The following is a 110,556-nucleotide window of genomic DNA, read 5'->3' as shown; positions in this document are numbered from 1 at the left end:
GGGAGGAAGCCGCGGAGGCCGATGTCGACGATGAGACCACCCTTGACGACCTCGATCACGGAACCGGTGACCACACCGTCGTTCTCCTTGATCTTCTCGACGTCGCCCCACGCGCGCTCGTACTGGGCGCGCTTCTTGGACAGGATGAGACGGCCTTCCTTGTCCTCCTTCTGGAGAACGAGGGCCTCGACGTGATCGCCGACGTTGACGACCTCGTTGGGGTCGACGTCGTGCTTGATCGAAAGCTCGCGCGAGGGGATGACACCCTCGGTCTTGTAACCGACGTCGAGGAGGACCTCGTCGCGGTCGATCTTCACCACGGTGCCTTCGATGAGGTCGCCGTCGTTGAAGAACTTCAGGGTCTTCTCGACCGCGGCCAGGAAGTCTTCAGCAGAGCCGATGTCGTTGATCGCGACCTGCTTGATGGCCGGGGCGGTCGTTGCGGTAGTCATGTAGTGGGTTGTCCTAGTTGGATTGGTGTCGGGCTTCGACTCTTACGACGCGATCCGGATGAATCCCGCCGGCCGGAGCACCCCCGCCCGAGGGCGAACGGATGCCGCGAGCCGAAGCGAAGCGGAGTTTTTTCGTGCGATGCCACTGGGCCTGAGGCCGGGCGTGGGGAACGAGCCACACGAGTGACACTCGAGGTTACCAGAATCAGAGCCCCGTTCGCGGGGCGGGGTCGGCATCCCGCCGGTCAGCGCTTCTCGCTCAGGCCGAGCGCGGGCAGCACGATCGCGTCGACGACCGACACCAGGAAGGCGCGCGTGACTGGCCGGCGCTCCACCAGCAGGCGGTGGGCCACCATGGCGGAACCGACCGAGGCGATGAGGTCGATGTCGACGTCCGCGGGAACCTCGCCGCGGGCGATCGCCCGCTCGATGAGCACGCGGTTGGCGGCACGACGCGGCGCCACGAGCGCCTCCTCTGCGACGTCCGCGAGCTCGGGCGACTTCGAGAGCATCGACACGATGCCCGCCATCACCTGCATCTTGCGCTCCGCGTCGGCGATCGACGGCTCTTTGATCATCGCGAGGAGGTCACCGCGCAACGTGCCCGTATCCGGAAGCGACGAGAGGTCGTAGGCCCCCCGCTTCATACAGGCGACCGCGTCGATCACCAGTTCGGACTTGGACGGCCACCGGCGGTAGAGCGTGGCCTTTCCGGCGCGGGCGCGAGCGGCGACCTCGTCGATCGTCATCCGCTCGAAGCCCGTCTCGGCGAGCACATCGAGAGCCGCCTCGAGGATCTCCGGATCGCGGCTGAGGTCGCGCTTGCGACCGAGTCGCGGTGTGCCGGTCGCCGTCTGCTCGGGGGCCGTCGTCATCGCACGTCCTTACGTCGGGGTGCCCTCCACCCTACGTCATTACGGAACATCGTGTTTCAGGAACATTTCATTTCCGAAACTCATTCGTTCCGTATATGTTGTCGCCATGACCTCCTCCCCTGCCGCGCAGCCCACCACGGCGGCACCCGCGACCCCGTCCCGCCGACGGTGGCTGACACTGGCCATCGTCGGAATCGCCCAGCTGATGGTCGTGCTCGACGCGACCGTCGTGAACATCGCCCTCCCCTCCGCCCAAGCCGATCTCGGCTTCTCCGACGGTGACCGCCAGTGGGTCGTCACCGCCTACTCCCTCGCGTTCGGATCACTCCTCCTCCTCGGCGGGCGGCTCTCCGACCTCTTCGGCCGCAAGCGCACGTTCATCGCCGGGCTCATCGGCTTCGCCGCCGCCTCGGCACTGGGGGGCGCGGCACCCGACTTCGGCGTCCTCGTGGCCGCGCGCGCTCTGCAGGGCGTGTTCGGCGCGCTGCTGGCTCCAACCGCGCTCGCGGTCCTCACCACGACGTTCACGATCCCGCGGGAGCGCGCCCGCGCGTTCGGGGTCTTCGGTGCGATCGCCGGCGCAGGCGGGGCCGTCGGGCTCCTGCTGGGCGGCTTCCTCACCGAGAGCCTCGACTGGCGCTGGAACCTCTACATCAACGTGGTCTTCGCGATCATCGCGATCATCGGCACGCTCCTGTTCGTCGGGCGGGTGGAGAGCGACGGTCCACGTCCGCGACTGGACCTCCCCGGAACCGTCCTCGTGTCCGCCGGTCTGTTCGGCGTCGTCTACGGGTTCGCCAACGCCGAGACCGAGGGATGGGACTCACCGCTCAGCTGGATCCCGCTCGCCTCCGCCGCCGTCCTCCTGACCGCCTTCGTCCTCTGGCAGCGCCGGACGGCACACCCCCTGCTCCCCCTGGTCATCCTGACCGACCGCAACCGGGCCGCTGCCTACCTGTCGATCCTCATCGCGGGCGCGAGCATGTTCGGGATCTTCCTCTTCGTCACCTACTTCCTGCAGGCGACGCTGGGATTCAGCCCGATCCAGACCGGACTCGCATTCCTCCCGATGGTCGCCATGCTGGTCCTGGCCGCGCAGCTGTCCACGAACCTCCTGTTCCCCCGCCTCGGCGCGAAGGTCATGGTTCCCCTCGGAATGCTGCTCGGCACCGGCGGCATGCTGCTCCTGACCCGTCTCACCGTCGACAGCGTGTACGTCAGCGACGTGCTGCCGGGCCTGATCCTGCTGGGCCTCGCGATGGGGTCGATCATGCCCGCGTCGATGCAGACCGCCACACTCGGCGTGGACCGCCACTTCGCGGGAGTGGCATCCGCAATGGTGAACACGAGCCAGCAGGTCGGCGGCTCGATCGGCACGGCACTCCTGAACACGATCGCCGCGACCGCCACCACGGCCTATCTCACCGACCACGTCGCCGACGGGCCGGGCGCGCTCGGCCCCGCGGCCGTCGCCGGCTACACCACGGCCTTCACGTGGGGGGCGGCGTTCTTCGCGGGCGGCGCACTCCTCGCGGCACTCCTGTTCCGACGCCGGGCACGCGGTTCGCTCACGTCCACGGCGACCGCGGAGCATCCCTCCGAACCCGTCGTCGCCGCCTGAACCGAGCCGGGTCGGGACACTCCGTCGAGAGTCCCGACCCGGCGGTGGAAGAGCCACGGATCAGCCCTTTTCCTCCCCCTGGAAACCGCGCTCCGCCCAGGTTCCGTCCAGACAGGCGTGCCAGGCTCCCCGTTTCGTGCCCGCTTTTCGCGGACCGGACGTGCGATACCCGCGCCGTCCTCCTGACACGAAACCGGTTTTATGCGCTCTGATTCGACGCCCTCATCCCACCGCCGCGACCGCCGCCTGGCCTCCCGCCGGGCACGTCGCCGCCCTGCACTGACTGCCGGCGTCCTCGCCGTCGGAGTGCTCGCCACCGCCGCTCTCACCGGCACCGCTCCCCTGGCATCCGCCACCCCGTCCGACGATCTGGCGTCGGCCTCCTTCCGCCTCGCGAGCTTCTCCGCGCCGAGCGAGGCAGCGGCTCCCGAGGCCGTGGCCGCACGAGCCGCGGTGACCGCCGCCGGCACCACGTCCGAGTCCGCGACCGCGGTGCAGAACGACATCGCGGCATCCGGCCTGGACATCGGCCAGACCGCCGACGTCGACACGTCGGAGCTCACCGCCGCGACCGAGCGCCTGACGGACGCCCAGACGCTTCCCGCGACCTTCCTCCCCGAGCTCACCGACCGCGTGACCGCCGCCACCTCGGCCGTCAGCGAGCGCGTCGCCGTTCTGCGGGGCAGCCTCGACGCCGCCGTCGCCAAGAAGCAGGCCGAGGAAGCCGCCGAGAAGGCGCGCCAGGAGGCCGAAGCAGCCGCTCAGGCGAAGGCCGAGCAGGAAGCCGCGGCCGCATCCTCGTCATCGTCGACCTCGTCGTCGTCGGGCGGTGCGGCTCCGGTCGCCGCCTCCGACGGGGGTTCCGGGGACAACAGCCCCGGGGGTGCCCAGGCCACCGCGCGCGGGATGCTCGCCGGGTTCGGGTGGGGCGACGACCAGTTCTCCTGCCTCGTCTCGCTGTGGAACAAGGAGTCCGGCTGGAACGTCCGCGCCTACAACGCCGGCAGCGGCGCCTACGGCATCCCGCAGGCCCTCCCCGGCAGCAAGATGGGCTCGGCCGGCGCCGACTGGGAGACCAACGCCGCCACCCAGATCTCCTGGGGTCTCGGCTACATCTCGGGTCGCTACGGCAGCCCGTGCGGCGCCTGGGGCCACTCGCAGTCGACCGGGTGGTACTGACCCGCGACACCCCGCGAAGGGCCGCACCGGTGATGCCGGTGCGGCCCTTCCGTCTTCTCCGGCGCGACCCCTCCTCCACAGCGAGCGTGCTGTGGACAGGTCTGGTGAGCGACGCGACGGCATGGCTAGGGTGTCCGGATGACTCCCCCCGGAACCGGAATGCCCCTGCGGGACTACCGCATCCATCGATACGTCAACGCATTCTGCCCGCTCTGCCATGAGGAGGACCCCGAGCGGCCGCTCGACCAGGTGCAGCGACTGTCGGGGTGGCTGGCCGACCGCGACGGCACGGTGTGGCTGGAGCGCGGATGCGCGACACACGGACTCGTGCGGACGCTCTACGACGAGTCCGCGGAGATCCTCACCTATCTCGAGCAATGGACGGCACCGACGAAGGTGCACACGCCCGACGTCGCCGGCAACTTCGCTCCGGTGCCCTCGGCGTACCAGGACGGCCTGCCCGCGATGCAGACGCAGCACACCTGCATCCTGCTGGAGGACCTCACCGACCACTGCAACCTGCGCTGCCCGACCTGCTTCGCGGAGTCGGGGCCCGCGGCATCCACTGTGGCTCCTCTGGCGGAGGTGCTCGCATCGGTGGATGCACGCCTCGCCAAGGAGAACGACCGGATCGACGTCCTGATGCTCTCCGGCGGCGAACCGACGCTGTACCCGTGGTTGGAGCAGCTGCTGGAGCACCTCGTCGCCCGACCGGTCGTGCGCATCCTCATCAACTCGAACGGGCTGCGGATCGCCCAGGACGACGCGTTCGTCGAGGTTCTGAAGAAGCACCGGCAGCGCGTGGAGATCTACCTGCAGTACGACGGCGAGTCGGCGGAGTCGTCGAGCTTCCACCGCGGCGCCGACATCCGCCGCTTCAAGGAGCGCGCGCTCGAGCGACTGTCTGACGCCGGGGTCTTCACGACCCTCACGATGACCGCGACGCTCGGCGTCAACGACGACGAGATCGGTGCCGTCATCCGTCGGGCGCAGAACACGCCGTACGTCGGCGGCATCACGATCCAGCCGGTCTTCGGCTCCGGGCGAGGCTCGGGCATCGACCCGAACGACCGACTGACGCACACGGGCGTCCTCGCGCGCCTCGGACCGCAGACCGACGGCGAGATCACGTGGCGCGACCTGACGGCATTGCCGTGCAGTCACCCGCACTGCTGCTCGGTGGGGTACTTCCTGAAGGACGACTCGGGCGAATGGAAGTCCCTCGTGGGACTCATCGGCCAGGAGCGGCTCAAGGAGTTCCTCGACCTCTCCCCCGACCTGGTGGCGAACCGCATCGCCGACTCGAACGTGAACAAGGCGATCCGCGAGGTCGTGAAGACGTCGTTGCTCGACCTGCTCAGCGAGCAGTCCTCGTTGTCGCACCCGTCCATGGCATCCATCTGGGGCGACATCTGCCGCAACTGCGACCTGGGCATCGGGACGCTCGCGACCCTCGCGGCCTCGAAACTCCCGGGCCAGCACGCGCGGCTGCGCTCCATGCTCGGCGAGCGGGTGCTGCGCGTCACCGTCAAGCCCTTCATGGACATGAACACGATGATCGAGGAGCGCCTGACCCAGTGCTGCGTGCACGTCGCGACGGTCAACGCCACGACCGACGCGCATCAGTGCGCCCCCTTCTGCGCGGTGCAGGCGTGGGCGCCGCTGTCGCGCACCCGCCTCTCGACGGCGACCGGTCGTCGCCCGATCCCGGTGACGGTGCGATGAGCGCGTCGGAGTTCCTGCACCTCAACCAGCGCGATCCGTCGGTGCCGGCCCCGCCGACCGGCTTCGACCCGCTTCGGCTGTGCGTCTTCACCACGATCGCCGTAATCAGCGCGCTCCTCGGCCCGGTCGCCGTCGCCGTCTTCGCGGGCGTGGCGATCGCGGGGTACCGCGCAGCCCGGCGGGGAGGTCTCCTGCGCTCCCGGTGCAAGCTCGGCGACACCCGCGTGGTGCTGGCCTACCTCTGGACCGTCGAGGTGCTCGCGGTGGTCGGGATCCCCTTCTGGGTGCTCCTGTGGATCCGGGTCTGGAGCTAGCCCGTGTTCCCCCTTCTGGAAGATCTCGCGCCCTGGCTGCCGCCGTGGGACACCCACTCGACGCTGGTCATGATCGCGCTCGTCGCCGCGGGCATCGTGTTCCTCATCGAGAAGCGTCGGCGCCAGGTCGACGACCCGCGGATCGTCTACCTGGTGCTCGGCGCCCTCGTCGGCGCGGCTATCTTCTCCCGCCTGGGCACGTGGGCACAGCACCTCGATCCGTCCCAGAATCTGAGCCTCGTCGACCAGCTCGCGCGCGGGAACGCGTCGATGCTGTCGGCGCTGGTCGGCGCATGGGCCGGTGTCCATGTCGCCAAGCGCATCGTGCGCTATCCCCACCGCAGCGGCGATCTCTTCGCCCCGGCCGTCGCTCTTGCACTCGCCATCGGCCGCATCGGATGCCTGCTCACCGAGAAGCCCGGGACCCCGACGGGAGGCGACTGGGGCATCGTGCTCGACCCCGCCGCCGCGGCCCGGGTGGGTGCGCCCGCGGGAGTGCCGTTGCATCCGAGCTTCGTGTACGAGATCGTCTTCCACGTCGTCGCATTCTGCGTTCTGTGGTTCTGGCTGCGGCATCGCCCCATCGCCGCCGGCGAGACGCTCACCCTCTTCATCGCGGCCTACGCGATCTTCCGGTTCGGCGTCGAGTTCGTCCGCGGGAACGACGTGGCCTGGGCGGGACTGACCCGGCCGCAACTGTTCCTCGCCGTGTCGATCCCCCTCCTGCTCGCGCGGCTCGTGTGGATGGCACGGCGCGGCGACTTCACGTCCGGTTCCCCCCGACCAGAGAGGCTCACGGATGCCACAGCAGCCTGACGCGCCCGACGAACACGAGGATGTTTCCCTGGAGGAGACGAAGGCACCGGACGGCGTCTCACCGCGGGACGACACACCGGAGCCGGAGCGCGGCGCGCAGCCGGATGCGCCCGATGCCGCGCCCGCGCCGCCCTCCGCTCCCGCGCAACAGGAGTGGCCTCCCCCGGCAGCCGGCCCTGCGCACCCCGGCGGCCCCGCGGCGACAGACGACGGCGTCGTTCCCGCGCCGCCGCGGGATACCGCTCCGCCGGAGGAGCCCGGAGCGCCGGCCGGATCCGGCGCCCCCGCGGCCCCGCCTGCGGCAGGCCGCGGGCCGGGGGTGGGCGTCGGCGTCGGTCTCGGGTGCGTCGCGCACGTGATCGCGTTCCCCCTGATGTTGATCACCCTGATGAGCGCCGCGGGCATCTGGGGTGCGCTCTGGCCGTTCTACGTCATCGGGCTGGCCGCGATCGTCGGGATGTTCTCCGAGGCCAGCCGGAAGGTCTCGACGGGGGTCCTCATCGTCAGTGCGGCCGCGTGGATCGTCTTCCTCGGCCCGTGCGTCGCGCTCGTGGGCGGCTGAGGTCGGCGGCCGACGGGCCGGGCAGCGAGGCAGCGGGTCGCTCGGCGTCCGGCGCGTCGCGCAACGAGGCGGCGGGTGGCTCGGCGATCGGCGCGTCGGGCCGCGAGGCGGCGGGTGGCTCGGCGATCGGCGCGTCGGGCCGCGAGGCGGCGGACGGTCGGCCCCCGCTCCGCCCCGCGACGCGCGCGGAGGCCGACGATCAGCGACCGCTGCGTCGTGCGACGATCCCCGCGAAGAGCGCGTGCGCGGCCGGGCCGATCGACAGCACCATCAGGATCGTGCCGAACACGGCCTGCTCGGCCTGCAGCAGGATGCCGCCCACGAGGAGCCCCGTGAAGAGCACCGCCGAGACGACCCGACGGATCATGCGCTCGAGGTCGCGCAGACGGCGCTCCACCCGCGGGACCTGAGCGGACACGCCGCCCTCCTCGACCCGGGAGATGAGCGCGTCGAGGCGCCGCGGCAGACGTGCGGTGAGGGCCGCGACCGAGGCGGCCTCGCGCGCCAGCGCCTGAACGGTGTTCCCGCTCTCCTCGCGGATGAGGCGCTGCGCGTACGGCTCGACGGCATCCCAGATGTTGAAAGCCGGATCGAGCCCGCTGCACATCCCGCTCGTCAGAGACATCGCCCGGACGATGAGGAGGAAGTTCTCGGGCAGCTGGAACGGCAGCGCCCGCACCACGTCACCGAACTCGACGGCGAAGGCACGGAACTCCCGCGGGTCCACCTCCTGCAGCTCGGCGAAACCCATCCCGCCGAAACGGGAGAACAGCTGGGTCATGGCCCGCTCGAGCTGAACCGTGTCGGCCGAGGGGAGCAGCACGCCGACGTCGCGGATGCCGTCGACGAGACCCTTGCCGTCGCGCGACGCGGCGGCGATCAGCACGCGCCGCAGACCCTTGCGGAGGTTCGGCGGCACCTCGCCCATCATCCCGAAGTCGATGAACGTGAACCGCCAGGCCGGGGAGCCGGCATCCGTGAAGCCGGGGAGCGGTGTCACGAAGACGTTCCCCGGGTGCGGGTCGGCGTGGAAGAACCCGTCGTCGAACAGCTGGTCGAACATGACGGCGGCGAAACGTCGGGCGACCTCGGCGGGATCGATCCCCGCCGCGCGAAGGGCGTCGACGTCGTTGATCTTGATCGCGGTGACGTCCTGGAGGGTCAGCAGCCGTCGAGTCGTGCGCTCCCAGACCACCTCCGGGACGGCCACTCCCCCTTCGCCGCCGAAGTCCTCGGCGAAGCGTTCGGAGTTCGCCGCCTCGTGGAGGTAGTCGATCTCTTCCAAGCTCGTCGCGGCGAACTCCTCGACGAGAGCGGGCATGTCGACGCGGTCACGGACGAGGGCGACCCGACTCAACCAACCGCCGACCTTGCGGAGCGCCCGCAGATCGACGTCGACGATCCGGTCGATCCCGGGGCGTTGGATCTTGACGACGACATCGCGCAGCCCCGTGTCCTCGGCCAGCGCGTCGGTGAGGACGGCGCGATGCGCCTGCCCCAGTGAGGCGGCCGCGAGCGGGCGCTCGTCGATCGATGCGAACGCCCGCTCCAGCGGCATCCCGAGTTCTTCCTCGGCACGCGCCCGCATCTGGGCGAACGGCACCGACGGCACCTCGTCCTGCAGACCCTCGAGCTCTTTGGTGATGATGGGCGGCAGGACGTCGAGGCGCGAGGACATGAACTGTCCGACCTTGATCATCAGGCCGCCGAGCTCGATCGCGAGTCCGTGGAATCGGCGCGCGATGATCTGCAGCCGGCGGGTGCGGCCCCGGGCGGAGATCCGCTCGAGGCCGAGCCGCGGCAGGAACAGCTCGTACCACCAGGCCTGGACGAGATAGCGCGCGGCGAACCGCGTGATGCGCCGATAGCGGGCGCGCATGAGGGCGTCGTCGGTCATCGGATCTCCGGGATGCCGATGCCCCCACGAAGGCCGTCGGGATCGGGCACCCTCAGCTCTGGGCGAGGATGGAGTAGAGCTTACGGCGAGCCTCGTCGAGGATCTCGACGGCCTGCGCGACCTGCTCCTTGTCACCCGTGCGGGCCACCTGGGCCGCCGCCTGCGCCAGTTCGACACCGGCCTTCGGCAGCGCCGTCATGCGGCCGCCGTCGCGCGTGGTCGCCGACTCCCACGGAGCGGTGCGCTCGGTGGTCTCGTCGCCCGCTGCGGCGCGCCCTTCCTCGGTGAGCGAGTAGGTCTTGCGCCCACCGGACTCCTCGGCGCGCACGAGGCCCTCGTCGGTCAGCAGCTGCAGCGTGGGGTACACCGAGCCGGGGCTGGGCTTCCACGAGCCGCCGCTGCGCTCCTCGATCTCACGGATGATCTGGTATCCGTGCATGGGCTGCTCGAGGAGCAGGGACAGCACGGCCGAGCGCACGTCGCCCTTGTTCATCCGCGAGCCGCCCGAGGTCTTCTGCTCGAACTGCGCGCGGAGCTGCTCCATCGCGTCGAGGATGTTCGACATCGGCCAGCCTTGCCCGGCGGCACCGCGGGCGCCGAAGGCGTCTCCCAGGAACGAACCACTCATGATGACCTCCCGAAAAGCGGACTCCCGATGAGTCCAGCGATATACAACGATATATCGCTGAGGAGGAACCGAGCCTGGGAATTCCTAATCAGTACCAGTCGGTCGCCTGCGAGTGCGCCCACGCGCTGCAGGGGGTGCCGTAGCCGCGGGAGATGTAGTCGAGACCCCACTTGATCTGCGTCGCGGCGTTGGTCTGCCAGTCGTCGCCGAATGTGGCCATCTTGCTCCCCGGAAGGGACTGCGGGATGCCGGTCGCGCCGCTCGGGTTGTAAGCCTGGTAGTTCCAGCCGGACTCCTTGGTCCACAGCGACACCAGGCAGGAGAACTGGTCGGAGCCCCACCCGTACTGCTCGGACGCGTAGGACTGGGCGAACTCCTTCGCCCCCTCGGGCGTGTTGACCCGCGCCAATGCCTCGGCGGCTTCCTTCTGCCGCTGCGCCTCTGCCGCCGCAGCCGCCTCGGCCTGGCGCTGAGCCTCGGCCGCGGCATCCGCAGCCTCCTTCGCGGCGACGGCGTCGTTCAGGCTGCCGCGGAGGACGGCGACCCGCTCGGCGACCCGCTCGGCCTCGCTGCTGGCGTTCTGGCTCAGAGCCGGCACGAGCACGACCGGGAGCAGATCCGAGGACGACAGGCGATCGGTCGCGGCCTCCAGCGCCGAGGTGTCCACCGACGCGTCGCCGACGGCGAGCGGCAGACCGGCCGTCTGGATGTCGGATTCGACCGTCGCCGCATCCGCGAGCGTGGCCTGGGCCCGGGTGAGCGCGGCGTCGGCGTCGCCGACGACGCCCTCGAGCGTGGGGGACGTCGCGACGGAGGATGGCGCCGCGCGGAAGGCCGGAGCGGCGAACGAGGACGCCGCCGCATCGGGGAGCGACAGCGGCGCCGCCGCAGCGACCCCGGTCAGAGCGACGATCCCCAGAGCCACTCCAGCGCACGTGGCGGCGGTGGCGAGGGTGCGGCGGGCGCGGTGGACATGGGTGAGCTTCAGATCGGAACGCAGCAAAACGTGAGGAGTCTTTCGTCATCGGGCGCGTCTCGTCGGGCACGAGCGCGAAATCGTGCCGTCGGGTCGGCACAGGACCCCGAGTGTGAGGTGCTCTTCTGGACGTTATCTATTCGTTACCTGAAAGGCTCGTGCACGCCGCCGTCTCAGCTGGCCGCACCCGCCCACGTCACGGCAGGGGCACGGACCGGGTTCCAGAGCGCCCGGGTCGAGAGCTACGAATATCGCTCTGATCAGGCATTGATGCGAGAGTCGGCGTGACGCGAGAGCCTTCCGAGCGCCAGAGCGGGAGGGCAGACCGACCATCAACGACGAGACGGGCCGATCCGGCGAGAAAAATTTTCGCGAATCGACCCGCCTCGTGACGCTCCGAAGTCGTCGGACCTCCGGCAGGGCGGCGAAACCCGCCCGCCCGGGATCAGGCGCGGTGCGCGCGGTAGTAGTGCAGCAGCGCCGCCGTCGAGGCATCCTGAGACGCGAGAGCGTCATCGTCACCCTCGATCGCGGGGGCGATCTGCAGAGCCAGCTGCTTGCCGAGCTCGACGCCCCACTGGTCGAACGAGTTGATGCCCCAGACGGTGCCCTGCGTGAACGTGATGTGCTCGTACAGCGCGATGAGCTGGCCGAGCACCGCGGGGGTGAGCGCCGGCGCGAAGATCGACGTCGTCGGACGGTTGCCGGGGAACGTGCGCGCCGCAACGAGCGCACCGGTCGTGCCCTCGGCCTCGACCTCTTCGGCGGTCTTGCCGAACGCCAGGGCCTTCGTCTGCGCGAGGAAGTTCGCGAGGAACAGACCGTGCACGTCGCGGCCGCCGTCGGCGAGCGGATAGGCCGGGTTCACGAAGGCGATGAAGTCCGCGGGGATGAGGCGCGTGCCCTGGTGGATGAGCTGGTAGAAGGCGTGCTGACCGTTGGTGCCGGGCTCACCCCAGAAGATCTCGCCCGTGTCGGTCGTGACCGGCGAGCCGTCCCAGCGCACCGACTTGCCGTTGGACTCCATCGTGAGCTGCTGGAGGTACGCCGCGAAGCGGCTCAGCTGCTGGGCGTACGGCAGGACCGCGTGCGACTGCGCGCCGAGGAAGTTGGTGTACCAGACGTTTAGGAGCCCCATCAGGACGGGCACGTTCTGCTCGACCGGCGTGGTCGCCACGTGGACGTCCACGGTGTGGAAACCGCTCAGCAGCTCGCGGAAGGCCGCCGGGCCGAAGACGATCGCGAGCGACAGACCGATCGCGGAGTCGACGGAGTAGCGCCCGCCGACCCAGTCCCAGAAACCGAACGCGTTGGCCGGGTCGATGCCGAAGGCCTCGACCTTGTCGAGCGCGGTGGAAACGGCGACGAAGTGATGCGCGACGGCGTCGACGCGCGCCTGGTCGGTGTCGTCGATGGCGCCCGCACCCGCGAGACCGGCCCACAGCCAGTCCCGCGCGAGACGCGCGTTCGTGAGGGTCTCCAGAGTGGTGAAGGTCTTGGACGCCACGATGAACAGCGTCGTCTCGGGATCGAGGTCGGCGGTCTTCTCGGCGATGTCGGTCGGGTCGATGTTGCTGACGAACCGGGCCTGGATGCCGGCATCCGCCAGGGGCTTGAGCGCTTCGTACACCATCACCGGGCCGAGGTCGGAGCCGCCGATGCCGATGTTGACGACATGCGTGACCTTCTTGCCCGTCACGCCCTGCCATTCCCCGCTGCGCACACGCTCCGCGAACGTCGCCATGGCCGACAGCACCGCCTGGACGTCGTGGTCCACGTCCTGGCCGTCGACGTGCAGGGCGGGCGTGGCGTCGGCGGGGCGACGCAGAGCCGTGTGCAGCACGGCGCGGTCCTCGCTCGTGTTCAGGTGCGCGCCCCGGAGCATCTCGGCGAACCGCTCACGCACCCCCGTCTCGTCGGCGAGCGCGACCAGAGCGTCGAGGACCTCGGCGGTGACGAGGTTCTTCGAGAGGTCGACGTGCAGATCTCCCACGGTGCGGGTGAGGCTCTCGACGCGGCCGGGGTCTGCGGCGAACCATCCGCGCAGGTCGGGGTCGAAGCTCTCGCGGAGGGCCGTGAGGCGGGTCCAGGCGGACGTGGTGGTGGGGTCAACGGGAGCAGTCACGACCCCCACGCTAGCGACCCCGGGCGACACCCGCGCGCGGCGTGAAGAACCGGGAGGAAAACGCTAGGAGATGGACGCTCGGGGCGGAGTCGCCGAGGTCCCGGAACCGGGCACCGGAAGAGCGATCTCCCGCGTGGCATCCCAGGGTTCGGTCCAGCCGAGACGATCGAACAGGCCGTCGAGGAGCATCGCGGTGAAGCCCCACACCACGTGGGTTCCCGTCGCGTGCGGGACGAGGAACGCGGGACCGCGCCACTCGCGGCCGTCGCGATGGATGCGCGTAGTTCCGCGCCGCGCCGGGTCGAGCAGATCGGCCACCGGCGCGCGGAACACCGCCGCGGACTCGGCGGCGTCGACCGCGCGCACCGGGGTGGGCCGATCCCACCAGGCGACCACCGGCGTCACGAGATGCCGAGAGTACGCCAGGGGGACGCGCGGAAGCGTGCCGATGACGTTCACCCCGGCGGGATCGAGGCCGGTCTCCTCCCGCGCCTCTCGGAGCGCCGCGTCCACCGGGCCGGCATCCCCCGGATCGACCCGGCCGCCGGGGAACGCGATCTGCCCGGGGTGCGCACGGAGGGTGTCGGCGCGGGAGAGGAGCAGGACGTCCAGATCGGGCGGCACGGACGCGGCGATGTGCGCCGCGGGCACAGCATCCAGCGTGCCGAAGAGCATGAGCACGGCGGCGGCGCGGGCACCCTCCTCCACCGGAAGTGCGCGCAGGTCGGCGAACATCTCCCCCGTCGCGTCCTCGACGACCGTGCGGAGGTCGTCGCGCGGGGAGGGCATGGATCGAGGGTAGCCCCGGGCGACCGACGGGGCTGCGCGTTCCCGTCCCTGCCCCCTGCGGGGCGGGACGTGTGAGGATGAACCCGGGAGGTGCCCGATGACCGAAAGACTTCACGCCGTGACCCTCGTCGTCGACATGCCCATCACCAAGATCGACGCCCTCGACGTGATCGCCTTCGCCGCCGACGGCGGGGTGGACGACGCCCGCACCTCGCACCCGCGCGTGTGGTTGGCCCCCCACGCGTGGGCCGAGGTGGAGATCCCGAAGTTCGCCGATCCGCCGCCGTTCGCGATCGACGTCTATTCCGACGTCTCCGGCGAGGTCGCGTGGGCGCAGGCCCATCGGCTGCACGCCGCCCTGGAGAGGCTGGGCTGGACCGTCGAACGGCCCCGCCGGGGCGCGCGGTGAGCGTGAGTGGGGCCCGATGAGCACCCCCGACGACACCCGGCGGCCCCGCCTGCTCTACGTCGAGGACGACGGCGAGATCTCGGCCATGACCACCGAGGTGCTCGCCGAGGCGTATGACGTCACGCACGAGAGCGACGGGGTGGCAGCGCGCGACCGGGCGCTGCGCGAACGGTTCGACCTCATCGTCCTGGACCGACGGCTCCCCCGACTCGACGGAGAGCACATCGTCCAGGCCCTGCGCACGGCGCGCATCACCACCCCGGTTCTCCTGCTCACCGCCCTGGGGTCGGTGGCCGACCGCGTCGACGGCCTGGATGCCGGCGCGAACGACTACCTCGTCAAGCCGTTCGACTACGACGAGCTGCTCGCGCGTCTGCGCGCCCTGCTGCGCGGCTTCCGCGCCGAGGGCCGCCGGCGGGCCGTGGCGGACTGGACGTACGTTCCGGATGCCGCGGCGGTGTACGCCCCGTCCGGTGCGCGGGTGACGCTCACCGCCACCGAGAACGCTCTGCTGGACCTGCTCACCTCGAGCCCCGACCACGTGTTCTCGCGCGAGCAGATCGCCCGCGACGTCTTCTCCTCCGTGGATGCGGTCACGACCGTCGACACCTACGTGCACTATCTCCGGCGCAAGTGCGCCCCGGACGTGGTCGAGACCGTCCGAGGACGCGGCTACCGCGCGGGCGGTGCCCGGTGAGCGCCGCGGAGGACCGTCGGGTCGTCCGGCGGGCGGGGGCACGGGTCGGCCTGTTGGTCGGGGGCGCCTCCGCGGTCGCGCTGACGATCGGCGTGGCGATCCTGGTCGGCGTGCTGCTGACCGGCGCGCGGAGGGAGACCGACCACCACGGGGGTCGCGGCGGCCTCCCGGGCGATCGCGTCGTGGTCGATTTCGACGACGTCCTGCCGTGGGTGCTCGGCCTCGGGCTGCTCGGCGTCGCCGTGATCGGCGTCGTGGGGTGGGCGGCATCCCGATGGTCGGTCCGACCGCTCGACGAAGCGCTCCGACGCCAGCGGGCCTTCGTCTCGGATGCCAGCCATGAACTGCGGACGCCCCTCACGGCGCTCAGCAGCCGCGTGCAGATCGCGCAGCGGCGTCTCGCGCGCGGCGAACCGCTCGACGACACCCTCGACCGGCTGCGGCGCGACGCCGACCTCATGGACGACGTCCTCACCGACATGCTGCTGTCGGCGGAGGGGGCGGCGTCCGCGGACGGGACCGCGGCCGTGGCCGACGGCCTCCGGTCCGCGGAGGCGGTGGTGGCACCGCTCGCCGCGGAGGCGGGGGTCGCGGTCGAGGTCGACGCGGGACCGGAGGGTCTCCGGGTCGACATGCCGACGGTCACCCTCACGCGGGTGGGCATCGCGCTCATCGACAACGCGGTGAGTCACGCCCCCGGCGGCAGCACCGTGCGCGTCACCGCGGGCGTCGCCGGCGACACCGTCGAGATCCGGGTGATCGACGCGGGTGGCGGCATCCGCCCCGAGGATCAGGAGCGCATCTTCGAGCGGTTCGCGCGCGGCGCGGAGTCGGGGCGTCGCCGGGGATTCGGTCTCGGGTTGGCGCTGGTCCGCGAGGCCGCCGAGCGGCACGGAGGCACGATCGCCGTCGAACGCACCTCAGCCGAAGGCACGGCCTTCCTGCTCCGACTCCCCCGCGCCCGCTGACGGGTCGACGAGGCTCTGGAAACGGTCGATCTCGATGCCATCCGCCCACCGGCGGACGCGTCCGTCGGCCCAGACGATCCCGGAGGCGACCAGCGCGGTGCGGACGGCCTCGAGGTCGTCGACGCCCGCGACGGCCGCCACCGTGGCCCAGACGTCCGCCACGGTGAGGGTGTCGGCGACGACGGTCGCCGACACGAGTCCGGGCACCGGCCGCAGGGAGCGCGGGTCGATCAGATGCGCCCCGCGCTCGGCCGTCCCGGACGTCGCGACGGCCCCCTCGGCGAGGGCGATGGTGGAGAGGACACCCGCGGAGTCCTCGGGGTCGGCGACGCCGACGTTCCACACGTGCCCGCTCCCGGGAGCCCGGAGAAGGCGCATGTCGCCACCGGCGTTGACCGCCGCGGCCTCCACCCCCGGAAGCGCGAGGACGTCGACGAGCGCGGCGGACGCGGCATCCACCGACCACCCCTTGACGACGCCGGTGGGGTCGAACCATCCGCGCCACCACGCGTCGAAGACGCCGCCGGTGTCGTCTCGGAGGCGACGGCACAGCCCCTCGACCTCGCGCACGCGGGGGTCGACATCGTCGAGCCCGCGGAGGCCGTCGCGCAGCAGACTCACGTCGGAGTCGGCGCGATAGGTCGAGAACACGCTCTCGTCGTCGCGCATGCGGGCGACGACCGCGGCGATGGCGGTGTCGACCTGCGCACGAACCGCGGCGTCGGTCGTCGCACGCCCACGGACCTGCACGGTCACGACCGTCCCCATGACCGGCTCGACGACCGTGACGGCGGGGAGGGCACTCATACGTGCGCCTCGTCGAGCGCGGCCTGCAGGGAGGTCCGGTACCCGGTGCTGGTGTACGTGGCGCCCGAGACCATGTCGATCTCGGCCGACTGCGCGGCGAGGGTCTCCTTCACGAGGATCGGCACGGCGCGGGAGTTGATCTGCTGGTCGCGGCCGTTCTCGGACGGGTAGACGGGGACCTGTACGTCCGTGACGACTCCGCCGGACACCGTGATCTGAACCTGCACGGGGCCGAAGCGGGTGTTCGCGGCCGAGCCGGTGTAGGTGCCGTCGGCCAGACCCGATGACGCCGGGGCCGCCTGCGTCGGGGCGGCGGCCGACGGCGCCGAGGCCGACGCCGAGGCCGACGCGGAGGCGGAGGGCGACGCCGACGGCGTGGCGCGCTGGGCCGAGGCGGGTGCCGGGGTCGTGGCCGGCAGGGCGACCGCCGTCTCGCCGCCGCCGAGGGACGTGCGGTAGCTGAACAGCAGCACGAGGCCGGTGAGTGTCGCCATCACGGCGTAGAAGATCTTCTTCATTCCTGTCTTCCTCTCAGGTCTCAGACGGTGAACGACTCGGCGTGGACGCGGTCCGACGGAACCCCCGCGCGGCGCAGGTCGGCGCGCACGGCATCCATCCACGCCCCCGGACCGCAGAGGTAGACGTCGTACTGGTCGAGGTCGGGGGCGACGTAGCGCAGGAGGTCGACGCCGCTCCACGCGGCGTGGCCGGCCGACAGCCACGGCGAGGCCCCGGGAGCCCGCGGTCCCACCAGGGCGGCGTAGCGCAGACCGCGGTCGCGCTCGAGGCGCCCGATGGCGTCGCGGCGCAAGGCGTCGCCCTCCGCGTGGTCGCGCACGAGCAGCGTCGCCTCACCCGGAGACCACGCGGAACCCTCAGCGAGCGCGACCAGCGGTGCGACGCCGGCGCCCGCGCCGATGAGGAGGAGTTTGCGCCCGGTGCGCTCGTCCGCCGTCATCTCGCCGTAAGGCCCTTCGATGAGGACGCGCGTCCCCGGACGCACGGATGCCAGTCGCGAGGTGCCGTCGCCGACGAGCCGCGCCGCGATCGTCAGCGATCTCCCGTCGGGGGCCGCGGCGAGCGAGAACGGGTGGCCACGGGTCCAGCCGGGACCGTCGAGGAACCGCCACACGAAGAACTGACCCGCGCGCACCGGCATCCGGTGCAGACCCCGCCCGGTCATCGTGACGGCGACACCGCGGTCGCCGTCCCGGTGGACCGTCGAGACGCGGAGCCCGTGCCGCAGCGAGCGGAGCAGAGGCAGACCGACGCGGAAGACGAGCACCGCGGCTGCCGTCGCGCCCCACAGCACCCACCAGTACACCGTGGCGAGGGGGTGGGCGGTGAAGTCGGCACCGGTCCACAGCATGTGCGGCACGGCGAGCCCGACCCCGAGGTAGCCGTACAGGTGCAGGAGGTGCCACGACTCGTAGCGCAGACGCTTCCGCGCCTTCCGGATCGAGGTCGCGACGACCAGGAGCAGGAGACCGGTTCCCGCGGTGGCCAGCAGCATGCCCGGGTAGTCCCACACGAACTCCCACAGCTGCACGATCGGGTTCACCGCCGCGGATTCGGCGTAGCCGAGGGTCTGCAGCACGATGTGCGCCGAGAACAGCGCGAACGACCAGAAGCCGACGAGCCGGTGCATCCGGGTGATCCCGTCACGGCCGAAGCCGCGTTCGAACACCGGCACCCGGGCCATGAGCAGCACCTGGTAGAGCAGCAGGTTCGCCGACACCAGTCCGCAGAGCCGACCGAGGGTGTTGAGCGTTTCGGCATCCATACCGAAAAGGGCTTGGATGCCGCCACCGGCGACCCACAGCGCCACCACCGCGAGGCTCGAGAGCCAGATCAGCGCGGTCGCGGCGAGGGTCCAGCCGAGGCGACCGCGCCGGCGGGCCGTGCGCGCGCGTCGGATCGGCGAAGAGAGGTGGTCCACGCCGAGAGGAACGGTGGTGGTGGCGGTCATGCGCCCAGCGTGGCGGGGGGCCTCCCAGAGTTCACCAAGAAAGCGGCATCCTGGGCCTTCGCATAGGGAATGGACAGCTTGTCAGGATGCGAGCCCCACCAGTTCGGCGCTTCGGTCCCACAGCAGCCGGGCCAGAGCGGGGTCGTCGGCCCGGCGGTGCGTCCGGGCGGGCTTGTTGTTGGCGTAGAAACCCCCCGGCTCCCAGTCGACCCCGGGCTTGCCCAGGGCGAGCCAGGTCAGGCGCGCGCCGCCGACGTCGGTCGAGGTCATGAACCGTTCGGCCAGCGGCCCGCCGTAGAGGAACTTCCACGACCCGCTGCCGGTCGACCCGAAGCTCGAGGCGATCACACCCGGGTGGTAGGCGACCGCGGAAAGTCCCGCGTCGCCGAACCGGCGGTTGAGTTCCTTCGTGAACAGCGCGTTCGCGAGCTTGGCGTTGCCGTAGGCGCGCGACGCGGAGTAGCGGTGCGCGCCCTGCAGGTCGTCGACGTCGAAGCGGGAGAACAGACGCGCCGCGGCGCTGGAGGTCTGGATCACCGACGCCCGAGACTCGATCAGCACCTCGCGCAGGAGGTTCGTCAGCAGGAACGGCGCGAGGTGGTTCACCTGGAACGTGACCTCGTACCCGTCGCCCGTGAGCGTGCGCTCGCCGAAGATCCCGCCGGCGTTGTTGGCGAGGACGTCGATGCGGGGATACTCGGCACGCAGCGTCTCGGCGAGTTCGCGCACCTGCGCGAGGTCGGAGAAGTCCGCGGTGAAGGAGCGCACCCCGAGCGCGTCGGCGACACGACGGGTCTTGTCGGGGTTGCGTCCGACGACCACGACCTCCTCGCCGATCTCGTGCAGCTGCCGAGCGGCGGCCGCTCCGATTCCGTCGCTGGCTCCGGTGATGACGATCGTGCGGGGCATGAATCCTCCTGGGTGTCGGACGCCACGGTAGCGAGTGCGCCTCTGCCGAGTCGGGGGGTTGCCCACGGCATCCGGGAGGCCCGAGAACTCACAGCGCGCTCCCAGCCCCGCGGGACCAAAACCGCAGGGCCGCGCGTTCTCCTCAGTGATGCCCGAACCGGCATCGCAGGCGAAAGGACCACACCGTGACCACGGAGTACCGCAAGACGTCGGAGGCGCTGGGCCGCCTCACCGACCGCCAGTTCGCCGTCACGCAGGACGACGCGACGGAGCCGCCGTTCCGCAACGAGTACTGGGACAACCACGAGCAGGGCATCTACGTCGACGTGGTGTCGGGGCAGCCGCTGTTCTCCTCGACGGACAAGTTCGACAGCGGGTCGGGCTGGCCGAGCTTCACCAAGCCCATCGACGCGACCGCGGTCGTGGAGAAGACCGACCGGACGCTGTGGATGAAGCGCACCGAGGTGCGCTCGAGCGGCGCCGACAGCCATCTCGGCCACGTCTTCGACGACGGCCCGCGCCAGGCCGGCGGGCTGAGATACTGCATGAACTCGGCGGCGCTGCGGTTCGTGCCCGTGGCGGAGCTCGAGAAGCAGGGCTACGGCGACTTCCTGTCCCTGTTCCGCGAGACCCGAGCCTCATGAACCTCTTCCCCTTCCGCAACCGCAAAAGGAGCAACACCATGACCAGCGGACCCACCGATTCCGGCGAGATCACCCGCCGCCCCGGCACCGAGACCGCCGTCCTCGCGGGCGGCTGCTTCTGGGGCGTCGAAGACCTCATCCGTCGCCAGCCCGGCGTGCTCGACACGCGCGTCGGCTACACCGGCGGATCGAACGACCACGCGACCTACCGCAACCACCCCGGTCACGCCGAGGCCGTCGAGATCGTGTTCGACCCCACCAAGACGACGTACCGCGACATCCTGGCGTTCTTCTTCCAGATCCACGACCCGTCGACCCTGAATCGCCAGGGCAACGACATCGGCACGAGCTACCGCTCCGCGATCTTCCCGCTCTCCCCCGAGCAGGAGCGGGTCGCGCGCGACACCATCGCCGACGTCGACGCGTCGGGCATCTGGCCCGCGAAGGTCGTCACCACGATCGAGCCCGAGGCTCCCTTCTGGGAGGCCGAGCCCGAGCACCAGGACTACCTGCTCCGCATCCCCAACGGCTACACGTGCCACTTCGTGCGCCCCGGTTGGGTGCTGCCCAAGCGCGAGGACGCGACCGCGTAAGTCTCGAACAGAGGGCCCGGATGCGATGGCATCCGGGCCCTCTCCCGTTCCCCGCGCGCCGACGGTTGGTACGGTGGCGGCACCATGGACATCCGCGTCGACGCCGCCTCCGCCACACCGCCGTTCGCGCAGGTGCGCGCGCAGATCATCGCGCTGATCGACGGCGGCGAGCTGCCGACCGGGACGCGACTGCCTCCCGTGCGCACCCTCGCGACCGACCTCGGCCTCGCCGCGAACACCGTGGCGCGCGTCTACAAGGAGCTGGAAGAGGCGCGCTTCGTCGAGACCCGCGGCCGCGCCGGAACGTTCGTGTCGGCGGGGACGGATGCCACGCGCGCCCGCGCCGCGGACGCCGCCGCCGCGTTCGCCCGCGCGATGCGGGATCTCGGTATCGCGCCGTCGGATGCGCTCGACCTCGCGCGCGCGGCGTTGGGGAACGAGACGGGGCGCTAACCGACGGGCAGCAGTCCGCGCTCGGCGAAGACCTTCTTGGCGACGAACGTCGCGTTCAGCGCACGAGGAAAGCCGCAGTACACGGACGCGTGCAGCAGAGCCTCCACGATCTGCTCCGGCGTGAGCCCGACGTTCAGAGAAGCGTTGATGTGGACCTCGAGCTGCGGTTCGCAGCCGCCGAGCGCCGTGAGCATACCGAGGGTCACGAGTTGCCGATCGCGCGGCGCGAGTCCCGGCCGGGCATAGATCTCGCCGAACCCCCAAGCGACGACCTGGTGGCCCAATTCGGGCGAAATGTCGGCGAGGGCATCGATGACGTTCGCCCCGGCGGCCCCGTCGATGTCGTCGAGAACCGCCCGGCCGGAGGCGTAACGCTGCTCTCGTTCCATCGTCTCGGTCATGGGTGCTTCCGTTTTGTGGGGGCCGCGAGTTCGGCTTCGTAGGTGGCGATCTTCTCGACCAGGGCTTGCTCGTGAGCGCGGAGTCGTGCGATCTGGTCTCGCAGCCCCGCGTGGTGCGCCTCCAGCAGACGCAGGCGGAGTTCCGTCGTGTCGGGCCCTTCGGCACGGAGCGCCGCGTACTCGCGCATCCGGGCGATCGGCATCCCGGTCTCGCGCAGACGCAGGAGGAACCGCACCCACTCCACGTCGGCGACGGAGTAACGCCGTTGATTGGCGGAACTCCGCGCCACGGGGAGGATCAGTCCGGCGCGTTCGTAGTACCGCAGCGTGTGCGCCGTCACCCCGGTCGCCACGCTCATCTGCGCGACCGTCAGATCCGTCTCGTCCTCTGCCACATCTGCAGGCTAGGAGTTCGAGCGCGCTCGAAGTCAAACCCCGGCTCGGGGTACTCCCTGGTTGCCCACTTCGGCGGTCAACATGCGGACCGCGTGACCGCGTACGCGATCAGGGCGGCACTCGACACCGCCCCCGTCCACGCGGCCGCGACAGCCAGCCGATCTTTCCCGGAACGTCGTGTCAGAAGCCCGATGCTGTTCGCCCCGGCGAGCGTCAGCGACGGAACCAGAGCCAGGGCAGCCGATGCGATCAGTTCGCCCGCGCGGGATGATCCACCGACGAGAGGGAACGCGACGGCGGCGGACATCACGATGGCATAGAGCGCGAGAACGGCCGCCGACGTCGCGACCCCGAGATAGATGGGCCACCGCGAACCAGCGCCACGAAGCAAAGGAAGCCACGGGACCGCACCCACGACGACCACCGCGGCCACGCTCGAGAGGATGAGGAGGACGGCGAGCATCGGGGCGAGACGCCCGCAGCCGTCGACCTGTCGCCAGAACCACAGCCCCGCCCACCACACGATGAACGGTGCGATCACGGACCACACACCTCGTACGACGTCCAGCGCGCCGTCTCGAATGACGCGAAGCTGATCACGGTCGGCGGCTGTCTTGGCCGTCTTCCCCCTCTCCCGCGACCCGCACGGACGGCAGGCGCCAGCGCCGTGACTCACCCCTGACCGGGAGCACCCCAGCGCGAACCCGGGCCCGGGTCGGCGCACGTCGCATCCGCGGCGAGCGCGGCGACCTGGGCACGGATGACGACGGAGCCGTCGTAGATGCGCATGACGTCGAACACGATGCCCTCTTGGCTGTCGGGCGTCGGGAGCTGCCCCACCGCCATTTCGCCCGTGTTCCCGGCCGGGTAGTGCGGCATGAAAGGAACCGTCAGACCGGGAGTCGGGTTCGCGGCCATCCAGTTCACGGTGTCGACGGCGTCGGCATCCGGGATCCGCCAATACCCCGTCAGAGTCGCGACAGGCGTGCACGGCCAGCCCACGTAGGAGTTGAACGCCGGGACGTCTCCCGCCTCCACACGGACGGCCCCCTCGGGCACCGACGCGGAGTCCAGCCACGTGTGAGCGCGTGCAACCGCGCCGGCGTCGGCCGTGGGGGTAGCAACCGTCGCCGGCACCTCTTCCGACGCGGGCGGCGGGCCCTTGCGTGTCGGCGACGGATCGGCGCTCCCCACCGGCGTGGCGCATCCCGCGAGGACACCGACAAGGATCACGCCGGCGATGATGGACAGCCCCCGCCCCCGGGGTCGCATACGCATGCCGCCACCCTAGCGGCGGATAGCGTGAGGACATGGCGCGGATCCTGCTCACGGGCATGTCGGGCGCGGGCAAGTCGACCCTGCTCGCAGAGCTCGCGCGCCGCGGTCACCGCACGATCGAGACCGACCTCGACGGATGGACCGACGGGAACGGTGGACCGTGGGACGAAGATCGCATGACGGTCCTGCTCGACAGCCATCCGGACGTGGTCGTGTGCGGAACGGCGGAGAATCAGGGCCGGTTCCGCGAGCGATTCGATGAGGTCGTGCTCCTGAGTGCTCCCGTCGACGTCCTGATCGAACGCGTTCGCACCCGGACGGACAATCCCTACGGTCGAACGTCCGCGCAGCAGGACGAGATCCGGCGATACGTGCGGGACGTGGAGCCGGCGCTCCGGCGCATGGCGACCGTCGAACTCGACGGCCGCCGGCCGGTCGCCGAGCTCGCCGACGCCGTCGAGGCGCTCATCTGAGCGGCCGCAACCCCCGCTCCCCGGCAACGTGCCCTCCCTACGCTCGAAACGTGAGCGGATACGACGTCGTGGTGATCGGTGCGGGACTCGCGGGGTTGCGATGCGCAACACGGCTGGCCGAGGCGGGACGCGACGTCGTCGTCCTCGAGGCGGAGGACGCCGTCGGCGGGCGCGAGCGTACCGACGTCGTCGACGGGTTCCGCCTCGACCGCGGCTTCCACGTGCTGAACCCCGCGTATCCGGCGGTGCGGCGGTGGGTGGACGTCGGTGCGCTGGCATTGCGCCGGTTCCCGGTGGCCCTCTCGGTGCGGCTCGATGACGGCGTGGCCCGTATCGCCCATCCCCTCCGCCACCCGGCGACGATCCCGGCGTCGCTCGGGAGCGGACTCGTACGCCCCGCCGACCTGCTATCCCTCGCGCGATGGGCGCTTCCCGTCCTCGCGAATCCGCGCGCGGTGAAGCGCGGTCCCGATCGCCGTCTCGCCGAGGCGTGGGACCGGGCCGGGTTGCGCGGACCCCTGCGCGAGAGCGTCCTCGAACCGTTCCTTGCGGGCGTGCTCGCCGACGACGATCAGGAGTCCTCGGACACCTTCGTGCGGCTGCTGGTCCGCAGCTTCGCGCTCGGCACCCCCGGTGTTCCCGCCGCGGGCATCGGCGCTCTCCCCGCGCAGCTGGCCGACACCGCGCGACGGGCGGGAGCCGGCATCCGTCTCGCCCACCGCGTCTCCGCAACCCGGCCGCACGGTCGGGGATGGCGCGTGGAGATCGAGAACGCGGATGCCATCGACGCCCGCGCCGTCGTCCTGGCCACCGGCCTGACCCCCGGTCTGGACGTCCCGCTCCCCCGCCCGCGGGGCCTGCAGACGTGGTGGTTCGCCACCGACGACCGCCACAACGACGACGGCGCACTGCGCGTGGACGGGCTGCGCCGAGGACCGATCGTCCACACCGCGATCGTCACGAACACCGCACCGACCTACGCGCCGCGCGGGCAGCACCTGGTCGAGGCGACCGTCGTGATGCCGACCACCGCGACGGAGGCGGACGTCCGCCGGCACCTCGAGGAGCTGTGGGGCACCGATACCCGGCCCTGGCGGCTGCTGCGGCGCGACGACATCGCGGCGGCGCTCCCCGCGCAGGACCCGCCGCTGCACCTACGGCGCCCGGTCCGCCTGGGAGACGGGCGCTACGTCGCCGGCGACCACCGCGACACCGCGTCGATCCAGGGCGCGCTCGTCTCCGGGCAGCGCGCCGCCGAGGCGGTGCTGAACGACCTCGGGTGACACGCCCCCTTTCGGCATGTCCGAGGTCGGTGTCACAGTGGCCGCATGCGATTCCTTCTCAACGTCATCGACGACCGCAGCTCTTCCGCGACCGACGACGAGGGTGCGGCGATCGACGCGTTCAACGACCGCCTCGTCGCGGAGGGGCGGTGGGTCCTCGCCGCCGGCGTCGCCCACCCCGCCGACTCGACGGTGGTGGACGCGCGGTCCGGGGAGCCGACGGTCACCCCGGGGCCGGTGAACGACACCGCGGAGTGGGTCGCCGGTTTCTGGATCATCGACGCGGCCGATGTCGACACCGCACGCGACCTCGCGATCGAGGGTTCGCGCGCCTGCGGTCGCCGCGTCGAGCTGCGTCCCTTCCTCGGCTGACATGCCGACGTACGCGGAACACATCGACCGTCTCAACGCGCTCGGGCCTCGGCGCTCCGGGAACGACGCCCATCGCACGCTCACCGACGAGGTCGCCGCTGAGCTCGCCGAGCTCGGCTACCGGGTCGAACGCGATACCCGCTCGTTCGAGCGCTGGGATGCCGCGGACGATGCCGTGTCACTCACGGTGGAAGGTGACGCCGTCGAGGTGGCCTCGGCGTGGCCGTACTCCGGTGAGACCGGATCATCCGGCGTCACGGCTCCCCTCATCCTGCTCCCGGGTCGGCGGAAGCGCTGGGCGGCGGCCGCGGGTCGCATCGCCGTCATCGAGGTCGACAACGTCGAGGCTCCGGCATCCCTCATCCTCGATTCGTGGGACGGCCGGTTCCCTTTCGACGCCGTGGCGAATCCCGCCATCTCGTCGGAGCTCGCGGGCACCGACCTCACGGCGGCGCGCGCGGCGGGGGTGGTCGGCGTCGTCGCGGTCTGGCGGGGTCTGGACGACCACGAGGCACGCGGCCAGTACCTGCCCTTCACTCGCCCTCACCAGGGTCTCCCCGCCGTCTGGGTGCCCGAGTCCGAGGGCGACGGTCTCGTCGCCGCCGCGCGCCGGGGTGAGACCGCGACGCTCGTCCTGGATGCCACCCGCCACCCGGGAGCGACGATGGACACCGTCTGGGCGGTGTCGCCGGGCACGGGCCCGCACGCCGACGAGAGCGTCCTCGTCGTCACGCACAGCGACGGCGGCAACGCCGTGGAGGAGAACGGGTTCATCGGTCTCCTCGAGCTCGCCCGCGACGCGGCCGGCACCCCGCACGACCGGACGATCGTGTTCGTCCTCGTGGCCGGGCACCTCCGCATCCCGGCGGTGACGACGCACGGCCAGGCCACGACGGCCTGGCTGCACGCGCATCCCGAGCTGTGGTCGCCCGCGGCGGGCGGGCTGACGGCCGTGGCGGGACTCGTCATCGAACACCTCGGAGCGAAGCACCGCCGCGACGACGACCCCTCGATGGATGCCGGAGGTGACACCGCCGAACCGGAGCTGCTGTACGCCACGACCCGCGAGTTCGACGCGCTCGTCCGCACCGAGTGGCGGAACCCGGCGGTGCGGCCGGTGCGGCCGGGTGCGGTCGTGCACCTCGGCGAGGGCGAACCGCTGTGGGAGAACGGCATCCCCGCCATCGCCCTCGTGACCGGCCCCGTCTCGCTTCTGGCGGAGACAGCGCACGCCGCAGTCGATCTCGATCTCCTCACCCGCCAGATCGACAGCTTCCGCGCCCTCCAGCGCCATCTCGCGGACGCCCCCGACCGCGCGGCCTTCGGCACCGTGCGGCGCCCCGGGCGGCTGCGGAAACTTCTCGCGGTCGCCCGGATCGCCTGGTTTCTTCTGCGCCAGTCGCGGGCGCGGCGGTGAAGTGCGCATGACCGACGAGCACCCGCGCGCGATGTCCCCCGGGATCCTCCAGCAGCAGAGGGAGGAGGACGCGCGTAGCACCGGCGCCATACTCCTCGCCGTCGCCGCAACCGCGGTCGGCCTGTTCGGCGTCGTGATGCTCGGCGCTGCCGTGCTCACGGCAGCCGGCCCCGGCCTGACGGTCATCCACTACTCGGACTCGGATGACTCGGAGCGCGCCATCGGTATCGCGATGGGCATCGCAGGACTCGTGGTCTGGCTCGCCGGGTTCCTGTCGGCGGCGGTCGTCGGCTTCCGCGGCGCACGTCCGTCCCGCGGCCGCCGCATCACCGTGAGCATCGTTCTCGGCATCAGCGGCATCGTCATGCTGGCGGCGCTGATCGTCGTGCTCTCCGCGACGCCCGCGTTGATCGAGCAGGCGCCCGCCTGGAACCGCGCGTGACCGGGGTGCGTCAGCCCCGCGCCGCGAGCGCCTCCAGCGCCGCACCGGTGACGCGCCGCGTCGTCCACTCCTCCATCGCCTCGGCACCCAGGGCACGGTAGAACCCGATCGCGGGCTCGTTCCAGTCGAGCACCGTCCACTCCAGCCGCGGGTACCCCTGCGCGAGGCATTCCGCGGCGAGCGCGGACAGCAGCGCCACTCCGTACCCGTTCGATCGGTACCGCTCGTGCACGTAGAGGTCCTCGAGCCAGATGCCGTGCTTGCCGGTCCAGGTCGAGTAGGTGAGGAACCAGATCGCGATCGCGCGGATCTCGCCGTCTCCCCCGTCGACGACGAACGCGCAGGCGCGCGGGTCGTCACCGAAGAGCGTGGCCGTGAGCATGTCGACCGTGTTGTCGACGGCATCCGGTTCGCGTTCGTAGTCGGCGAGCGCCTGGATGCAGGCGAGGATCCCGGCCTCGTCGCCGGGGCGGGCGGGGCGCAGCACGGCTCCGTCGGTCAGTTCGGTCATGGCTGAGGCTCCCAGCTCTCCAGGGCGACGCGGCGGAAGTTCCCGCCGAGCACCGCCGCGATATCGGCATCGTCCCACCCGCGGTCGCGGAGCGCCGCGCCCAGGCCGACGAAGGTCTCGGGTGGCATCCATTCGACCGGGCCCCACGCGGTGTAGCTCGCGTCGTAGAGCGCGGGGCTCTCGGCCAGGGTGGTCTGGAACGTCTCCCAGTCGAACGAGAAGTCGGTGCTCACCCCCACGTGCCGGATGCCGACGACCTCGACGGCGTACTCGATGTGGCGCAGCATGGCTTCGAGCGTGGGGGTGTTCGGGCCGAGGAAGATGCCGACGCCGGTGATGCCGACGACTCCCCCGGTGTCGGCGGCCGCACGGGCCTGGTCGTCGGTGATGTTGCGGGGGTGGTCCCACACGGCTCGCATGCACGAGTGGCTGAAGACGACGGGCCGCGTGGACACGGCGCACATGTCGAGCGAGGTCCGGGCGCCGACGTGCGAACCGTCCGGAACCATGCCGCGCCGGTTCAGCTCGGCGACGAGGTCGCGGCCCCAGCGCGAGAGCCCCGGGTCGTCGGCATCCAGGCATCCACCCCCGGCCGCGTTCGCGTAGTTGTAGACCGGGCCGAGCGTGCGAACCCCCTGAGCGACGAGCGTCGCGACGGCATCGAGGTCGCCCCCGAGGGGCGCTGCGTCCTCGAGGTCGAAGACGACGGCGGTGTCACCGGCGGCGGCGATCCGATCGACGTCGGCGACGGTCGCGGCGAGCTCCAGGCCGTCGATCGCGGTCACCTGGGCACGGAACGCGCGAAGGATGGATGCCGCGACCTCGGGGCCGTGGGGCGCGTAGCCGGCGTTGAGCGACACGAGTCCGCCGCCCGCCGGACGGTAGCGGTGCAGCTCCGTCAGGTCAGCGTTCTCGACGAGTTCGGCGCACGCGTGCTGATCCCACAGCATGGATCAGGCGCCCGCGCGGGCGGACAGCGCCGGGTCGAGGGCCTCGCGCTCGTCGAACACGAAGCAGTCGCCGTCCCAGTGCGCGTTTCCCTCGGCGGCGAACCAGCCGAGGATGCCGCCGTCGAGCTGGTACGCGTCGAGACCCTGGTCGCGCAGGTAAAGGGCCGCCTTCTCGCACCGGATACCGCCGGTGCAGAAGCTCACCACGGTCTTGCCGTCGAGCTCGTCGCGGTGGGCGCTCGCGGCATCCGGGAACTGGGTGAACCGCTCGATGCGCCAGTCGCGGGCGCCCGAGAACGTGCCGTAGTCGACCTCGAAGGCGTTCCGCGTGTCCACGAGCACGACCTCGCGACCGTCGTCGTCGGCTCCGCGGTCGAGCCAGCGGCGGAGCGTCGCGGGAGTCACCGCGGGCGCGCGACCGTCCTGCGGGCGCACCTCGGGGCGATCCATGCGGATGATCTCGCGCTTGACCTTCACGAGGAGGCGGCCGAAGGGCACGGCATCCGACCAGCTCTCCTTCGTCTCAAGAGCCGGAAAGTCGACGCGCAGCCCGTCGACGAAGCCCCGCACGGCATCCGGCTCACCCGCGAGGAACAGGTTCATGCCCTCCTCCGCGAGCAGGATCGTCCCGCGCAGCCCCGCGTCCCCGGCGCGCTCGCGCAGCACGGGCCGGAGCGCCGCCGGGTCGTCGATCCGAGTGAACAGATACGCCGAGACGTTGAGGACGGATGCCGCGGATGCCATGGCATCCAGGGTACGCAGAGCGCAAGGCACCGCGCGCCGGAGGCCGCGGCCGCTAGCGTGGCACGCGATGACTCTCGCCGCCCCGACCGTCTCGGTCGTCATCCCCGTCCGAGACGACGCCGTGCCCCTCGCCGGGTGCCTCGATGCCCTCGCCGCGCAGACCCGTCCGGCAGACGAGATCGTCGTCGTCGACAATGCCTCGACGGATGACAGCGCCGACGTCGCCCGCGCCGCGGGCGCGCGCGTGGTGTTCTGCGGCGAGCGCGGCATCCCCGCCGCCGCGGCCGCCGGCTACGACGCCGCGACGGGCGACCTGATCCTGCGCCTCGACGCCGACAGCCTCCCCGGCCCGGGCTGGATCGCGTACATGACCGCCGCGCTCTCCGACCCCGACGTGGATGCCGTCACCGCCGGTGCCGTGTTCCACGACGGGCCTCCGCGGGGGCGCCGGCCGATGGCGTGGGCGTTCCTCGGCACGTACGCGGCCTTCGCGTACCCGGCTCTGGGGCACGCGCCGCTGTGGGGGTCGAACATGGCATTCCGGCGTAGGGCGTGGCTCGCGGTGCGCGACGCGGTCCACCTCGACCCCGAGCTGCACGACGATCTCGACCTCGCGTTCCACCTCGGCGAACACCACCGCATTCGCATCGTGCCGGGTCGGTCCGAGATGCGCGTCTCGTCGCGGACGGTCCGCCCGCGACGGTTCGCGAAGAGCTTCTCGCGCGGCATGGGTACGGTCTTCGCGCACTGGCCGCGCGAGATCCCGCCGCTGCGGTGGGCACGGCGACAGAGGCTGGGGCGCTGATGGGCGCGGTGCTGTTCCCGAACGTGGAAGCCCCCGACCTCCACGTCATGAGCTTCAACATCCGCCGTCGCTTCGAACGCCTCACGTGGCCTCCGGAGGACCGCTGGGGTCTCCGCAAAGAGCGGCTCCGCGTGTACCTCGGCGCGAACAAGCCGCACGTGCTCGGATCCCAGGAGGCCCGCCCCGACCAGGCGCGGTGGGTGCAGCAGTCGCTCGGGAGCGCCTACGGCCGCATCGGCCACGGCCGCGGGCGGGACCGCGACGGCGAGGGGACGCCGATCTTCTACGACCGCGACCGGCTCGAACTGCTCGATTGGACGCAGGTGGCTCTGTCCGACACCCCGGCGATCGACGGCTCGGTCGGCTGGGGCAATACGATTCCGCGCGTCGCGGTCATCGCGCGGTTCGTCGATTCGGCCACGGGCGCCCCGTTCGTCTTCGTCAACAGCCACTTCGACGCGTTCTCCCGCCGCGCGCGGCGTCGTTCCGCCCGCTGGCTCGCCGAGCTCGTCGCCGCCGAGGACCTTCCTCTGCTGTTCACGGCCGATGTGAACGCCCCCATCCGCTCGGCCGAGCTCGCGGACATGTTCGCGGACGGCGGTCTCATCGACACGTGGGCGTACGCCCCCGCCCGCCGGACCGTCGAATGGGGGACGTTCAACAACTACCGGAGGCCGCGGGTTGGCGCTCGCCGCATCGACGCGATCCTCGCGACGCCCGACGTCGGCGTCCGCGCGACAGGCATCGACCCGCGCCCGACGGGCACGAGTTGGCCGTCCGACCACCTGCCGGTACAGGCCGTCGTGCGCATCCCGGTGCCGCGGTGATCGCAGCGCTGTACGCCAATCTGAAGCGGCCGCCCCGGACAGCGACGGAGTGGATCGCGGATGCCGTGCGCGCCATCGCGATCGTCGGGGTCTTGGTCGCCGCCTTCGCGCTTCCCGCCACCGACACCGCCGTGCTTTCGATGACGTTGCCGGCGGTGATGCTCTCGCGAATGCTGGGCCTGCGTTCCGGTCTCGATCTCGCCGTCTGCCTGACCGTCATCGTTGCGGCGGGCAGCAACGTGATCGACCTGTACCGCGCTTGGACGGGCTGGGATCTCCTGGTTCACGCGGTGTGCACGGGGGTGCTCGCCGCCGTCGCGCTCGTGGTGCTCGACGACACGCGGGTGATCGTGCCCACCGGCGCCCGCAGGACACCGATCGTCGTCGCGACGACCGCGGGTCTGGCTCTCAGCGCGGTCTGGGAGATGGTGGAGTGGTTCGGCTACCGCTTCATCACCGACAGTATCTTCGTCACGTACGACGACACCATCGGCGACATGGTCGCCGGCGGGCTCGGAGCGCTGGTCGCCGGGGTGCTGGCATCCCGATTCCGCCTGACCCGGCGGGACCGCGCCACGGTGTGAACGCGATCCCGCCGGCGTCGGATCAGACGCGTCCCGCGACGTCCCGACCGACGAGGTCGCCGTCGGGGTTGGGCTCGCTGAGCTGCTCACCGGGGGCCGTCGAGTCCTCGAGCGGCGGGAGGCCGGCCTCGACGCGCGCGCCGATCTCGGCATCCACGTTCTTCCAGTACTGCACGGCCCGGCCGCGCACCTCGGCACGGGTGACGCCACCGACGTGCCCGGTGATCGTCTCCACGAGTCGGTCGCGGGCCTCCGCCGACATCACCTCGCGCACGAGTGTCCCCGCCTGGCCGAAGTCGTCGTCCTCGGGGTGCAGGGTCGCCGCCGACCGGACGAGCTCGCCGTCGCTCTGCCAGCCGCCGTCGCCCGCGCGTCGCGGATCGGCCGTCGGGCCCCCGGCCGAGTTCGGGGCGTACACGGGCACCTCGGGCGGGTTGTACTCGTAGCGCATCGCGCCCTCCTTCGAGTACGAGTGCACCTCGGTGTGGGGACGGTTGACCGGCAGCTGCTGGTAGTTCGTGCCGACGCGGTAGCGGTGCGCATCGGCGTAGCTGAAGATGCGCGCCTGCAGCATCTTGTCGGGGCTGCCGTCGATACCGGGCACGAAGTTCGACGGCTCGAAGGCCGCCTGCTCGATCTCCGCGAAGTAGTTGCCCGGGTTGCGGTTCAGCTCCATCGTGCCGACCTCGATCTCGGGGTAGTCGCTGTGCGGCCACACCTTCGTCAGGTCGAACGGGTTGAAGCGGTAGGTCTTGGCATCCTCGTACGGCATGATCTGCACCTTGAGGGTCCACGTCGGGAACTCGGCGCGCTCGATCGCGGCGTAGAGGTCGCGGATGTGGAAGTCGGCGTCCTGACCTGCGATCTGGTCGGCTTCGTCCTGCGTCAGGGTCTTGTGGCCCTGGTCGGTGTGGAAGTGGTACTTCACCCAGAACCGTTCGCCCGCGGCATTGATCCACTGGTAGGTGTGCGACCCGTACCCGTTCATGTGCCGCCACGAGGCCGGGATGCCACGGTCACCCATGAGCCAGGTGACCTGGTGCGCGCTCTCGGGCGACAGAGTCCAGAAGTCCCACTGCATCGTGTTGTCGCGCAGGTGGCTGCCCGGCAGGCGCTTCTGCGACCGGATGAAGTCGGGGAACTTGATCCCGTCCTTCACGAAGAAGACCGGGGTGTTGTTGCCGACGAGGTCGTAGTTGCCCTCGGTCGTGTAGAACTTCAGCGAGAACCCGCGCGGGTCGCGCCAGGTGTCCGGGCTCCCCTGCTCGCCGGCGACGGAGGAGAAGCGCGCGAGCATCTCGGTCTCGACACCGGGCTGGAACAGCGCCGCGCGGGTGTACGCCGAGACGTCGCCCGTGGTGCGGAAGGTGCCGAAGGCCCCGCCGCCCTTCGCGTGCACCACGCGCTCTGGCACGCGCTCGCGATTGAACTGCGCGAGCTTCTCGATCAGATAGTGGTCGGTCAGGGCGATGGAGCCGTCGGCCCCGACGCTCTGGGAATGCTCGTCGCTGGCGACGGGAGATCCGTTGTTGGCGGTGGTGGGCTCGGACATGGCGCTCCTCACGTGGAAATCCGGGGACGTCTTCGACGCTACGCACGGCGCCCCGGCCGGACGAGGCATTGCACAACTCGTCACGAGCGCGTACGGTCCCGCGGCTGTCAATCCCCGGCTCCACGACCCCGCCGCTGGCGACCATGGCGGGACCGAACGGAAGGAAACGCACATGTCGAAGGATCTGTCCAAGGGCGACCGGGTCAGCTGGGACACCCCGCAGGGGCGCACCCAGGGTGAGGTCGTAGAGAAGAAGACGAAGGACTTCCAGCACGACGGTCAGAAGTTCACGGCATCCGAGGACGAGCCGGCCTACATCGTGAAGTCGGAGAAGACCGACGCCACCGCCGCGCACAAGGGCTCGGCGCTGAACAAGCTCAAGGGCTGACCCGGCCCGGGCTCCGGAGAATTCGGCGGGTAGGCGGGCTCAGTCGCGTGGCGACTGCCCCGATCGCCCGCTGATCCGGAGCCCGGCACCGACGCCCGCGGTCAGCCCGCGGCGTCGCGCCGCTGGCGCATCTGCGCGAGCGCGAGAGAGAGCCGGTGGTTGCCGGCGAGGACGTCCTCGTGCCGTTCGAGGAACCCCCAGTACGCGTCGGTGAAGACCGAGTCCTTGGCGGCCTGGGCCGACGGCCACCACGCCCCCATCCTCTGCAGGTACGCCCCGCCCGAGACGTAGGGCTTCGTGGCGACGAAGCCGCCGTCGGCGAATTGGCTCATGCCCATGACGTTGGGCACCATCACCCAGTCGTACGCGTCGACGAAGAGGGCCAGGAACCAGCGGTTGACCTCGCGCGGCGCGTACCCCTGCAGCAGGAACCAGTTGCCCAGCACCATCAGCCGCTCGATGTGGTGCGCGTAGCCCCACCGGTGCACGCGTTCCAGGACGGTCCGCACCGGCACCGGCAGGTCGGACGGCATCCGTTCCCCCGAGTACCAGTACTTCTGCACGCGCTTCTCGAGGTGCAGCGCGTTCACGCGCTCGAGCTCCGGGTGCGCGCGGTACATCCCGCGCATGTACTCCCGCCAGCCGATTACCTGCCGGACGAACCCCTCGACGGATGCCAGCGGCGCATCGGTCCGCGTGACGGCGGCGATCACGTCGTCGACGGTGAGCAACCCGATGTTCAGCAGCGGGGAGACGACCGCATGGAAGAGGAAGGGCTCGTCGGCCTTCATGGCGTCCTCGTACCGACCGAAGTCGTGCAGGCGTTCGGCGACGAAGACCTCGAGCCAGGCGTGCGACTCCTCGGGGGTGACGGGGAGCCAGAACTCCGTGGCTGCGCCGGGATGGTCGGGGAAGCGTTCGTCGACCTCGGCGATGACCGCGGCGGTGATGTCGTCGTGCGCGGGCGTCGGCAACGGCGGGATCTCGACGCCCTTCTTCGGCAGGGGCTTGCGGTTGTCCGCGTCGAAGTTCCAGCGGCGCCCGGCGGGTTTCCCGCCGTCCATCAGGATGCCGGTGCGCCGACGCTGCCAGTGGTAGAAATCCTCCATCAACGGCGTGGGGTGCTCCGCGAACCACCCGTCCACCTCCTCCTCGGGGGTGAGGAACAGGCCGTCCGGGAGGATGTCGGGCTCGACGCCGTGGGCCGCGCAGATCGCCGAGATCCGCTCGTCGACCGGCCGGTTGGGGTCGCTCATCCACTTGAGCTCGGTGACGCGGTGCTCCGTCAAGAGACGGTCGAGGCCCGCGCGGAACGTGAGGTCGTCGGACAGCGCGATGCGTCGGACCGTCCGTCCCTCGGCCTCGAGCCGCGCCGCCGTGTGCCGCATCGCCGAGAGCAGCAGCACGATCTTGTGCCGGTGGTAGGGCAGCTTCGCGAATCGCGGAGCGGACTCGATGAAGAAGAACTCGTCCACGTCGTCGTCGGCGAAGGCCGGATGCTCCGCGAACTGCTGCGTCGCGAGGATCAGCGCGGCCCTCACGCGCGTCTCCGTTGCTTGGCGGCGCTGGCGCGGCACCCGCGCGAGCAGTAAAGGACCTCGTCCCACTGGTCGCGCCCGCTCCAGCGCTTGCGATCGGAGAAGGGTCTGCCGCAATAGGCGCAGGGCTTGGTGCGCAGCGGGGCTCGTGCCATGGCGTCATGGTGCCAGCGCGACACACGTCGGATCGGGGGCTTGCGCCCTGCACAGGGAAGGCTCTCGCGCAAGGGTCGTGCGCGCAGCGCAGCCCGTTGATCGAGTGGATGCCATGGACACGACACCGCAGAGCACCCCCGACACCGCCGACCAGCCGGACGAGCTGGAGACAGCGGACCTGCCCGAGATCCCCGCCGGAACCGACGACGACGACGCCCCCGTCGACAACCCGTCCGGGGGCTGACGCCGCGCCTGTCCGCCCGGTCAGGCGGGCAGGTCGAACTTCTCGTTCTCGCCGCGCGGTCGCTCGCCGGTGACCTTGGATGCCACCAGGGCCACCGCGGTGGCGATGCGACCGCCGGCGCTCCCCCAGTACTCGCCGCTCAGCGCGGAGACTTTCAGCAGAGTGACGCCCGGTGACTCGGGACCGTCGGGGAACCAGGCTTCGACGGTGGTGGACCACAGATCCTTCAGCTTCGCGAGGTCGTCGATCACCTCCGCTTCGCCCGCGAGCGACAGCCACAGGCCGTCGGAACTGAACGACAGGCCGACCTTCGGGTCGCGTCGGACGTGCTCCACCGCCGAGGCGTGCGTGCCGACGATGAACCACAGGTCACCGTCGGACTCCGACTCCTGCACCGTGAGCGGGTGGGCGTGGAGATCACCCTCCTCCGCCCGCGTGGTGACCATCGCGAAGCGGAACTTCGGGAGCAGTTCGTTGAGCTTGTCCAGCTCGGAAACGGTGTCGGACACGGTGTCCTCCTTCTCGTGGGGAGGGGTTCAGCCCACTCGCTCGGACCACCGCCCGCCACCGGTTGACGCCGTGTCGAGAGTCTGATCTCGCCGGGTCTGTGCGCGCCGATCCTTCCGTGGTACCGTTGAGTATTCGTTCTGGGACCTGCTTCATCGACGTCCGCCTCATCGCTGAGATGCCGGGCGCACGGCACCGAGCCGTCATCGATGCGATTCCCTCCTCATCTCCGCGCGGCCCACTCGGGTGCGACCATCCGGTCTCCCGTAGGCCGCGGAAAGTCCGCGTGTCTGCTTTTCTCCCCCTGCCCCTGTCGTGGCGCCAGGCCGATCTCGACGTGTTCGTCGCGACGGTCGATTCGGCGTACGCCGGTTTCGTCGGCGCCGTCCCCCTGGGCTTCGAAGCCCAGGGACCCCTCGGTGAAGACCTCGGCATCCACGACTCCGTCGACGCGGCCCGCGCCGCCGTCGACGCCCAACACGTTCGCACGACCCTCCCGGTCGCGCGGCGTCCCCGTCCGCTCCGCATGCGTCGGAGCGGCGCACCCGGCCGTAATCGCGGCCCGAAAAGAAAAAGGAAGAACACGATGGCCACTGGCACCGTGAAATGGTTCAACTCCGAGAAGGGCTACGGGTTCATCGCACCCGACGACGGCTCGGCCGACCTGTTCGCGCACTTCAGCGCGATCCAGGGCAATGGCTTCAAGGAGCTGCAGGAAGCACAGAAGGTCGAATTCGACGCCGAGCAGGGCCCCAAGGGCATGCAGGCGGCGAACATTCGCCCCCTCTGAGCTGACGCTCCTCAGCGAAGGCCGGGAGGGCCGCTTCGGCGGCTTCCCGGCCTTCGCCGCGTCTGCGCCCGGGTTTCTCCCGGTGCAGGAGGGGTGTCGGGTAGATGACCGGTTCCGGTGAGTATGCCGAGGATGCACTCGTATTCCGGTGAGCCCATACACCCCGCCGTAGTGTGGGCCGCAGCCCGGGTAGCCGCCCCGGCTCCCGACCACGGTCACCACTCCCGAGGAGCTTCTTCATCGCCTCCACCATCGTCGAGTCCCGTCTCGGCCCCGTTCGTCAGACCTATTCCGGCACCACTGAATTCCCCCCGATCGCGAAGGCCTACACAGAGCTGTCCCAGGTCGTCCGCGAAAGCGGGCTCCTCGCCCGCACCCCCGTCTTCTACGCCCTCGTCGGCACCGCCGTCGTCCTCGGATTCGGTGGAGCGATCACCGGGTTCGTGCTCCTCGGCGACAGCTGGTTCCAGTTGCTCATCGCCGCAGCGCTCGGCATCCTGTTCACCCAGGTCGCCTTCCTCGCCCACGAAGCCAACCACCGGCAGATCCTCGCGTCCGGCCGGGCGAACGACCGCCTGGCGCTGTGGATCGGCAACGGCGTCGTCGGGATGAGCCAGTCGTGGTGGGCCACGAAGCACACGCGGCACCACGCGAACCCCAACCGCGTCGGCAAGGACCCCGACATCGAGATCGACACCATCTCCTTCCTCGACGAGGATGCCGCCAAGGCCCGCGGCGTCCAGCGGTGGATCACGCAGCGGCAGGGCTGGCTGTTCTTCCCCCTCCTCACGCTCGAGGGCCTGAACCTCCACGTGCTGGCCATCCGCCACCTGCTCTCGCGCGGCGAGGTCAAGGGCCGCTGGACCGAGCTCGGGCTCATCGCTCTGCGCTTCGCGGTGTTCGTGGCCCCCGTCTTCATCTTCCTGCCCCTTGGGATGGCGTTCGCCTTCCTGGGTGTGCAGCTCGCGGTGTTCGGCGTGTACATGGGCGCATCCTTCGCCCCGAACCACAAGGGCATGGCCGTCATCGCCCCGGGCGCGAAGCTCGACTTCTTCAGCAAGCAGGTGCGCACCTCCCGCAACATCTCCGGCGGCTGGTGGGCCACGTGGCTCATGGGCGGCCTGAACTACCAGATCGAGCACCACCTGTTCCCGAACATGCCGCGGCCGTACCTGAGCCGTGCGCGCGAGATCGTGCGCGAGCACTGCGAGACGCTGCAGGTCCCCTACGTCGAGACGACGCTGTTCCAGTCGTACGGCATTGTCATCGCGTACCTCAACCGCGTCGGGCTCGCCGCCCGCGATCCGTTCGAGTGCCCGATGACGTCGGCCGCACGGCGCATCTGACCCGCAGTCAGTCCCGCTCCACCTCGACGACGTCGAGCGAGCGGACCCCGCCGTCAGCCAGAGCGAGCATCATCATGGTGCACGCCGGCTGGCGGCGGCGGTCTGTCGGCGACCCGGGATTGACCAACCGCATCCCGGCGGGCGTGACGGTGTCCCACGGGATGTGGCTGTGACCGAACACCACGAGATCCACGGAGGGGAACGCGGCATCCATCCGCCTCTCCCGCCCCGCGGCCGGACCGGTCTCGTGGACCACCGCCATTCGGACCCCATCGACCTCCGTCCGGGCCACTTCGGGCAGTCGCGCCCGGAGGTCGGCGCCGTCGTTGTTCCCCCACACACCCACGACGGGGGCGAGGGACTCGAGCTCGTCGAGCACTGTGGCGGTCACCCAATCGCCGGCGTGCACGACGAGGTCGACCTCGGATGCCGCTCGGCGCACGGCCTCCGGAAGGCTGCGCGCCCGCTTCGGGACGTGCGTGTCCGCGAGGAGGAGCAGTCGCGTCGTCATCGGGCTCACGCTACCCGCGGTGCTGCGAGGATGGGAACGTGACTTCTCGCCGCCCCGCCCTGTTCGCCCTGATCCTCGACATCGTGCTCGTCGTCGTGTTCGCCGCGATCGGCCGGGCCACCCACGACGGCGACGTGCTGGGTCCCGCGGGCGCAGGCCTGGCGACCACCGCGTGGCCGTTCGTCGTCGGCCTGCTCCTCGGGTGGGTCGTGAGCCTCGGCTGGCGACGCCCGCTCGCACCGCTGCGGACCGGCCTGCCGGTGTGGGGTGTGACGCTGGCGGCCGGGATACTGCTGCGCGCGGTGAGCGGCCAGGGCGTGGCCGTGGCGTTCGTCATCGTCGCCGCGATCACCCTGGCGCTGTTCCTGGTCGGCTGGCGCACGGTCGCCGCGATCGCGGCCCGCGCGCGGGTCAGTCGGTCAGCGTGACGTCGACCTGGATCTCGGCGGCGAGGTTCTGAAGGTCCTCCACCAGTTCGTCGACCCCGCCCCCGCCGGCCAGCGTCGCGGTCAGCGAGGCCTCGAACAGCCGACCGCCCGCCATCGCGGCATCCGTGGTCTGAGTGGACATCCGGTCGATGCTGGCCCCGCGGGCGCTCAGCGCCCCCGTGATCTCCCGCACGATGCCCGGGCGGTCGTTGCCCATCACCGTCAACGCGACGGTGCGCGCCGCCGTGGCGGGGACCGGAGCCGGACCGTGCACCGTGACCCGGAGGGTGCCCGCCGCCGCCTCGAGCGCCGCGCGCAGATCGTCGGAGCGCTCGGCGGCCACCGAGACCTCGACGATCCCGGCGAAGGCACCCGCGAGTTCCGCCAGCTCGCTGGTCTCCCAGTTGCCGCCGTGCGCGTCGACGATGTCGGCGAGGGATGCCACGAGCCCGGCGCGGTCGTCGCCCACCACGGTGATCACGAGAGTCGTCATGCCCGACAGCGTAGCCACCGACCCGCTGGTAGCGTGAGGGCTCGACCGAGGAGAGGGGGCACGGGATGATCGCGTCGTTCCTGACCGCCCTGAACCTTCTGCTCGTCGCCGCAGAGGTCGCGCTCACCCCCGACGGAGGCGCCTCCCCCGCGCCGCTGCTGGCCCTGGCGCTGGCGGCCGCCGTCGTGCTGACCGTCGCCGTCGCCGTCCTCGTGTTCCGTCTCCTGGCGGATGCCCCGCCGGCACGGCCGACACGCCCCATCGATCCCTCCGCTCCGCTCGCGCAGAGTGATCCCGACGCCGCCGGCCACCCGCGCCCGCGAGCTCCCGGACGCGCGGCCCCGGCCGCGTAGACCGCCCGGCGCCCTCAACGGCGCCGCCTCGGCATCCCTCCGTGGCCGATCGCTCCCTGATCGCTCCCACGAACGGATACTTCTTTGGACCTCTTCGCTCTGCCGCCGCTCGCGGCCCTGCTCGACCTGACCACTCGGGGCCTGCTGGCCCTCACCGCCCTCCTCTCCCCCGCCGCCGGAGCAGCAGCCGCCGCGCTGGCGGTCGTCCTCGTCACCCTCGTCGTCCGCGCCGCACTCATCCCCGTGGGGGTGTCGCAGGCCCGCGCCGAACGCGACCGCGCGCGACTGGCTCCGCGCCTGCGCTCGCTCCGCGAGAGATGGGGGAAGAACCCCGAACGCCTGCAGCGGGAGACGATGCAGCTCTATCGCGACGCGGGCGTATCGCCGTTCGCGGGCTGCCTGCCGGTGCTCGCCCAGGCGCCGGTCGTCGGACTGCTGTACGCCGTGTTCCTGCACCCCACGGTCGCGGGGCACGCGAACGGCCTGCTCACCGAACATCTCGCGGGCGTTCCGCTCGGGTCGAGTCTGCTGACCGCGCTCACCGGCGGATCGGCGGATGCCCTGACTTTCGCCCTGTTCGGGCTCATCGTCGCGGTCATCGCCGGAGCGGGTGAACTGACACGACGGTTCCTGCGACCGCCGTACGACCCGGCCACGCCGAGGTCGGTGGTCGTGATGACCGCGGTGCTGCCCTTCAGCACCGCGCTCGTGGCGATCTTCGTGCCGCTCGCCGCGGCCCTCTACCTCGCCGTCACCACCGTCTGGACCTTCGGCCAGCGGTGGATCCTGCGGCGGTTCTACCCGATCGACGACGGGCCGACGGCATCCCACCGTCGAGCGTGAACGAGGTTCACCGCGGCCATGGCGAGCACGAGGAGCGCCGCACCCGCGGGGATCAGCATCGCCGACTCGACCGAGGCGCGCTCGGCGACGGCGCCGGTGACCGCGGACGACAGCGCCTGCGCGAGCGTGAGCGCCGAGGCGAGCAGCGTCATCGTGGTCGCGGTGCGCCCCGCCGGCGCGCGGTGCCCGGCGAGGCTGAACAACGTCACGAGCGAGGGTCCGACGCCGATGCCCATGAGGCACAGCACGACCGTGACCGTCAGCACCGAACCGCCCACCGAGTACGCGCCCGCCGAGGCGAAGAGGAGGATCGCGAACGCCACGAGCCGCCACCGCAACGAGAAGCGGGCGGGCAGCACCGCCACCGCCAGGGCGAGCACCGCGGAGCCGACGCCCATCACGCCGTACAGCAGAGCCCCGGCCTCGGGCGCCCCTCGGGCCTCCATGAACGCCGTCAGCGACGTCAGCGTCGAACCGAAGAACGCGCCGACGCCGAAGACCGCGGCGACGAGCATGAGCATCCGCGGCCGGAGCAACTCGCGGGCGGGAGCCATCGTGCCGCGCTCGGACGCGACGGGGACCACGCGACCGGTGGGGTGCAGCGCGAACGCGGTCACGAAGACGAAGCTCAGCGCGGCGGCCGCGACGATCGGCGCCCACGGCGCCACGACCGCGGCGAGCACGCCCACGACGAACGGTCCGATCACGAACGCCGTCTCGTCGGCCGCCGACTCGTACGCCATCGCGCGTGAGAAGGTGCGCTCGCGCCGGTCGGCCTCGATCCGCGCGCCGATGAGCGCCATGACGCGGCTGCGTGACATCGCCGCGGTCTGCGGGCCGGTGAGACCGATCGCGACGGCGCTCGCGAGCACGAGGGAGTCGGCGGCGGGAGACCCCACGACCACGGGGAAGAGCGCGAGCAGGATGCCGTTGGCGAGCCCCGTCGGCACCAGCACCCGCGACTGACCGAACCGGTCGGCGAGATCGCCGAGCACGGGCCCGGCGATGACGACGCCGATGCCGACCGCCGCGGAGGTGAGCCCGCCGAGCGCGACCGACCCGCGCACCGAGACGACCAGCGCCAGGACACCGACCGTCATCATCGCGAACGGCAGACGCGCGATGAAGGCGACGGGGAAGTACCAGAAACCCGTGTGGTGGATCAGGGGGCGCTGCGCAGTGAACGGGACGGGGTGGTGCATGGGGATCTCCGGGGCGTGGGGCGGTGCCGCCTTGCCGGTCCGGTAGGTAGATGCACGAGGTGCGGCGGGCGAACCCGCGCCCCCATTCTACAGAGCCCGCGCGCGCGACGGCCTAGGAGACCAGGGCCGCGATCGCGGCGATCACCGATGCGAGCGCCAGCACCAGGGCGATGGCGATCAGCACCGTGTGCACCACGAGGAACGCCGTGGGCTTGCCGGCGGCATCCCGGGCGCGGGGATCCTTCGCGATCCGCGGGTAGAACCGGGGCCACACGACCGCGTTGAAGACGGCGTTGGCGAAGAGCAGGACGATCAGCAGCGGTTCCACCCTCCGAGCCTACGGCGGGGCCCGGGACTCAGGTCGCGCAGACGATGCAGCGCCGTGCCGTCGGCCGGGCTTCCAGGCGCGCGTCGGCGATCGGACGCCCGCACACCTCGCACACCCCGAAGGTCCCGGATGCCACGCGCTCCCGCGCCGCGCGGATCTCGTCGCGCTCGGCGACCGACGCGCGGGCCAGCGCGTCGACCTGCGCCCACTCCCCCGACAGCGTGGAGCCCTCGGGGTCGTGCTCGTCGTCCGCCGTGGCATCCGCCCGGTCGTGTCGGAGGCTCTCCGCGTCGGCCGTCAGATGTCGCAGGCGCCGGTCGACGGCGCGCTCGAGCTCATCGAGCAGGGCCGTGGCGCGGGTGGCATCCATTCCTCGACGCTACTGCGCGGCGGCGACATCGGAACGGGGCTGGATCGCGGAGCGCGCAGCCGCCAGGATCGGCGCATGGCTGACCTCCTCAAGCACTGGACACCGCTGTCGGTCGCGTTCCTCGTGCTGTCGATCCTCGGGCTCGTCGGGACCTGGACCTTCAACGTCTTCGCGATCGTGCAGATGTCCGACTTCCTCGGCGATCTGGTCTCCAGCGGCCCGGCCGTGTCGTCGATCACCGTCGACCTGCTGGTCGTCGCGGTCGCCGGGAGCATCTTCATCCTCGTCGAGGGGCGACGCCAGGGCATGCGGCACGCGTGGCTGTACGTCGTCCTGTCCGGCCTCACCGCCTTCGCGTTCACCTTCCCGCTGTTCCTCGCGATGCGCGAGCGGAAGCGGATCGGCGCTCGCTCCGCTCGCGCAAACGCGTGAGTCGCCAAAAATCGTCGCTTCGAGCAGGGCTCAGGCGACACATCCTGGCGACTCACGCGCTCGGTGCGCGTCAGCGCGCGCGCAAGCCGGCGACGAGCGGCGTGGTCGGACGGCCGATCACGCGGGCCAGAGTGCCGTCGGTCTGCGACAGCGCGCCGCGGGCGATCGCGTCGTCGATGCCGGCGACGAACGCCGCCGTCCCGGCATCCAGGCCCGCCTGCTCGAGTCCCGTCGTGAGCTGCTCCAGCGTCACCGGCTGGTAGACGACCTCGCGGCCGAGCACCTCTGCGGCCGCGGCGGCCAGCTCGTCGTACGTCCAGGCGACGTCGCCGGCGAGCTCCAGAGTCCGGCCGCGGAAGTCGTCCGTGGTGAGGACCACGGCGGCCGCCTCGGCGTAGTCGCGACGGCTGGCGCTCGCGACGCGCGCGTCACCGACCGCGGCGACGATCACGCCGGACTCCGCCGCGCGCGCGACGGAATCGAGGTAGTTCTCCGTGTACCAGTTGTTGCGGAGGATCGTGGCATCCAGGCCCGCCTCGGCGATCGCGCGCTCGGTGGCGAGGTGGTCGGCGCCGAGGGCGTAGTCGATCTCGTCGACGCGCGGCGCGCTCGTGTAGACGAAGCGGTCGATACCGGCGGCGCGCACGGCCTCCACGACGTTGCGGTGTCCCGCGACGCGGTCGACATCGGTCCCCGAGATGAGCAGTACGCCCGTCACACCCTCCAGACCCGCGGTCAGCGTGTCGGGTCGGGCGTAGTCGAACTCGACGACGCGGATGCCGCGCGCGGCGAGGTCGTCGGCCTTGGCGGGGGTGCGGACGCCGGCGACGAGGTCGGATGCCGCGACGCCGCGCGCGAGCAACGCGTCGATCACGAGGCGGCCGAGGTGCCCGGAGGCGGCGGAGACGAGGAGGGTCATGGGAGTGTCCTTTCGGTCGGTACGCCCAAGCCAACGTGGCCGGACCGGACGCATTCCGGAATGCGGGTACCCACTTTCCGGTTAGGTACTCACGTGATGGTGAGTCTTGCGGATCTGCGCGCCGAACGTCCTGACGTTTTCTCGGACGGGTGCCCCACCCGAACCGTGCTCGACCACGTGATGGGCAAGTGGGGAGTCCTCGTCCTCGTCGGCCTCTCGGACGGGACACAGCGGTGGGGCGAACTGCGCCGGAACGTCACCGGCATCAGCGAGAAGATGCTCGCGAGCACTCTGAAGACTCTCGAGGCCGACGGTCTTGTCCGCCGCACCGCGTATCCCGAGGTCCCCCCGCGCGTCGAGTACGCCCTGACCGATCTCGGACACGACCTCATGGAGCGCATGCTGCCGCTGATGGCGTGGGTCGCCGATAACGCGGATGCCATGCTGGACCGGCCGAAGTGACGGCACCCTCGGCCTACGCTCGATTCATGCGATTCCCGCTCCGACTCCCGCGTGAAAGCCTGAGTTTCCGCGCTGCGCGGCGGGGACCGTTCCTGCAGGTCGCGAAATCCGCGGTCGCGATGATCGCCGCCTGGATCGCCGCGGGCGCGCTCGTCCCCGGACCGCCCCCGATCTTCGCAGCGATCGCCGCCGTCCTGGTCGTGCAGCCGAGCATCAATCAGTCCTTCGCCCGCGCCGTCGAGCGCAGCGTCGGCGTGATCGTCGGCGTCGTCATCGCCTCCCTGCTCGGCATCGTGCTCGGGTCCCCCACCTGGGTGATCCTGCTGGCCGGCGCGGTGTCCCTCGGCGTGGCGTGGGCGCTGCGGATGTCACCGGGCGCGACCAACCAGGTGGCGATCAGCGCGGTGCTCGTCCTCGCGCTCGGCACGGCGACCCCGAACTACGCCCTCGACCGCGTGCTGGAGACGGTCATCGGTGCGGTCATCGGCATCCTGGTGAACACCGCCCTCGTCCCCCCGGTCCTCGTCCCCCCGGCGCGCGAGAAGCTCGACGTCCTCGGGCGCGAGCTCGCCGCCGCGCTGGAACGTCTCGCCGATGCCCTCGAGACCCCGCAGAGCCGCGAGTCGCTGGAAGGTCTCCTCCTGGAAGCGCGCCTCCTGCGCCCGGTCCGGGATGCCGCGGCCGAGGCGATCCGCGACGGCGCCGATTCGCTCTCGCTCAACCCGCGCAGTTCCCGCCACCGCGCCGACCTCGCGGAGATGCAGGCGCGCCTCGACCGGTTCACCCCCGTGGTCACGCAGACAGTGGGCATGACGCGGGCGGTGTACGACGGATACACCCCGTCGATCACCGACGATCCTTCGGTGCGCGCGATCGCGGAGCAGTTGCACCGGGCGGCCCACGACGTCCGCCTCGAGTTCTCGCTCGATCCGAGCACCGAGCCGGCGCCGATGGCGGAGGAGCCGGCCCTCACCCGGCCCCTGCAGATCCGCACCCCCTCGACCGAGCACTGGGTGCTGATCGGCTCGCTGCTGATGGATCTCCACCGCATCCACGAGAGCCTGCGGGACGAGCCGGCGTGAACAGCGCGGAGACGGCCCTCGTTGCCCGCAGCGCTGGTTGACTGGTGCCATGGGTACCGCGATGTTCCCGTTGGGAGCCGTCCTCTTCCCGCACACCCCCCTGGCGCTGCGGATCTTCGAGGAGCGCTACCTCGTCATGCTGGGGATGCTGCTGGACGAGGTCGACCCCGAGTTCGGCGTCGTCCTGATCGAGCGCGGTGTCGAGACCGGCGGCGGCGACCAGCGCTTCGCGTTCGGGACGATGGCGCGCCTCAGCCACGTCGTGCCGCAGGCCGGACAGATGTCGATCGTCGCCCGCGGAGCGGAGCGGTTCGAGATCGTCGAGTGGCTCGACGACGCCCCGTATCCCCGGGCCGAGGTGCGTCCGCTTCCCGACCTCGAGTGGAACGACGACCTCGCGCCGCTCCTGGAGGAAGCCGAACGCATCGTACGCCGCGTCCTCGGGCGCGCGCGCGAATTCGGGGTGGCCCGGTGGGACCCCGACGTCGAGCTGTCGGAGGCGCCCCTCGAACGCGCGTGGCAGATCGCCGCGATCGCACCGCTGGGCGAACTCGATCAGATGCAGCTGCTGCGGTCCCCACGATGGGCGGGCTGCTGCGAGCGACGGTGGATCTCACTCTCGCCGCCGAGCCGTTGCTCGGCGACCCCATCCCCGACGGCGTCATCGTGGTCGTGGACGACCCCGATGACGACGCCGAGGACGACGACTGACGCGGCTCAGTTCAGGGCGCGCACCGTGGACGGGATGACGCCCGAGCCGTACAGGTCGATCGCCAGGTCCTGCAGGGCGGTGAGTGCGACCCGCTGCGTCTGCGGTCCGTAGGAGATCCGCGCCACCCCGAGGGCCTCGTACTCGGCGGCGGTCAGCGCGCCGGGCACGCCGATCACACTCACCTTCCGTTCGCCGATGCCCTCGACCAGGCGACGCGTCGCGTCCGCGTCCAGGAGGCCCGGGACGAACACGGTCGTGGCTCCGGCGTCGAGGTACGCGCGGCCGCGGGCGATGGCATCCTCGAGCTTCTCGTCGAGGGGACGGTCGCCGCCCTTCAGAACGGCGTCGGTGCGCGCGTTGAGGACGAAGGGCACGCCCTCGGCCGCACCCGCGGCGACGATCGCCTCGACCGCGGCGACGGAGTCCGCGAGCGGCCGCAGACGGTCCTCGACGTTGGCACCGACGACGCCGACGCCGATCGCGCGGCGCACGGTCTCGCCCGGGTCGCCGTACCCGGCGTCGAGATCGGCGGAGACCGGAACGTCGACGGCCGCGACGATGCGCCCGACCATGTCGAGCATGAGGTCGAGCGGGATGTTCTCGCCGTCCTCGTAGCCGAAGGTCGCGGCGATCGAGTGGCCGGCGGTCGCGAGCGCCCGGGTCTGCGGCAGGTCGGCGATCGCGCGCGCCGAGACGACGTCCCATACGTTGACGACGCGCAGGATCTCGGGGGCGTGGTGAAGAGACGCGAGGGTCTCGGCGCGGGCGGTGAGATCGGTCATGCGGATGCTCCTTCGGAGTCGGATACGAGTGCTTCAGCGATGAGGGTGTCGCCCGCACCGAAGCGGATGAACCGCCCGATGGTTGCCGACTGCACGAGGGTCGCCGCGACGACGGCGGCGACGTCGGCGCGACCTACCTCGCCCTTGCCCTGCGGGGCGGTCGTGATACGACCGGTGGGCGGGTCGAGTGTCAGGGTGCCGGGGCCGAGGATCGTCCAGTCCAGGTCGCTGGCCCGGAGGTGGTCGTCGGCCTGGAGCTTGGCGTCGGCGTAGGCGAAGAACGGATCGTCCTCCGGGATGCCGTGGTCCGGCGTCGAGCCGATCCACGACACCATCACGAACCGGCGCACGCCCGCCTTCGCGGCCGCGTCGACGGCGCGCTGCGCGGCGTCGCGGTCGACCGCGTACGTCCGCTCGGCGGAACCGCCGCCGGCGCCCGCGGACCACACGATGGCGTCCGCGCCGTCGAAGGCGGCGGCCATCTCGTCGACGTCCGCCTTCTCGACATCGAGCACGAGCGGCTGCCCGCCCGCGGCTTCGACGTCGGCGCGGTGGTCGGGGTTGCGCACCACCGACACCGCCTCGTCGCCGCGCTCGGCGAGGAGACCCGCCAGGTGCAGGGCGACCTTGCCGTGTCCACCGATGATCACGATGCGTTCCATGTCACTGTCCTCCGACCTTCTCGACCGACATCTTCAGGATCACGCGGTTCGCGCGATCGGGCGGGGGCTGCTGCCCCGCATTGCCGTAGCGCTGACCCAGGCGCACGTAGAACGCCCCCTCGGGATCGGGGACCTCGTCCACCAACCGTCCGCGCACCTCGATGTAGCGGTACGGCTGGTCGGGGTCGAAGACCATGAAGCTCATCGACGGATTGGCCTGCAGGTTGCGGTATTTCTGCCGGGTCGTCGTGTGGGTGAAGAGCACGTGCTCGCCGTCGAACTCGAACCACATGGGGTTGACCTGCACCGATCCGTCGGGACGGACGGTGCCCAGGGCGCCGTAGTTCGGATTCTCGAGCAGGTCACGAAGCGCATCGGGGATCATGCGTGTCCTCTCATCGGGTTCCAGCGGCGAGCCTACGCACCGCCGCCGACACGGATGCCGGGCTTGACGGCTCAGGCGACGTCGCCGTCGACGTACACCCAGCGGCCCCCGCGCCGGACGAATCTGCTCCGCTCCGACAGCACGCCCCGCTCGCCCCGGCGCCGCCACGATGCCGCGAACGCCACCGTCGCGGCATCCCCGTCCTCGACGGCCTCGTCGATCACGAGCCCCTCCCAGACCGTGTCGTCGAGGTCGATGTCCTCCGGACGGGTACGGGGATGCCACGTCCGCACGAGGTGATCGGCGTCGCCGACCGCGAACGCGGTGTAGCGCGACCGCATAAGCCGTTCCGCCGAGGGCGCCGCGACGCCGTCGAGGAGCGGACCGCAGCACTCGCCGAACGCCGCGCGCCCGCACGGGCACGGAGCGGAGGCGGAGGGGCGGAGGGGCCGGGCACCGAAAGACACCCCGACACTCTAGATTCTCGGGCGTCCTCACTAGCCTGGGCACATGGCATCCCGTCCGGAAAAACTGCTCCTGCTCGACACCGCGTCGCTGTACTTCCGTGCGTTCTACGGCGTGCCCGACAAGGTCAAGGCCGACGACGGCACGTCCGTCAACGCCGCGCGGGGACTCCTCGACATCATCGCGAAGCTCGTCACCACGTACGAACCGACGCGGCTGGTGGCCTGCTGGGACGACGACTGGCGACCGGGGTGGCGGGTCGATCTCCTCCCGACCTACAAAGCCCACCGGGTCGTGGAGACCGTCGAGGGCGGCCCCGACGTCGAGGAGGTCCCGGCGGCGTTGACCGCACAGATCCCCCTCATCCGCGAGACCCTCGAGACACTCGGCCTCGCGATCGTCGGAGCCCCCGAGCACGAGGCCGACGACGTCATCGGCACGCTCGCCACACGCGCCGACGTGCCCGTCGACATCGTCACCGGCGATCGCGACCTCTTCCAGCTCGTCGACGACGACCGTGGCATCCGGGTGGTCTACACGGCCCGGGGAATGAGCAACCTCGAGATCATCGACGACGCGGCCGTACAGGCCCGATACGGCATCCGCGCGGCTCAGTACGCCGACTTCGCGGCGCTGCGCGGCGACCCCTCCGACGGCCTGCCCGGCGTGCCGGGGATCGGCGAGAAGTCCGCGGCCGCGCTCCTGGCCGCGGCGGGCGACCTCGACGCCATCCGCTCCGCCGCCGCGGAAGGGACGGCCGGCTCCCCCGCGCAGCGGGCCAAGATCCTCGCCGCCGCGGACTACCTCGACGTCGCGCCGACCGTCGTCGGAGTCGTCCGCGACCTCGATCTCGCGCCCGCCGACGACCGCATCGCGGTGGACGACGGCCGGGCGGAAGCCGCCACCGCGCTCGCCGCGCGCTGGAACCTCGGCACGTCGATGACCCGGGCACTGGCCGCCCTGCGCGGCTGAGCGCGGCTCAGCGGTCGCGGGCGAGCCACTCCCGCAGCCGGGGCAGGGGCCACGTCGTGATGATCCGCTCGGCCGGGACCCCCGCCGCCTCCGCGCGGACCGCGCCGTAGTCGAGCAGCGACAGCTGACCCGGAGCGTGCGCATCCGAGTCGATCGAGAACAGGCATCCCTCCGACAGCGCCAGCGCGAGCAGGTCGTCGGGCGGGTCCTGACGTTCGGGACGCGAATTGATCTCGACCGCCACACCGGATGCCGCGCACGCCGCGAACACCTCCCGCGCGTCGAACTCCGACGGCGGCCGGGTCCCGCGCGCTCCCTCGACGAGGCGCCCCGTGACGTGGCCGAGAACATCGACGCGCGGGTCACTGACCGCCGCCACCAGCCGGCGCGTCATCGGGCCGGCCTCCATCCGCAGCTTCGAGTGCACGGATGCCACGACCACATCGAGTTCGCGCAGGAGAGCGTCCTCCTGGTCGAGGGCACCGTCGTCCAGGATGTCGACCTCGATACCGGTCAGGAGCGTGAACCCGTCGCCGGAGACCCCGCGGACGACCTCGATCTGCGAGCGGAGCCGCTCGGGCGACAGACCGTTCGCCACCGTCAGCCGCGGCGAGTGGTCGGTGAGGGCCAGGTACTCGTGACCGAGCCGCCGCGCCGCCTCGACCATCGGCTCGATCGGTGTCAGGCCGTCGGACCAGTCGCTGTGGCTGTGCAGGTCGCCCCGGAGCGCCGACCGCAGTTCTCCCCCACCGCCGAGGCCCGCCTCCGCGCGGAGCGTCGCCAACCGCTCCGGCACACCGCCGTCCAGCGCTTCCCGGATCACCGCGAACGTGGAGTCGCCGATTCCCGGACGCCGCCGCAGCCCGGGATCGCGCAACTCCTCGTCGCTCAGTCCCTCGATGGCCGCGGCCGCCGTGCGGAACGCCTTCGACTTGTAGCGCGACGACCTCTCCCGCTCGAGCAGATACGCGATCTCGGTGAGCGCGTCGAGCGGGTGCATGCTCAGCCCGCCAGCTCGCGGGTCGCGGCGACCCAGTCGTCGAGCTTCGCGAGCGCGCGGCCGTCGTCGACCGCGGCGGACGCGTCCGACATCGCCTCGGCGAGACGCTCGAGGATCGGACGCTGCACCTCGGCGGCATCCTGGAACAACCGGTACGACACGAGCCCCGCGGCCGCGTTCAGCAGCACGATGTCGCGGACCGGGCCGGTCTCGCCGGCGAGCGTGCGCCGCACGACCTCGGCGTTGTGGTCGGGCGAACCGCCGAGGAGGTCGTCGATGTCGGCGAGGGGGATGCCGAGATCCCGCGGATCCAGATCGTGCTCGTGCACGTCTCCGCGGCTGATCTCCCACACACGGCTGCGCCCGGTGGTCGTCAGCTCGTCGAGGCCGTCGTCGCCGCGGAACACCAGCGCCGTCGCGCCGCGCGTGCGGAAGACGCCGGTGATGAGGGGGACGCGGTCCAGATGCGCGACACCGACCGCGTTGGCTTCGGCGCGTGCGGGGTTGCAGAGCGGACCGAGGAAGTTGAACACCGTCGGCACACCGAGCTCCGAGCGCGTCGCCGCGGCGTGGCGGAAGCCCGGGTGAAAAGCGGCGGCGAAGGCGAAGGTGATCCCGGTGCGTTCCAGCGTCGCGGCGACCGCCTCGGGATCGAGCGTCAGAGCGATCCCCAGAGCGGAGAGCACGTCGGAGGAGCCGGATGCCGAGCTCGCGGCCCGGTTGCCGTGCTTGACCACGGGGACCCCGGATGCCGCCGCCACCACGGCCGCCATCGTGGAGATGTTGACCGTGCCGAAACGGTCGCCGCCGGTGCCGACGATGTCGAGGACCTCCGCGCGCACGGGGAGCGGAACCGCCGCCTCGAGGATGGCGTCGCGGAAGCCGACGATCTCCTCGACCGTCTCGCCCTTCGCGCGCAACGCGACGAGGAATGCGGCCAGCTGCGAGGGCGTGGCCTCCCCCGCCATGACGCGCCGCATCGCCCACGTCGACTCCGAGACACTGAGGTCGCGGCCCTGCAGCAGGGTGGTGAGCAGATCGGGCCAGGTGAAGCGTTCCGCCATGCCACGATCCTTCCACACGCGGCGTGTCGGGCGAGGTCGTTCGAAGCCGGGCGGGAACCCGTTCCGCACCGGGGATTCCTTGCGGATTCTTAGGCTTCCCTAAGTCTCGATGATGGAATATCTCAGGCTGGAGATGGGAATATCGCTGCGTCGGATCGCGCATAATGGGATGGTGACGACACCAGCGACGTATTCCCAGGCCGTGCGCGCCGTGAAGCGACCCGATCCGGTCGCCGTCGGCACCATCGTGTGGCTGGGCAGCGAGGTCATGTTCTTCGCGGGCCTGTTCGCGATCTACTTCACACTGCGCAGCACGTCCGCGCCCCTGTGGGCCGAAGAGACGCAGTTGCTCAACGTCCCCTTCGCTGCCGTGAACACGTTCATCCTCGTGATGTCCTCGGTCACGTGCCAGATGGGCGTGTTCGCCGCCGAGCGGTACCAGCCGTACACGGTCAAGTCGAACAGCTTCTGGAAGCGCTGGGGAATGGTGGAGTGGTTCTACCTCACCTTCATCCTCGGCGCGGTCTTCGTGTCCGGCCAGGTGTGGGAGTACGCGACGCTGGTGACCGAAGGCATGCCGATCAGCGCCAACCCCTACGCCTCGGCCTTCTACCTGACCACCGGCTTCCACGCCCTGCACGTGACGGGTGGCCTCATCGCCTTCCTCCTCGTGATCGGCCGCGCGTACGCCGTGAAGAACTTCGGTCGCAAAGAGATGACCACCTCGATCGTCGTGTCGTACTACTGGCACTTCGTCGACGTCGTCTGGATCGCGCTGTTCTTCGTCATCTACTTCCTGAAGTAAGAGAGCTGTACCTCACATGGCACGAGAGAAGAAGCCGCGTCGCTCGAACGGACGCCGCAGCCCCCTGGCCGCCGCCGCGCTGATCGGAATCGGTCTGCTGCTGACGGGTGGCATCTACGCCGGCGCGTCGGCCGCGATGGCCGCCACCGACACCCCCACGAGCGCGTCCAACTCGGCCAGCACGGTCGAGGAGGGCAAGAAGCTCTTCCAGGCCAACTGCGCCACCTGCCACGGGCTCGACCTCGAGGGCAGCCAGCAGGGCCCGTCGCTGTTCGGCGTCGGCGAGCTCGCGGTGCACTTCCAGGTGTCGACCGGCCGCATGCCGCTGCAGGCGCAGGGTCCGCAGGCTCCGGTCAAGCCGGTGCAGTTCACCGAGGAGCAGGTCAACGCGATCGCCGCCTACGTGCAGTCCGCGGCCCCCGGCCCCACCTACCCGTCCGACGAGATCCTCGACGGCCAGGGCGACGTGTCGCACGGTGCCGAGCTCTTCCGCATCAACTGCGCCATGTGCCACAACGTGGCCGGCGCCGGCGGCGCGCTCACCGAGGGCAAGTGGGCCCCCGACCTGCACACGGTCACTCCGCTCAACATGTATGCGGCGATGGTCACGGGCCCGCAGAACATGCCGGTCTTCAACGACCTCAATCTGACCCCCGAAGACAAGCGCGACGTCATCTCGTACCTGATGTTCCTTCAGAAGTCCGAGTCCCCCGGCGGCTTCGCGCTCGGATCGCTCGGTCCGGTCTCGGAGGGTCTGTTCATCTGGATCTTCGGCATCGGAGCGCTCATCGCGCTCACCGTGTGGATCACGGCGAAGTCCAACTGATCGTCGTCATCGACATTACGTAACGTACGAGGAGCACCATGGCACACGAGGAAGACGCACTCGAGCACGAGAGGGCTTCATGGAAGCCCGGCTCCGGGCTCGCCGTCGCGGTTCCCGACCCCGTGCAGAACCCCGGTCTCCCGGGGCACCGCCAGCGCATGACCGATCAGGACCCGCAGGCGATGAAGCGTGCGGTACGCACGGTCTACACGCTGTTCTACTTCTCCGTCGCGGCGAGCATCTGGGCGAGCATCGCCTACATGATCTTCCCGATCGAGTCGGGCGCCCTGGTCGACATCCGGAACAACAACCTGTTCATCGGTCTGGGCATCGCCTTCGCGCTGCTCGCGATCGGCATCGGCGCCATCCACTGGTCGAAGGCCGTCATGTCCGACAAGGAGCACATCGAAGACCGCCACGCGACCCGTGGCCGCGACGCCACCCGTGAGGGTGCGGTCAACGTCTTCGTCGAGGCCGAGAAGGACTCCGGTTTCGGCCGTCGCGAGATCATCCGCAACTCGATGTTCGCGGCGCTCCTCGCCTCGGTCATCCCCGGTATCACGCTGTTCCGCGGCCTCGCTCCGCAGGATGCCGATCCGGTGAAGCTGCTCAGCCACACGATGTGGAAGGGCGGCATGCGCCTCGCGCACGACCCGTCGGGCCGTCCGATCCGCGCCGCCGACGTCACGCTCGGCTCGGCCTTCCACGTCATTCCGGAAGAGCTCGCCGGAGTCGGCCACGACGAGGGCTACCTCGAAGAGAAGGCCAAGGCCATCGTTCTCCTGATGCGTCTGCAGCCCGAGTCGCTCAACCCCGAGACCAACCGCCTGGACTGGACGTACGACGGCATCGTCGCCTACTCCAAGGTCTGCACGCACGTCGGCTGCCCCGTCGCGCTCTACGAGCAGCAGACCCACCACCTCCTGTGCCCCTGCCACCAGTCGCAGTTCGACGTCGCCAACGGAGCGGCCGTCATCTTCGGCCCGGCTGCCCGTCCCCTGCCGCAGCTCCCCATCACCGTCGACGCCGAGGGTTACCTCGTCGCACAGAGTGACTTTGAAGAGCCCGTCGGCCCCAGCTTCTGGGAGCGCTCATGAGCACCGCCACCCACCCCGCGGAGAACATCACCACCGAACCGGCGGTCTACTCGGGTCCGCCCAAGGCAGACCTGCAGGGCAAGCCCCTCGGTGGCCGCTTCGTCGGCGCCGCGGCGAACTACCTCGACGAGCGCACCAGCATCTCGGGCATCGTCAAGGAGCTCGGTCGCAAGATCTTCCCCGACCACTGGTCGTTCATGCTCGGTGAGATCGCTCTGTGGAGCTTCGTCGTCGTCCTGCTGTCGGGAACGTTCCTGACGTTCTTCTTCCAGGCCTCCATGGTCGAGACGCACTACAACGGTGCGTACGAGCCCATGCGCGGCATCGCGATGTCCGCCGCCATGGAGTCGGCGCTGCACATCTCGTTCGACCTCCGCGGTGGCCTGCTCGTCCGTCAGATCCACCACTGGGCGGCTCTGGTGTTCGTGGCCGGCATCGGCGTGCACATGCTCCGCGTGTTCTTCACCGGCGCGTTCCGCAAGCCGCGCGAGCTCAACTGGGTGGTCGGCTTCATCCTGTTCATCCTCGCCATGGCCGAGGGATTCACCGGATACTCGCTCCCCGACGACCTGCTCTCGGGCAACGGTCTGCGCATCATCGACGGCATGATCAAGGGTCTGCCCGTGATCGGCACGTGGACCTCGTTCCTCCTCTTCGGTGGCGAGTTCCCCGGTACCGCGATCGTCGGCCGTCTGTACACGCTGCACATCCTGCTGCTCCCGGCGATCCTCGTCGCGCTGCTCGCCGTGCACCTGATGCTCATGATCATCAACAAGCACACGCAGTTCGCCGGCCCCGCCCGAACGAACAGCAACGTCGTGGGCTACCCGATCCTGCCCGTGTACGCGTCCAAGATGGGCGGGTTCTTCTTCATCACGTTCGGTGTGATCGTCCTGATCGCGGCGCTCGTGACGATCAACCCCATCTGGAACTACGGCCCCTACGACCCGTCGCCGGTGTCGGCCGGTACTCAGCCCGACTGGTACATCGGCTTCGCCGACGGAATGCTGCGCCTCATCCCGCCGCACCTCGAGTTCGTGCTCTGGGACCGCACCTGGTCGTGGAACATCATCATCCCGGTGGGCGTCCTCGGTCTGTTCATCGTCCTCGTCCTGATCTACCCCTTCATCGAGGCGTGGATCACCGGCGACAAGCGCGAGCACCACATCGCCCAGCGTCCCCGGAACGCCGCCACCCGGACCGCCATCGGCGCCGCCGGTGTGACGTTCTACGCGGTCATGTGGGCCGCGGCATCGTCCGACATCATGGCGACGCACTTCCACCTCACGATGGAAGGTGTCATCCACGCCCTGCAGGCGCTGCTGATCCTCGGACCGATCGTCGCCTACTTCGTCACGAAGCGCGTCTGCATCGCGCTGCAGAAGAAGGATCGCGAGATCGCGCTGCACGGGTACGAGTCGGGTCGCATCGTCCGCCTTCCCGGCGGCGAGTACATCGAGGTGCACCAGCCCGTCGACGAGTACGAGCGCTGGAAGCTGGTCGACAACGAGACCTACGAGCCCCTGGTGGTGCGCCCCAACGCCAAGGGTCAGATCTCGGCTCTGCAGAACTTCCGCGCCTCCGTGTCGCGCTGGTTCTTCGAGGATCGGCTCACCCCGCTCACGCAAGCTGAGCTCGATGCCGCGGTGGCCCACCAGCACCACGAGCTCGATCACATCGATCACGAAGAGGCCGACGAGATCGCCGGCGCCGATGCTCGTGCCGACGCCGAGGGTCGCCCTCACAACGCGGTCGGTGAGCGTGTCGAGGTCGAGTTCCCCGCCCCGAAGGGTCTCGGCCCGGACGGCGACAAGAGCGCGTAGTCAGTCCACGAAACCCCGGTGCCTCGGCACCGGGGTTTCGTCGTTTCATCGGGGCGCTCACGGGCACGGTGGAGTGGCAGGAAGCGATCGACGTCTGGCATCCCTCCCCCTCTCCCCCGAGCGCACCCGGGATCTAGCGTGGGGGCATGACCGACGCGCAAACCTACTTCTCGAACCGGCTGGCGTTCGAGACCGATCCCTCCGATGTGTACGCCGCGCAGAAGGCGGGAGACGCGTTCGTCCTCGTCGACGTGCGCGGAGACGAGGCGTGGGCGCAGGGACGCATCACCGGCGCGATCCACATGCCGCACCGGGACATCGCCGAGCGTGCGCCCATCGAACTCGACCGTGGCGTGCCCGTGGTCGTGTACTGCTGGAGCCCGGGCTGCAACGCCGGGCAGAAGGGGGCGCTCGAGTTCGCCCGCCTCGGCTACGCGGTCCGCGAGATGATCGGCGGGTACGAGTACTGGGTGCGCGAGGGCCAGCCGTTCGAGAACGACGGAGGAGCGCTCGAGCGGGTCTTCGATCCCACCGTCATGGTCGTCCGCGGCGGACACAGGCCCGCCTGAAGCCCGGGCCGGTTGTCCGCCGCCCGGGTGGACCCGCGGCCGTCGCCCCGCGTCAGGGCATTCGTGACCGTCGCCGGGTCGGGAAATCCGCGGCCGTAGCCGGGTCAGGCGGTCTCGATGTCTTCGGTGAACCAGCGCGCCGCCGACCCGAAGAAGACCGGTTCGCTCGGCGGGACGTCGTCGTCGACAACGTCGCACACCACGACCGTGACGTTGTCACGCGTACCTGCCTCGAGCGCCAGCGCGACCGCCGACGCCGCCGCAGAACGGGGATCTTCGGCACCGGCGATGAGGTGAGCCACGTCGGCCTCCGGCACGTAGTCGGTGAGTCCGTCGCTGCAGAGCACCCATCGGTCGCCCGGTCGCGGCGCGTGAGACGCCACCGACACCACGTCGCCTTCCGAGCCCCCGAGCGACGCCGTGATGATGTTGCGACGTGGATGCGCCGCAGCCGCCTCCGGCGAGATGATGCCGTGGTCGACGAGCGCCTGCACGTAGGAGTCGTCGCGCGTCTGACGCGTGAACTCGCCGTCCCGGAGCAGATACGCGCGGGAGTCACCGGTGTGGGCGAGCAGCAGTTCGGACTCGACGCCGAGGAAGACGCCGGTGAAGGTCGTGGCCATCCCCTGGAGGGCCGGGTCGCGCTCCACGTGGGCGCGGATGTCCCAGTTGGCCTCGCGGATGCGGACGAGCAGACCGTCGGCGTCGAGACCGGTGCCGCGGGTGGCCACGAGACGGTGGACCAGCGCCGCCGAAGCGAGATCGCCGGAAGGACCGCCCCCGACGCCGTCGGCCACCGCCGCACCCCAAGATGCCGCGAAAGCGGCGTCCTGATTGGTGGGACGGTGGGCGCCGGCGTCGGAGACGGCCGCGGTGTTCAACCGGAGGGGCACGAGATCAGCGCGCGAAGTACCCGCGGTAGTACTCGTACACCCAGCCGACGATGGCGATCGCGAAGATGGCGAAGGCGACGGGCACGAGCCAGCTGCCGACCGCCAGGCCGATCACGGCGATGGCCGCCGAGCCCGCGAGGACGATGGGCCACCAGGACCAGGGGCTGAACTCGCCCATCTCGGGGTCACCGTCGTCGATGTCCGCCGTCAGCGAGTCCTCGGGGAGCTCGCCGCGCTGCGCCTTGACGACACGGCTGATGTAGAACGCGATCATGGCGCTCATCAAGCCCATGAAGATCAGCGCAACCGTGCCCACCCACTCCACGGAGCCGTGGCTGATGACGTTCCACACCGCGTAGACGATGCCGATGAAGAACGCGAAGCCCGTGAGCAGCCACCAGAGTCCGACATTGGTACGCATGGGTTACTTGACCTCTCCAGCTGCGGCATCGACGACAGGCGCGTCGGGGGCATCCTTCGCGGGGCCCACACCGACCGGGATGCCGGCCTCGGGGTGGTTCAGGTCGAACGCGGGACGCTCGCTGCGGATGCGCGGGATGGACGTGAAGTTGTGGCGCGGGGGCGGGCAGGACGTCGCCCACTCCAGCGAGGCGCCGTAGCCCCACGGGTCGTCGACCGTCACGCGCGGCGCCTTGCGGGCCGTGATCCAGACGTTCAGGAGGAACGGGATCATCGAGGCGCCGAGGATCATCGATCCCACGGTGGACAGCTGGTTGCCCCAGGTGAACCCGTCCGCGGCGGCGTAATCGGCGTAGCGACGGACCATGCCGTCCACACCCAGCCAGTGCTGGATGAGGAACGTCATGTGGAAGCCGATGAACAGCATCCAGAAGTGCACCATGCCGAGACGCTCGTTGAGCATCTTCCCGGTCCACTTCGGCCACCAGAAGTAGAAGCCGGCGAACATCGCGAACACGACCGTGCCGAAGACGACGTAGTGGAAGTGCGCCACGACGAAGTACGAATCCGACAGGTGGAAGTCCAGGGGCGGGGAGGCCAGGATGACGCCGGTGAGGCCACCGAAGACGAACGAGACGAGGAAGCCGAGGGCGAAGACCATCGGGGTCTCGAAGGTCACGGATCCGCGCCAGAGGGTTCCGATCCAGTTGAAGATCTTCACGCCGGTGGGCACCGCGATGAGCATCGTCATGAGGGCGAAGAACGGGAGGAGGACTCCGCCCGTGACGTACATGTGGTGCGCCCACACCGCGACGGACAGGGCCGCGATCGCGATCGTCGCGTAGACGAGCGTCTTGTATCCGAAGATCGGCTTGCGGCTGAACACCGGGAAGATCTCGGAGACGATGCCGAAGAACGGCAGGGCGATGATGTACACCTCGGGGTGACCGAAGAACCAGAAGAGGTGCTGCCACAGCAACACGCCGCCGTTCTCGGGGTTGTAGATCTGAGCGCCGAGCACGCGGTCGGCGGCGGCGGCGAAGATGGCGGCCGCGAGGACCGGGAACGCCAGGAGGATCAGGATGCTCGTGATCAGCGTGTTCCACGAGAAGATCGGCATGCGCCACATGGTCATGCCCGGCGCGCGCATGGTGAGGACCGTGGTGATGAAGTTCACGGCGCCGAGGATCGTACCGAAGCCGCTGATGCCCAGACCCAGCATCCAGAGGTTGCCTCCGACACCCGGAGAGAAGCTCGCATTCGCCAATGGCTGATACGCGAACCAGCCGAAGCCGGCGGCGCCCTGCGGGGTGAGGAAGCCCGACACCGCGATCGTGGAGCCGAAGAGGAAGAGCCAGAACGCGAAGGCGTTCAGACGCGGGAAGGCCACGTCGGGAGCACCGATCTGCAGCGGCAGCAGCGCGTTGGCGAAACCGGCGAACAGCGGCGTCGCGAACATCAGCAGCATGATCGTGCCGTGCATCGTGAACAGCTGGTTGTACTGCTCCTTGGTGGGGATGATCTGCATCCCGGGCTCGAACAGTTCGGCACGGATGATGAGGGCCATCACGCCGCCGAGCATGAAGAAGAGCACCGACGAGATGAGGTACATGTACCCGATCGTCTTGTGGTCGGTGGAGGTGATCCACTTGACGACCAGGTTGCCCTTCTCCTCGACGCGGGTGCTGCTCAGCAGCGCGGCCTGGCGGGGCGGGAGGGTCGTGGGGCGCGAAGGACCCGTTCCCTGGAGCGGAAGCGTCGTGGCCATGATCACTTGTTCCCTTCGGCGCCGGCCGTGTTGAGGTTCTGCAGGCGGGACAGATCGCTGATGTCGCCGACATCGCCGGCCTCGCGCAGCGAGTCGAGGTACGCCTCGTACTCGGCCTCGCTGACGACCTTGACGTTGAAGAGCATCGCGGAGTGGTACTCGCCGCAGAGCTCGGCGCACTTGCCTTCGTACGTGCCCTCGCGCGTCGGCGTGAACGACCATTCGTTCTCGCGGCCGAGGTACATGTCCTTCTTGTAGAGGAAGTCGATGATCCAGAACGAGTGGATGACATCGCGCGAGCGCAGGTCGATCTTCACCGTCTTGTTGACCGGGAGGTACAGCGTCGGGACGTCCTGCAGGTCGTATCCGTCGCCGGTCGCCTTGGCCTGGACGCCCATCGAGTACACGGCGTCGGAGTTGTCCTCGCGGGTGCCGTTGTACTGGAAGTCCCACGCCCACTGCTTGCCGTAGGCCGTGATGGACACGTCGGGGTTGTCGTACTGGGTCTCGAGGGTGTTCTGGTCACGAGCGGTGAACGCGAAGAACCCGATCACGAGGATCAGCGGCACGACCGTGTAGAAGATCTCGACCGGCATGTTGTAGCGCAGCTGAACCGGCAGGCCGGACTGGCCCTTGCGACGGCGGTAGGCGATGACGGCCCACAGCATCAGGCCCCATGTGATGACGCCGACCGCGAGCAGCACGATCCACGAGTTCACCCACAGACCGGCGACCATGTCGGTGTGGTTCGTCGCAGGCGTCCCGTCATCGACGAACCCCGGGAGGAATCCGTGCAGCTGCGACGTGGTGCAGCCCGAAAGGAGTGCGACGGAAGCGATCCCGACGGGGACGGCTGCCCAACGAAGGCGACGTTTGGAGGGCACAGTGCACCTTTCCGGGTCGTGGATGTTGCTCTCGACAGTCTAGAGCAACCTCTTACGGTTCTCTGGCCAATCGTCCAGCACCGAAGCATCGAAAACCCCCGGTTTTCGCGGTGTGATCCGCGGTTCCCGGGGGTCGTCGAATTCGGCGCCGGAGCGTCGTGGCGCGGCTCAGTGGAAGCTGTCGCCGCACGCGCAGGAGCCCTGCGCGTTGGGGTTGTCGATCGTGAAGCCCTGCTCCGAGATCGTGTCCTTGAAGTCGATGCTCGCACCGTCGAGGTACGGGACGCTCATGTCGTCGACGATGACCTCGACACCGTCGAAGTCGGCGACCTTGTCGCCGTCGAGGTAGCGCTCGTCGAAGTAGAGCTGGTAGATCAGGCCCGAGCATCCGCCCGGCTGCACGGCGACGCGCAGTCGCAGATCGTCGCGTCCTTCCTGGGACAGCAGGCTCTTCACCTTGTCGGCGGCGGCGTCGGTCAGGGCGACTCCGTGCTCGCGGGTGACGGCGTCGGACGACAGTGTCGTGTCGGTCATGGCGTGGCCCTTCGGGTCGTTCGGTCGCGGGGACGAGTCGATTCTACGCCCGCCTCGTCCCCGCGGAGCCGATCAGACGGTGCGGCGGTTCAGACGTTCCAGCAGCAGGGCCTCGGAGACCAGCGCGTTGCGGAACGTCTCGAGGTGCAGCGACTCGTTCGGGCTGTGGGCACGGGCGTGCGGGTCCTCGACACCGGTCACCAGGATCTGCGCACCGGGGAACTCCCGCACGAGGTCGGCGATGAACGGGATCGATCCGCCGATGCCGACGTCGACCGCATCGACGCCGTACCCGTCGGCGAAGGCGGCGCGAGCGTCCTCGACGGCCCATCCCGCGGTGTCGACGAGGAACGCGTCGCCGCAGTCCACGTCCGTGAACTCCAGCTGCGCACCGAAGGGCGCGTGGGCACGCAGGTGCGCCTCGATCGCGGCGAAGGCCTCCGCCGCCGGCTGTCCGGGTGCGACGCGCGCGCTGATGACGACACGCGTCTCGGGCGCCAGGGTGTTCGACGCCGCTTCCACGGGCGTGGCATCCCATCCCGTGATGGTGACGGACGGCTTGTTCCAGATCCGGCTGAGGATGCTGTCGCGGCCGATCGGCGACACGCCGTCGAGCAGCCCGGACTCCGCGCGAAGGGTCGCCTCGTCGTACCCCGGCGTCTCGGCGTCGCGCACGGCGAGGCCCTCGACCGCGACGGCGCCCTCGTCGTCCCACAGCGTCGCGAGGAGCTTGACCGTGGCGAGCATGGCATCCGGAACCGCGCCGCCCATCATCCCGGAGTGGGACGCGTGCGCGAGAGTGCGGACGGTGAGGGTGAACCGCGCGTTCCCGCGCAGCGACACCGTCAGTCCGGGGGTGCGGTCGTCCCAGTTCCCCGAGTCGGCCACGACGATGACATCGGAGCGGAGGACGTCGGCGTGGTCCTGGAGGAACTGCGCGAAGGAGCGGGAACCGTACTCCTCCTCCCCCTCGATGAACACGGAGATGCCGAGGTCGAGGTCGTCGCCGAGAGCATCGGCGAGGGCGCGGATCGCGCCGACGTGCACCATGATGCCAGCCTTGTCGTCGGCGGCTCCGCGTCCGTAGAGGCGGCCGTCGCGGACCGTGGGCTCGAACGGGGGCGAGTCCCAGAGCGCCTCGTCGCCCGGCGGCTGGACGTCGTGGTGGGCGTAGAGGAGGACGGTGGGGCGGCCGTTCCGGGCCGGACGGGATGCCAGGACCGCGGGCTGTCCGAGTTCGTCGGCGTCGGCGATCGCGGCGCGCGCCACATCGACCCGCTCGAACACCCCCGTGCCGCGGAGCAGCTCGGCGACCGCCTCGGCGCTGCGGGCCACCCCCGACTGGTCGAACGCGGGCCAGGCGATGGAGGGGATGCGCACCAGCGCACCGAGGTCGGCGAGGGCTGCGGGGATGCCGTCGGACGCGGTGGCGCGTACGGCATCCTGCCGGGACAGGTCAGGGGTCATGCGGGTAATCTTAAATCTCCGATCCAGTGAGCTCTCGAGGTTATCCGTGGCCAAGTCCCCCGCCCCCGTCCCCAACGACACCCCCGTCGCGTCGGATGCCACCGCCGCGGGCAAGGGGCGCGCGACACCGTCTCGGGCCGAGCAGGAGGCCGCGCGCAAGCGTCCCCTCGTGGCCGACACCAAGGAGGCGAAGGCCCGCGCCCGCGCCGACCTGGCCGCGCAGCGCGAGAAGGCCCGCGTGGGAATGGCCGCCGGCGACGAGCGCTACCTCCCGGTCCGCGACAAGGGTCCGCAGCGCCGATTCGCGCGCGACTTCGTCGACGCCGGATGGCACCTCGGCGAGGGCGTGATGCCCTTCATGATCCTCGTCATCGTGCTGACGCTCGTGCCGAACGGCTTCTTCCAGTACTGGTCGTTCGTGGCGCTGTGGATCTTCATCCTCTTCGTGATCGGCGACATGATCATCACCTCGATCCGCGTGAAGCGTGCGGCCAAGGCGAAGTTCGGCGAGGACCGACTCGAGAAGGGTCTCGGCTGGTACTCGGCTATGCGCACCGTGCAGATGCGGTTCATGCGCCTGCCCAAGGCACAGGTCAAGCGGGGCCAGTACCCGGCCTGACCGCGACTCTTCGACGGCGGCGTGTCCTTCGGGGCACGCCGCCGTCGTCGTATTCCGCACCGGCAGCGGAGCCGTCGACCCGCGCATCGCGCGTCCGCGGCGGCGGACCGTACGAGTCAGCCGCGAGCGGCGAGCCCGCGGTTGATCTGCCGCGCCCACAGGGGGCCGCGGTAGAGGAAGGCGGTGTAGCCCTGGACCAGGGTCGCCCCGTGGGCGAGACGCTCACGGACGTCGGAGGCGGTCTCCACTCCCCCGGCCGAGATCACGACGAAGTCCGCCGGGACCGCCGCGCGGACGAGATCCAGGACCTCGAGGGCGCGCTGCTTCAACGGCGCGCCCGACAGCCCGCCGGCACCGGCCGCCTCGACCGTCGAGGCCGGCGTCCGCAGCCCGTCCCGGGCGATGGTCGTGTTGGTGGCGATGATCCCCGACAGACCCACGTCCACGGCGAGTCGGGCGATGTCGCCCACCTCGTCGTCGGCGAGGTCGGGAGCGATCTTCACCAGGAGGGGGGTGGCGCCGGCGGCCTCGAGCACCGCGGTCAGCAGCGGCCGCAGCGTCTCCACCGCCTGCAGCCCGCGAAGACCCGGGGTGTTCGGCGACGAGACGTTGACGACGAGGTAGTCGGCGAGCGGTGCGAGCAGGCGCGCACTCCGGACGTAGTCGGTCGTGGCATCCTCGACCGCCACCGCCCGGCTCTTGCCGATGTTGACCCCGATCACCGGACGCCGACGCGATCGGCGGAGAGCCCGCAGACGGCGTGCGGCGACGTCGGCACCTTCGTTGTTGAATCCCATGCGGTTGATCACGGCACGGTCGGCGACCAGGCGGAACAGGCGCGGCTTCGGATTGCCCGGCTGCGGCAGGGCCGTGATCGTCCCCACCTCGACGTGCCCGAACCCCAGGGCACGGAGGCCGCGCACCATCGTCACGTTCTTGTCGAACCCGGCAGCCACGCCGAAAGGCGACTCGAAGGTCAGGCCCAGAGCCCGCACGCGCTGAGACGGGTCGGCCGCCGTCGCGCTCCGGACCGCGGATGCCACCGGACCCACGCCCGCCGCGCGGATGACGAGAGCACCGAGGTGGTGCGCGAACTCGGGATCGAGGCGGCTCAGGACCGCGCGGAAGAGAAGGGGATACATCCCCGCCAGGCTACTGGACGTCGTCGAGCGCCGCGGGCTCGACCGTCGGCCGGGAGGCGTGGTCGGCGCGCAGCTGGGCGATGGCCGCGTCGAAGTCGTCCAGCGACTCGAACGCCTGGTACACGCTCGCGAAACGGAGGAACGCCACCTCGTCGAGCTCCCGCAACGGCCCCAGGATCGACAGGCCGATCTCGTTGGCCTCGATCTGCGACGACCCCGTCTGACGGATCGCCTCCTCGACCTGCTGCGCGAGCATGGCGAGATCGGCATCCGTCACCGGCCGCCCCTGGCACGCCTTCCGGACGCCCGACATGACCTTCTCGCGGCTGAAGGGCTCGACGACGCCGGACCGCTTGATCACGTTCAGGCTCGCGGTCTCGACGGTGGAGAATCGGCCGCCGCATTTCGGACACTGCCGGCGCCGACGAATGCTGAGCCCGTCATCGCTCGTGCGGGAGTCGATGACGCGGGAATCGGGGTTGCGACAGAACGGGCAATGCATGGGAGACCTCGATCAGTCGGCGAAACGCGCCGTGACGGCCTCGCCGTGCGCGGGCAGGGCCTCGGCCTCGGCGAGGGTGACGATGGACTCGTGCACCGCCTCCAGGGCGGCCCGGTCGTACTCGACGACCTGCTGCGGCCGGAGGAAGGTGGCGGCCGAGAGACCCGCACCGTAGCGGGCCTGCCCGCCGGTGGGGAGCACATGGTTGCTGCCGGCGAGGTAGTCGCCGAGGCTGACGGGCGTGTACGGGCCGACGAACACCGCGCCGGCGTTGACGTAGTCCTCGGGGCGCGGATCGGCCAGGTGCAGTTCGAGGTGCTCGGGCGCGTAGGCGTTGCTGAACTCGGTGGCCTGGGCGATGTCGTCGACCAGCACGATCGCCGACTGCGGCCCACCGAAGGCCGCCCGGACCCGCTCGGTGTGGCGGGTACCGGCGACACGGGGCTCGAGCGCGGCGCGGACGGCCTTGGCGAGGTCGGCGGAATCGGTGACGAGGACGGCCGAGGCCTGCTCGTCGTGCTCGGCCTGACTGACGAGGTCTGCGGCGACCAGTGCGGCGTCGGCCGTCCCGTCGGCCACGATGAGGATCTCGGTCGCACCGGCCTCCGAGTCCGTGCCCACGCGTCCGGCCACGGCCCGCTTCGCCGACGCGACGAAGTTGTTGCCGGGACCGGTCACCACGTCCACCGGGTGCAGATCCAGCGACGGGACCCCCCACGCGAACGCGCCGATCGCGCCGGCCCCACCCATCGCGTAGACCTCGCTGACCCCGAGCAGCTTCGCCGCGGCCAGGATCACGGGGTGGACGCGACCGCCGAACTCGGACTGCGGCGGCGAAGCGAGCGCCACCTCGCGCACGCCGGCGACCTGGGCGGGCACGACGTTCATCACGACGCTCGACGGGTAGACGGCCTTGCCGCCCGGGACGTAGAGACCGACACGCCGGACCGGCTGCCAGCGCTGCGTGACCCGCGCCCCGGGGCCGATCTCGGTGACCACGGGCGCGGGGACCTGTGCGGCGGACGCGGCGCGCACGCGACGGATCGCCTCATCGAGGGCGGCGCGGATGCCGGGATCCAGATCGGCGAGAGCCTCGTCGAGGTGCGCGGCGGGCACGGCGATGGCGTGACCGCTGACGCGGTCGAACGTCTCGGCCTGCTCGCGGAGGGCCTCTTCGCCCCGGCGGGCGACGTCCTCGACGATGCGCGCCGCCGTCGCGAGCGCCTCATCACGGGCTGCGTCGGCACGGGGAACAACGGCGAGGAACTCGGCCGGCGAGAGCGCGCGACCGCGCAGATCGATGGTGCGGAGCATTCCTCCAGGCTACCGCCCGAAGGCGAGCCGCCCGCCGTGCGGCGGGCGGCTCGCAGACGGTGATCAGCCGCGCGTGATGCCCGTGACGTCGTGCAGGTACCCGATGCGTCCGTCGTCGTGGCGGACGACGAACGTCTCACCGCGGTCCTCGATCACGAGAGCCCACGCCGTGGGACCGACGCGGAAGATCGGGGTGCCGTAGTCGTCGACGACGTCGCGCTCCTCGGGGGCCAACGCCCAGAACGCCTGCGGCTGCGGGTGCCGTGGAGCGGCCTCGTGCTCGCGCGTGCGATCGGCGGATGCCGGGGATGCCTCCGCACCGATCACGTCGGTGTCGTGGGTGTCGCCGTGCGTCGGGAACACGGAAGTCGCCGGCTCGGCGTCGGTGCGTGGAAGGTCGGTCGATCCCGTGTAGCTCCCGGGCACGGGGCCGTGGTCGTCCGTCGCCTCGTGGCCCTCGGGAGCGGGAGCGGGAGCGGGCGCCGACGGCGTCCGCACCGGGCGAGGACGGGCCGGACGCTTCGCCACCGCCCGGACCGGGCGGGCGTTGCGGTGGGCGGGCGCGTCGGGACGCTCCTGGAAGTCTTGCTCGAACGGCGGGATGATCGGCGCGAAGACCGTGAGGACGACACCGGCCAGCGCGAACACGGCACCGACCCAGACGACCCAGGTGCGGGTCCAGAGGCCGGTCTCGGCCGCCACGGACACGGCGTCCCAGACCCACGCGACCCACACGAGAGCGGCGACCGAGAAGGCCACCGAAGCGAACTGGTCGATCCCCAACGACCCGACCCGTCGGATGCCCTGGGGAGACAGCCGGCGGAGAACCAGCAGCCCCACCGCGATCGTCGGGAGGGCGACCGTGGGGATCCACCACACGCCGGACAGCCAGACGTTGTCGCCGCCGCCGAGGACGCGGACGTTCGCGGGCAGGTTGTTGGTCGGGAAGAACGAGACGAGGAAGATCACGGCCCAGATCCCGAGCAGAGCGATCTCGCGGATCGAGAAGGGGCCGACGCCGTACTGCGGTGCGGTGTCGGCCGATGCGGACGCGTCGCGCGGAGCGTGTGCGGCGTGCTCGTCGGCGTCGGGCAGCTCGGTGTGCGTCGAGCGGCGGGCGTTGACGTGCGTGCGTGCACCCACCTGCTGCCCGGAGGACGCGTCGTCGTCCACGTCGTGGTCGACCTCATCGGCGCCGGCGGTGGGGCGCGCGCTCCGCGGCTCGTCCGCGGCATCCGGGGCGACCGCGGGAGCGTGGCCGTTCTCTTGGTACACGGAGTCGTCCTCCGCCGCCGAGCCCGCGTCGTGCGCGGGCAGGTCGTCGTAGCGATCGGTCACGATGGTCCTTTCGTTCGAGTGCCTCGGCACCCGTCGTCACTGTGAGACTGGCCGCGTCGTCTCGGGGAGGACCCCGGGTTGACAGCACGGCCGGGGCGTCAGCCCAGGCAGTTCGGGCCGAGCAGGCCCTTGAGCTCTCCGAAGAGATCAGCGGTCACCCGCACCGGCATGGGCACCTCGAAGACCTTGGCGGTGCCACCTTTGTGGAGCTTGAGAGTCACCTCCGTGTCGCCGGCGTGCCGACGCAGCATCTGGGCGAGCTCGCCGACGAGCGTTTCGTTCGCCCGCTGCTCGGGGACGACCAGTGTAAGACCGCTCATCGCGTCGAAGCCCTCGAGGTCGGGGACGAACGCCGACTGCGCGTGGAGGTTCAGACCGTCGTCGCGACGGGACACGCGGCCGCGGACGACGAGGATCGAGTCCGCCTGCAGCACGGGAGCGAACTCGGCGTAGGTCTTGCCCATGAACATCACGGTCACCTCGCCGTTGAAGTCCTCGACGGTGACCATGCCATAGGGGTTGCCGCTCTGCTTCGCGACGCGGTGCTGGACGCTGGTGAGCAGACCCGCGACGGTGACCTGGTCACCGTCCTGCACGTCGTCGGAGGCGAGCAGGTCGTGGATCGACGTCGACGCGTGCTTGGCGAGAGGCACCTCGAGCCCGGCCAGCGGGTGGTCCGAGACGTAGAGCCCCAGCATCTCCCGCTCGAACGCCAGCTTGTCCTTCTTCGTCCACTCCGGACGTTCGGGGACCTTCACGACCTGCTGCGGCTCGTCCCACAGCGAGTCGAAATCGAAGCCCACCTCGCCGTTCGCCTCGCGGCGCTTGTCGAGCACGGCCCCTTCGCAGGCGTCCTCGTGGATCTCGACGAGCGCACGGCGCGTGGACCCGAGGGAGTCGAACGCCCCCGCCTTGATGAGGGATTCCACCGTGCGCTTGTTGGCCACGTGCAGCGGCACCTTGGACAGGAAGTCGTGGAACGAGGTGTACTTGGCATCCTGACGCGCCGCGACGATCCCGTCGACGACGTTGGTGCCGACGTTGCGGACGGCGCCCAGACCGAAGCGGATGTCTTCCCCGACGGCCGCGAAGAATCGGATCGATTCGTTCACATCGGGCGGGAGCACCTTGATGCCCATGCGGCGGCACTCGTTGAGGTACACCGCCATCTTGTCCTTGGAATCGCCGACGCTCGTGAGCAGGGCGGCCATGTACTCGGCGGGATAGTGGGCCTTCAGGTAGGCCGTCCAGTACGACACCAGACCGTACGCGGCGGTGTGCGCCTTGTTGAACGCGTAGTCGGCGAACGACTCGAGCACCTTCCACAGCGTCTGCTGAGCCACGTCGCCGAAGCCGCGCTCGGTCATGCCGCCGAAGAAGATCTCTTTCTGCTTGTCGAGTTCGCTCTTCTTCTTCTTTCCCATCGCGCGCCGGAGGAGGTCGGCTTGACCGAGGGTGTAGCCGGCGACGCGCTGGGCCACGGCCATGACCTGCTCCTGATAGACGATCAGGCCGTACGTGGTGTCGAGGATGTCGGCGAGCGGCTCTTCCAGCTCGGGGTGGATCGGCTCGATCTCCTGCTGCTTGTTCTTGCGCAGCGCGTAGTTGATGTGCGAGTTCACGCCCATCGGGCCGGGACGGTAGAGAGCGAGGACCGCCGAGATGTCCTCGAAGTTGTCGGGGCGCATGAGGCGCAGCAGCGACCGCATGGGTCCGCCGTCGAGCTGGAAGACGCCGAGCGTGTCGCCGCGCGCGAGGAGTTCGTAGGATGCCGCGTCGTCGAGGTCGAGGTCTTCGAGCACGAGGGGGTGCCCGCGGTTCGCCTCGATGTTGTCGAGCGCGTCGTTGATGATCGTGAGGTTACGCAGCCCCAGGAAGTCCATCTTGATGAGCCCGAGGGACTCGCACGCGGGGTAGTCGAACTGCGTGACGATCTGGCCGTCCTGCTCGCGGCGCATGATCGGGATGATGTCGATCAGCGGCTCGCTCGACATGATGACACCGGCGGCGTGCACACCCCACTGGCGCTTGAGGTTCTCGAGTCCCAGGGCGGTGTCGAACACCGTCTTGGCCTCGGGGTCGGTCTCGATCAGCGTGCGGAACTCGCTCGCCTCCTTGTACCGCGGGTGCTCGGGGTTGAACATGCCGTCCAGCGGCATGTCCTTGCCCATCACGGCGGGCGGCATGGCCTTGGTGAGCTTGTCGCCCATGCTGAACGGGAACCCCAGGACGCGACCCGCGTCCTTGAGCGCCTGCTTGGCCTTGATCGTGCCGTACGTGACGATCTGGGCGACGCGTTCGTCTCCGTACTTCTCGGTCACGTACTGGATGACCTCGCCGCGACGCCGGTCGTCGAAGTCGACGTCGAAGTCGGGCATCGACACGCGGTCGGGGTTCAGGAAGCGCTCGAAGATGAGGCCGTGCTGCAGGGGGTCGAGGTCGGTGATCTTCATCGCGTACGCGACCATCGAGCCGGCGCCCGAACCGCGGCCCGGTCCCACGCGGATGCCGTGGTCCTTGGCCCAGTTGATGAAGTCGGCGACGACGAGGAAGTATCCCGGGAACCCCATCTGGAGGATGACGCCGGTCTCGTACTCGGCCTGCTTGCGCACCTCGTCGGGGATGCCGCCCGGGTACCGGTCGTGGAGCCCGGTCTCGACCTCTTTGATCATCCAGCTGTCTTCGGTCTCGCCGTCGGGGACCGGGAAGCGGGGCATGTAGTTGGCCGAGGTGTTGAACTCGACGTCGCATCGCTCGGCGATCAGGAGCGTGTTGTCGCACGCTTCGGGGTTGTCGCGGAACACTTGCCGCATCTCGGCGGCGGACTTGACGTAGTAGCCGTCGCCGTCGAACTTGAAGCGCTTGGGGTCATCGAGCGTCGAGCCGGACTGCACGCACAGCAGAGCCGCATGACTCGTGGCATCGTGCTGGTGCGTGTAGTGGAGGTCGTTCGTGCCCAGGAGCGGGATGTCGAGCTCTTTGGCGAGCCGCAGCAGATCCGACATGATGCGGCGCTCGATCGACAGACCGTGGTCCATGATCTCGGCGAAGTAGTTGTCTTTGCCGAAGATGTCCTGGAACTCGGCCGCGGCCGCCTTGGCCGCGTCGTACTGCCCCAGGCGCAGGCGCGTCTGGACCTCGCCCGAGGGACACCCGGTCGTCGCGATGAGGCCCTTGCTGTACGTCTGCAGCAGCTCGCGGTCCATGCGGGGCTTGAAGTAGTAACCCTCCATGCTCGACCGCGACGACAGCCGGAACAGGTTGTGCATGCCCTCGGTGGTCTCGGACAGCAGCGTCATGTGCGTGTACGCGCCGGAACCGGACACGTCGTCGCTCTGCTGCTCGGGCGTCCCCCACCGCACGCGCGACTTGTCGGAGCGATGGGTGCCGGGCGTCACGTAGGCCTCGATGCCGATGATCGGCTTGATGCCGGCATCCTTCGCCGTCTTGTAGAACTCGTAGGCGGCGAAGGTGTTGCCGTGATCGGTCACCGCGATCGCCGGCATGCCCAGTTTCACGGCCTCCTGCACCATGGGTCCGATGCGCGCGGCCCCATCGAGCATGGAGTACTCGCTGTGCACGTGAAGGTGAACGAAGGAGTCTGCTGCCACCCGTCGAGTGTACGTTCCTCCCCCGACATCGGCCTGGGTTAGCGTGGGCGCGTGCCCACTCCCGACTTCGTCCTGGAACTGCGCCGCCACGTCGGCACGGTGCCCCTGCCGCTGGTGGGAGTGACCGCCGTCGTCGTCCGGGGGGACGAGCTCCTCTTGGGCCGCCGCAGCGACACGGGCCGGCTCACGCCCGTCACCGGCATCGTCGATCCCGGCGAGGAACCCGCCGACGCCGCGGTCCGCGAGGCCGAGGAGGAGGCGGGTGTCCGCATCCGTGTCGAGCGGCTCGCCTGGGTGCATCAGATCCCCCGCGTCACCTACGCCAACGGCGACCGGAGCGACTACCTCGACCTGACGTTCGCGTGCACCTGGGTCGACGGCGAGCCCGAGCCCGTGGACGGCGAGATGACCGAGGTCGGGTGGCATCCCGTCTCGGAGATCGACCGGATCCTGGATGCCGAGATGGCGGCGCGCGTGCGCGCGGCGCTCACGCCCGGACCGGCCCGGTTCGAGGGCGGCCGCTGACCCGTCGCCTCAGGCGCCGTCGCGCAGCACGTCGAGGGCGTGCTGCAGATCGGCCGGGTAGGGCGACTCGAAGCTCGCCCACTCCCCCGTCGCCGGGTGGGCGAAGGCGAGCCGGTGGGCGTGCAGCCACTGGCGCGTGAGACCGAGCCGGGCCGACAGCGTGGGGTCGGCGCCGTACAGCGGGTCGCCCGCGCACGGGTGCCGGTGCGCGGCCATGTGGACGCGGATCTGGTGCGTCCGGCCCGTCTCGAGGTGGATCTCCAGCAACGACGCCCGCGGGAACGCCTCGAGGGTCTCGTAGTGGGTGACGGAGTCCTTGCCGTCGGGGGTCACGGCGAACTTCCACGAATGATGCGGATGCCGCCCGATCGGGGCGTCGATCGTTCCGGCGAGCGGATCGGGGTGCCCCTGGACGACGGCGTGGTAGATCTTGTCGACGGTCCGGTCCTTGAAGGCCGCCTTCAGCACGGTGTAGGCCCGCTCGATCTTGGCCACGACCATGAGACCGCTCGTGCCCACGTCGAGGCGGTGGACGATTCCCCGCCGCTCGGCGGCCCCGCTCGTGGCGATCCGGAATCCCGCGGCGGCCAGCGCACCGAGGACGGTCGGCCCCTCCCACCCCACCGACGGATGCGCGGCGACCCCGGACGGCTTGTCGACGACGACGATGTCGTCGTCGTCCCACACGATGCCGAGGTCGGGCACGGCGACGGGGACCACTTCCGGGTCGCGCTTGGGCTCCCACTCGACGCTCAGCCACGTGCCCGCGCGCAACCGATCGGATCGACCGACCGTGCGCCCGTCGACGGTCACTCCGCCGGCGTCGGCCACCTCGGCCGCGAACGTGCGCGAGAAGCCCAGCATCTTGGCGAGGGCCTGGTCGACGCGCGCCCCCTCGAGCCCGTCCGGGACGGGAAGACTCCGCGAGTCCATGTCAGCGGACGCCGGATTCGCCGGACGTCTCGACCGCGTCGTCGGATGCGGCGGCGGCCGCGCGCGACGCGCGGGTCTCGCGGGTGCCGTCCAGGCGGAGACCGAACAGCACCAGCAGCGCGACGGAGATCATCATCGACACGATGAACACGTCGGCGACGTTGTAGATCGCGGGCATCATCCACGGCGTCGAGATGAAGTCGACCACATGGCCGACGGGGAACCCGGGCTCGCGCAGGAGGCGGTCGGTGAGGTTTCCGAGGACACCGCCGAGCAGCAGTCCGAGCACGATCGCCCACAGACGGGACCGGACGCGCGTCACGGCGAGGAAGACGATGATGACCGCGACGACCGCGAGCGCGATCGTGAAGATCCAGGTCACGCTCTCACCGAGGGAGAACGCGGCTCCCGGGTTTCGAACCAGGTAGAACTGCAGCGCTTCGCCGATCACCGGCACGACACGCTCCGGGGGGAGATTGTCGATGGCGATCGTCTTCGCCAACTGGTCGGCGGCCAGCACCACCGCCGCGAGAATCGCGACGAGGGCGCCGGCCGCCGCCGAACGCAGAGGAGATCGACTGCGCAAAGAGTCGGCCTACAGACCGATCGCCGACACGGGCGTGGAGCCCGACGACGAACCGGCCGTGTCGAGGTCGCGGAGCTGACCCTCGATGTAGGAACGCAGCTGCGAGCGGTAGTCGCGCTCGAAGTTGCGGAGCTCCGTGATGCGACCCTCGAGCGTGGTGCGCTCCTTCTCGAGGCGGGCGCGCTCTTCGCGGCCCTGCTTCTCGGCCTCGGCGACGATGGATGCCGCCTGGGCCTGAGCCTCGGAGATGAGCTGATCGCGCTGGGCCTTGCCCTCGGCGACGTGCTCGTCGTGCAGACGCTGGGCCAGCTCGATGATCCCGGCGCTCTGGGCGGCGGGTGCCGCGTCGGACTCGGCGGCGGGAGCCGCGGCCGGAGCGGGGGCCGGCACCTCGGTGACGACGGGCTCCTCGGCCTGGGGCGCCTCGGCGGCGGGAGCCGCGGGGGCTGCCTCACCGGACTCGAAGGCGGCGAGCTTGGCCTTCAGCTCTTCGTTCTCGGCGATCGTCTTGCGCCACTCGACGACGATCTCGTCGAGGAAGTCGTCGACCTCGTCGGGGTCGAAGCCCTCCTTGAAGCGCACGTGCTGGAACTGCTTGGTGACGACGTCATCGGGGGTCAGTGCCATGGTGTTTCCTCTTTCGAGAGCTCTGAATCGGAACTGGGGGGTGTCGCACCGGGGCACACCGCTTCGGAACAGCATAGCCGCCGCCCTTCTCCGGTGTCGAAGGGCGACGGCTGTGCAGGGGTCAGAGTGCCGCGAGCGACCGCGTGACGCTGAGCAGCAGGAAGCACGCGAACATCGTGATCGCGAACGCGAAATCGATCGCGATCCCGCCGATGCGAAGCGGAGGGATCACCCGCCGAAGAAGTCGGATCGGCGGGTCGGTGACGGTGTAGACGATCTCGGCCACCACCAGCATGGCGCCGCGGGGACGCCATTCACGGTTGAACATCGGGATGTACTCCAGCACGAGGCGTGCCAGCAGCAGAACGATGTAGATGAACAGGAGCGCGCTGAGGATGGAGCCGACCAGGCTCAGGACGGCCACGATCGATTACTGGGACGCGAAGGGCGCGGCCTCGGGGTCGGCCTGCGCGATCGCACCGTCGCCGGACACGGCGATGTTCTCGGGCGAGAGCAGGAAGACCTTGCTCGTGACCCGCTCGATGCGTCCGTACAGACCGAGCGACAGGCCGCTCGCGAAATCGATCAGGCGGCGCGCGTCGGCGTCGCTCATCTGCGACAGGTTGATGATGACCGGGATCCCCTCGCGGAAGTTCTCGGCGATCGTCTGCGCGTCGCGGTACTGCTTGGGGTGCACGGTGAGGATCTCGCTCACCGGGCCGGCGGCGGGCTGACGCACCACGGCAGGGCGGTGGAGCGGCGTCACCGGAGCGGCCTTCTCGACAGCAGCGGGCTGCTTGCGCGCGACCGGCTGCGGAGCAGTCTCCTCATAGGTCTCCTCCTCGTCGGCGAGGCCCAGGTACACCATCGTCTTCTTGAGCGGGTTCGACATCGCATCCTCCGTTCGCTCGTCTGTTTCGAGGCTAGTCGCGCGCGGGGCGCGGACCCGTGATTGCGGAGCCGATCCGCAGGTGTGTCGCGCCCATCGCGACGGCTTCCGGGAAATCCCCCGTCATTCCGGCGGAGATCCACGTCGCGTCGGGGACGACACGCCGGACCTCGTCCGCGCAGGCCCGGAGCCGCGCGAACGCCGGCGCGGGCTCCTCGTCCAGCGGCGCGACCGCCATGACACCGCGGAGCCGGAGCGTTCCGAGCGAGGCGACGTGGGCGGCCAGTGCCTCCGCCTCGGCGGGAACGACACCGCCGCGACCGGGATCGTCCGTCAGGTTGACCTGCAGCAGCACGTCGAGGACGGCGCCGTCGCCGGCGGCATCCAGGGCGTCCGCGATGCGCGGCCGGTCGACGGAGTGGACCACGTCGGCGGCGGCGCGGACGGCACGGGCCTTGTTGGTCTGAGCCTGGCCGATGAAATGCCAGCGGAGACCCTCGAGGGCCCCGAGTTCGCGGCGCTTGGCCGTCAGCTCCTGCTGGCGGTTCTCGCCGACGTCGCGCACGCCCAGGGCGTACAGGTCGGTGATGAGCGACGCCGGGTGGAATTTGGTGACGACGATGCGCGTGATCTCGGCGGGGTCGCGGCCGGCGTCTCGCGCCGCGTCGTTGATGCGCGCGTCGACGGATGCCAGGCGGTCGGCGAGGGCGGTGTCCATGGATACTCCTTCGACGACGCAGCGGGCCCGGTGGAGACCGGACCCGCTGCGTCAGCCGTTCGTGCTCACTTGAGGAAGTCGGGCACGTCCAGGTCGTCGTCCGCGAAGCCGGAGTCGTACGACGTGTCGGGCACGCGTGCGGCCACGGGGGCCGGCTCGGGCTTGCGCTCGGGGGCCTGTGCCTTCTGCTCCTCGGCGGCGTCGAGGTCGCGCGCGACGTCGTCGGCGGGGATCGCCGGGACGGCCGGTGCGGCGACGGGACGCTGGGCGCCGACGGGATCGATGCGCAGCGACGGCTCGCCCCCGTCGAAACCTGCCGCGATGACCGTGACGCGCACCTCGTCGCCGAGCGTGTCGTCGATGACCGTTCCGAAGATGATGTTGGCCTCGGGGTGCGCGGCCTCCTTCACCAGCTGGGCGGCGTCGTTGATCTCGAAGATGCCGAGGTTCGATCCGCCCTGGATCGACAACAGGACACCGTGCGCTCCCTCGATGGAGGCTTCGAGGAGCGGCGACTCGACGGCGAGCTCCGCGGCCTTGATCGCCCGGTCGGCGCCGCGCGCCGAGCCGATGCCCATGAGCGCGGAACCCGCGCCCTGCATGACCGACTTGACGTCGGCGAAGTCGAGGTTGATGAGACCCGGGGTCGTGATGAGGTCGGTGATGCCCTGCACACCGGCCAGGAGCACCTGGTCGGCCGTGGCGAAGGCCTCGATCATCGAGATGCCGCGGTCGCTGATCTCCAGCAGGCGGTCGTTCGGCACCACGATGAGGGTGTCGACCTCTTCCTTCAGACGCCCGACACCGGCCTCGGCCTGGCTCTGACGGCGTCGACCCTCGAACGAGAACGGCTTGGTGACGACACCGATGGTCAGGGCGCCGATCGACTTGGCGATCTTCGCCACGACGGGCGCGCCGCCCGTACCGGTTCCGCCACCCTCGCCCGCGGTCACGAAGACCATGTCGGCGCCGCGCAGCGCCTCCTCGATCTCCTCGGCGTGGTCCTCGGCCGCGCGGCGGCCGACCTCGGGATCCGCACCGGCGCCGAGGCCCCGCGTGAGCTCGCGGCCGACGTCGAGCTTGACGTCGGCGTCGCTCATCAGCAGCGCCTGCGCATCGGTGTTGATCGCGATGAACTCCACGCCGCGCAGGCCGAGCTCGATCATGCGGTTGACGGCGTTGACGCCGCCTCCGCCCACACCGACGACCTTGATGACGGCGAGGTAGTTCTGGTTCTGGCTCATGCCGGCCTCCGTTATCCCCGAACCTGAAACTCTAAACCTCATGTTGAGGGTTAAAGAATTGCCCGGTATGCAATTCCTTAGCTCGAAGGTAGGCGGACGCACCGGCCCAACCCGCCCGACACGCGGCGTGTCGGATTATCGCGGTGCGGATCAGCGGAGCACGCCCGCCTCGGGCGAGGTGACGTCGTACTCCTTGGTGCGATCGGGCGAGCTCTTCTGCATCAGCAGGTCGAGCACGCGCGCCTTCTCGGCGGAGCGGTCGGCACTCCCCCACACGACCTTCGTGCCCGTGGCTCCGAGGGTCAGCGTCACATCGTCGGGGGTGGTCGCAGACACCGCCGTCACCTGCGAACGGATGCCGTCGGGCAGAGCGCGCATGACGCGTCCGACGGCGTGGAACGGCTCCGCATCCGTCCCCCCCGCCGCGTCGATCACCGGCTGGCCGTCCGGCGCGGTCGGAGTGGTCGACAGCACGACCCCGGCGGCATCCACGAGGGTGTATCCGGCGGGCGTCTGAACGACTCCGACGGGGGTGCGCTCGACGATGCGGACGACGAGATCGTGGGGTGGTCGCGCCTCGAGCGTGTACGACTCCACGAGCGGGAAGCGCACCAGCGCCGCCTTCACGGCACTGTCGTCCACCATCGCCAGCGGCGTGCCGACCTGACTGCTCAGAGCGTCCGCGACCGTCGCGGCATCCAACTGGGACGTGCCCACGACGTCGACCCGTTCGACCGCGAAGAGCGGGCTGTAGGCGGCGCCCGCGGTCCCCAGGACCATCACGACGAACGCGATGCCGACGCCGATCCACACCCGGCGACGGCGGCGCTGGCGCACCGTGAAGCGGCGGACCTCCGCACGCAGCGCGCGACGACGCGCACGCGACGCGCGCCACACGTCGCGGAGCCCCAGCTCTCCGGCATCCGGCTCGGACTCGTCGCCCGCGGGCGGCAGGGGCAGCGCGACGACCTCCGCCTCACGAGTCTCACGACCGGCCGGCGCGGGAGGCCCGGGATCGCGGGCGCCCGACGACGACCCGGGGGTCGGGGGCAGGGGCGAGGGCCGGCGCACGGCTCAGACCGCCGCGGCCTCGGTGCGGGAAAGCGCTTCGAGCACCTGCGGGATGATCTGGTACACGTTGCCGCACCCGAGGGTGATGACGTAGTCGCCGGCTCGGGCGATGGCCGCGGTGTACTCCGCGGCGCTCTGCCAGTCGGGCACGTAGTGCACGTGCGCCGGATCGGCGAACGCGCCGCTGACGAGTTCCCCCGTCACCCCCGGCACGGGGTCTTCGCGCGCGCCGTACACGTCGAGCATGACCGTGTGGTCCGCGAGGGATTCGAGCACCTCCGCGAACTCGCGGTACATCTCCTGCGTGCGGGAGTACGTGTGCGGCTGCTGGATCGCGATGATGCGCCCGTCACCGACGACCGTCCGCGCCGCCGACAGCGCCGCCGCGACCTCGGTGGGATGGTGCGCGTAGTCGTCGTAGACGCTCACCCCGCGCTGGACACCGTGCAGTTCGAAGCGACGGACGGTGCCGCCGAACCCCTCCACGGCCTTCGCCGCGTCCGCGAGACCGTGGCCCAGCACGGTGAGCACGGCGACCGCGCCGGCGGCGTTCACCGCGTTGTGCGCCCCGGGCACCCGCAGACGCACGTCGGCGCTCTCCTCGCCCGCGGAGACGGTGAAGGACACCGGCCCGTCGGTGCGGACGTCGGTCAGCCGCACGTCGGCCGCGGCATCCTCGCCGAAGGTGACGACGTTCGGGTGGGTGATGCGTTCGCGCACCGCCCGAGCCCCGGCGTCGTCGGCCGAGATGACGACCGCTTCGCGGGCCGCGTCGGCGAACCGGGCGAACGCGGCGTCGAAGGCTTCGCGCGAGCCGTAGTGATCGAGGTGGTCGGGGTCGACGTTCGTGATGAGCGCCACGGAGGTGTCGTACAGCAGGAAAGTGCCGTCGGACTCGTCGGCCTCGATCACGAACAGTTCGTCGGAGCCGGTGCCGCTGGAGGCGCCGAGGTCGGCGATGACCCCGCCGTTGACGAACGTCGGGTCGACGTCGAGCGCGCGCAGGGCGGTCACGATCATGCCGGTCGAGGTGGTCTTGCCGTGCGCGCCCGCCACCGAGACGAGGCGGCGCCCGCCGATGAGCCAGTGCAACGCCTGCGAGCGGTGGATGACGTGGAGTCCGCGCTGCTTCGCCGTGACGAACTCGGGGTTCTCGGGCCAGATGGCACCGGTGTGCACGACCGTGTCGGCGTCGCCGAGGTGGGCGGCGTCGTGCCCGACGTGGACCGTCGCGCCGCGGGCGGCGAGATCGCGCAACGCCGCACTGTCGGCGCGGTCGGAGCCGGAGACCCGGATGCCGCGGTCGAGGAACATGCGCGCGAGCCCGGACATGCCCGAGCCGCCCACTCCGATGAAGTGCGCGGAGGTGATGGACTCGGGGATGGGGAGGCTCAGGTCGGGTCTGATCATGACCTTGCGATCCTACGTCGCGTGGGCGACGGCTCGGCCCCGGCGCGCCCGGGGGTCGAGCGTGCGCGTCGGGCGTGCCGGATGCGGAGGAGCCGGGGGCGAGGTCAGCGGGCGAGGGCGGCGTCGAGGAGGGCGATGACGTTCTCGGTGCCCGCGCGCGTCCCCGTCCGCGCCGCAGCGGCGCGCATGGCATCCCGCCGGTCGCCGTCGCGGAGGAGCGGGACGATCTCGGCCCGGACACGGTCGGCGGTGAACTCCGCGTCGGGGATGAGGCGTGCGGCGCCCGCGCGCACGGCGGCCGCGGCGTTCAGGCTCTGCTCGCCGTTGCCGACCGCGTACGGCACGTAGACGGCGGGGATCCCGAGGGCACTGATCTCGCTCACCGTGGCCGCACCCGAACGGGACACGATGAAATCCGCGAGGGCGAACGCGAGATCCATGCGGTCGACGTAGCGCACGAGCGCGTAGCCGGGCACGCCCGGATCGGCGAGGTCGGACTTCTCGCCGGTGACGTGCAGCAGCTGCCAGCCGGCGTCGAGCACATCGCGCCACGCCCCGCCGAACGCCTCGTTCAGGCGCTGCGACCCGAGCGACCCGCCGAAGACGAGGAGCGTGGGGGCCGTGGCATCCAGTCCGAAGTGCGCGGCCGCCTCGCCACGCCGGGCAGCGCGGTCGAGGTCGACGATCTCGCGGCGGAGCGGCATGCCGACGACGCGCGCGCCGCGCAACGGCGTCCCCTCGAACGCCACCCCCACCCCGGCCGCCGCCCGGGCGCCCAACACGTTCGCGAGCCCGGGGCGCGCGTTGGCCTCGTGCACGACGAACGGGATGCGCTCCCAGCGCGCCGCCACGTACGCCGGCGCCGACGCGTAGCCGCCGAATCCGACGACGGCGTCGACGCCGCGCTCGCGGATGACGCGCCGCACCTGCGCGATCGCGCGGCGGAAACGGGAGGGGAAGGCCGCGGCCGCGCGGTCGGGTCGGCGCGGGAACGGCACCTTGTCGACGAAGAGGAGCTCGTACCCGCGCAACGGGACGAGGCGCGCCTCGAGCCCCTCGCGGGTGCCGAGCACGAGCACCTCGCCGTCGGGATCACGGGCGCGGAGTCCGTCGGCCACGGCGAGCAGGGGGTTCACATGGCCGGCGGTCCCGCCGCCGGCCAGAAGCGTGGTCGTCACCCTTCGACCCTAACCAGCGGGACGCCACCGGTCGCACCGCACCGGCGGCGCAGAACTCAGCGGCGGCGCCGCGCGGGCGTCCGCGCCGGGGGCGTGGGCATCGCGCGGCGGTCGGGCAGCGTCCGGGCGCACGAGAGCAGCACACCGCACGCGATGAGCACGGACAGCAGCGACGTGCCGCCCTGCGACATGAACGGCAGGGGCACGCCCAACACCGGGAAGATGCGCAGGACCACGCCGATGTTCACCAGAGCCTGGCCGACGATCCACAGCGTGATCGCGCCGGCCACGATCCGGACGAAGGAGTCGTCGGTCCGACGGATGATGTGGAACGCGCCGACGGCGAACAACGCGAACAGGGTCAGCACGACGAGGCATCCGATGAGCCCGAGCTCTTCGCCGATGATCGCGAAGATGTAGTCGTTCGCGGCCGCGGGAAGCCAGTCGTACTTCTCTTTCGAGTTGCCCAGGCCCAGGCCCAGGACTCCGCCGCTGGCCAGACCCCACACGCCGTGGAGCGACTGATAGCAGGACGTGTAGTAGCAGGAGGCGTCGTCCGGGTCGAAGAGGCTGGCGATGCGCGCCATGCGGTTCTCGCTGCCGAACGCGGAGGCGAGGACCACGACGACCGACAGCACCGCGGGGACGATGAACATGCGCAGCTTGATCCCCGCGAAGAACAGCGCCCCGAGCACCACGAGCACGAGGATCATCACGGTGCCGAGGTCTTTCCCACCGAGCACGGTGCCGATGACGAGCACCGCGACGGGCACGACGGGGATGAACACGTGCTTCCACGAGGTCAGCAGGCGGCGCTTGCGATAGAGCACCGCGCCCATCCACAACGCCAGGGCGAGCTTGAGGAACTCGGCCGGCTGGAACTGGAACCCGGCGATCTGCACCCAGTTGCGGTTTCCGTACGAGGCGATGCCGAGCCCGGGGACGTACACCAGCAGCTGGAACATCGTGGCCAGGATCAGCGTCGGCCAGGCGATGCGTTTCCAGAACTGCATCGGCGCGCGGCTGAGGACGAACATGAGCGGGATGCCGACGACGGCGAAGATGCCCTGCTTGAGGACGTGGTCGAACGGGTTCTGACCTCCGTCGAGCGCGGAGGTCGCGGACAGCACCATCACCAGTCCGAATCCGGTGAGCAGCAGCGCCGCGGAGGCGATGAGCAGGAACTCGCTCGGCACCGGCTGGAACGCCCGCCCGAGGGAGACGCGTGCGGCCAGTCCCCTGCGGGCGGGTTCGTCCTCGGGGGCCTGACGGGGCGGGGGTGCGGTGGTGGTCACGCGGTGTTCCCCTCGTCCTACGTTCGGGCCGATCCCTCGTCCTGGCCCGCGATCCACTCCCGCACCGCCCGGGCGAAACGCTCACCGCGGTCGGAGTAGGAGGCGAACTGATCGAACGACGCCGCCGCGGGAGCCAGGAGCACGGTGTCTCCGTCCCGGGCCACGTCGGCCGCCAGTTCGACGACCCGTGCCATGACGTCTTCAGTCTCGGTGTGGTCCACCTCGAACAGCGGAACCGCGGGCGCGTGTCGCTCGAACGCGGCGACGATCTCGCCCCGCTCCGTGCCGATCACGATCGCGGCGCGCGTACCCGCCCCGCGCGCCCGCACGAGGTCGGCGACGTCGACGCCCTTCAGCAGCCCGCCGACGACCCACACCGCACCAGGGTACGCCGCGAGCGACGACCCCGCGGCGTGCGGGTTGGTCGCCTTGGAGTCGTCGACCCACGTGACACCGCGATGCGCCGCGACGACCTGGATGCGGTGGGGATCCAGCCGGAAGCGATCCAGGGCGTCGTGGATGTCGGCGGGAGCCACACCCAGGGATCGGGCGAGCGCGGACGCCGCGAGGATGTTCGACACGACGTGCGGAGCGGAGAGTCCCTGCTCGGCGAGGTCCGCGACCGTCGTCAGTTCGAGCGCCGAGGTCGCACGCTCCTCGAGGAATGCGCGGTCGACCAGGATGCCGTCGACGACGCCGAGGTCGCTCGGACCCGGGACGCCGAGGTCGAACCCGATGGCTCGCGCCCCTTCCACGACCTCGGCCTCCTCGACCATCTCGCGGGTGGCGACGTCGGCCTTGTTGTAGACGCAGGCGACGCGCGTGCGGGCGTACACACCGGCCTTGGCGTCGCGGTACGCCGCGAAGCTCCCGTGCCACTCGAGGTGATCGTCGGCGAGGTTGAGGCAGACCGCGGCGTGCGGCGACAGCGCCTCGGGCCCGGACTGGAGGTTGAGGTACCAGAGCTGATGACTCGAGAGCTCCACGACGAGCACGTCGAACCCCGCGGGGTCGCGGATCGCGTCGAGGACGGGCGTGCCGATGTTGCCGACCGGGACGGCCCGCAGCCCCCCGGCGACGAGCATCTCGGCCGTCAACCGCGTGGTCGTGGTCTTGCCGTTGGTCCCCGTGATCAGGACCCAGTCCGCCGGACGCCCGTCGGGCCGCACGACCTTGTCGCGCACGCGCCACGCCAGCTCGACGTCGCCCCACACGGGGATGCCGCTCTCCTGCGCCCAGACGATGAGCGGGTGCGACGGGGGGAAGCCGGGCGAAGCGAGGACGACATCGGGCCCGAAGCCCGCGAGCGCGTCCGGCACGGTGCGAAGCGGACCCACGTGCAGTTCCGCGCCGATGACGGGCAGCAGGCGCGCGTACTCCGGGTCGGCCTTCTCCGTGACGACGAGCACGTCGGCGCCGAGCTCCGCGAGCGTGTCCGCGGCGGAGAAACCGGTCACCGACAGGCCCAGCACGGCGACCTTCAGGCCCCGCCACTCGGCGTACCAGCTGTGCAGGGATGCCACCCGCTCGGCGCTCATACCCGGGCCAGCCATTCGACGTAGAAGAAGCCGACGCCCGACACGGCGAGCAGGCCCGCGATGATCCACATGCGCACGACGATCGTCACCTCGGGCCACCCGCGCATCTCGAGGTGGTGGTGCAGCGGACTCATGAGGAAGAGCCGCTTCCCGCGCGTGATCTTGAAGTAGATGCGCTGCAGGATCACCGATCCGGAGGCGATCACGTACACACCGGCGATGAGGACGAGCAGCAGCTCGGTGCGCGTCAGGATCGCCATCGCGGCGATCACGCCGCCGATCGCCATCGAGCCGCAGTCGCCCATGAAGACCTTCGCCTTGGGAGCGTTCCACCACAGGAATCCGACGAGCGCGCCGACGAACGAGGCCGAGACGATCGCGAGGTCGAACGGGTCGCGGACGGCATAGCATCCGGCCTGGACGGCGGGTTCGAGCACATCGGCGCACATCTGCTTGTTCTGCCAGAAGGCCATGAGGCTGTAGGCGCCCACGACGAAGATGCCCGAGCCGGCGGCGAGACCGTCGAGTCCGTCGGCGACGTTGACCGAATTGGATGCCGCGGTGCCGATGAGCGAGATCCACGCCAGGTACAGCAGCCATCCGACGATCGGACCCAGCGCGAAGAGCGAGAGCACCTGGATGTCACGGAAGATCGAGACGTACTGCGACGCGGGCGTCTGCCCGAAGGCGTTGGGGAAGTTGAGGGCGACGATCGCGAACGGGACGGTGACGATGACCTGCCCGGCGATCTTGCGCCACCCTGAGAGCCCCAGGCTGTTCTGGAACCGGACCTTCATGTAGTCGTCGATGAATCCGACGACTCCGAAGCCCAGCATGAGCCACAGCACCAGCAGGCCCGACACGGTCGGCGGGTTGTTGCCCGCGTACGCCCCGATGAGGTAGCCGACGATGGTGCCGAGGATGAAGATCGTGCCGCCCATCGTGGGCGTGCCGCGCTTGGCCCCGTGCGAGGGGTTGTGCACGTTCTCGGGCGTGCGGATGACCTGTCCCCAGCCCCACTTCCGGAAGCCCCGCAGGAACACCGGAGTGAGGAAGAGCGTGAAGGCCAGAGAGATCCCCGCCGATGTCAGAAGTGATCTCACGCGAACGATTCTCCCAGACGGTCGCCGAGGAACCGGAGCCCTGCGGAGTTGGAGGACTTCACCAGCACGCGATCGCCGTCGCGGAGCTCGTCCCGGAGGTAGTCGTAGGCCGCGTCGGCATCCGCGAAGAAGACGGCCTCGCCGTCCCAGGATCCCTGGGAGATCGCCTCGAGGTACATGCGTCGAGCGTCCTGTCCGATGACGACGATCCGCTGGATGCGCAGACGCACCGCCAGCAGACCGACGCGGTCGTGCTCCTCGTCGGCGTACTCGCCGAGCTCGCTCATCGCGCCGAGCACCGCGACCGTGCGCTCATCGGGCCCGGTGATCTGGGCGAGCGTGCGCAGAGCCGCGGACATCGAGTCTGGGCTGGCGTTGTAGGCGTCGTTGATGATGCGTACGCGCTCGGACCCGAGGGGCTGCATGCGCCACCGCTCGGCGAGCTCGACGGTCGACAGGCGCGCGATCGCCTCCTCCGCCGTGACGCCCAGCGCCGTGGCGGCGGCGATCGCGGCGAGGGCGTTCATGACGTGGTGCTCGCCCAGGACCCGCAGCTCGAGCGTGTGCTCCTCGCCGTCGACGACCAGCTGAGCGCGCGCGCCGGATGCCGAGACCTCGACGTCGAGGGCACGCACCTGAGCCCGCTCGCCCCGACCGAACCAGCGCACCTCCTGGCCGCGTTCGCGGGCGAGGGGCTCCATCGCGGCGACGCGCGGATCGTCCGCGTTGAGCACGGCGAGGCCGCCCTCGCGGGTCGCGCGCACGAGTTCGCTTTTGGCGTGGAAGGTCGATTCGATTCCGCCGAAGCCGCCGGCGTGCGCCATGCCCACCATGAGCACCACCCCGATATCGGGGGGGACGAGACCGGCGAGCCGGGCGATGGCGCCCGGAGCGCTCGCACCGAACTCGCTCACGAGGAAGCGCGTGTCGTCGGTGACGCGCAGCATCGTCAACGGCGCGCCGACCTCGTTGTTGAACGAGGCGCGCGGAGCGACGGTGGAGCCCTCGTCCTCGAGGATGCGCGCGAGGAGGTTCTTCGTCGTCGTCTTGCCGTTGGAGCCGGTGATGCCGACGATGCGGAGGTTCCCGGTGGCGCGCACGCGCGCGACGACGTCGCGGGCGAGCTCGCCCAGGGCCTCGACGACATCCGGCACGACGACCTGACTGACCGGCTGGTCGAGCTCGCGTTCGACCAGGGCCAGCACCGCGCCCCGCTCGATCGCGGCGGGGACGAAGAGGTGGCCGTCGGTGGTCTCGCCGGGCTTGGCGACGAAGATCCCGCCGGGTTCGATGAGCCGCGAATCGGTGTCGACCAGTCCGCTGACGGTGGTCTCGGGGGTGTCGTCGCCGCGGAGCACGAGGCGGCCGCCGAGCACGGAGGCGATGTGGGAGAGGCTGGTGGAGATCATTGCTGTGTACGGACGCCCTTTCCGTGTCGGGAGGAGACCGGCATCCGGCGTGTCAGCCGAACTTGGGCAGTTCGGGGGAAGTGGTTCCGGACGGGATCACCCGGTAGTTCTTGAGCACCTGGGTGAGTGCCTTCTGGAAGGCGGGGGCCGTGGCCGCAGACGACTTTACCGTCCGCGGTTCGTCGAGGTTGACCGAGACGATGTACTGCGGGTCGTCGGCGGGCGCGAAGCCGATCATGGTGGTGAAGTAGGCGTCGGGCTTGTACGCACCGGTGGCGGGGTCGGTCTTCTCACCGGTACCGGTCTTGATCGCGACGCGGTACCCGGGGATGCTCACCTGGGACGCGAGGGTGCCCTGCGTCGCGACGTTCTCGAGCATCTGCGACACCTTCGTGGCGGTGTCGGCCGACACGACGCGCTGGCCCTCGGTCGAGGGCACGTCGGTGACGGTGCCGTCCGCGGCCGTGCAGCTCTCCACGAGCGAGAGCGGCACGCGCACTCCCCCGTTCGCAATCGTCTGGTAGGCGCTGACGAGCTGCGGGATGGTCACGGCGAGGCCCTGACCGAACGCGGTGTTGTAGAACGTCTGGTCACCCCAGTCGCCCACGGGATGCAGGATGCCGGCGGACTCGCCCGGGAAGTCGATCGCCGTGGTCGAGCCGATGCCGAACTTCTGCAGGTAGTCGAAGCGCGTCTGGGCGGGGATCATCTCGGCGAACTTGGAGATGCCGACGTTCGAGGAGTCGATGAGCACGCCGGTCAAGGTGTAGTTGTTCGCGCCGTGAGCGAAGGCGTCGGTGACCCGGGCGCCGCCGCGGAGCGTCTCGCTCGAGGATGCCGTGACGGTGGTCCCCTCGGCGAACGACCCGCTGTCCAGTCCGATCGCCGCGGTGAGCGCCTTGAACGTCGAGCCCGGCTCGACGGGATCGGTGAACGTCCAGCTGCCGCGCTCGTCCTCAGGAGTCGCGGTCGGATCGTTGGGGTCGACGGTCGGGTACTCGGCGAGGGCCCGGACCTTGCCCGTCTTGGCCTCGACAACGGTGATCGCGCCGCGGACCGCGCCGGTGTTCTGCACCTGCTCGGCGATGAGCTGGCCCATGTACCACTGCAGATCGCGGTCGATCGTGAGCTTGAGGGTTCCGCCGTCGACGGCGGGCTCGGTCTGCACCTCGGTGCCGGGCAGCACGACGCCGTCGCGGCCCTGCTGGAACACGACCTTGCCGTCCTGGGAGGCGAGGCAGGAATCGTCGGCGAGTTCGAGCCCGGCGAGCGCCTGCCCGTCGCCGCCGACGAACCCGAGCAGGTTGCCGCCGACCGCGCCGTCGGGATACACCCGCCCCGCCTTGGGCGGGAACACCAGGAACGGCAGCCCGAGGTCGGCGAGACCTCGGTACTGCTCGGTGGAGACGTCCTTCGCGATGATCGCGTAGCGCGAGGCGGGGTCGGCGGCCACGGCATCCGTCACGACCTTCTCGACCGCCGCGGGATCCTCACCGAGGACGTCGGCGATCTTCGCGGCCAGGTCGGGCCACGTGGCCTCGACGCGGGTCGTGCCGTCGTCGTCGCGGGAGACCAGCCCCTGAGCGGCGAGCATCGGGTCGACCTGGACGTCGTAGCGGTGCACGCTCGACGCGAGCGTGACGCCGTTCTCGTCGACGATGGACCCCCGCGAGGCGTACTCGACGCGGGAGTTCTGCAGGCCCATGGCCAGCGATTCGTCCACGTGCTCGCGGGCGTTCACGACCTGGATGTCGACCAGTCGGACGACGAAGGCGATGAGCACGATCAGCACGACCGAGAGGGCCACCACCGTGCGACGTCGCGGGGAGCGGGAAAGCGTCGTCGTCATGGGCTTATCGTGTCGCGGGCGTCGGCAGACCGTCGCTGATCGGCGGGGGTGTCGCGGATCCGGTCGCCGGAGCCGTCGCATCGGTGGCCGCGTCAGCGGTCGTGGCGTCGGTCGTGGCGTCGGTCGCGGGCCCCGCGGCCTGCTGCGGGTCGGTCACGAGGGGGACCCCCGCGATGAGGGCGTTGCGAACGGACCCGCGACCGATGGCGTCCACGGAGGACGCGCCCTCGGCGGGCTTGCCGGCGCCGATGACGGCACCGTCGCTCAGTCGCAGGTAGGTCGGCGTCTCGTCGATCACCATCCCGAGCGCGGCGGCGTTCGCGGCGAGGTACTGGGGCGAGTTCAGCCCGGCGACCTCGTCGTAGAGGATCTGCTTCTGGTATGTGAGGTCCCGCTGCTGCTGGGTGAGCGACGAGATCTCGAACGAGCTCTGCGTGGTGAGGATCGACAGCCCCATCTGCACGAGCGCGATCAGGACCGCGCCGAGCACCGCGATGACGCCGAAGGCGCGTCGCGGCACACGTCGACGCGCGGGCGCGTCGACCGCGTGGAGCCGTCGGGGCTCGCGGACGGGGACGGGGAACTCCGGAAGGAACGCCGCGTCGATGGTCTGGGGAGCGCTCATGCGTCCTCCTGGATCCTCTCGGCCGCACGCAGACGCACGGGGGTGGCACGCGGGTTGGCGGCGCGTTCTTCATCGCCGGCGAGTTCGGCGCCGCGCACGAGCAGCCGGAACTTGGGGGCGTGCTCGGGGAGTTCGACCGGCAGGCCGCGAGGAGCGGTGGATGCCGACGCCTCGGCGAACACCCGCTTGACCAGGCGGTCCTCGAGCGACTGGTAGGACAGCACGACGATGCGCCCCCCGACGCCGAGGACGCTCAGGGCCGCCGGGATCGCGCGTTCGAGCACCGACAGTTCGGCGTTGACCTCGATGCGCAGGGCCTGGAAGACGCGTTTGGCGGGATGCCGTTCCCGCAGCACCGCGGCCGGCGTCGCCGCCTGGAGCACGTCGACCAACTGGCCCGAACGCTCCAGCGGCGCCTGCTGCCGCGCGGCGATGATCGCCCGGGCGTAGCGCCCCGCCAGTTTCTCTTCCCCGTAGCGCTCGAAGATGCGGCGGAGGTCGCCCTCGCCGTACGTCGCGAGCACCTCGGCGGCGGTGACGCCGGAGGTCTGGTCCATGCGCATGTCCAGCGGGGCGTCCTGCGCGTAGGCGAACCCGCGCGCGGCTTCGTCGAGCTGGAGCGAGGACACCCCCAGGTCGAACAGGATGCCGTCGACCTTGTCGACGCCCGCCGAGGCCACGGCATCCGCGATGCCGTCGTAGACGGTGTGCACGAACGTCGTACGGCCTTCGAACCGGGCCAGCCGCTCCCCCGCGATGCGCAGGGCGTCGGTGTCGCGGTCCAGGCCGATCAGACGGGCGGTCGGGAACCGCTCGAGGAACGCTTCGGAGTGGCCGCCCATACCGAGGGTGGCATCGACGAAGACGGCTCCCTCGCGCTGGAGGGCCGGGCCGAGCAGCTCGGCGCAGCGCTCGAGCAGGACGGGGGTGTGAATGTCGCGGATGTCCATGATGACGGGGGGAGGTCGCGGGCTCTGATCCCCATCCGCTCGACCTGGCGCCGGGGAAGTGCGTCAGGGCGTGCGGCTGGGAATCACAGCCCGCGATCAGAACAGTCCCGGGATCACCTCCTGCTCCATCTCGGCGTAGGTCTCTTCATTGCTCTCGGCGTAGGCGTTCCAGGCCGTGGCGTCCCAGATCTCGGCGTGGGCGCCGACACCGGTGACGACCAATTCCCGATCGAGGCCGGCGTACGCGCGCAGCGCCGGGGGGACGGTGATGCGGTTCTGCCCGTCGGGCTTCTCCGCGCTGGCCCCGGAGAGGAACATGCGCAGGAAGTCGCGGGCCTGCTTGTTGCTGAGCGGAGCCTCGCGGATCCGCTCGTGCACGCGCTCGAACTCCTCGGTGCTGAACACGTAGAGGCAGCGGTCCTGCCCCCGGGTGATCACCACTCCGGCTCCGAGATCGTCACGGAACTTCGCGGGCAGGATGACGCGCCCTTTGTCGTCGAGCTTGGGAGTGTGCGTGCCGAGCAGCATTCGGGCGTCCACCCCCTTCGTCCGGCCTGCGAAGTTTCCCCCACTTTACTCCACTGCCCTCCACTTCGCCATCAAAATGCGGGTCTTCCGCGGGGAATCCATGACGTGTATGGTCTTGCCCCGCTCGACGGCGGGGTCCGACATCCGCGTCGATCCGCGGCATCCGATCGCGCGCGACACGAGCGGGCCCCCGAGTGGAGGGAAAGGGAGCGATTCTCACGCCGCTCGCGGCGGTCACCGCGGACGCAAAAAAACACCGGCTCCGAAGAGCCGGTGTTCAGGTGAAGCGAGGAGGAGGGTCAGTGCCCTTCGTTGCGGCGGTCCCACCGATCGTTCATGCGATCCATGAAGGAGGCACCCGACGCGCGGGGGGCACGCGCACCCGAGGCGGCGCGGGCCGACGGGAGTCGCGAAGAGCTGCGCGTGGGAGTGACGGCGAAGACCACGCCGCCGACCATCACCAGGAAGCCGACCACACCCACCGCGATACCGAGGACGCCCGTGTTGAACCCGATCGAGACGCCCGCGATGAGGGCGCCGAGACCGGCGAGCACGAGGATCGATCCGAGGACGATGTTGCGATAACTGAGCGCGCGACTCGGAGCGGTGACGACGTCGGCGTCGTTACTCATGAGATGGCGTTCCATCTCGTCCAGCAGACGCTGCTCCTGTTCGGAGAGTGGCATGCGTCCCCCTCTATTGCTCAGTACGTTCGATTCTACGCGGGGCGTGGATCACTAGGCTAGGCCCGTGTCGACCTCCCCGGAACCGATCGAAGCCGTTTCTCAGCGACTCGACAAGTTCGTGTCTGAACAGATATCGTACGCCTCCGCGCTGGGGTCCGAGGCCGAGAAGATGGCCCGCGCCGGGGCCTCTGCCCTTCGGGGCGGCAAGCGCCTGCGCGCCCGCTTCCTGCTGACCGGTCGCCGTGCCGTCGACGAGGTCTCCTCGGGCGCCACGACGGCTCCGGACACCGCCGCCGTCGGAGTCGCGGCGGCCCTCGAGGTGTTCCAGGCGGCGGCCCTCGTCCACGACGACCTGATCGACAATTCGGACACGCGGCGTGGACAGCCCGCGGCGCATCGTGCCCTGCAGGCCGCCCATGTCGACGCGCACTGGGCCGGCGATCCCGAGGCATTCGGCCGTTCCGCGGCGATCCTGCTGGGCGACCTGCTCGTCGCATGGAGCGACGACCTGCTCGAGGAATCCCTCGCCGACCTCGCCACGGCCCCGGCGACCCGGCGACAGTACGCGGACATGCGTCGGGATGTCACTATCGGGCAGTTCCTCGACGTCGCGGAGGAGTCCGCGTACGCCGTCCACGACGACGACGACCACGCCGATCGTGCGCTGCGCGTCGCGTCCTACAAGTCGGCGCGTTACAGCATCCAGAAACCGCTGCAGATCGGAGCCGCTCTCGCGGGCGCCGACGACGCCCAGCTCGACGCGCTCGGACGGTTCGGGCACGACATCGGCATGGCGTTCCAGCTGCGCGACGACGTCCTGGGAGTGTTCGGCGACAGCGCGGTGACCGGCAAGCCCTCGGGCGACGATCTGCGCGAAGGCAAGCGCACCGTCCTCGTCGCGTACGCCCGCCAGGCGCTGTCCGTCGAGCGCCGCGCGCAGCTCGACGCCCTGCTCGGGGACCGGACCCTGGATGCCGGGCGCATCGGCGACCTGCAGCAGACGATCGTGGACACGGGTGCGCTCGAACGCACCGAGGAGCTCATCGCCGAGTACGAGCGTCAGGCCGAAGCCGCTCTCGACGGGGCGCACCTGGGCCGGGAAGCCGTCGCGGAGCTCCGGGAACTCGCCCGCGCCGCGACGCGTCGCACGTCCTGACGCGGTCGACGGATCGGGATCAGGCCAGCGCGGCCGCCACGCGGCGCACTTCGCTCTTGCGTCCAGCCAGGAGCGCTTCGATCGGAGCGACTCCGATGGTCTCCTCCGGCGCGAAGAGCCAGTCGATGGTCTCGTCGGCGTCGAACCCGACGTCGTGGAGCACGATGATCGTGCCGCGCAGCGACGGCAGCGGGCGACCGTCGACGATGAACACCGCCGGCACCCGCAGGACGCCGTCGCGTCGCGTGCCCACCAGGTAGTTGTCGTCCAGCAGTCGGCGGACGCGCCCGAGAGGCTCCCCGAGCACCTCGACGAGGTCGGGAAGGGTCAGCCATTCAGTCGCGAAGCGGGGCGTGTCGGTCACCCTGCCACTATCTCATCCCGGCCCGGGAACGAGCACGCGAACCGCATCCGTCACACCCGTCACAACAACCTCATGCGTTGACATCCGTCACGTCGCGTGCGACGGTGGCGGGCAGTCGGAAGAACGGATCCCCCACCATGCGACGACTCCCTCCCCTGCCCGCGCGCCCGCGCGGCCTGACCGTCTGGCCCGCAGCCGTGGCCGGCACGATCGCGCTCGCCCTCTCCGGCGAGAACGCGGCGCACGCCGCCCCGCCGGCGCCCGCCCTGTCCGCCGTACCCCCCGCACCCGCGACGCTCGGCTCCCCCGTCCGCGCGAGCGCAGCACCCCCGGTGTCGTACACCGTGCAGGCCGGCGACACGGTCTGGGCGATCGCCCGCGCGCACGGGCTGGACACCGCCGCCGTCCTCGCGGCGAACGGCCTCGAGGCGGGCAGCATCATCCGGCCGGGACAGGTGCTCGCGCTGGTCCCCGCCGCACCGGCGCCTCCCCCGCCGGCGACCACGGAGGCACCCCCTGCTCCCGCGCCGAGCGGGCGCACGCACGAGGTGCGCCCGGGCGACACCGTATCGGCCATCGCCGCCGCCAACGGCGTCTCCACCGACGCGGTCCTGGCGGCGAACGGCCTGACCCGCGCGTCGATCATCTACCCGGGCGAGACGCTCCAGATCCCCTCGGCCGAATCCGCCGCGGCGACCGGGGTCGCGGCATCCGCGGGTCCGGCGACGGCGCCCGGACTCGACGCCGAACAGGCCGACAACGCCCGGCTCATCATCCGTATCGGCCGGGAGCTGGGCGTCTCGGACCGCGGCATCGCGATCGCCCTCGGCACCGCCATGCAGGAATCGTGGCTCCGCAACCTCGACTGGGGCGACCGCGACTCGCTGGGCCTGTTCCAGCAGCGACCGAGCAGCGGCTGGGGAGCGCCCGATCAGATCCTCGACCGCGAACGCGCGACGCGCGTCTTCTACGGTGGCGCGGGCGACCCCAACGGCTCGGCGACCCGCGGCCTGCTCGACATCCCCGGATGGGAGGGCATGGCCTACGCCGACGCCGCGCAGGCGGTGCAGATCTCGGCGTACCCCGATCGCTACGCGCAGTGGGAGTCGCCGGCGACCGCCTGGATCGCGGTTCTCGGCTGATGCGAAGGTGAGCCGCTCCCCGGGCTCCCAGGGGGCGCTCCGTAGACTCGTCCCGTGAGCACGAGTCAGCAGGCCGACCCGCTGATCGGCCGTCTCGTCGACGGCCGGTACCGGGTGCGCGCGCGCATCGCGCGCGGCGGCATGGCGACCGTGTACGTCGCGACCGACCTGCGGCTCGAGCGCCGGGTCGCGCTGAAGGTCATGCACGGCCATCTCAGCGACGACACCGTGTTCCAGAGCCGCTTCATTCAGGAGGCGCGGTCGGCTGCGCGACTGTCCGACCCGCACGTCGTCAACGTCTTCGACCAGGGCCAGGACGGCGACATGGCGTACCTCGTCATGGAGTACCTGCCCGGGATCACGCTGCGCGAGCTCCTACGCGAGCACAAGCGCCTCACGGTCGATCAGACCCTGACGATCATGGATGCCATCCTCTCCGGCCTCGCGGCCGCCCATCGCGCCGGCATCGTCCACCGCGACGTCAAGCCCGAGAACGTCCTGCTGGCCGAGGACGGCCGGATCAAGATCGGCGACTTCGGACTCGCCCGCGCCACCACCGCCAACACCGCCAGCGGTGCGCAGCTGATGGGCACGATCGCGTATCTGGCGCCCGAACTCGTCACGCGCGGCACCGCGGACGCGCGCAGCGACATCTACTCGCTCGGCATCGTGCTCTACGAGATGCTCGTCGGCGAGCAGCCCTACAAGGGCGAGCAGCCGATGCAGATCGCGTATCAGCACGCCACGGACTCGGTTCCGCGCCCGAGCGCGAAGAACCCGGGAGTCCCCGAGCAGCTCGACGAGCTGGTCCTGTGGGCCACCGAGCGCGAGCCCGCCGAGCGCCCGCTCGACGCGGGGACGATGCTCGCCCGACTGCGCGACATCGAGAAGGAGTTGGGCCTCGCGCCGCAGGTGGCGCGGGCCGTCGCCGTCGGCACCGTGGCGGCCAGCGCCGAGGAGTCCCGCGAACTGACCAAGGTGCTGCCGCAGACCGCGGTCGTGCCGTCCACCCCGCAGGACGACGTCGACAACGCCACGCGCTTGAGCCAGCGCACGCGTCGCCGCACCACGCGCGGCATCTGGCTCTTCGCGCTCGTGCTGATGCTCGCCGCCGGCGCCGCGACCGCCGGGTGGTGGTTCGGGTCCGGTCCGGGATCGCTCGTGGCCGTGCCCGACGTCTCGCGGATGAGCTTCGCCCAGGCCGAGGCCCTGCTGACGCAGGAGCAGCTCGGCGCCCAGGCGCAGGAGGTCAACGATCGGGAGATCCCGGCGGGCACCACGGTCGGGTCCGACCCCGAGGTCGACGTCCGACTCGACAAAGGCACCGTGGTCACGGTCTTCGTCTCGATCGGCCCGGCCTCGCACGACCTTCCCGCCCTCGCCGGCAAGGGGACGGACGAGGTCAACGGCATCCTCGAGTCGGCCTACATCGGAGTGTCCGGCACGACGTCGGAGTTCACGGACGCGGGGGCGGGAACCGTGCTCGGGGTCAGCATCACCCCGCGCGCCGGTGGCGAGGCGATCGACTGCACCCAGGGCTGCACTGTGCTCGAGGGCGATGCGGCCGCGCTCGTGACGTCGCTGGGCCCGATCCCCGACGTGGTGGGGCTCACCACCGCGCAGGCCGAGCGGGCGATGAGCGACGCGCAGCTGCAGACCACCACGTCCGAGGAGTACAACAACTCCGTTCCGTCGGGCACGGTCATCGGCATCGGCGATCGCGACGGCGGCGGCAATTGGCGCCCGAATGACACCGTCACCCTCCGCGTGTCGATCGGGCCCCGACCGGTGCAGATCCCCGAGAACGTCGTCGGGATGACGATCCGCGAGGCCGTCACCACGCTGCAAGGCCTGGGCTTCGAGGTCAACGCCGGGATCGACGACGGCACGCTCCCCCTCGGCTTCAAGTACTGGGACATCTACAAGGTCCGTTCGACCAACCCCAAGGCGGGAACGAATGCGCCACAGGGCAGCACCGTCACGCTGACGCCCACGCTGTAGCCCTCACCGCACGAGAAACGCCCCCGATCACACGGATCGGGGGCGTCTGTCGTGCAGCCGGGTCAGCGGTTCTCGAGCTCCTCGGCCACGAGGAACGCGAGCTCGAGGCTCTGACGGTGGTTCAGACGCGGATCGCACAGGCTCTCGTAGCGCGTCGCGAGGGTGGCCTCGTCGATCTGCTCCGAGCCGCCGAGGCACTCGGTGACGTCGTCTCCGGTGAGTTCGACGTGGATGCCACCGGGGTGCGTGCCCACGGAGCGGTGCGCCTCGAAGAACCCGCGCACCTCGTCGACGACGTCGTCGAAGCGCCGCGTCTTGTACCCCGTCGGCGTGGTGATGCCGTTGCCGTGCATCGGGTCGGTGACCCACAGGGGCGTCGCGCCCGACGCGCGCACGGCCTCGAGCAGCGGCGGCAGGGCATCGCGGATCTTGCCCGCGCCCATGCGCGTGATGAACGTGAGCCGACCGGGCTCGCGCTCGGGGTCGAGCTTGTCGATGAGGGCGAGCGCCGTCTCGGGCGTCGTCGTCGGGCCCAGCTTGACCCCGATGGGGTTGCGGATCTTCGAGAAGTAGTCGACGTGCGCGCCGTCGAGCTCGCGGGTGCGCTCGCCGATCCACTGGAAGTGCGACGAGGTGTTGTACGCCAGGCCCGTACGCGAGTCGATGCGGGTCATCGGGCGCTCGTAGTCCATGAGCAGACCCTCGTGGCCGGTGTAGAACTCCACGCGCGTCAGCTCGTCGAAGTCCGCGCCGGCGGCCTCCATGAACTTGATCGCACGGTCGATCTCGGCCGCCATGCTCTCGTAGGCCTGGTTAGCGGGGTTGGACGCGAAGCCCTTGTTCCAGCTGTGCACCTCGCGGAGGTCGGCGAAGCCGCCCTGCGTGAACGCGCGGATCAGGTTCAGCGTCGAGGCGGCGGTGTGGTACCCCTTCAGCAGGCGCGCGGGATCGGCCTTGCGGGACTCCTCGGTGAAGTCGTACCCGTTGACGATGTCGCCGCGGTAGGCGGGGAGGGTCACGTCGCCGCGGGTCTCGGTGTCGCTGGAGCGGGGCTTGGCGAACTGCCCCGCCATCCGGCCCATCTTCACCACGGGCATCGACGCGCCGTAGGTGAGGACGACCGCCATCTGCAGCACCGTCTTGATGCGGTTGCGGATCTGCTCCGCGGTGGCACCGGCGAAGGTCTCGGCGCAGTCACCGCCCTGGAGGAGGAAGGCCTGGCCGGCGGCGGCCCGGGCCAGACGGTCGCGGAGGATGTCGACTTCGCCGGCGAAGACGAGCGGCGGAAGGGTGGCCAGTTCGGCGGATGCCGCGGCCACCGCGGCCTCGTCATACCACTGGGGCTGCTGCTTGATGGGCAGGGTCCGCCAGTGGTCGAGGTCGTGGAGCTGCTGATTCACCCCTGAAGTCTAGTGGCGGGCCGACGGCGCCTTCGCCGCCTGCGCACTGGCCAGACGGTCCTTCACCGTGGAGGCGTACACGTCCTCGTACCGCTGCTCGCCGAGCCGTTGCAGGGCCACCATGATCTCGTCCGTGACCGAGCGGAGGATGTAGCGATCGCTCTCCATCCCCTCGAACCGCGAGAAGTCGAGCGGTTCGCCGATGACGATCCCCACCCGCCCGACGCGCGGCAGTCGCTGGCCGATCGGCATGACCGCACCGGTGTCGACCATCACGACGGGGATGACGGGCACGCGCGCTTCGAGCGCCATGCGCGCGATCCCCGTGCGTCCGCGGTACAGGGTTCCGTCGGGGCTGCGGGTGCCCTCGGGGTAGATCCCGAGGAGCTCGCCGCGGCCCAGGACGCCGAGGCCCGTGTTCAGCGAGGCCTCGGAGGCCTTGCCGCCCGAGCGGTCGATCGGAAGCTGCCCCGTCGCCGTGAAGAACAGGCGCGTCGCCCAGCCCTTCAGGCCGCGCCCCGTGAAGTAGTCGCTCTTGGCGAGGAAGGCCATGCGCCGGTCGATCATGAGCGGGAGGAAGATCGAGTCCGAGAACGACAGGTGGTTGCTGGCGAGGATCGCCGCGCCGTCGCCGGGGATGTTCCGTCGGCCCACGATCCACGGACGGAACACGGCCTTGATGACCGGTCCGATGACCACGTACTTCATGAGCCAGTAGAACATCGTCAGCGCTCCTTCCCGGCGAGGTCGGCGACCCCGATGAGACCGGCGTCGTTGCCCAGCCGCGCGATGGTGAATTCCGCCACCGGACGTTCACCGTACCCCGGGAGAGAGGTCTCGTACGCGAGCTTCACCGGCACGAGCAGGTCGGTGCCCAGCTGCGCCACTCCGCCGCCGATCACGAACAGCTCGGGGTCGAGGACCGCCTGGAAACCACCGCACGCCTCGCCGAGGGCCGTCGCCACCCGCCGCAGCGCCTCGAGCGCACCGGCGTCGCCGGCGAGCACCAGGCGCGAGACCGCAGGCCCCGGGATCGCCCCCTTCTCCGCACGGACGGCGGCCAGGGCCGCCCCGATGCCGCCCTCGTCGGCGATCGCGTTGGCCTCGCGCTGCAGCGCGCGGCCGGAGGCGTACTGCTCGAGGCATCCGTTCTGTCCGCATCCGCACGGGTGCCCGCCGCGGACGAAGCGCAGGTGGCCGAGCTCGGCGCCGATGCCGTGGCCGCCGCGGAACAGCTCGCCGTCGGAGACGACGGCCCCGCCGACGCCGGTGCCCATGGTGAGCATGACCATGTCGCGGACGCCCTGACCGGCGCCGAAACGGTACTCGCCCCACCCGGCGGCGTTGGCGTCGTTCTCGATCGTCACCGGCGTGTCCAGGCGCCCCTCGAGGCGGGCGCGCAACGGCTCGTCGCGCCAGTCGATGTTCGGGGCGTAGATGACGGTGCTGCGGTCGCGGCTGATGAACCCGGCCGCGGCGACGCCGATGGCGTGCACCTCGTACGAGCGGCGGAGGTGATCGGCCATGTCGACGACGGCATCCACGAGCGCGGCGGGATCGATCGGGGTGTCCACCCGGAGCTTCTCGACGATCGTGCCGTCCTCGTCGACCACGCCCCCGGCGATCTTCGTGCCGCCGATGTCGATACCGATGTTGCGCACCGCGCTCCCCTCCCGGCAAGCCCCGCGGCTCGGCCCGCAGCAGTCTAGTCATCAGCGCGGAACCGCGCCGACACCGCCGGGGCCGCCGAGGGCGGCGGCGGCGTACGACTAGACTCGACGGACCGATCGACCTTCTTTCCGGTACACAAAGGAGTTGCCGTGATCCAGTTCGACCTTCCTCCCGTCGTTCCCGCCGACCCGTCCGCGAACGCGTCCGACCTGCTCGCCGACCGGGTGGCGGCGACGCCCGACCGGGCGCTGTTCGCCGTTCCCGACGGCTCCGGCTGGCGCGACGTCTCCGCCCGCGACTTCGAGCAGCAGGTCGTCGCCCTCGCGAAGGGTTTCGTCGCCGCCGGCATCCAACCCGGCGAGAAGGTCGGGTTCATCGCGCGCACGACCTACGACTGGACGCTCGTGGACTTCGCGCTCTTCTACGCCGGCGCCGTCATGGTGCCCGTGTACGAGACGAGTTCGCCCACGCAGATCTCGTGGATCCTCTCCGACTCCGGCGCGACCGCCGCGATCGTGGAGTCCCCCGAACACGCGCAGCGCCTCGACGAGGTGCGCAGCGACCTCCCGCTGGTGCGCGAGGTGTGGGCCATGCACGCCGGCGACCTGGATGCGCTCGTCTCGCGCGGGAAGGACGTCGAGGATGCCGAGATCGCCCGTCGCCGCACGATCGCCAACAGCTCCGACATCGCGACGCTGATCTACACCTCGGGCTCGACCGGTCGCCCGAAGGGCTGCGTGCTCACGCACGGCAACTTCGTCGAGCTCGCCCGCAACTCCGCCAAGGCGCTGCACGAGGTCGTCGAGACGCCCGGCGCCTCCACTCTGCTGTTCATCACCACCGCGCACGTGTTCGCCCGCTTCATCTCCCTGCTGAACGTGCACGCCGGCGTGAAGACGGGCCACCAGCCCGACACCAAGCAGTTGCTCCCCGCGCTCGGATCCTTCCAGCCGACCTTCCTCCTTGCCGTTCCGCGCGTGTTCGAGAAGGTCTACAACTCGGCCGAGCAGAAGGCCGAAGCCGGCGGCAAGGGCAAGATCTTCCGCGCCGCCGCCGCGGCGGCCATCGAGCATTCCGAGCGCGAGCAGCAGGGCAAGTCGATCCCCCTCCTGCTGAAGATCAAGTTCGCCCTGTTCGATCGGCTGGTGTACTCGAAGCTCCGCGCCGCCATGGGCGGGCGCATCGTCTACGCCGTCTCGGGCTCGGCTCCCCTCGGCCCGCGACTGGGGCACTTCTTCCGCAGCCTCGGCGTGGTCATCCTCGAGGGCTACGGCCTCACCGAGACGACGGCTCCCGCGACCGTGAACCTGGCGACGAAGTCGAAGATCGGCACCGTGGGCCCCGTCCTGCCGGGCGTGGGCGTGCGCCTCGCGGACGACGGCGAGATCCAGGTGCGCGGCATCAACGTGTTCGCCGAATACTGGCGCAACCCCGAGGCCACCGCCGAGGCGTTCGACGGCGAATGGTTCAAGACCGGCGACATCGGAGCGTTCGACGCCGACGGCTTCCTCTCGATCACGGGCCGCAAGAAGGAGATCATCGTCACGGCCGGCGGCAAGAACGTCGCCCCCGCCGCGCTCGAGGACCCCATCCGCGCCAACCCGATCGTCGGTCAGGTCGTCGTCGTCGGCGACCACAAGCCGTTCATCTCCGCGCTCGTGACCCTCGACCCCGAGATGCTGCCGACCTGGCTCGCGAACAACGGGCTTCCGGCCGACCTGTCGCTCGCCGACGCGGCGACGAACGAGAAGGTGCGCGCCGAGGTGCAGGGGGCGATCGACCGGGCGAATACCCGCGTCTCCCGTGCGGAGTCGATCCGCAAGTTCACGATCCTTCCCACGGAGTGGACGGAGGCGAGCGGTCACCTCACGCCGAAGATGAGCATCAAGCGCAACGTCATCGTCTCCGACTTCGCCGACGCGATCGAGGACATCTACGCCGTTCCGATCAACACCACGAACGTCTCGTTGCCCTGACGCGGAAAACGCAACGGCCCGGCTCCCCACACAGGGGCCGGGCCGTTCCGTTGTCGGGGAGACGCGTCAGAACCAGTCGCTCTCGCGGATCTGCCGCATCGCTTCCCGCCGGCTCTCGGCCGGCAGGCGGGAAAGGTAGAGCTTGCCGTCCAGGTGGTCGGTCTCGTGCTGCAACGCTTGAGCGAGGAGGCCCTCGCCCTCGAGCACGACCTCGTCACCCTCGAGGTCGATGCCGACGACCTTCGCCCACGGGTAGCGCAGGGCCTCGTGCCAGATGCCGGGGACGGAGAGGCATCCCTCCCCCACCAGCTCCGGCTCGCCGCGCGTCTCGACGAGGACGGGGTTCAGCACGTAGCCGATGTCGCCGTCGATGTTGTAGCTGAACGCCCGGAGGCCGACACCGATCTGCGGGGCGGCGACACCGGCGCGCCCCGGAGGCTCGACCGTGTCGACCAGGTCGCGGACGAGGGCCCGGATGCCGTCGTCGATCGTCTCGATCGGCGCACTGGGCGCGCGCAGGACGGGGTCGCCGAAGAGACGGATGGGACGGACGGTCATGCGACGGCCGCCGGGGTCCGGAGTCCCTCCACCACGGCGGCGGCGAGTTCGCGCGCGGCCTGCCGCGTCGCCGGCTGCAGATCGCGGAAGGCGATCGCGCTCCCGGCGGCGACATGGCTGTCGTACGGCATCCGGATGACGGCGCGGACGCGGCTGCGGAAGTGCGCCTCGAGCTCGCTCTCGCGCACGAGCGGGACGCCCGGCCGGGCGTTGTTCAGCACGACGACGGCGCCGCGGACGCGCTCGGCGTACCCGTTGGTCTCCAGCCAGGTGAGCGTCTCGGAGGCGAGGCGGGCCTCGTCGACGGACAGCCCTGCCACCACGACCAGCGAGTCGGCGAGCTCGAGCGTCGCCTCCATGACGGAGTGGACGATTCCCGTGCCGGTGTCCGTGAGCACGATCGAGTAGTAGTGGGCGGCGACGTCGGCGACCCGGCGGTAGTCCTCGTCGCTGAACGCCTCGGAGACGCGGGGATCGGAATCGGATGCCAGCACGTCCAGACGCGTCGAGTCGCGGGCGACGATCGACGACACGTCGCTGTAGCCCTCGACCTCGTCGTGGGCGCGCACGAGATCGCGTACGGTACGGCCGTTGGCGCGACCGACACGGTCGGCGAGGGTACCGCGGTCGGGGTTGGCGTCCACGGCGATCACACGGTCGTCGCGCGCGTCGGCGAGGGCCATGCCCAGGAGCGAGGTGACCGTGGTCTTCCCCACACCGCCCTTGCGCGACAGGACCGGGACGAAACGGGCCTCGCCCGCCAGCGGCGCGCCGATCCGACGGTCGAGGTCCTTGCGAGCACGGGCGCGACGGCCGTCACCGAGGTTGATGCGGTGGCGAGACACCGAGTACACCAGCTGCTGCCACAGCCCCTCGGGCTCGGGCCGGGCGATCTGGCGCGGGTCGAGAAGACGGTCGGCGGTGAGGAGGTCGGGGCTCTCGCGCGTGTCGTCGATCTCGCCGAGGCGCTTGGAGGCCAGCGTGACGTCGGCACCCGGTGTGCGCACCCGCTCGGTCGCGTGGACACGGCCGACGCGCGCGGCCTCGTCGGCCTGGTGCACCTCTCGACGTGTGAGGGGAACGGTGCCGATCACTCCCGTGGCGGCCAGTTCGGCGCGGGTACGGGGCACGGGCCCGGTGGAGGGCGCGGGGGCGTCTCCCTCGTCGGTGGCGGCCGGGGAAGCGGCCTTCGAATCGACGGCGACGGGCTCGGGCTGCGGCTCCGCGGCGACCGGCTCCGAGGCGAGGGCGCTCTCGTGCTCCACCACCGACTCGGGCTCGTGCACCGCGACGGGCTCGGCGGCCGGCTCCTGCTCGGTCGCGGGCTCCGCCACGACGGAGGCGCCGGGCTCGTCCTCACGGGTCTCGGCCTGCTGCTCGCTCCCCTGATCCGTCCCGTGCGCGGTCGGCGGTTCGATCGTGTCGCCGTCGGCGAGGTCGTGGGGTTCGTCGACGGCGGCCTCCGGGGCGCTGTCCGCGTCCGCGACCGCGGGCTCCGGCTCCGCGGCGACCGGCTGCTCTTCGGCGGCGTCGAGATCGTCGTCGCTTCCGTCCACGGAGAGCACCTCGACGTCGTCATCCTCGTCCACCGGCGTCACGCCCGAGGCGTCCTCGGCTTCGGCATCCGCCTCCGCGCGCTCGGGGAGAGGCTCGACCGAGGCTTCTTTCTCTGCTGCGACGTCGTCGTCGTCGTGGACGATCTCGGCCTCGTGGACGATCTCGGCCTCGTGGACCTCGGCGTCGTCGTCCGCGGGACCCTCGTGCGGCTCGAGGACGATGTCGCCGGTCGGCGGTTCGCCGAGCTCCGAGTCGTCCGCGGGAGCAGCGACCTCGGGGTCGGGAACGTGCGTGAGAAGCGGGAGCTCGTCGGCGTCGGGCACATGCACGATGCCGACGACCTCGAAGGCGCGGGACTCGGGGTCGATGACCGGCATCTCGTCCTCGACGACGTCGTCGTCGACGTCATCGTCGTCGGACACCGGCAGGTCGACGTTGACCTGCGCGATGTGCTCGCCGAGGATGCTGATGCTGGTGGTGTCGAGGTTTCCGCTGTCGTCGAGGACACCGTGTTCGGCGCCGTCGTCGGGGGTCTCGTCGGTGCGGTCGGGGGTCACTGCCGTCTCCAAAGAAAAAGAGGGCGCGAACAGCGCCCCCTTTCAGGCTACTGCGAGGGACGGACGACGAGCAAAAGGTCGCCCGCTTCCACCTGCTGCGTAGGTGCGACGGTGAGTCGCTCGACGACGCCGTCGACCGGGCTCGTGATCGCCGCCTCCATCTTCATGGCCTCGATCGAGGCGACCGCCTGCCCGGCGGCGACGCGGTCCCCCGCGGCGGCCTTCAGGGTGACCACACCGGAGAACGGGGCGGCCACCTGGCCGGGCTTGGACGTGTCGGCCTTCTCGGCCTGGCGCGCCTGGACGTCGATCGAGCGGTCCCGCACGAACACCGGCCGCAGCTGGCCGTTCAGGGTGGTCATGACGGTACGCATGCCCTTGTCGTCCGCGTCGCCGATGGCTTCGAGACCGACGAACAACTGCACGCCGCGCTCGATCTCGACCGTGTGCTCCTCGCCGGCACGGAGACCGTAGAGGTAGTCGGCCGTGTCGAGCACGCTGAGGTCGCCGTAGGCCGCCCGCGTCTCGAGGAACGTGCGGGTCGGAGCGGGGAACAGCAGCGCGTTCAGTCGGGCGCGTCGGGTCGCCGCGTCGCCGGCGAGGGCCGCGGTGTCCTCGGACGTGAGCGGTGTGACCCCGTGCTTCACATCACGACCGGCGAGCACCTTCGAGCGGAACGGCTCGGGCCAGCCGCCGGGGAGGTCGCCCAGCTCGCCCGCCATGAACGACACCACCGAATCGGGGACATCGTACTTCTCCGGGTTGCGCTCGAAGTCGTCCGGGTCGGCCTTCACCGCGGCCAGGTGAAGCGCCAAGTCTCCCACGACCTTGGACGAGGGGGTGACCTTCGGGACGCGACCGAGGATGCGGTTCGCCGCCGCGTACATGTCCTCGATGAGCTCGAAGTCGTCGGCGAGACCGAGAGCGATGGCCTGCTGGCGGAGATTCGACAGCTGCCCGCCCGGGATCTCGTGGTGGTACACGCGGCCGGTGGGGCCGGGCAGACCCGACTCGAACGGGCGGTACAGGTGGCGCACCGCCTCCCAGTACGGCTCGAGGCCGGACACCGCGGCGAGATCGAGACCGGTGTCCCGCTCGGTGTGCGCGAGAGCGGCGACGAGAGCCGACAAGGACGGCTGACTCGTGGTGCCCGACATGGGCGCGGCCGCCGCGTCCACGGCATCCGCCCCTGCCGCCGAGGCGGCCAGCAGGGTCGCGAGCTGACCGCCGGCGGTGTCGTGCGTGTGGACGTGCACCGGCACGTCGAACCGCTCGCGCAGAGCCGTCACCAGTCGTGCCGCCGCGGCGGGACGCAGGAGACCCGCCATGTCCTTGACCGCGAGGATGTGCGCGCCCGCCTCGACGATCTGCTCGGCCAGACGCAGGTAGTAGTCGAGCGTGTAAAGGTCTTCGCCCGGGTCGAGCAGGTCGCCGGTGTAGCAGACGGCGACCTCGGCGACGGCGGTGCCGGTGGCCAGGACCGCGTCGATCGCGGGACGCATCTGCGAGACGTCGTTGAGCGCGTCGAAGATCCGGAAGATGTCGATCCCGGATGCCGCGGCCTCGGCGACGAACGCGTCCGTCACCTCCGTCGGGTACGGGGTGTAGCCGACGGTGTTGCGTCCGCGCAGGAGCATCTGGATGGCCACGTTCGGCAGAGCCTGACGGAGCACGTCGAGACGCTCCCACGGGTCTTCACCGAGGAAACGGAGGGCGACGTCGTAGGTCGCCCCGCCCCACGCCTCCACGGACAGCAGCTGCGGGGTGAGCCGGGCGACGTAGGGGGCGACCCGCGCGAGGTCGCGCGTGCGCACGCGCGTCGCGAGGAGCGACTGGTGCGCGTCGCGGAACGTCGTCTCGGTGACGGCGAGGGCGGTCTGCTCGCGCAGCGCCCGCGCGAAGCCCGCGGGACCCAGCTCCCGGAGGCGCTGACGCGAGCCGGCGGGAGCCGGGGCGGCGAGATCGATGACGGGGAGCTTGATGCCCGGATCGACGGAGAGCGGGTTGTCGCCGTTGGGGCGGTTGACCGTGGTGTCGACGAGCCACGACAGCACCTTCGTGCCGCGGTCCTTCGATTCGCGGCCGCGGAGCAGCTCGGGCCGCTCGTCGATGAAGGACGTGCTGAGGTCGCCCGCGACGAACGCGGGGTCGTCCAGCACCGCCTGCAGGAACGGGATGTTCGTCGAGACGCCGCGGATGCGGAACTCCGCGAGTGCGCGACGGGCACGGGCGACCGCGGCCGGGAAGTCGCGTCCGCGGCACGTGAGCTTGGACAGCATCGAGTCGAAGTGGGGGCTGATCTGCGACCCCGCCGCGGTGGTGCCGCCGTCCAGGCGCACCCCGGCGCCGCCGGGCGAGCGGTAGGTCGTGATCTTGCCCGTGTCGGGACGGAAACCCTGCGTGGGGTCTTCCGTCGTGATGCGGCACTGCAGCGCGGCACCGCGGAGGCGGATCTGATCCTGCGTGAGCTGGAGGTCGGCGAGCGTCTGGCCCGCGGCGATGCGCATCTGCGACTGGACGAGATCCACGTCCGTGACCTCCTCGGTCACGGTGTGCTCGACCTGGATGCGCGGGTTCATCTCGATGAAGACGACCTCGCCCGTCCGGGGTCCCGCCGTCTCGAGCAGGAACTCCACGGTGCCGGCGTTCTGGTACCCGATCGAGCGCGCGAACGCGACGGCGTACCGGTGCAGGTCTGCGCGCACGGTGTCGTCGAGGTTCGGGGCCGGCGCGATCTCGATCACCTTCTGGTGACGGCGCTGCACCGAGCAGTCCCGCTCGAAGAGATGGACCGTCTCGCCCGTGGCATCCGCCAAGATCTGCACCTCGACGTGACGCGGACGCCGCACGGCCTGCTCGAGGAACATCCGCGGGTCGCCGAACGCGCTCTGCGCCTCGCGCATCGCCTCGGCCAGGGCCGGAGCGAGTTCGCCGAGGGACTCCACGCGGCGCATGCCGCGCCCGCCGCCGCCGGCCACGGCTTTCGCGAAGAGCGGGAACCCGATCTCGTCCGCCTGGGCGACGAGCGCGTCCACGTCGTCGGAGGCCGCCGTCGAGCGCAGCACCGGCACTCCGGCGGCGACGGCGTGCTCCTTCGCCGTCACCTTGTTGCCGGCCATCGAGAGCACGTCGGCCGGCGGGCCGATGAAGGTGATGCCGTGCGCGGCAGCCTTCTCGGCCAGCTCGGGGTTCTCCGACAGGAATCCGTAGCCGGGGTAGATGGCATCCGCCCCGCACTCGCGGGCGACGCGGATGATCTCATCGACGTCGAGATAGGCGCGCACCGGGTGCCCGCGCTCCCCGATCTGGTACGCCTCGTCGGCTTTCAGTCGGTGCAGCGACGCGCGATCCTCGTAGGGGTAGACCGCGACGGTGCGGGCTCCCACCTCGTAGGCGGCGCGGAACGCGCGGATGGCGATCTCTCCGCGATTGGCGACCAGGATTTTCGAGAACATGCACACCCTCACGTCAATGCGGCGGAGCTGAATGTGCTCACAGCCTAGGGGAAGGTAACGTAGACGCTCGTGCACGTACTCTCCGTCAGCTCTTTGAAAGGCGGGGTCGGCAAGACGACCGTGACGCTCGGGCTGGCCTCCGCCGCCTTCGCACGTGGCGTTCGCACTCTCGTCGTCGACCTCGACCCGCAGTCCGATGTGTCCACCGGTATGGACATCCAGGTCGCCGGCCGGCTGAACATCGCCGACGTCCTGGCCAACCCCAAGGAGAAGGTCGTCCGTCAGGCGATCACCTCCAGCGGATGGGCGAAGGTCCACCCCGGCACGATCGACGTGCTCATCGGCAGCCCGTCGGCCATCAACTTCGACGGTCCGCACCCGAGCGTGCGCGACGTCTGGAAGCTCGAGGAGGCCCTCGCGACGATCGAGTCCGAGTACGACCTCGTGCTGATCGACTGCGCGCCGTCGCTGAACGCGCTGACCCGCACGGCGTGGGCCGCCAGCGATCGCGTCATCGTCGTGACCGAGCCGGGCCTCTTCTCGGTCGCCGCAGCCGACCGCGCCCTGCGCGCCATCGAGGAGATCCGTCGCGGCCTCTCCCCGCGCCTCCAGCCGCTCGGCGTCGTGGTCAACCGCGTGCGTCCGCAGTCGATCGAGCACCAGTTCCGCATCAAGGAGCTGCGCGACATGTTCGGGCCGCTCGTGCTGAACCCGCAGCTCCCCGAGCGCACGTCGCTGCAGCAGGCGCAGGGAGCGGCCAAGCCGTTGCACGTCTGGCCCGGCGACTCCGCGCAGGAGCTGGCCGCCGACTTCGACGCCCTGCTGGACCGCATCGTCCGCACCGGCCGCATCCCGGTGGCCTCCGACGCTCCGCAGTCCTGAGATCGTCTCGCGCGTGAGGGGTCAATTTTTGTCGCCTGCGGAGACCTGCAGGCGACAAAAATCGACACCTCACGCCTGAGGAAACGTAAGACCCCCGGATGCCGCGGCATCCGGGGGTCTTACGTAAGGGGGGGGCTGTCAGGCGGTGCGGGCCGCGCGACGGGCGGCGAGTTCGTCGACAGCCTCGGTCGCGGACTCGAAGTCGACGAGCGTCGACTCGACCTCGCGCAGCACCTTGCCGACGGCGATGCCGAAGACGCCCTGGCCGCGGCTCACGAGGTCGATGACCTCGTCGTTCGACGTGCAGAGGTAGACCGATGCGCCGTCGCTCATCAGCGTCGTGCCCGCGAGATCGCGGATGCCGGCCGCACGGAGCTGATCGACCGCGGTGCGGATCTGCTGCAGCGAGATGCCCGTGTCGAGCAGACGCTTGACGAGCTTCAGGACGAGGATGTCGCGGAAACCGTACAGCCGCTGCGAGCCGGAACCGCTCGCTCCGCGGACGGTCGGGACCACGAGTTCGGTGCGGGCCCAGTAGTCGAGCTGGCGGTAGGTGATGCCGGCGGCCCGGGCGGCCACCGCGCCGCGGTAGCCCGTGTCGTCGTCCATCTCGGGAAGACCGTCGGTGAAGAGGAGATCGGTGGCGAACCGTGGTTCACCGAGTGCGTCGCCAGCGTTCATGCTCGCGTTCCTCCTCATCGGCTCGTTGCTTCCACGCTAGATCAGCCAGGGTCCCCCGGCAACGACATCCGACGCGCGGAGGTCGGCGTGTCGCGATCAGGACAGGATCCGGTCGATCGCTTCGCGCACGAACAGGGTCCGGACCTCGTCCAGACGCGCCGCCAACTCGGGCGCGAGCTCGCTCGCGCGCGCACGGGACGCCGCATCCGGTCGCCGCAGCAACGCGGACAGGGCGGATTCGACGAGCGCCGCCTCGCGCTCGGCACTCTGCCGGAGCGAGCGCACGTGGCGCGGCTCGATGCCGTGCCGGTCGAGGGCGACGAGTGTACGCAGCAGCGACACGGTCTGCTCGGGATAGGTCTCGGCCCCGGTGATCACGCCGGTGCTGATGGCGTCGTTCAGGAGCTGGGGCGCAGCCCCCGCGGCCGAGAGCAGCTCGTCACGGCGATAGCGTCGCGGGGCGTTCGTCATCGACGCGATCGCGGTCGGGGGTGCGGGGTTGCGGCCCGCGTCGACGTCGGCGAGGTACTCGCGGATGACGGCGAGCGGAAGATAGTGGTCGCGCTGCAGCGTGAGCGCGAGACGCAGGCGCTCGAGGTCGGCCGGCGAGAACTTGCGGTAGCCGGAGTCGGTGCGCGTCGGGGAGACGATCCCCTGCACCTCGAGGAACCGCAGCTTGCTGGAGGACAGCGCGGGGAACTCGGGAGTGAGCCGCGCGAGGACCTGTCCGATGCTCAACAGCCCCGAGGCCGCCGTACGACCGCGGGCGGGGGCTGCCGCCATCAGTGCTCTGCCGACGGGAGATCGACGGGCGAACCGAAGAAGTTCAGACGGAACTTGCCGATGCGCACCTCGGCGCCGTTCACCAGCGCGGAGCGGTCGACGCGCTCGCCGTTGACGTAGCTGCCGTTGAGCGAGCGCTGGTCGACGATCTCGAAGGCGGATCCCGCCCGGGTGATCTCGGCGTGACGACGCGAGACGGTGACGTCGTCGAAGAAGATGTCGGCCTCAGGATGGCGACCCACGGTCGTCACATCGGTGTCGAGCAGATAGCGCGCACCCGTCGTGGGACCGGAGCGGACGATCAGGAGCGCGGCACCCGAGGGCAGCGCCTCGATGGCCTCGAGCTCGGCCTCGTTGAGGTCGGCGCCGAAGGGGACGAACGACAGGTCGGCATCGTGACCGAACGTCTGCGTCGTGTCGTTCGAGCGGTCGGACGCGGAGGCGTCCGCGGCGCGGCGGATGTCGTCGCGCTCGAATCTGCGGGTCTCGTCCACGGCTTCTCCTTCATTTCCACCATAGTCGACCGACTCCGAGCCGGAGTGGCCGTTCGACCCTCGCACAGGCCATGGAATGTATGTGTTCTTCCCACGTCGACGGTGCGGACCGCTTTCGGGTAGCGGCTCGGTGCGACGGGGGACACTCGAACCTATCCACCCCGGGTCGGCCCTGTCGAGTCCAGGTCACCCCGCGCGTCATCCGTCGGCGACGCCCGCTGTCAGGACTCGCCCGGACGATCTCGCTAGGGTCGGGGGCGTGACCACGACCTCCGCGCCGCGTCGGCGCACCCTGCCCGCCGTCCTCGCCGCGGCCGCCGTCGCCCTCGCGGCGCTTCTCGTCCCGGCATCGCCGGCCTTCGCGCACGACGAACTGGTGTCCTCCGATCCCTCCGCGGACGCGGTGCTGGACGCCCTGCCGGCGCAGATCACCCTGAGCTACAGCGCCGACATCCTCGATTCCGAGGGCGCGACCGTGATCCAGGTGACGGATGCCGCCGGCACCTCTCTCACCGACGGGGCGCCGACGGTGTCGGGCACGGTGGTCACCCAGGGTCTGGCGGGAACGGCATCCGGCGCCGTGACCGTCGTGTGGCGCGTCGTCTCCAGCGACGGCCACCCCATCGACGGCACCTTCTCGTTCACGGTCCCGGCCGCCCCGACCCCGACCCCGACGGCCACCCCCACCACGACCCCGTCGGCGACGCCGACGCCCGAGCCCACGGTCACGGTGACGGCCACGAGCGCCCCGACCGAGAACACCTCGGAGGCCTCTCCCCTGCCGTGGATCCTGCTGGCCGTGGCCCTCCTCATCGTTGTCGGACTCGTGGTCTGGCTGTTCGTCGTCCGTGGCCGCCGGGGCTCCACGGGAAGCGGCTCCGCGGGGACCGCCGGACGATAGGCTGAGAGCATGCCTCATTACGATCTGGTCATTCTTGGTGCGGGTCCCGGCGGGTACGTCGCAGCCGTGCGCGGCGCGCAGCTGGGGCTGTCGGTCGCGGTCATCGAAGAGAAGTACTGGGGCGGTGTGTGCCTCAACGTCGGCTGCATCCCCTCCAAGGCGCTGCTGCGCAACGCCGACCTCGCGCACACGTTCCACGCGAAGGCCGACCTGTTCGGCATCTCCGGCGACGTGCACTTCGACTTCGGCACCGCGTTCGACCGCTCGCGCTCGGTCGCGGCCGGCCACGTCAAGGGCATCCACTACCTGATGAAGAAGAACAAGG

General features: G+C 70.5%; 119 protein-coding genes (1 of these 119 only partly in view). 45 read left to right on the top strand and 74 right to left on the bottom strand.

Translation table 11 applies throughout. The annotated features are described in order from the left end of the window. Both rpsA and CSIV_RS03125 read right to left on the bottom strand, forming a co-directional pair. Positions 1–452, bottom strand: the 5' end (the start) of a protein-coding gene (gene rpsA, locus CSIV_RS03130) for a 30S ribosomal protein S1 (RefSeq protein WP_077049967.1). 1,003 nt of this gene lie to the left of the window's left edge; only the first 452 of its 1,455 coding nucleotides appear in the window; it begins with the start codon at positions 450–452; the stop codon falls past the left edge of the window. A 245-nt stretch (positions 453–697) separates the two neighbouring features. After that, positions 698–1,327 (bottom strand): TetR/AcrR family transcriptional regulator, encoded by a 630-nt coding sequence (locus CSIV_RS03125; RefSeq protein WP_077049966.1) that lies wholly within the window; start codon positions 1,325–1,327, stop codon positions 698–700. A 106-nt stretch (positions 1,328–1,433) separates the two neighbouring features. Here CSIV_RS03125 and CSIV_RS03120 point away from each other — a divergent pair, with 106 nt between their 5' ends. From CSIV_RS03120 to CSIV_RS03095, 6 genes are all read left to right on the top strand, one after another. Beyond that, positions 1,434–2,948 carry an MFS transporter gene (locus CSIV_RS03120; protein WP_077049965.1) on the top strand — a complete coding sequence of 505 codons (1,515 nt, stop codon included), beginning with the start codon at positions 1,434–1,436 and terminating at the stop codon, positions 2,946–2,948. 201 nt (positions 2,949–3,149) lie between these two features. Continuing rightward, entirely contained in the window at positions 3,150–4,127 is a 978-nt protein-coding gene (locus CSIV_RS03115; RefSeq protein ID WP_083734968.1) for a lytic transglycosylase domain-containing protein, read from the top strand. A 138-nt stretch (positions 4,128–4,265) separates the two neighbouring features. Next, positions 4,266–5,852 carry a radical SAM protein gene (locus CSIV_RS03110; protein WP_077049964.1) on the top strand — a complete coding sequence of 529 codons (1,587 nt, stop codon included), beginning with the start codon at positions 4,266–4,268 and terminating at the stop codon, positions 5,850–5,852. Next, positions 5,849–6,166: a hypothetical protein gene (locus CSIV_RS03105; protein WP_077050122.1), complete on the top strand. Its 318-nt coding sequence runs from the start codon at positions 5,849–5,851 to the stop codon at positions 6,164–6,166. The genes CSIV_RS03110 and CSIV_RS03105 overlap by 4 nt, the downstream gene beginning before the upstream one ends. Positions 6,167–6,169: 3 nt before the next feature. Continuing rightward, positions 6,170–6,982, top strand: coding sequence for a prolipoprotein diacylglyceryl transferase (locus tag CSIV_RS03100; RefSeq protein WP_139340590.1), 813 nt, complete (start codon positions 6,170–6,172; stop codon positions 6,980–6,982). A gap of 373 nt (positions 6,983–7,355) precedes the next feature. Beyond that, complete coding sequence (locus tag CSIV_RS03095) at positions 7,356–7,544, top strand: hypothetical protein (protein ID WP_139340589.1); 189 nt, start codon at positions 7,356–7,358, stop codon at positions 7,542–7,544. Between the two features lie 199 nt (positions 7,545–7,743). Here the strand turns inward: CSIV_RS03095 and CSIV_RS03090 are convergent, their stop codons facing one another. The 5 genes from CSIV_RS03090 to CSIV_RS03070 form a co-directional block, all read right to left on the bottom strand. After that, positions 7,744–9,441 (bottom strand): ABC1 kinase family protein, encoded by a 1,698-nt coding sequence (locus tag CSIV_RS03090; protein ID WP_077049962.1) that lies wholly within the window; start codon positions 9,439–9,441, stop codon positions 7,744–7,746. A gap of 52 nt (positions 9,442–9,493) precedes the next feature. Beyond that, complete coding sequence (locus tag CSIV_RS03085; RefSeq protein ID WP_077049961.1) at positions 9,494–10,069, bottom strand: PadR family transcriptional regulator; 576 nt, start codon at positions 10,067–10,069, stop codon at positions 9,494–9,496. Positions 10,070–10,157: 88 nt separating this feature from the next. Further along, entirely contained in the window at positions 10,158–11,072 is a 915-nt protein-coding gene (locus CSIV_RS03080) for a phospholipase (protein WP_083734967.1), read from the bottom strand. Between the two features lie 418 nt (positions 11,073–11,490). Continuing rightward, the gene (gene pgi, locus CSIV_RS03075; protein WP_077049960.1) at positions 11,491–13,170 is read right to left on the bottom strand and encodes a glucose-6-phosphate isomerase; all 1,680 of its coding nucleotides are present in this window, start codon (positions 13,168–13,170) and stop codon (positions 11,491–11,493) included. A gap of 63 nt (positions 13,171–13,233) precedes the next feature. Then, positions 13,234–13,959 carry an NUDIX hydrolase gene (locus CSIV_RS03070; RefSeq protein WP_083734966.1) on the bottom strand — a complete coding sequence of 242 codons (726 nt, stop codon included), beginning with the start codon at positions 13,957–13,959 and terminating at the stop codon, positions 13,234–13,236. 97 nt (positions 13,960–14,056) lie between these two features. Here CSIV_RS03070 and CSIV_RS03065 point away from each other — a divergent pair, with 97 nt between their 5' ends. From CSIV_RS03065 to CSIV_RS03055, 3 genes are read left to right on the top strand one after another with little or no spacing between them, the layout of a single operon-like run. Further along, the gene (locus CSIV_RS03065; RefSeq protein WP_077049958.1) at positions 14,057–14,368 is read left to right on the top strand and encodes a hypothetical protein; all 312 of its coding nucleotides are present in this window, start codon (positions 14,057–14,059) and stop codon (positions 14,366–14,368) included. Between the two features lie 16 nt (positions 14,369–14,384). Further along, complete coding sequence (locus CSIV_RS03060) at positions 14,385–15,065, top strand: response regulator transcription factor (protein ID WP_077049957.1); 681 nt, start codon at positions 14,385–14,387, stop codon at positions 15,063–15,065. After that, on the top strand, positions 15,062–16,033 hold the full coding sequence (locus CSIV_RS03055) for a sensor histidine kinase (RefSeq protein ID WP_077049956.1): 972 nt from the start codon (positions 15,062–15,064) through the stop codon (positions 16,031–16,033). The genes CSIV_RS03060 and CSIV_RS03055 overlap by 4 nt, the downstream gene beginning before the upstream one ends. Here CSIV_RS03055 and CSIV_RS03050 read toward each other — a convergent pair. The 4 genes from CSIV_RS03050 to CSIV_RS03035 all read right to left on the bottom strand — a co-directional run bounded on the left by CSIV_RS03050 (position 15,986) and on the right by CSIV_RS03035 (position 19,718). Beyond that, on the bottom strand, positions 15,986–16,840 hold the full coding sequence (locus tag CSIV_RS03050; RefSeq protein ID WP_077049955.1) for an FAD:protein FMN transferase: 855 nt from the start codon (positions 16,838–16,840) through the stop codon (positions 15,986–15,988). The two genes, CSIV_RS03055 and CSIV_RS03050, sit on opposite strands and share 48 nt — an antisense overlap. Continuing rightward, positions 16,837–17,358, bottom strand: a complete 522-nt coding sequence (locus tag CSIV_RS03045; protein ID WP_077049954.1) for an FMN-binding protein — start codon at positions 17,356–17,358, stop codon at positions 16,837–16,839. The genes CSIV_RS03050 and CSIV_RS03045 overlap by 4 nt, the downstream gene beginning before the upstream one ends. Positions 17,359–17,378: 20 nt before the next feature. Continuing rightward, positions 17,379–18,809 (bottom strand): ferredoxin reductase family protein, encoded by a 1,431-nt coding sequence (locus CSIV_RS03040; RefSeq protein ID WP_077049953.1) that lies wholly within the window; start codon positions 18,807–18,809, stop codon positions 17,379–17,381. Between the two features lie 81 nt (positions 18,810–18,890). Continuing rightward, on the bottom strand, positions 18,891–19,718 hold the full coding sequence (locus CSIV_RS03035) for an SDR family NAD(P)-dependent oxidoreductase (protein WP_077049952.1): 828 nt from the start codon (positions 19,716–19,718) through the stop codon (positions 18,891–18,893). Positions 19,719–19,903: 185 nt separating this feature from the next. Between CSIV_RS03035 and msrB the strand changes: the two genes are divergently transcribed. The 3 genes from msrB (at position 19,904) to CSIV_RS03020 (ending at position 21,408) form a co-directional block, all read left to right on the top strand. Next, a complete protein-coding gene (msrB, locus tag CSIV_RS03030) occupies positions 19,904–20,362 on the top strand; it encodes a peptide-methionine (R)-S-oxide reductase MsrB (RefSeq protein WP_077049951.1) in 459 nt (152 codons plus the stop codon). 38 nt (positions 20,363–20,400) lie between these two features. Beyond that, positions 20,401–20,955, top strand: coding sequence for a peptide-methionine (S)-S-oxide reductase MsrA (msrA, locus tag CSIV_RS03025; protein WP_077049950.1), 555 nt, complete (start codon positions 20,401–20,403; stop codon positions 20,953–20,955). An 84-nt stretch (positions 20,956–21,039) separates the two neighbouring features. Next, the gene (locus tag CSIV_RS03020; RefSeq protein WP_077049949.1) at positions 21,040–21,408 is read left to right on the top strand and encodes a GntR family transcriptional regulator; all 369 of its coding nucleotides are present in this window, start codon (positions 21,040–21,042) and stop codon (positions 21,406–21,408) included. On the opposite strand, the gene CSIV_RS03015 is transcribed toward CSIV_RS03020, so the two are convergent. The 4 genes from CSIV_RS03015 to CSIV_RS03000 all read right to left on the bottom strand — a co-directional run bounded on the left by CSIV_RS03015 (position 21,405) and on the right by CSIV_RS03000 (position 23,483). Then, entirely contained in the window at positions 21,405–21,809 is a 405-nt protein-coding gene (locus CSIV_RS03015; protein ID WP_077049948.1) for a carboxymuconolactone decarboxylase family protein, read from the bottom strand. The two genes, CSIV_RS03020 and CSIV_RS03015, sit on opposite strands and share 4 nt — an antisense overlap. After that, on the bottom strand, positions 21,806–22,204 hold the full coding sequence (locus CSIV_RS03010) for a MerR family transcriptional regulator (RefSeq protein ID WP_077049947.1): 399 nt from the start codon (positions 22,202–22,204) through the stop codon (positions 21,806–21,808). The genes CSIV_RS03015 and CSIV_RS03010 overlap by 4 nt, the downstream gene beginning before the upstream one ends. Positions 22,205–22,281: 77 nt before the next feature. After that, positions 22,282–22,746: a hypothetical protein gene (locus CSIV_RS03005; protein ID WP_139340588.1), complete on the bottom strand. Its 465-nt coding sequence runs from the start codon at positions 22,744–22,746 to the stop codon at positions 22,282–22,284. Positions 22,747–22,877: 131 nt separating this feature from the next. Continuing rightward, entirely contained in the window at positions 22,878–23,483 is a 606-nt protein-coding gene (locus tag CSIV_RS03000; RefSeq protein ID WP_139340587.1) for a hypothetical protein, read from the bottom strand. Positions 23,484–23,515: 32 nt separating this feature from the next. On the opposite strand from CSIV_RS03000, the gene CSIV_RS02995 reads away from it, so the two are divergent. From CSIV_RS02995 to CSIV_RS02975, 4 genes are all read left to right on the top strand, one after another. After that, entirely contained in the window at positions 23,516–23,956 is a 441-nt protein-coding gene (locus CSIV_RS02995) for an AAA family ATPase (protein ID WP_077049944.1), read from the top strand. Between the two features lie 50 nt (positions 23,957–24,006). Then, positions 24,007–25,239 carry an NAD(P)/FAD-dependent oxidoreductase gene (locus CSIV_RS02990; RefSeq protein WP_077049943.1) on the top strand — a complete coding sequence of 411 codons (1,233 nt, stop codon included), beginning with the start codon at positions 24,007–24,009 and terminating at the stop codon, positions 25,237–25,239. Between the two features lie 45 nt (positions 25,240–25,284). After that, positions 25,285–25,611, top strand: coding sequence for a YciI family protein (locus tag CSIV_RS02985; protein WP_077049942.1), 327 nt, complete (start codon positions 25,285–25,287; stop codon positions 25,609–25,611). A gap of 1,241 nt (positions 25,612–26,852) precedes the next feature. Further along, positions 26,853–27,470: a DUF6264 family protein gene (locus tag CSIV_RS02975; protein WP_337192141.1), complete on the top strand. Its 618-nt coding sequence runs from the start codon at positions 26,853–26,855 to the stop codon at positions 27,468–27,470. A gap of 10 nt (positions 27,471–27,480) precedes the next feature. On the opposite strand, the gene CSIV_RS02970 is transcribed toward CSIV_RS02975, so the two are convergent. Genes CSIV_RS02970 through CSIV_RS02960 form a run of 3 tightly spaced genes read right to left on the bottom strand, consistent with a single transcriptional unit; the run spans position 27,481 to position 29,675 of the window. Then, entirely contained in the window at positions 27,481–27,981 is a 501-nt protein-coding gene (locus tag CSIV_RS02970; RefSeq protein ID WP_175627542.1) for a GNAT family N-acetyltransferase, read from the bottom strand. Then, positions 27,978–28,931, bottom strand: a complete 954-nt coding sequence (locus tag CSIV_RS02965) for a dipeptidase (RefSeq protein WP_077049940.1) — start codon at positions 28,929–28,931, stop codon at positions 27,978–27,980. The genes CSIV_RS02970 and CSIV_RS02965 overlap by 4 nt, the downstream gene beginning before the upstream one ends. A gap of 3 nt (positions 28,932–28,934) precedes the next feature. Further along, on the bottom strand, positions 28,935–29,675 hold the full coding sequence (locus CSIV_RS02960) for a sulfurtransferase (RefSeq protein WP_077049939.1): 741 nt from the start codon (positions 29,673–29,675) through the stop codon (positions 28,935–28,937). A gap of 67 nt (positions 29,676–29,742) precedes the next feature. Between CSIV_RS02960 and CSIV_RS02955 the strand changes: the two genes are divergently transcribed. The 3 genes from CSIV_RS02955 to CSIV_RS02945 are packed head-to-tail and all read left to right on the top strand — an operon-like array spanning position 29,743 to position 31,891. Next, positions 29,743–30,480, top strand: a complete 738-nt coding sequence (locus tag CSIV_RS02955) for a glycosyltransferase family 2 protein (RefSeq protein WP_077049938.1) — start codon at positions 29,743–29,745, stop codon at positions 30,478–30,480. Beyond that, positions 30,480–31,307 (top strand): endonuclease/exonuclease/phosphatase family protein, encoded by an 828-nt coding sequence (locus CSIV_RS02950; RefSeq protein WP_077049937.1) that lies wholly within the window; start codon positions 30,480–30,482, stop codon positions 31,305–31,307. The genes CSIV_RS02955 and CSIV_RS02950 overlap by 1 nt, the downstream gene beginning before the upstream one ends. Further along, positions 31,304–31,891, top strand: a complete 588-nt coding sequence (locus CSIV_RS02945) for a hypothetical protein (protein ID WP_077049936.1) — start codon at positions 31,304–31,306, stop codon at positions 31,889–31,891. The genes CSIV_RS02950 and CSIV_RS02945 overlap by 4 nt, the downstream gene beginning before the upstream one ends. 22 nt (positions 31,892–31,913) lie before the next feature. Here CSIV_RS02945 and CSIV_RS02940 read toward each other — a convergent pair whose 3' ends face one another. Next, positions 31,914–33,443, bottom strand: a complete 1,530-nt coding sequence (locus CSIV_RS02940) for a catalase (protein ID WP_077049935.1) — start codon at positions 33,441–33,443, stop codon at positions 31,914–31,916. A gap of 172 nt (positions 33,444–33,615) precedes the next feature. Between CSIV_RS02940 and CSIV_RS02935 the strand changes: the two genes are divergently transcribed. Further along, positions 33,616–33,831 carry a DUF2945 domain-containing protein gene (locus CSIV_RS02935; RefSeq protein ID WP_063257024.1) on the top strand — a complete coding sequence of 72 codons (216 nt, stop codon included), beginning with the start codon at positions 33,616–33,618 and terminating at the stop codon, positions 33,829–33,831. 101 nt (positions 33,832–33,932) lie between these two features. Here CSIV_RS02935 and CSIV_RS18220 read toward each other — a convergent pair whose 3' ends face one another. Beyond that, positions 33,933–35,372, bottom strand: coding sequence for a cryptochrome/photolyase family protein (locus CSIV_RS18220; RefSeq protein ID WP_077049934.1), 1,440 nt, complete (start codon positions 35,370–35,372; stop codon positions 33,933–33,935). Then, positions 35,369–35,524, bottom strand: coding sequence for a DUF2256 domain-containing protein (locus tag CSIV_RS18780; protein ID WP_077050117.1), 156 nt, complete (start codon positions 35,522–35,524; stop codon positions 35,369–35,371). The genes CSIV_RS18220 and CSIV_RS18780 overlap by 4 nt, the downstream gene beginning before the upstream one ends. Before the next feature lie 113 nt (positions 35,525–35,637). On the opposite strand from CSIV_RS18780, the gene CSIV_RS18705 reads away from it, so the two are divergent. Beyond that, the gene (locus tag CSIV_RS18705) at positions 35,638–35,769 is read left to right on the top strand and encodes a hypothetical protein (RefSeq protein ID WP_272918306.1); all 132 of its coding nucleotides are present in this window, start codon (positions 35,638–35,640) and stop codon (positions 35,767–35,769) included. Between the two features lie 20 nt (positions 35,770–35,789). Here CSIV_RS18705 and CSIV_RS02920 read toward each other — a convergent pair whose 3' ends face one another. Then, positions 35,790–36,278 carry a pyridoxamine 5'-phosphate oxidase family protein gene (locus tag CSIV_RS02920; RefSeq protein WP_077049933.1) on the bottom strand — a complete coding sequence of 163 codons (489 nt, stop codon included), beginning with the start codon at positions 36,276–36,278 and terminating at the stop codon, positions 35,790–35,792. A gap of 584 nt (positions 36,279–36,862) precedes the next feature. On the opposite strand from CSIV_RS02920, the gene CSIV_RS02915 reads away from it, so the two are divergent. Further along, complete coding sequence (locus tag CSIV_RS02915) at positions 36,863–37,066, top strand: cold-shock protein (protein ID WP_026095524.1); 204 nt, start codon at positions 36,863–36,865, stop codon at positions 37,064–37,066. A gap of 239 nt (positions 37,067–37,305) precedes the next feature. Then, positions 37,306–38,412: a fatty acid desaturase family protein gene (locus tag CSIV_RS02910; protein ID WP_077050116.1), complete on the top strand. Its 1,107-nt coding sequence runs from the start codon at positions 37,306–37,308 to the stop codon at positions 38,410–38,412. A gap of 7 nt (positions 38,413–38,419) precedes the next feature. Here CSIV_RS02910 and CSIV_RS02905 read toward each other — a convergent pair whose 3' ends face one another. Further along, the gene (locus tag CSIV_RS02905) at positions 38,420–38,923 is read right to left on the bottom strand and encodes a metallophosphoesterase family protein (RefSeq protein ID WP_077049932.1); all 504 of its coding nucleotides are present in this window, start codon (positions 38,921–38,923) and stop codon (positions 38,420–38,422) included. A 38-nt stretch (positions 38,924–38,961) separates the two neighbouring features. On the opposite strand from CSIV_RS02905, the gene CSIV_RS02900 reads away from it, so the two are divergent. Then, positions 38,962–39,351, top strand: coding sequence for a DUF3054 domain-containing protein (locus tag CSIV_RS02900; RefSeq protein ID WP_077049931.1), 390 nt, complete (start codon positions 38,962–38,964; stop codon positions 39,349–39,351). Here the strand turns inward: CSIV_RS02900 and CSIV_RS02895 are convergent. Continuing rightward, positions 39,335–39,844: a glycine cleavage system protein R gene (locus CSIV_RS02895; RefSeq protein WP_077049930.1), complete on the bottom strand. Its 510-nt coding sequence runs from the start codon at positions 39,842–39,844 to the stop codon at positions 39,335–39,337. The genes CSIV_RS02900 and CSIV_RS02895 overlap by 17 nt on opposite strands. Before the next feature lie 65 nt (positions 39,845–39,909). Between CSIV_RS02895 and CSIV_RS02890 the strand changes: the two genes are divergently transcribed. Together CSIV_RS02890 and CSIV_RS02885 are read left to right on the top strand one after the other, a co-directional pair. Beyond that, the gene (locus CSIV_RS02890; protein WP_077049929.1) at positions 39,910–40,197 is read left to right on the top strand and encodes a DUF6412 domain-containing protein; all 288 of its coding nucleotides are present in this window, start codon (positions 39,910–39,912) and stop codon (positions 40,195–40,197) included. Between the two features lie 84 nt (positions 40,198–40,281). Continuing rightward, positions 40,282–41,040 carry a YidC/Oxa1 family membrane protein insertase gene (locus tag CSIV_RS02885; protein WP_077049928.1) on the top strand — a complete coding sequence of 253 codons (759 nt, stop codon included), beginning with the start codon at positions 40,282–40,284 and terminating at the stop codon, positions 41,038–41,040. Here CSIV_RS02885 and CSIV_RS02880 read toward each other — a convergent pair. The 3 genes from CSIV_RS02880 to CSIV_RS02870 all read right to left on the bottom strand — a co-directional run bounded on the left by CSIV_RS02880 (position 40,995) and on the right by CSIV_RS02870 (position 42,940). After that, complete coding sequence (locus tag CSIV_RS02880) at positions 40,995–42,242, bottom strand: MFS transporter (RefSeq protein ID WP_077049927.1); 1,248 nt, start codon at positions 42,240–42,242, stop codon at positions 40,995–40,997. The genes CSIV_RS02885 and CSIV_RS02880 overlap by 46 nt on opposite strands. Positions 42,243–42,354: 112 nt before the next feature. Beyond that, positions 42,355–42,570, bottom strand: a complete 216-nt coding sequence (locus CSIV_RS02875; protein WP_077049926.1) for an SCO4848 family membrane protein — start codon at positions 42,568–42,570, stop codon at positions 42,355–42,357. 28 nt (positions 42,571–42,598) lie between these two features. Further along, positions 42,599–42,940 (bottom strand): TraR/DksA family transcriptional regulator, encoded by a 342-nt coding sequence (locus CSIV_RS02870; protein ID WP_077049925.1) that lies wholly within the window; start codon positions 42,938–42,940, stop codon positions 42,599–42,601. A gap of 75 nt (positions 42,941–43,015) precedes the next feature. Here CSIV_RS02870 and CSIV_RS02865 point away from each other — a divergent pair, with 75 nt between their 5' ends. Then, positions 43,016–43,372: a DUF2834 domain-containing protein gene (locus CSIV_RS02865; protein WP_077049924.1), complete on the top strand. Its 357-nt coding sequence runs from the start codon at positions 43,016–43,018 to the stop codon at positions 43,370–43,372. 70 nt (positions 43,373–43,442) lie between these two features. On the opposite strand, the gene CSIV_RS02860 is transcribed toward CSIV_RS02865, so the two are convergent. After that, positions 43,443–44,291 (bottom strand): SDR family oxidoreductase, encoded by an 849-nt coding sequence (locus CSIV_RS02860; protein ID WP_077049923.1) that lies wholly within the window; start codon positions 44,289–44,291, stop codon positions 43,443–43,445. A gap of 93 nt (positions 44,292–44,384) precedes the next feature. Between CSIV_RS02860 and CSIV_RS02855 the strand changes: the two genes are divergently transcribed. From CSIV_RS02855 to CSIV_RS02845, 3 genes are read left to right on the top strand one after another with little or no spacing between them, the layout of a single operon-like run. Next, positions 44,385–44,753 (top strand): winged helix-turn-helix transcriptional regulator, encoded by a 369-nt coding sequence (locus CSIV_RS02855; RefSeq protein WP_077049922.1) that lies wholly within the window; start codon positions 44,385–44,387, stop codon positions 44,751–44,753. A 26-nt stretch (positions 44,754–44,779) separates the two neighbouring features. Next, complete coding sequence (locus CSIV_RS02850; RefSeq protein ID WP_077049921.1) at positions 44,780–45,835, top strand: FUSC family protein; 1,056 nt, start codon at positions 44,780–44,782, stop codon at positions 45,833–45,835. A gap of 49 nt (positions 45,836–45,884) precedes the next feature. After that, entirely contained in the window at positions 45,885–46,658 is a 774-nt protein-coding gene (locus tag CSIV_RS02845; protein WP_337192112.1) for an LON peptidase substrate-binding domain-containing protein, read from the top strand. On the opposite strand, the gene CSIV_RS02840 is transcribed toward CSIV_RS02845, so the two are convergent. The 4 genes from CSIV_RS02840 to CSIV_RS02825 form a co-directional block, all read right to left on the bottom strand. Beyond that, complete coding sequence (locus CSIV_RS02840; protein ID WP_077049920.1) at positions 46,553–47,329, bottom strand: isocitrate lyase/PEP mutase family protein; 777 nt, start codon at positions 47,327–47,329, stop codon at positions 46,553–46,555. The two genes, CSIV_RS02845 and CSIV_RS02840, sit on opposite strands and share 106 nt — an antisense overlap. Then, positions 47,326–47,991, bottom strand: coding sequence for an SDR family oxidoreductase (locus CSIV_RS02835; RefSeq protein ID WP_077049919.1), 666 nt, complete (start codon positions 47,989–47,991; stop codon positions 47,326–47,328). Before CSIV_RS02835 ends, CSIV_RS02840 begins: the two co-directional genes overlap by 4 nt. 1 nt (position 47,992) lies before the next feature. After that, a complete protein-coding gene (locus CSIV_RS02830) occupies positions 47,993–48,376 on the bottom strand; it encodes a PPOX class F420-dependent oxidoreductase (RefSeq protein WP_077049918.1) in 384 nt (127 codons plus the stop codon). Between the two features lie 71 nt (positions 48,377–48,447). Then, on the bottom strand, positions 48,448–48,843 hold the full coding sequence (locus CSIV_RS02825) for a YchJ family protein (RefSeq protein ID WP_077049917.1): 396 nt from the start codon (positions 48,841–48,843) through the stop codon (positions 48,448–48,450). A 43-nt stretch (positions 48,844–48,886) separates the two neighbouring features. On the opposite strand from CSIV_RS02825, the gene CSIV_RS02820 reads away from it, so the two are divergent. Further along, positions 48,887–49,813, top strand: coding sequence for a 5'-3' exonuclease (locus CSIV_RS02820; RefSeq protein WP_077049916.1), 927 nt, complete (start codon positions 48,887–48,889; stop codon positions 49,811–49,813). 7 nt (positions 49,814–49,820) lie between these two features. On the opposite strand, the gene CSIV_RS02815 is transcribed toward CSIV_RS02820, so the two are convergent. After that, positions 49,821–50,813 (bottom strand): PHP domain-containing protein, encoded by a 993-nt coding sequence (locus CSIV_RS02815; protein ID WP_077049915.1) that lies wholly within the window; start codon positions 50,811–50,813, stop codon positions 49,821–49,823. Between the two features lie 2 nt (positions 50,814–50,815). Then, positions 50,816–51,877 carry an anthranilate phosphoribosyltransferase gene (trpD, locus tag CSIV_RS02810; RefSeq protein WP_077049914.1) on the bottom strand — a complete coding sequence of 354 codons (1,062 nt, stop codon included), beginning with the start codon at positions 51,875–51,877 and terminating at the stop codon, positions 50,816–50,818. 169 nt (positions 51,878–52,046) lie between these two features. Between trpD and ctaE the strand changes: the two genes are divergently transcribed. From ctaE to CSIV_RS02785, 5 genes are all read left to right on the top strand, one after another. Further along, the gene (gene ctaE / locus CSIV_RS02805) at positions 52,047–52,682 is read left to right on the top strand and encodes an aa3-type cytochrome oxidase subunit III (RefSeq protein WP_077049913.1); all 636 of its coding nucleotides are present in this window, start codon (positions 52,047–52,049) and stop codon (positions 52,680–52,682) included. A gap of 16 nt (positions 52,683–52,698) precedes the next feature. Next, positions 52,699–53,508, top strand: a complete 810-nt coding sequence (gene qcrC, locus CSIV_RS02800; RefSeq protein WP_077049912.1) for a cytochrome bc1 complex diheme cytochrome c subunit — start codon at positions 52,699–52,701, stop codon at positions 53,506–53,508. A 38-nt stretch (positions 53,509–53,546) separates the two neighbouring features. Next, entirely contained in the window at positions 53,547–54,605 is a 1,059-nt protein-coding gene (gene qcrA / locus CSIV_RS02795) for a cytochrome bc1 complex Rieske iron-sulfur subunit (protein ID WP_077049911.1), read from the top strand. Further along, positions 54,602–56,428 (top strand): cytochrome bc1 complex cytochrome b subunit, encoded by a 1,827-nt coding sequence (gene qcrB / locus CSIV_RS02790; protein WP_077049910.1) that lies wholly within the window; start codon positions 54,602–54,604, stop codon positions 56,426–56,428. Before qcrA ends, qcrB begins: the two co-directional genes overlap by 4 nt. A 146-nt stretch (positions 56,429–56,574) precedes the next feature. Then, positions 56,575–56,997: a rhodanese-like domain-containing protein gene (locus CSIV_RS02785; RefSeq protein ID WP_077049909.1), complete on the top strand. Its 423-nt coding sequence runs from the start codon at positions 56,575–56,577 to the stop codon at positions 56,995–56,997. Between the two features lie 104 nt (positions 56,998–57,101). Here the strand turns inward: CSIV_RS02785 and CSIV_RS02780 are convergent, their stop codons facing one another. From CSIV_RS02780 to CSIV_RS02755, 6 genes are all read right to left on the bottom strand, one after another. Beyond that, positions 57,102–57,890 (bottom strand): PP2C family protein-serine/threonine phosphatase, encoded by a 789-nt coding sequence (locus tag CSIV_RS02780; RefSeq protein WP_077049908.1) that lies wholly within the window; start codon positions 57,888–57,890, stop codon positions 57,102–57,104. A gap of 4 nt (positions 57,891–57,894) precedes the next feature. Next, complete coding sequence (locus CSIV_RS02775) at positions 57,895–58,311, bottom strand: cytochrome c oxidase subunit 4 (protein ID WP_077049907.1); 417 nt, start codon at positions 58,309–58,311, stop codon at positions 57,895–57,897. Positions 58,312–58,314: 3 nt separating this feature from the next. Then, positions 58,315–60,078 (bottom strand): aa3-type cytochrome oxidase subunit I, encoded by a 1,764-nt coding sequence (ctaD, locus tag CSIV_RS02770; protein ID WP_077050115.1) that lies wholly within the window; start codon positions 60,076–60,078, stop codon positions 58,315–58,317. 2 nt (positions 60,079–60,080) lie between these two features. Then, positions 60,081–60,962: an aa3-type cytochrome oxidase subunit II gene (gene ctaC / locus CSIV_RS02765; RefSeq protein WP_083734962.1), complete on the bottom strand. Its 882-nt coding sequence runs from the start codon at positions 60,960–60,962 to the stop codon at positions 60,081–60,083. Between the two features lie 168 nt (positions 60,963–61,130). Beyond that, on the bottom strand, positions 61,131–61,496 hold the full coding sequence (erpA, locus tag CSIV_RS02760; RefSeq protein ID WP_076490686.1) for an iron-sulfur cluster insertion protein ErpA: 366 nt from the start codon (positions 61,494–61,496) through the stop codon (positions 61,131–61,133). A gap of 72 nt (positions 61,497–61,568) precedes the next feature. Continuing rightward, on the bottom strand, positions 61,569–62,963 hold the full coding sequence (locus tag CSIV_RS02755; protein WP_077049905.1) for a dipeptidase: 1,395 nt from the start codon (positions 62,961–62,963) through the stop codon (positions 61,569–61,571). Positions 62,964–63,009: 46 nt separating this feature from the next. Between CSIV_RS02755 and CSIV_RS02750 the strand changes: the two genes are divergently transcribed. Further along, positions 63,010–63,582 (top strand): DUF3043 domain-containing protein, encoded by a 573-nt coding sequence (locus tag CSIV_RS02750; protein ID WP_077049904.1) that lies wholly within the window; start codon positions 63,010–63,012, stop codon positions 63,580–63,582. A gap of 116 nt (positions 63,583–63,698) precedes the next feature. Here the strand turns inward: CSIV_RS02750 and CSIV_RS02745 are convergent, their stop codons facing one another. The 5 genes from CSIV_RS02745 to dnaE form a co-directional block, all read right to left on the bottom strand. Continuing rightward, positions 63,699–64,724 carry a quinone-dependent dihydroorotate dehydrogenase gene (locus CSIV_RS02745; RefSeq protein WP_077049903.1) on the bottom strand — a complete coding sequence of 342 codons (1,026 nt, stop codon included), beginning with the start codon at positions 64,722–64,724 and terminating at the stop codon, positions 63,699–63,701. A gap of 10 nt (positions 64,725–64,734) precedes the next feature. Then, the gene (gene nrdR, locus CSIV_RS02740; RefSeq protein WP_077049902.1) at positions 64,735–65,226 is read right to left on the bottom strand and encodes a transcriptional regulator NrdR; all 492 of its coding nucleotides are present in this window, start codon (positions 65,224–65,226) and stop codon (positions 64,735–64,737) included. 12 nt (positions 65,227–65,238) lie between these two features. Further along, positions 65,239–66,540, bottom strand: coding sequence for a histidinol dehydrogenase (hisD, locus tag CSIV_RS02735; protein ID WP_077049901.1), 1,302 nt, complete (start codon positions 66,538–66,540; stop codon positions 65,239–65,241). Between the two features lie 63 nt (positions 66,541–66,603). After that, a complete protein-coding gene (locus CSIV_RS02730) occupies positions 66,604–67,878 on the bottom strand; it encodes a hypothetical protein (protein ID WP_077049900.1) in 1,275 nt (424 codons plus the stop codon). A 98-nt stretch (positions 67,879–67,976) separates the two neighbouring features. Continuing rightward, on the bottom strand, positions 67,977–71,441 hold the full coding sequence (gene dnaE / locus CSIV_RS02725; RefSeq protein ID WP_202400711.1) for a DNA polymerase III subunit alpha: 3,465 nt from the start codon (positions 71,439–71,441) through the stop codon (positions 67,977–67,979). A 99-nt stretch (positions 71,442–71,540) separates the two neighbouring features. On the opposite strand from dnaE, the gene CSIV_RS02720 reads away from it, so the two are divergent. Further along, on the top strand, positions 71,541–72,014 hold the full coding sequence (locus CSIV_RS02720) for an NUDIX domain-containing protein (RefSeq protein WP_077049898.1): 474 nt from the start codon (positions 71,541–71,543) through the stop codon (positions 72,012–72,014). Positions 72,015–72,023: 9 nt separating this feature from the next. On the opposite strand, the gene CSIV_RS02715 is transcribed toward CSIV_RS02720, so the two are convergent. The 19 genes from CSIV_RS02715 to CSIV_RS02625 form a co-directional block, all read right to left on the bottom strand. Beyond that, positions 72,024–72,947, bottom strand: a complete 924-nt coding sequence (locus tag CSIV_RS02715) for an RluA family pseudouridine synthase (RefSeq protein ID WP_077049897.1) — start codon at positions 72,945–72,947, stop codon at positions 72,024–72,026. Between the two features lies 1 nt (position 72,948). After that, positions 72,949–73,533, bottom strand: coding sequence for a signal peptidase II (gene lspA, locus CSIV_RS02710; protein WP_077049896.1), 585 nt, complete (start codon positions 73,531–73,533; stop codon positions 72,949–72,951). 9 nt (positions 73,534–73,542) lie between these two features. Continuing rightward, positions 73,543–74,160 carry a DivIVA domain-containing protein gene (locus CSIV_RS02705; protein ID WP_077049895.1) on the bottom strand — a complete coding sequence of 206 codons (618 nt, stop codon included), beginning with the start codon at positions 74,158–74,160 and terminating at the stop codon, positions 73,543–73,545. Positions 74,161–74,281: 121 nt separating this feature from the next. Continuing rightward, positions 74,282–74,584 (bottom strand): YggT family protein, encoded by a 303-nt coding sequence (locus CSIV_RS02700; RefSeq protein ID WP_022877736.1) that lies wholly within the window; start codon positions 74,582–74,584, stop codon positions 74,282–74,284. A 6-nt stretch (positions 74,585–74,590) separates the two neighbouring features. Continuing rightward, on the bottom strand, positions 74,591–75,052 hold the full coding sequence (locus CSIV_RS02695; RefSeq protein WP_077049894.1) for a cell division protein SepF: 462 nt from the start codon (positions 75,050–75,052) through the stop codon (positions 74,591–74,593). A gap of 31 nt (positions 75,053–75,083) precedes the next feature. After that, on the bottom strand, positions 75,084–75,767 hold the full coding sequence (locus CSIV_RS02690) for a YggS family pyridoxal phosphate-dependent enzyme (RefSeq protein WP_077049893.1): 684 nt from the start codon (positions 75,765–75,767) through the stop codon (positions 75,084–75,086). Positions 75,768–75,832: 65 nt separating this feature from the next. Further along, positions 75,833–77,011, bottom strand: coding sequence for a cell division protein FtsZ (gene ftsZ, locus CSIV_RS02685; protein WP_077049892.1), 1,179 nt, complete (start codon positions 77,009–77,011; stop codon positions 75,833–75,835). A 150-nt stretch (positions 77,012–77,161) separates the two neighbouring features. Beyond that, positions 77,162–78,082 (bottom strand): FtsQ-type POTRA domain-containing protein, encoded by a 921-nt coding sequence (locus CSIV_RS02680; RefSeq protein WP_077049891.1) that lies wholly within the window; start codon positions 78,080–78,082, stop codon positions 77,162–77,164. Positions 78,083–78,085: 3 nt separating this feature from the next. Beyond that, the gene (gene murC, locus CSIV_RS02675; RefSeq protein WP_077049890.1) at positions 78,086–79,492 is read right to left on the bottom strand and encodes a UDP-N-acetylmuramate--L-alanine ligase; all 1,407 of its coding nucleotides are present in this window, start codon (positions 79,490–79,492) and stop codon (positions 78,086–78,088) included. Positions 79,493–79,596: 104 nt separating this feature from the next. Next, positions 79,597–80,670, bottom strand: a complete 1,074-nt coding sequence (locus CSIV_RS02670) for a UDP-N-acetylglucosamine--N-acetylmuramyl-(pentapeptide) pyrophosphoryl-undecaprenol N-acetylglucosamine transferase (RefSeq protein ID WP_077049889.1) — start codon at positions 80,668–80,670, stop codon at positions 79,597–79,599. 56 nt (positions 80,671–80,726) lie between these two features. After that, positions 80,727–81,965, bottom strand: a complete 1,239-nt coding sequence (ftsW, locus tag CSIV_RS02665; RefSeq protein ID WP_077049888.1) for a putative lipid II flippase FtsW — start codon at positions 81,963–81,965, stop codon at positions 80,727–80,729. Positions 81,966–81,982: 17 nt separating this feature from the next. Beyond that, positions 81,983–83,503, bottom strand: a complete 1,521-nt coding sequence (gene murD / locus CSIV_RS02660; RefSeq protein WP_077049887.1) for a UDP-N-acetylmuramoyl-L-alanine--D-glutamate ligase — start codon at positions 83,501–83,503, stop codon at positions 81,983–81,985. Continuing rightward, on the bottom strand, positions 83,500–84,606 hold the full coding sequence (gene mraY / locus CSIV_RS02655) for a phospho-N-acetylmuramoyl-pentapeptide-transferase (RefSeq protein ID WP_077049886.1): 1,107 nt from the start codon (positions 84,604–84,606) through the stop codon (positions 83,500–83,502). The genes murD and mraY overlap by 4 nt, the downstream gene beginning before the upstream one ends. Continuing rightward, the gene (locus CSIV_RS02650; RefSeq protein WP_077049885.1) at positions 84,603–86,015 is read right to left on the bottom strand and encodes a UDP-N-acetylmuramoyl-tripeptide--D-alanyl-D-alanine ligase; all 1,413 of its coding nucleotides are present in this window, start codon (positions 86,013–86,015) and stop codon (positions 84,603–84,605) included. Before CSIV_RS02650 ends, mraY begins: the two co-directional genes overlap by 4 nt. Before the next feature lie 52 nt (positions 86,016–86,067). Next, entirely contained in the window at positions 86,068–87,864 is a 1,797-nt protein-coding gene (locus tag CSIV_RS02645) for a peptidoglycan D,D-transpeptidase FtsI family protein (protein ID WP_077049884.1), read from the bottom strand. Positions 87,865–87,868: 4 nt separating this feature from the next. After that, complete coding sequence (locus CSIV_RS02640; protein ID WP_077049883.1) at positions 87,869–88,489, bottom strand: hypothetical protein; 621 nt, start codon at positions 88,487–88,489, stop codon at positions 87,869–87,871. After that, positions 88,486–89,439 (bottom strand): 16S rRNA (cytosine(1402)-N(4))-methyltransferase RsmH, encoded by a 954-nt coding sequence (gene rsmH / locus CSIV_RS02635; RefSeq protein WP_077049882.1) that lies wholly within the window; start codon positions 89,437–89,439, stop codon positions 88,486–88,488. The genes CSIV_RS02640 and rsmH overlap by 4 nt, the downstream gene beginning before the upstream one ends. A 96-nt stretch (positions 89,440–89,535) precedes the next feature. Further along, positions 89,536–89,967 (bottom strand): division/cell wall cluster transcriptional repressor MraZ, encoded by a 432-nt coding sequence (gene mraZ / locus CSIV_RS02630; RefSeq protein WP_076490712.1) that lies wholly within the window; start codon positions 89,965–89,967, stop codon positions 89,536–89,538. Positions 89,968–90,266: 299 nt separating this feature from the next. Next, on the bottom strand, positions 90,267–90,653 hold the full coding sequence (locus tag CSIV_RS02625) for a DUF3040 domain-containing protein (RefSeq protein ID WP_077049881.1): 387 nt from the start codon (positions 90,651–90,653) through the stop codon (positions 90,267–90,269). Positions 90,654–90,717: 64 nt separating this feature from the next. Here CSIV_RS02625 and CSIV_RS02620 point away from each other — a divergent pair, with 64 nt between their 5' ends. Next, positions 90,718–91,809: a polyprenyl synthetase family protein gene (locus tag CSIV_RS02620; protein ID WP_077049880.1), complete on the top strand. Its 1,092-nt coding sequence runs from the start codon at positions 90,718–90,720 to the stop codon at positions 91,807–91,809. A 19-nt stretch (positions 91,810–91,828) separates the two neighbouring features. Here CSIV_RS02620 and CSIV_RS02615 read toward each other — a convergent pair whose 3' ends face one another. Then, a complete protein-coding gene (locus CSIV_RS02615; RefSeq protein WP_077049879.1) occupies positions 91,829–92,173 on the bottom strand; it encodes an Rv2175c family DNA-binding protein in 345 nt (114 codons plus the stop codon). A gap of 137 nt (positions 92,174–92,310) precedes the next feature. On the opposite strand from CSIV_RS02615, the gene CSIV_RS02610 reads away from it, so the two are divergent. Then, a complete protein-coding gene (locus CSIV_RS02610; protein ID WP_077049878.1) occupies positions 92,311–93,315 on the top strand; it encodes a LysM peptidoglycan-binding domain-containing protein in 1,005 nt (334 codons plus the stop codon). Positions 93,316–93,369: 54 nt separating this feature from the next. Then, complete coding sequence (gene pknB / locus CSIV_RS02605) at positions 93,370–95,316, top strand: Stk1 family PASTA domain-containing Ser/Thr kinase (protein WP_077049877.1); 1,947 nt, start codon at positions 93,370–93,372, stop codon at positions 95,314–95,316. A gap of 62 nt (positions 95,317–95,378) precedes the next feature. Here pknB and CSIV_RS02600 read toward each other — a convergent pair whose 3' ends face one another. Genes CSIV_RS02600 through CSIV_RS02590 form a run of 3 tightly spaced genes read right to left on the bottom strand, consistent with a single transcriptional unit; the run spans position 95,379 to position 98,377 of the window. Continuing rightward, positions 95,379–96,716 (bottom strand): class II 3-deoxy-7-phosphoheptulonate synthase, encoded by a 1,338-nt coding sequence (locus tag CSIV_RS02600; protein ID WP_077049876.1) that lies wholly within the window; start codon positions 96,714–96,716, stop codon positions 95,379–95,381. Between the two features lie 9 nt (positions 96,717–96,725). Beyond that, a complete protein-coding gene (locus CSIV_RS02595; RefSeq protein WP_077049875.1) occupies positions 96,726–97,439 on the bottom strand; it encodes a lysophospholipid acyltransferase family protein in 714 nt (237 codons plus the stop codon). A gap of 2 nt (positions 97,440–97,441) precedes the next feature. Next, positions 97,442–98,377 carry an ROK family glucokinase gene (locus tag CSIV_RS02590; protein ID WP_077049874.1) on the bottom strand — a complete coding sequence of 312 codons (936 nt, stop codon included), beginning with the start codon at positions 98,375–98,377 and terminating at the stop codon, positions 97,442–97,444. Between the two features lie 159 nt (positions 98,378–98,536). Here CSIV_RS02590 and CSIV_RS02585 point away from each other — a divergent pair, with 159 nt between their 5' ends. After that, complete coding sequence (locus CSIV_RS02585) at positions 98,537–100,363, top strand: AMP-dependent synthetase/ligase (RefSeq protein ID WP_077049873.1); 1,827 nt, start codon at positions 98,537–98,539, stop codon at positions 100,361–100,363. A gap of 66 nt (positions 100,364–100,429) precedes the next feature. Here the strand turns inward: CSIV_RS02585 and CSIV_RS02580 are convergent, their stop codons facing one another. The 3 genes from CSIV_RS02580 to CSIV_RS02570 are packed head-to-tail and all read right to left on the bottom strand — an operon-like array spanning position 100,430 to position 106,490. Beyond that, on the bottom strand, positions 100,430–100,921 hold the full coding sequence (locus CSIV_RS02580; RefSeq protein WP_077049872.1) for a peptide deformylase: 492 nt from the start codon (positions 100,919–100,921) through the stop codon (positions 100,430–100,432). Further along, positions 100,918–103,035 carry a MinD/ParA family ATP-binding protein gene (locus tag CSIV_RS02575; RefSeq protein ID WP_077049871.1) on the bottom strand — a complete coding sequence of 706 codons (2,118 nt, stop codon included), beginning with the start codon at positions 103,033–103,035 and terminating at the stop codon, positions 100,918–100,920. Before CSIV_RS02575 ends, CSIV_RS02580 begins: the two co-directional genes overlap by 4 nt. A gap of 47 nt (positions 103,036–103,082) precedes the next feature. Beyond that, positions 103,083–106,490, bottom strand: a complete 3,408-nt coding sequence (locus CSIV_RS02570; protein WP_077049870.1) for a pyruvate carboxylase — start codon at positions 106,488–106,490, stop codon at positions 103,083–103,085. 69 nt (positions 106,491–106,559) lie between these two features. On the opposite strand from CSIV_RS02570, the gene CSIV_RS02565 reads away from it, so the two are divergent. Next, complete coding sequence (locus CSIV_RS02565) at positions 106,560–107,372, top strand: ParA family protein (protein WP_077049869.1); 813 nt, start codon at positions 106,560–106,562, stop codon at positions 107,370–107,372. A gap of 138 nt (positions 107,373–107,510) precedes the next feature. Here CSIV_RS02565 and CSIV_RS02560 read toward each other — a convergent pair whose 3' ends face one another. The 3 genes from CSIV_RS02560 to CSIV_RS02550 form a co-directional block, all read right to left on the bottom strand. After that, entirely contained in the window at positions 107,511–108,053 is a 543-nt protein-coding gene (locus CSIV_RS02560; protein ID WP_077049868.1) for a MerR family transcriptional regulator, read from the bottom strand. A 96-nt stretch (positions 108,054–108,149) separates the two neighbouring features. Beyond that, the gene (ftsR, locus tag CSIV_RS02555) at positions 108,150–108,836 is read right to left on the bottom strand and encodes a transcriptional regulator FtsR (protein WP_077049867.1); all 687 of its coding nucleotides are present in this window, start codon (positions 108,834–108,836) and stop codon (positions 108,150–108,152) included. Continuing rightward, on the bottom strand, positions 108,836–109,330 hold the full coding sequence (locus tag CSIV_RS02550; RefSeq protein ID WP_077049866.1) for an FHA domain-containing protein: 495 nt from the start codon (positions 109,328–109,330) through the stop codon (positions 108,836–108,838). The genes ftsR and CSIV_RS02550 overlap by 1 nt, the downstream gene beginning before the upstream one ends. Positions 109,331–109,589: 259 nt before the next feature. Between CSIV_RS02550 and CSIV_RS02545 the strand changes: the two genes are divergently transcribed. Continuing rightward, positions 109,590–110,231 carry a copper resistance CopC family protein gene (locus CSIV_RS02545; protein WP_238592326.1) on the top strand — a complete coding sequence of 214 codons (642 nt, stop codon included), beginning with the start codon at positions 109,590–109,592 and terminating at the stop codon, positions 110,229–110,231. 9 nt (positions 110,232–110,240) lie between these two features. Beyond that, a partial coding sequence (locus CSIV_RS02540) for an FAD-dependent oxidoreductase (protein ID WP_175627541.1) occupies positions 110,241–110,556 on the top strand: 316 nt, incomplete at its 3' end.

Origin of the sequence: Microbacterium sp. CSI-V, assembly GCF_001984105.1 — a bacterium.
Classification (GTDB): domain Bacteria; phylum Actinomycetota; class Actinomycetes; order Actinomycetales; family Microbacteriaceae; genus Microbacterium.
The sequence above is the reverse complement of the archived record's forward strand: the minus strand, read 5'-3'. Positions and strand labels throughout refer to the sequence as shown.

What these genes read in the sequence shown, in the direction of transcription:
- CSIV_RS02985 (WP_077049942.1), top strand. Translation starts at nt 25,285, where the DNA reads ATGCGATTCCTTCTCAACGTCATCGACGACCGCAGCTCTTCCGCGACC.
- CSIV_RS03000 (WP_139340587.1), bottom strand. Translation starts at nt 23,483, where the DNA reads ATGCGTATGCGACCCCGGGGGCGGGGGCTGTCCATCATCGCCGGCGTG.
- ctaE (WP_077049913.1), top strand. Translation starts at nt 52,047, where the DNA reads ATGGTGACGACACCAGCGACGTATTCCCAGGCCGTGCGCGCCGTGAAG.
- CSIV_RS02915 (WP_026095524.1), top strand. Translation starts at nt 36,863, where the DNA reads ATGGCCACTGGCACCGTGAAATGGTTCAACTCCGAGAAGGGCTACGGG.
- CSIV_RS03105 (WP_077050122.1), top strand. Translation starts at nt 5,849, where the DNA reads ATGAGCGCGTCGGAGTTCCTGCACCTCAACCAGCGCGATCCGTCGGTG.
- CSIV_RS02935 (WP_063257024.1), top strand. Translation starts at nt 33,616, where the DNA reads ATGTCGAAGGATCTGTCCAAGGGCGACCGGGTCAGCTGGGACACCCCG.
- CSIV_RS02850 (WP_077049921.1), top strand. Translation starts at nt 44,780, where the DNA reads ATGCGATTCCCGCTCCGACTCCCGCGTGAAAGCCTGAGTTTCCGCGCT.
- CSIV_RS02580 (WP_077049872.1), bottom strand. Translation starts at nt 100,921, where the DNA reads ATGACCGTCCGTCCCATCCGTCTCTTCGGCGACCCCGTCCTGCGCGCG.
- dnaE (WP_202400711.1), bottom strand. Translation starts at nt 71,441, where the DNA reads ATGCTCGATGGGGCCGCGCGCATCGGACCCATGGTGCAGGAGGCCGTG.
- CSIV_RS03020 (WP_077049949.1), top strand. Translation starts at nt 21,040, where the DNA reads ATGGACATCCGCGTCGACGCCGCCTCCGCCACACCGCCGTTCGCGCAG.
- CSIV_RS02860 (WP_077049923.1), bottom strand. Translation starts at nt 44,291, where the DNA reads ATGACCCTCCTCGTCTCCGCCGCCTCCGGGCACCTCGGCCGCCTCGTG.
- CSIV_RS02610 (WP_077049878.1), top strand. Translation starts at nt 92,311, where the DNA reads ATGCGACGACTCCCTCCCCTGCCCGCGCGCCCGCGCGGCCTGACCGTC.
- CSIV_RS02695 (WP_077049894.1), bottom strand. Translation starts at nt 75,052, where the DNA reads ATGTCGAACCCGCTCAAGAAGACGATGGTGTACCTGGGCCTCGCCGAC.
- ftsZ (WP_077049892.1), bottom strand. Translation starts at nt 77,011, where the DNA reads ATGAGCCAGAACCAGAACTACCTCGCCGTCATCAAGGTCGTCGGTGTG.
- CSIV_RS03090 (WP_077049962.1), bottom strand. Translation starts at nt 9,441, where the DNA reads ATGACCGACGACGCCCTCATGCGCGCCCGCTATCGGCGCATCACGCGG.
- trpD (WP_077049914.1), bottom strand. Translation starts at nt 51,877, where the DNA reads ATGGCGGAACGCTTCACCTGGCCCGATCTGCTCACCACCCTGCTGCAG.
- CSIV_RS02995 (WP_077049944.1), top strand. Translation starts at nt 23,516, where the DNA reads ATGGCGCGGATCCTGCTCACGGGCATGTCGGGCGCGGGCAAGTCGACC.
- CSIV_RS03110 (WP_077049964.1), top strand. Translation starts at nt 4,266, where the DNA reads ATGACTCCCCCCGGAACCGGAATGCCCCTGCGGGACTACCGCATCCAT.
- CSIV_RS02815 (WP_077049915.1), bottom strand. Translation starts at nt 50,813, where the DNA reads ATGCACCCGCTCGACGCGCTCACCGAGATCGCGTATCTGCTCGAGCGG.
- ctaD (WP_077050115.1), bottom strand. Translation starts at nt 60,078, where the DNA reads ATGGCCACGACGCTTCCGCTCCAGGGAACGGGTCCTTCGCGCCCCACG.
- CSIV_RS02965 (WP_077049940.1), bottom strand. Translation starts at nt 28,931, where the DNA reads ATGCTGTGGGATCAGCACGCGTGCGCCGAACTCGTCGAGAACGCTGAC.
- CSIV_RS02905 (WP_077049932.1), bottom strand. Translation starts at nt 38,923, where the DNA reads ATGACGACGCGACTGCTCCTCCTCGCGGACACGCACGTCCCGAAGCGG.
- CSIV_RS02845 (WP_337192112.1), top strand. Translation starts at nt 45,885, where the DNA reads ATGGGTACCGCGATGTTCCCGTTGGGAGCCGTCCTCTTCCCGCACACC.
- CSIV_RS02950 (WP_077049937.1), top strand. Translation starts at nt 30,480, where the DNA reads ATGGGCGCGGTGCTGTTCCCGAACGTGGAAGCCCCCGACCTCCACGTC.
- CSIV_RS03125 (WP_077049966.1), bottom strand. Translation starts at nt 1,327, where the DNA reads ATGACGACGGCCCCCGAGCAGACGGCGACCGGCACACCGCGACTCGGT.
- nrdR (WP_077049902.1), bottom strand. Translation starts at nt 65,226, where the DNA reads ATGCATTGCCCGTTCTGTCGCAACCCCGATTCCCGCGTCATCGACTCC.
- CSIV_RS02960 (WP_077049939.1), bottom strand. Translation starts at nt 29,675, where the DNA reads ATGGCATCCGCGGCATCCGTCCTCAACGTCTCGGCGTATCTGTTCACT.
- msrA (WP_077049950.1), top strand. Translation starts at nt 20,401, where the DNA reads ATGACCAGCGGACCCACCGATTCCGGCGAGATCACCCGCCGCCCCGGC.
- CSIV_RS18705 (WP_272918306.1), top strand. Translation starts at nt 35,638, where the DNA reads ATGGACACGACACCGCAGAGCACCCCCGACACCGCCGACCAGCCGGAC.
- murC (WP_077049890.1), bottom strand. Translation starts at nt 79,492, where the DNA reads ATGATCAGACCCGACCTGAGCCTCCCCATCCCCGAGTCCATCACCTCC.
- CSIV_RS02560 (WP_077049868.1), bottom strand. Translation starts at nt 108,053, where the DNA reads ATGAACGCTGGCGACGCACTCGGTGAACCACGGTTCGCCACCGATCTC.
- CSIV_RS18780 (WP_077050117.1), bottom strand. Translation starts at nt 35,524, where the DNA reads ATGGCACGAGCCCCGCTGCGCACCAAGCCCTGCGCCTATTGCGGCAGA.
- CSIV_RS02830 (WP_077049918.1), bottom strand. Translation starts at nt 48,376, where the DNA reads ATGATCCCCGATGCGCTTCGTGACCTGCTCGAGAATCCGAACTACGGC.
- CSIV_RS03085 (WP_077049961.1), bottom strand. Translation starts at nt 10,069, where the DNA reads ATGAGTGGTTCGTTCCTGGGAGACGCCTTCGGCGCCCGCGGTGCCGCC.
- CSIV_RS02940 (WP_077049935.1), bottom strand. Translation starts at nt 33,443, where the DNA reads ATGTCCGAGCCCACCACCGCCAACAACGGATCTCCCGTCGCCAGCGAC.
- CSIV_RS02840 (WP_077049920.1), bottom strand. Translation starts at nt 47,329, where the DNA reads ATGACCGATCTCACCGCCCGCGCCGAGACCCTCGCGTCTCTTCACCAC.
- qcrA (WP_077049911.1), top strand. Translation starts at nt 53,547, where the DNA reads ATGGCACACGAGGAAGACGCACTCGAGCACGAGAGGGCTTCATGGAAG.
- ftsR (WP_077049867.1), bottom strand. Translation starts at nt 108,836, where the DNA reads ATGGCGGCAGCCCCCGCCCGCGGTCGTACGGCGGCCTCGGGGCTGTTG.
- CSIV_RS02870 (WP_077049925.1), bottom strand. Translation starts at nt 42,940, where the DNA reads ATGGATGCCACCCGCGCCACGGCCCTGCTCGATGAGCTCGAGCGCGCC.
- CSIV_RS03115 (WP_083734968.1), top strand. Translation starts at nt 3,150, where the DNA reads ATGCGCTCTGATTCGACGCCCTCATCCCACCGCCGCGACCGCCGCCTG.
- CSIV_RS02625 (WP_077049881.1), bottom strand. Translation starts at nt 90,653, where the DNA reads ATGCCACTCTCCGAACAGGAGCAGCGTCTGCTGGACGAGATGGAACGC.
- CSIV_RS02755 (WP_077049905.1), bottom strand. Translation starts at nt 62,963, where the DNA reads ATGACCCCTGACCTGTCCCGGCAGGATGCCGTACGCGCCACCGCGTCC.
- qcrC (WP_077049912.1), top strand. Translation starts at nt 52,699, where the DNA reads ATGGCACGAGAGAAGAAGCCGCGTCGCTCGAACGGACGCCGCAGCCCC.
- CSIV_RS02785 (WP_077049909.1), top strand. Translation starts at nt 56,575, where the DNA reads ATGACCGACGCGCAAACCTACTTCTCGAACCGGCTGGCGTTCGAGACC.
- CSIV_RS03120 (WP_077049965.1), top strand. Translation starts at nt 1,434, where the DNA reads ATGACCTCCTCCCCTGCCGCGCAGCCCACCACGGCGGCACCCGCGACC.
- CSIV_RS02865 (WP_077049924.1), top strand. Translation starts at nt 43,016, where the DNA reads ATGGCTGACCTCCTCAAGCACTGGACACCGCTGTCGGTCGCGTTCCTC.
- CSIV_RS02595 (WP_077049875.1), bottom strand. Translation starts at nt 97,439, where the DNA reads ATGTTCTACTGGCTCATGAAGTACGTGGTCATCGGACCGGTCATCAAG.
- CSIV_RS03040 (WP_077049953.1), bottom strand. Translation starts at nt 18,809, where the DNA reads ATGACCGCCACCACCACCGTTCCTCTCGGCGTGGACCACCTCTCTTCG.
- CSIV_RS03070 (WP_083734966.1), bottom strand. Translation starts at nt 13,959, where the DNA reads ATGCCCTCCCCGCGCGACGACCTCCGCACGGTCGTCGAGGACGCGACG.
- rsmH (WP_077049882.1), bottom strand. Translation starts at nt 89,439, where the DNA reads ATGGACATCCGCGACATTCACACCCCCGTCCTGCTCGAGCGCTGCGCC.
- CSIV_RS03050 (WP_077049955.1), bottom strand. Translation starts at nt 16,840, where the DNA reads ATGAGTGCCCTCCCCGCCGTCACGGTCGTCGAGCCGGTCATGGGGACG.
- CSIV_RS03095 (WP_139340589.1), top strand. Translation starts at nt 7,356, where the DNA reads ATGTTGATCACCCTGATGAGCGCCGCGGGCATCTGGGGTGCGCTCTGG.
- CSIV_RS02820 (WP_077049916.1), top strand. Translation starts at nt 48,887, where the DNA reads ATGGCATCCCGTCCGGAAAAACTGCTCCTGCTCGACACCGCGTCGCTG.
- CSIV_RS02890 (WP_077049929.1), top strand. Translation starts at nt 39,910, where the DNA reads ATGATCGCGTCGTTCCTGACCGCCCTGAACCTTCTGCTCGTCGCCGCA.
- hisD (WP_077049901.1), bottom strand. Translation starts at nt 66,540, where the DNA reads ATGCTCCGCACCATCGATCTGCGCGGTCGCGCGCTCTCGCCGGCCGAG.
- CSIV_RS02955 (WP_077049938.1), top strand. Translation starts at nt 29,743, where the DNA reads ATGACTCTCGCCGCCCCGACCGTCTCGGTCGTCATCCCCGTCCGAGAC.
- CSIV_RS02880 (WP_077049927.1), bottom strand. Translation starts at nt 42,242, where the DNA reads ATGCACCACCCCGTCCCGTTCACTGCGCAGCGCCCCCTGATCCACCAC.
- CSIV_RS02775 (WP_077049907.1), bottom strand. Translation starts at nt 58,311, where the DNA reads ATGCGTACCAATGTCGGACTCTGGTGGCTGCTCACGGGCTTCGCGTTC.
- CSIV_RS02705 (WP_077049895.1), bottom strand. Translation starts at nt 74,160, where the DNA reads ATGGCACTGACCCCCGATGACGTCGTCACCAAGCAGTTCCAGCACGTG.
- CSIV_RS02645 (WP_077049884.1), bottom strand. Translation starts at nt 87,864, where the DNA reads ATGACGACGACGCTTTCCCGCTCCCCGCGACGTCGCACGGTGGTGGCC.
- CSIV_RS02970 (WP_175627542.1), bottom strand. Translation starts at nt 27,981, where the DNA reads ATGACCGAACTGACCGACGGAGCCGTGCTGCGCCCCGCCCGCCCCGGC.
- CSIV_RS03035 (WP_077049952.1), bottom strand. Translation starts at nt 19,718, where the DNA reads ATGCCCCGCACGATCGTCATCACCGGAGCCAGCGACGGAATCGGAGCG.
- murD (WP_077049887.1), bottom strand. Translation starts at nt 83,503, where the DNA reads ATGAGCGCCGAGCGGGTGGCATCCCTGCACAGCTGGTACGCCGAGTGG.
- CSIV_RS02745 (WP_077049903.1), bottom strand. Translation starts at nt 64,724, where the DNA reads ATGTATCCCCTTCTCTTCCGCGCGGTCCTGAGCCGCCTCGATCCCGAG.
- CSIV_RS03045 (WP_077049954.1), bottom strand. Translation starts at nt 17,358, where the DNA reads ATGAAGAAGATCTTCTACGCCGTGATGGCGACACTCACCGGCCTCGTG.
- qcrB (WP_077049910.1), top strand. Translation starts at nt 54,602, where the DNA reads ATGAGCACCGCCACCCACCCCGCGGAGAACATCACCACCGAACCGGCG.
- CSIV_RS02640 (WP_077049883.1), bottom strand. Translation starts at nt 88,489, where the DNA reads ATGAGCGCTCCCCAGACCATCGACGCGGCGTTCCTTCCGGAGTTCCCC.
- CSIV_RS03015 (WP_077049948.1), bottom strand. Translation starts at nt 21,809, where the DNA reads ATGACCGAGACGATGGAACGAGAGCAGCGTTACGCCTCCGGCCGGGCG.
- CSIV_RS02895 (WP_077049930.1), bottom strand. Translation starts at nt 39,844, where the DNA reads ATGACGACTCTCGTGATCACCGTGGTGGGCGACGACCGCGCCGGGCTC.
- mraZ (WP_076490712.1), bottom strand. Translation starts at nt 89,967, where the DNA reads ATGCTGCTCGGCACGCACACTCCCAAGCTCGACGACAAAGGGCGCGTC.
- CSIV_RS02835 (WP_077049919.1), bottom strand. Translation starts at nt 47,991, where the DNA reads ATGGAACGCATCGTGATCATCGGTGGACACGGCAAGGTCGCCCTGCAC.
- CSIV_RS03065 (WP_077049958.1), top strand. Translation starts at nt 14,057, where the DNA reads ATGACCGAAAGACTTCACGCCGTGACCCTCGTCGTCGACATGCCCATC.
- CSIV_RS02715 (WP_077049897.1), bottom strand. Translation starts at nt 72,947, where the DNA reads ATGGACTCGCGGAGTCTTCCCGTCCCGGACGGGCTCGAGGGGGCGCGC.
- CSIV_RS02650 (WP_077049885.1), bottom strand. Translation starts at nt 86,015, where the DNA reads ATGATCTCCACCAGCCTCTCCCACATCGCCTCCGTGCTCGGCGGCCGC.
- CSIV_RS03060 (WP_077049957.1), top strand. Translation starts at nt 14,385, where the DNA reads ATGAGCACCCCCGACGACACCCGGCGGCCCCGCCTGCTCTACGTCGAG.
- erpA (WP_076490686.1), bottom strand. Translation starts at nt 61,496, where the DNA reads ATGACCGACACGACACTGTCGTCCGACGCCGTCACCCGCGAGCACGGA.
- CSIV_RS02690 (WP_077049893.1), bottom strand. Translation starts at nt 75,767, where the DNA reads ATGGACACCGCCCTCGCCGACCGCCTGGCATCCGTCGACGCGCGCATC.
- CSIV_RS02570 (WP_077049870.1), bottom strand. Translation starts at nt 106,490, where the DNA reads ATGTTCTCGAAAATCCTGGTCGCCAATCGCGGAGAGATCGCCATCCGC.